The organism is Actinokineospora pegani, assembly GCF_009745975.1.
GTDB lineage: Bacteria > Actinomycetota > Actinomycetes > Mycobacteriales > Pseudonocardiaceae > Actinokineospora > Actinokineospora pegani.
Genome location: NZ_WHOL01000054.1, coordinates 1 through 80,933 on the forward strand (window position 1 = coordinate 1; position 80,933 = coordinate 80,933).

Consider the following 80,933-nt stretch of genomic DNA (forward strand, 5'->3'; position numbering starts at 1 on the left):
GTGGGTGGTGCTGGTTTGGCTGTGTTCGGATCACCGTTCTCGCAGGGTGTGGGTAGTCGTCCACGGTGGGTGGAGGTTCGGTGGTGCTGACTCGGTCTGCGGTGTTGTCGGATGGGTGGCAGCCAGTGGGTGGTGCCGGTTCGGCTGTGCTCGGATCACCGTCCCATGGGGGTGCCGGGTAGGTCGTTGAGGGTCTGGCGTCGCGGACCGGGCCGGGCGGTGGTGTTGGGCGTCGATGTGTAGCGGCAGTCCGGGCTGTGGCTGGCGGGTGGTGCCGATCGGGCTGCCCCTGCCGCAGCGCGGGCGCGACGAGGCCCCGGCAGCGGTGCTGCCGGGGCCTCGTGGTCCGAGCCTGGTGGCTACCTGCCCGCGCGCGCCGGGGCGCCGTTGGGGGTCGGCTGCTTGGGCTGCTCGCCCGGCTTGGCCGCGGCCTGGGGGTTGCCCGCCGCGGGCTTGGCGGCGTCGGTGGCCTTGGCCATGGTCTCGGCGAAGTGCTTCTTCGCCTCCTCCAGGATCGAGAAGGTGTTCGTGACCTGCTCGGACACCCGCTTCTCGAAGGCGTCGGCCTTGTCGTGGCGGTCGTTGGCGTTGGCCAGCTTCGCCTCGGCCTCGGCGATCAGCGTGGCGGCCCGCTTGTCGGCGGCCTCGCGCTGGTTCTTGATCTCGGCCTCGGACTTGGCGCGCTGGTCGGCGACGACCTTCTCGGTGTCCGACTTGTGCTTCTCGGCGTCGGTGATGAGCTTCTCGGCCTGCTTCTCCGCGGTCTCGCGCTGCGACCTGATCTCCGAGTCGACCTTGGCGCGGAGTTCGCCGATCGACTTCTCCGTGTCCGCCTTCATCTTCTCGGTGTCGGCGACGAGCTTCGCGACGACGGCGTCGGCCTTGTCGCGCTGGGCCTTGAGCTCGGCGTCGGTGCGGGTGCGCAGGTCGGCCATCGCCTTCTCGGTGTCGGCCTTGTTCTTCTCCGCGTCCGCGACGAGCTTGGCCGCGGACGCCTCGGCCTTCTCGCGCTGGGCCTTGAGCTCGGCCTCGGTCTTGGCGCGCTGGTCGGCCAGGGCCTTCTCGGTGGCCGCGGTCTGGTCGGCCAGGGCCTTCTCGGTGCGGGTGGCCTGGTCGTTGAGCTCGGCCTCGGTGCGCGCGCGCAGGTCGGCGAGGGCCTTCTCGGTCTGGTCGGTCTTGGCCTTGAGCGTGGCCTCGACCTCGTCGGTGCGCTTGGCCAGCGCCTGCTCGGCCTGCGCCCGCTTGGCGGCGATCTCGTTCTCGGCCTGGGCGTCGGCGTCCTTGCGGACCTTGAGCGCCTCGGCGTCGAGCCGCTCGCGCACCCGCAGGGCGTCGGTGTCGAGCTGGTCGCGGTGCGCGGTCGCCTCGGCGTAGAGCTGGGCGATGCGCTCGTCGTTGGCCTTGGCCTGGGCGGCGATGTCGGCCCGCGCGTCGGCCATGAGCTTCTTGTGCTCGTCGGCCAGGGTGGCGCGCATGGTCTCGTACTCGGAGTCCAGCTCGGCGTGGTTGCGGGTGTAGTCCGCCTCGAGCTGCTTGCGGCGCTCCTCGAGGTCCACGATCATCTTGTCGTGCTTGGCCTTGAGGTCGGCCGCGTACTTGTCCGCCGCCGCCTTGGTGGCCGCCGCGGCGTCGTTGGCCTTGTTCCCGGTGTTCTGCGCGTAGGTCTCCGCCTTCTGGCGGGTCTGCGCGGCGTACTCGTCGGCGCCCTTGCGGGTGCCCGCCGAGTAGCCGTCGGCCTCCTTGCGCGTGTTCGCCGAGTAGCTCTCGGCGTCGGCGCGGGTCGACTTGCCGTACTCGTCGGCCTGCCGCTTGAACTCCGCGATCTCCTCTTCCGCCAGCTGCATCATCAGGCGGACCCGCTCGGTCATGCCCTCGGTGCTGTTGGGGTTCGAGCTGATGCGGTTGAGCCGCGTCGTCGTCTCCAGCAGCTGCTGCTGCAGCGAGCCGAGAGACTTGGTCAGCTCGCCGATCTTGCCTGCCGCGTCGTCCCGGTCCTTCTGGGCGTGGCGCAGGTCGTAGGTCAGGCGAGTGACTCGCTCGTTGACCTGCCGCGGGTTGTAGCCGCGCAGGACCGTGTCGAAGTGGGGTAGCCGGTCGTTCGACTCGGCGGCGTCACCAGAGGGCATTCCCTCACTTTAGTATGACCGCTCTTCAGGTGAACACGCCGGTCGGGATAATTCTCCGTATCGTCCACCTCCGTAACCCGAGCGCTCCTCGGCGCGTTGGCCTGCGTTGACCCCGCAGGTGGGCGGCCACTTCTCGGTAATGCTCACCTGGTGATGATTCCCCGGCCGCGCAAGCGTTCTCCAGGCCATCCGTCCACTCAGGCCGTGCGCGGAACAGCCCCGGGTGTCCATTCTCGACCCAACCGGATAACGACCGGGTGGCCGGTCGGCCACGCATCGTGGTTGGCGGTTTCCGGTCTTTCCCGGGGCGGGTCCGAAAACCGGACAGCCGTCCGGCAACGCCCTCGCCCGGCAAATGGTGATCCTTGCCCGGAGACGGCCTTGATCACTAAGACTGCGATATGAACTCTTTTCACGCGCGCCGCGCCCTCCCCGCTGTGGCGGTGCTCCTGCTCGGCCTCCTCGCGGCGGCACCCGCCCACGCGGGCGGTTCGGACGTCCTGGCCGACCAGCCCAACGCCCCCTGGGGCCTCGACCGCATCGACCAGCGCACCGGGACGAACGGCGAGTACCACTACGAGACCACCGCCGCCAACGTCCGCGTCTACGTCGTCGGCACCGGCGTCAGCCCGGTCCCGGACCTGCTCAACCGCCTGCTGCCCGGCTACGCGACCGGCGGCGGCAGCACCGCCGACGACAACGGCAACGGCACCTTCCTCGCGGGCGTCGCGGCCGGGACCACCCACGGGGTGGCCAAGCGGGCGAAGGTCGTCCCGGTGAAGGTGCTCGGCGCGAACGGGTCGGGCACGGTCGCCCAGGTCGTCGCGGGCCTGGACTGGGTCCGGGCCAACGCCGTCAAGCCCGCCGTCGCCCTGCTGTCCATCGGCGGCGGCGCGAGCACCCCCGTCGACGACGCCGTGCGGCGGCTCATCGCCTCCGGCGTCACCGTCTCGGCCGCCGCGGGCGGCTCGAACGCCAACGCGTCCGATTTTTCCCCCGCGCGGGTGAGTGAGGCGCTGGTCTCCACCGCCCTCACCCGGCAGGACTGCAAGCACCGCTCCGCCAACTACGGCCCGACCGTCGACGTGCTCGCCCCGGGCGAGGGCATCACCGGGCCATGGCCCGGCGGCGGCGTCAGCACCATGTCCGGCAGTTCGGTCGCCGCGGCGTTCACCGCGGGCGCCGCGGCCCTGCGGCACTCGGTCAACCCCACCTGGACCCCCGCCCAGGTGCACGCCGCCGTGGTGGCCAGCGGCTCCCCCCTCCCCGCGGGCTGCTCGATCCCGACCGGCTCACCCAGCCGCATCCTCCACACCGGACCGTTCGCCCAGTGAGACGGCGGGTGCGCGGCCGACCGCAAGATCACCGGACGTTTATCACGCTAGGTGACCGCCCGATGCGAACGCCTCGCTCCCGGCGGTGCCGCCTGCCTGGCAGGCCGCCCCCGTGAACCGCTCGAATCGGACACTCGCCGAGCGGAGCGACGTGACGACCGACACTCACTGACGTTCATGAGAACGCAACAGAGCCCGGCGGGAACCGCCTGGATAACCGTACGCCCGGCACAATTGCGCCCCCGGTGAGGACCTGTGGGGCAAGAGTGCTGGGAGGGACACAAAGCGGGCGGTCGCCGCAACCGGGATGGCATCCGTCACGTGGGACGATTCTCCCGGCGTCTGGGAAAACCACGGTAACCTCCTGCGACCGACTCTGAGTCAGCAGGAGGTAACCGGGCATGTTCCGCAAGGTGCTTGTCGCCAACCGTGGCGAGATCGCCATCCGGGCGTTCCGAGCCGGATACGAGCTCGGCGCCGGGACGGTCGCCGTCTTCCCGCACGAGGACCGCAACTCCCAGCACCGGATGAAGGCCGACGAGGCCTACGAGATCGGCGAACAGGGGCACCCGGTCCGGGCCTACCTCTCCGTCGAGGAGATCATCAAGGCGGCCAAGAAGGCGGGCGCCGACGCGGTCTACCCCGGCTACGGCTTCCTCTCCGAGAACCCCGACCTGTCCAAGGCGTGCGCGGACAACGGCATCACCTTCGTCGGCCCCTCCGACGACATCCTGGAGCTGACCGGCAACAAGGCCCGCGCCATCGCCGCCGCGCGCGAGGCGGGCCTGCCCGTGCTGCGCTCCTCGGAGCCGTCCAAGGACGTCGAGGGCCTGCTGGCCACCGCCGAGGAGATCGGCTTCCCGATCTTCGTCAAGGCGGTCGCGGGCGGCGGCGGGCGCGGGATGCGCCGCGTCGAGGACCCCAAGGGCCTGCGCGACGCGCTCGAGGCGGCCATGCGCGAGGCCGAGTCCGCCTTCGGCGACGCCACCGTGTTCCTCGAGCAGGCCGTCCTGGACCCGCGCCACATCGAGGTGCAGATCCTCGCCGACGGCGCGGGCAACGTGATCCACCTCTACGAGCGCGACTGCTCGCTGCAGCGCCGCCACCAGAAGGTGATCGAGATCGCCCCGGCGCCGAACCTGTCCGCGCAGCTGCGCGACCAGATCTGCCAGGACGCGGTCAAGTTCGCCAGGCACATCGGCTACAAGAACGCGGGCACCGTCGAGTTCCTCCTCGACACCCGCGGCAACCACGTCTTCATCGAGATGAACCCGCGCATCCAGGTCGAGCACACGGTGACCGAGGAGGTCACCGACGTCGACCTGGTGCAGGCGCAGCTGCGCATCGCCGCGGGCGAGACCCTCGACGACCTCGGCCTGCGCCAGGAGGACATCTACCTGCGCGGCGCGGCCCTGCAGTGCCGCATCACCACCGAGGACCCGGCCAACGGCTTCCGCCCCGACGTGGGCATGATCTCGGCCTACCGCTCCCCGGGCGGCTCGGGCATCCGCCTCGACGGCGGCACCGCCGCGGGCGCCGAGGTCTCCGCGCACTTCGACTCCATGCTGGTCAAGCTGACCTGCCGGGGCCGCGACTTCGACCTGGCCGTGCGCCGGGCCAAGCGCGCCGTGGCCGAGTTCCGCATCCGCGGCGTGGCGACCAACATCCCGTTCCTGCAGGCGGTGCTGGACGACGAGGACTTCCGCGCGGGCCGGGTCACCACGGCCTTCATCGAGGAGCGCCCGTACCTGCTCACCGCCCGGCACTCCGCCGACCGCGGCACCCGCCTGCTGACCTACCTGGCCGACGTCACGGTCAACCAGCCCAACGGCGAGCGCCCCAAGGTCATCAACCCGCTGGAGAAGCTGCCCGCGGCCGACCTGTCGGTCGCCCCGCCCGCCGGGTCCAAGCAGAAGCTCGTCGAGCTGGGCCCGGAGGGCTTCGCCCGCTGGCTGCGCGAGTCCAACCGGGTCGGCGTCACCGACACCACCTTCCGCGACGCGCACCAGTCGCTGCTGGCGACCCGCGTGCGCACCAAGGACCTGCTGGCGATCGCCCCGCACGTGGCCCGCAACACCCCCGAGCTGCTCTCGCTCGAGGCGTGGGGCGGCGCGACCTACGACGTGGCGCTGCGCTTCCTCGCCGAGGACCCGTGGGACCGGCTCGCCGCGCTGCGCGCGGCGGTGCCCAACATCTGCCTGCAGATGCTGCTGCGCGGGCGCAACACCGTCGGGTACACGCCCTACCCGACCGAGGTGACCGACGCCTTCGTCGAGGAGGCCACCAAGACCGGCATCGACATCTTCCGCATCTTCGACGCCCTCAACGACGTCGAGCAGATGCGCCCGGCCATCGAGGCGGTGCGCAACACCGGCACGGCCGTCGCCGAGGTCGCGCTGTGCTACACCGCCGACCTGGCCGACCCGAACGAGCAGCTCTACACCCTGGACTACTACCTCAAGCTGGCCGAGCAGATCGTCGGCGCGGGCGCGCACGTGCTGGCCATCAAGGACATGGCGGGCCTGCTGCGCCCGCCCGCCGCGCAGCGCCTGGTCACCGCGCTGCGCAAGGAGTTCGACCTGCCGGTGCACCTGCACACCCACGACACCGCGGGCGGGCAGCTGGCCACCTACCTGGCCGCCATCCAGTCCGGGGTGGACGCCGTGGACGGCGCGGTGGCGTCGATGTCGGGCACCACCTCGCAGCCCTCGCTGTCGGCCATCGTCGCCGCCACCGACCACAGCGACCGGGAGACCGGGCTGTCGCTGCAGGCGGTGTCGGACATGGAGCCGTACTGGGAGATCGTCCGCAAGATCTACAAGCCGTTCGAGGCGGGCCTGCCCTCGCCGACCGGCCGCGTGTACCACCACGAGATCCCCGGCGGGCAGCTCTCCAACCTGCGCACCCAGGCGGTCGCGCTGGGCCTGGGCGACCGGTTCGAGGAGATCGAGACCATCTACGCCGCGGCCGACCGGATGCTGGGCCGCCTGGTCAAGGTGACCCCGTCGTCCAAGGTCGTCGGCGACCTCGCGCTGCACCTGGTGGGCGCCGGGGTGGACCCGGGGGAGTTCGAGGCCGAGCCCAACCGCTTCGACATCCCCGGCTCGGTCATCGGCTTCCTGCACGGCGAGCTGGGCGACCCGGCGGGCGGCTGGCCGGAGCCCTTCCGCAGCAAGGCCCTGCAGGGCCGCTCGGCCCCCAAGGGCGTCGCCGAGCTGACCGCAGACGACCGCGAGGGCCTGGCGAACGACCGCCGCAAGACCCTCAACCGCCTGCTGTTCCCCGGCCCGACCAAGGACTACGAGACCCACCGCGCCGCCTTCGGCGACACGAGCATCCTGGCGTCGAAGGACTACTTCTTCGGCCTGGAGCAGGGCAAGGAGTACGCGGTCTCGCTGGAGAAGGGCGTCACCCTCCTCATCGAACTCGAGGCGGTCGGCGACGCCGACGAGCGCGGCATGCGCACCGTCATGGCCACCCTCAACGGCCAGCTCCGCCCGATCCAGGTCCGCGACCGCTCGGTGGCCACGGACCTCCCGGTGGCGGAGAAGGCCGACCGCGCCAACCCCAACCAGGTCGCCGCGCCGTTCGCGGGCGTCGTGACCCTGTCCGTGGCCGAGGGCGACGAGGTCGAGGCGGGCGCCACGATCGCGACCATCGAGGCCATGAAGATGGAGGCCGCCATCACCGCCCCGAAGGGCGGCAAGGTGGCCCGCCTGGCGATCGGCTCGGTGCAGCAGGTCGAGGGCGGGGACCTGTTGGTGGTCCTGGAGTAGCAGTTCCTCGGTGCCGGAAGGGGTCGTGCGGTCGCGCGGCCCCTTCCGTCGTCGCTGTGCCCCTCGCGGTTTTCCTGGCGTGCGCACGATCTCCCCCGATCAAGCGGTTCCAGCACCTCGGCGGTGCCGGCTTCCTGTTCAGGATTGGCCGTGTCCGCCGCCGGTTCCAGGGGCGGTCGGAATCTGGGGATGGATTCGGCGGCTGTGGACAACCCGTCCCGGCCGAACCGTTCTTGTCGGTGCCCACCGGTAGCGTTGAAACCGGGGGTCCCCCGGGGAAGATGATCTTGAGTGGGAGTCCTCGGCCCGACCGGCGGAGTCTCCCGCCAGGGTCAGGCAGCGGCGGGAGACGGCGCCGGCGCGGGTGGTGGACTCGCCGCCCGGGTCCTCGTGGCGGGCCGGGGTGAACGGCCCGTGCCGATCGGTGTGCTGCTGCCTGGCGGCCACTCAGTGGTGATCGGGCCAGCCCTCCCTGGTGGTCAGCACGGTCAGCCGCTGCGTCGCGCGGGTCAGCGCGACGTAGAGCGTGCGCGGGCCGGTGGTCGACTCGGCGACCAGTTCGTCCGGCGCGACCAGCACCACGGCGTCGTACTCCAGGCCCTTGGACTCCAGGCCGTCCACCACGTGCACGCGATCCTCACCGAGCCCCGCCGCCGCCTCGCGGACGCGGTCCACCCGGGCGGTGGCGGTGATGATGCCGACGGTGCCGTCGACCTCGGACAGCAGGTCCACCGCCGCCTTCAGCGAGGTGTGCTCCAGGTCGTCGGCCGGGCAGACCTCGACCAGGGGGTCCACGCCGGTGCTGCGGACGGCGATGGGGAGCTGCTCGGGCTCGGCGACGCCCGTGACGACCTTGCCCGCCAGGTCGAAGATCTCCGCCGAGTTGCGGTAGTTGGTGCGCAGCGCGAACTTGCGGTGCTGGGTGCGCGGGCCGCCGAAGGCCTCCTGCTGGGCCTGCCTGGCCTCGGCCGGGTCCGGCCAGGACGACTGCACCGGGTCGCCCACCACGGTCCAGCTCGCGTACTTCCCGCGCCTGCCGACCATCCGCCACTGCATGGGCGAGAGGTCCTGGGCCTCGTCGACGACGATGTGGGAGTACTCGTCGTAGTCCTGGCGGGCCGGGGGCTGACCGGCGTGCTCGCCCCGGCGGCGCTTGCGGGGCGGGGCGCCCAGCAGGACGCGGACCTCGTCGAGCAGGGCGATGTCGGCGGTGGAGAAGCCGGGCAGCGCCCACGAGTCGGCGAGCTGGTCGACCTCGGCGCGGGTCAGCGTCCGCCCCGCAGCGCGCGCGAGCCGACGCCGGTCGGACAGGCCGCGCAGCACCTCCTGCGGGGTCAGCAACTGCCACCACACGACGACGAACCGGTGGAAGTCGATGCGCTCGCCCAGGTCGGTCAGCAGCTCCTGGCGGGTGACCGGGTAGTCCTCGTAGGACTCGGCCTTGCGCCACAGCGCCTCGAGCAGCGCCTCGGCCGCGTCGACCCTGGACTGGTTGGGCGGGCGGCGGCCGTTGTGCAGCGACGCGCGGACCTTGGCCAGGTCGCGGGCGTCGAGCTTGAGCACCTCGCCCTTGAACATGATCCGGAACTCGGTCGGCGCGTCGACCGGGGCCTCGCGGATCGCCTTGCGCAGCACCTTGCGCATCCGCAGCGAGCCCTTGACCGCCGCGACCGGGCCGGAGTCCACGCGGGTGGCGGCGGCGCCGTCGAGCAGGTCGCTGAGCGAGCGCAGCTCCACGGTGTCCTCGCCCATCGACGGCAGGACCCGGGAGATGTAGGAGGTGAACGCGGGGGAGGGGCCGACCACGAGCACGCCGGAGCCGCCCATCCGCCTGCGGTCCCGGTAGAGCAGGTACGCCACCCGGTGCAGCGCGACGGCGGTCTTGCCGGTGCCGGGGCCGCCGGTGATCTCGGTGACCCCGCGCCACGGCGCCCGGATCGCCTCGTCCTGCTCCTTCTGGATGGTGGCCACGATGTCGCGCATGTTCTCGCCGCGCGCCCTGGTCAGGCTGGCGATCAGCGCGCCCTCGCCGATCACCGGCATGTCCTCGGAGCGCGCCTCGGGCATCAGCAGGTCGTCGTCGATGTCGACCACCGACTGCCCGGTCGAGCGGATCACCCTGCGCCGGATGACATCCATCGGCTGCTCGGCGGTGGCCTGGTAGAACGGCGCCGCCGCGGGGGCGCGCCAGTCGGTGACCAGGTTGTCGAACTCGCTGTCGCGCACGCCGAGGCGGCCGACGTACATCGTCTCCGGCTCGGTGGTGTCCAGCCTGCCGAACACCAGGCCCTCGTGCTCGGCGTCGAGCGAGCGCAGGATCTGGTTGGCGTGGCGGACCATCACGTCCCGCTCGAACAGCATCGCCGCCTGCTCGAAAACGGCCTCGTTGCGCGCGCCGTGGGCGAGTTCGTCGCCCCGGTCGCGCATCGCCTCGGCCTCGTCGCGCATCTCCGCGACCCGTGTGTACACGAGGTCGACGTGCTTCTGCTCGACCGCGATCTCGGCCTCTCTCACCGAGCTTTCGGACACCCAAGCTCCCACGGTTGTTTCGGACGGGACAAGCGAGATTACGCCCCCCGGTGCGGACGGGAATCGACCTCCGGGTCTATGTGCTCGGCCTCACCCCGGCCGCGGGCCACCTGCCCGGGGTCGGGCACGATGGACCGGTGACCAGGATCGTGGCGGGCACCGCGGGCGGACGCAGGCTCGGTGTCCCGGCCAAGGGCACCCGCCCCACCGCCGATCGCGTGCGCGAGGCCCTCTTCAGCGCGCTCGAGGCCGCCGTCGGCATCGCGGGGAGCAGGGTGCTCGACCTCTACGCGGGCTCGGGCGCGCTCGGCCTGGAGGCGCTCTCGCGCGGGGCCGAGGCCGCCACGCTGGTGGAGCACCACCGCGACGCCGTGGCCGTGCTGCGCCGCAACGCGGCCGCCGTCGGCCTCCCTGGCGCGGACGTGCGGGCGGGCAAGGTCGCCACCGTGCTGGCCGCGCCGCCGCGAGCTCCGTACGACATCGTGTTCGCCGACCCGCCGTACGCGCTGCCGGACGAGGAGCTGGCGGTGGCGCTGACCGCCCTCGTCGAGCAGGGGTGGGTGGCCGAGGGGAGCACGGTCGTGGTCGAGCGGGCCGCGAAGGCGGGGCCGCCGCGGTGGCCCGCGCCGCTGGAGCCGACCAGGTCAAAGCGCTACGGCGACACCGAAGTGCACTGGGCCCAGTGCCGTTGAGCCGGTAGCTTCGCGGGCATGACCACAGCGGTGTGCCCCGGTTCCTACGACCCGCCCACCAACGGCCACCTGGACGTCTTCGAGCGGGCGGCGGGCCTGTTCGACGAGGTCGTGGTGCTGATCGGGGTCAACAAGAGCAAGAAGGGCCTGTTCAGCGTCGACGAGCGGATCACCCTGCTCGCAGGCGCGATCGCCCACCTGGACAACGTGCGGGTCGACTCCTGGTACGGGCTGACGGTCGACTACTGCGCGGCCAACGGCGTCCAGGCGATCGTCAAGGGCCTGCGCACCGCGTCCGACTTCGACTACGAGCTGCCGATGGCGCAGATGAACCAGCAGCTCACCGGGGTCGAGACGCTGTTCCTGCCGACCCGTCCCGGCCTGAGCCACCTGTCCAGCTCGCTGGTCAAGGAGGTCGCGGCCTTCGGCGGGAACGTCGAGGGGATGCTCCCGGAGGAGGTGCACGCCCGGCTGCTCGCCCGCCTGGCGGAGCAGGCCTAGGAGCCGGGCGCGGTCACAGCGGGAGCTTCATCCCGATGTGGCTGGCGACGAAGCCCAGCCGCTCGTAGAAGCGCTGGGCGTCCTTGCGGGTGGCGTCCGTCGTCAACTGGACCAGGCTGGCGCCGCGGACCCGCGCCCGCTCGATCGCCCAGGCGAACAGCTCCTCGCCCACACCCGCGCCGCGCTGATCGGCCCGCACCCGCACGCCCTCGATCGTCGCGCGGGTCGCCCCGACCCTGGACAGGCCAGGGGTGAACGTGAGCTGCAGCGTGCCGACGACCTCCCCGTCGCGCTCGGCCACCACCAGCTCCTGGTTGGGGTCGGCGGCGATGGCGGAGAACGCCTGGTCGTAGCCGGGGTCGCCGGGGTTCTCCCGGCTCGCGCCCAGCGGGTCGTCGGTCAGCATGGCGACGATGGCCGGGATGTCCGCAGCCGTGGCCGCGCGGAACTCTGGGGTGTTCGCTGCGCTGTCCTGCACGCCCACCACTGTGCCGGCGCGTGATCAGAACGCCACGGTGGGTTCACGTTCGAGACCAAGAGAACTCATTTTGGTGACTTACGGTTGGTTAATGAGCAACATGACAACGAAGATGGTGAAGTCCTTCCTCGCGCTGGTGCTCGCGACCCTCGGCCTGGTCGGCCTGGCCGGGACGGCGGCGGCCGAGCCCGCCGCGGCCCCGGCCGCCGTCGTCGCCGCGCAGCCCGACTGCGGTGACACCGCCGGCTACAACGAGGTCTCGCTGTCGAGCCTGCCCGCCCAGGCGACCGACACCTACAACCTGATCCAGACCGGCGGCCCGTTCCCGTTCGACCAGGACGGCACGGTCTTCCAGAACCGCGAGGGCCTGCTCCCGGCGTGCTCCTCGGGCTACTACCGCGAGTACACCGTCATCACCCCCGGCTCCGGCACCCGCGGCGCGCGCCGCATCGTCGCGGGCGACGGCGGCGAGCACTTCTACACCTCGGACCACTACGAGAGCTTCTCCCTGATCTCCGTCTGACCCGGCCAACCGCCTCCCGGTCCCGGGCGTGTCGCGTCGAGGGGACACGCCCGGGCCCGATCTCCCCGCCCGGCGCGCCCGCTGCGGGCACAATCTCCGCCGGGAGCAGGCGGAGGTGGGAGCTGTGTACAAGGTCTTCGAGGCGATCGACGAACTGGTGACGATCCTGGAGGAGGCCAGGGGCGTGCCCATGACCTCTGGCTGTGTCGTCCCCCGTGGCGACGTGCTGGAACTGCTCGACGAGGTGCGCGACGCGCTGCCGACCGAGATGGACGACGCCCAGGACGTGCTCGACCGCAAGGACGAGATCGTCGGCGGCGCCGAGCACGCGGCCGAGACGATGCTGTCCAAGGCCCGGCTCGACGCGGAGAAGGCCGTGGCCGAGGCGCACGCCGAGGCCCAGCGGATGGTCGCCGAGGCCACCGACCACGCCCACCGCCTCGTCGGCGAGGCCCAGGCCGAGGCCGACCGGGTCGCCGCGGCCGGGCGCGCCGAGTACGAGGGCCTGGTCGGGCGCTCCCGCGACGAGGCCGACCGGATGATCCAGGCGGGCCGGGAGGCCTACGAGCGCTCGGTCGAGGAGGGCCGCTTCGAGCAGGGCAGGCTGGTCGCGCAGACCGAGGTCGTGCAGACCGCCCGCGCCGAAGCCGCGCGCCTGCTCGACGAGGCCAGGGCCGAGGCCGCCCGCCAGCGCGCGGAGTGCGACGCCTACGTCGACGACAAGCTGGGCGAGTTCGAGGACCTGCTCGGCCACACCCTGCGCTCGGTCGGCAAGGGCCGCGTGCACCTGCGCGGCGGCCCCGGGGTGCCCGCGGGCGGTCCGGCGTTCGACGGCGCGCCGTTCGACTACGAGGGCGCCTGACGCCCAGGCCGAGCCCCGGGGGGCCGCCCCGATCACGCCGCCGATCGAATTTCGCTCGTCGGGGCCGGTCGCGTACCCTGGTCTGGTTGACCCGTCGTGGTCGCATCCGCAGGAACAACCCCGCAGGAAAAAACCCCCGTAGGAACACAGAGGTCTCCGCATCATGTCCGCCACGCGCAAGAGCCAGGATCGGCACCTGCTGAGCAGCCCGTGGGTGATCGACACCCGCGAGCTCGGCAGGCGACCCGGCTCCAGTCGCCCGGTCACCAGGACCGCCGAGGCCGCGCACGCGATCGGCCTCGAGGGCGTCATCGCCATCCCGGTCGGCGCGGAGGTGGAGTTGGACCTGCTGCTGGAGTCGGTGGTCGAGGGCGTGCTGGTCTCCGGCGCCGCGTCGGGCACGCTCGAGGGCGAGTGCTCGCGCTGCCTGGACCCGATCTCCGAGCGGATCGAGGTCGACCTCACCGAGCTGTTCGCCTACCCGGACAGCACGACCGAGGCGACCACCGACGACGACGAGATCCCGAGGCTGGTCGACGACCGCCTCGACCTCGAACCCGTCGTGCGGGACGCGGTCGTGCTGGCCGTCCCGCACGTGCCGCTGTGCGAGCCGGACTGCGCCGGGCTGTGCGCGGATTGCGGCCGCAAGTGGGCCGAGGTCGGCCCCGATCACCGGCATGAGACCATTGACCCCCGGTGGGCCGCGTTGCAGGAGCGGTTCCCGCAGGACCAGGGGGAGTAACACCCGGTTCGTCCTGCACACCAGCTCGTCGAAGCTCGCGAAGGAAGAGAGACAGTCGTGGCCGTCCCCAAGCGGAAGATGTCGCGCTCCAACACCCGTTCGCGCCGTTCGCAGTGGAAGGCCTCGGCCATCCACCTGGTGAACTGCTCGAACAAGGCGTGCCGGGCGCCCAAGCCGCAGCACATCGCCTGCCCGACCTGCGGCCAGTACGACGGCCGTCAGGTCACGCAGCCCGCGTGATGCCCAGGTAGGGCAACACATGGGGGGCAAGGGGAACCGCGGCCCGGTCGCGGACTCGAAAGTGCTGCTCGACGCGCTCGGCGTCCCACTGGACGCCGAGCTGCTCGAGCTCGCCCTGACCCACCGCTCGTACGCGTACGAGAACGGGGGGCTCCCCCCCAACGAGCGGCTGGAGTTCCTCGGGGACGCCGTGCTCGGCCTGGTCGTCACCGACCACCTCTACCGCGCGCACCCCGACCTGCCCGAGGGCCAGTTGGCCAAGCTGCGGGCCAGCGTGGTCAACATGCACGCGCTGGCCGGGGTGGCCAGGGGCCTGGGGCCGGACGGGCTGGGCTCGCACCTGCTGCTGGGCAAGGGCGAGGAGCTCACCGGCGGTCGGGACAAGGCCAGCATCCTGGCCGACGGCATGGAGGCCGTGATCGGCGCGGTCTACCTGGAGCACGGCATCGACACCGCGCGCCAGGTGGTGCACCGCCACTTCGACCCGCTGCTGGCCGAGGCGCCGCTGCGCGGGGCGGGCCTGGACTGGAAGACCAGCCTCCAGGAGCTCACCGCGTCCGCCGGTCTCGGCGTGCCCGAGTACCGGGTGCGCGAGGAGGGGCCGGACCACCGCAAGGAGTTCACCGCCATCGTCGTGGTGAACGGCCAGGGCTACGGCAACGGCGACGGCAAGACGAAGAAGGAAGCCGAGCAGAAGGCGGCCGAGGCCGCCTGGCGCGAGCTGTCCGAGAAGATCGCCACCCCGGGGGACGGTGCCTGAGCTCCCCGAGGTCGAGGTCGTGCGCCGCGGCCTCGAGGCCCACGTCACCGGCCGCCCGGTGGCCAGGGTCGAGGTCTTCCACCCCCGCGCGATCCGCCGCCACGTGCCTGGCGCCGTCGACTTCGCCGCCCGCATCGCCGGGTCGACGCTGGTCGCGGCCCGCCGCCGGGGCAAGTACCTGTGGATCGACCTCAGCACCGGCGAGGCGGTCCTGGCCCACCTGGGCATGAGCGGCCAGATGCTGGTCCAGCCGCCCGGCGCGCCGGACGAGAAGCACCTGCGCGTCCGCGTCGCCTTCGCCGACGACGGCCCCGAACTGCGCTTCGTGGACCAGCGCACCTTCGGCGGCCTCTCGGTCGAGGAGACCGTCGCCGTCGACGGGACCGTCCTGCCCGTCCCGGTCGCCCACATCGCGCGCGACCCGATGGACCCCCACTTCTCCCTCGACGCCGCCGTCGCCGCGCTGCGCCGCAAGAAGACCGAGGTCAAACGAGCCCTGCTGGACCAGACGGTCGTCTCCGGCATCGGCAACATCTACGCCGACGAGGCCCTCTGGCGCGCCCGCCTGCACTGGGCCCGTCCCACCGACAAGCTCACCAAGCCCAAGGCGGCCGAGGTCCTCACCGAGGCCACCACGGTCATGGCCGACGCCCTCCGCGCGGGCGGCACGTCCTTCGACGCCCTGTACGTGAACATCAACGGCCAGTCCGGGTACTTCGACCGCAGCCTGAACGCCTACGGGCAGGAGGGCGAGCCCTGCCCGAGGTGCGGCAGGCCGATCCGCCGCGAGCCGTTCATGAACCGCTCGTCGTTCACCTGCCCCCGGTGCCAGCCGCACCCAGCGGGCTTCTCCCGCTAGTCGCACAACCTCCTGAGCTGCACTTTGTTGCGGCTCACGTTCTGTCGCTTGCGCGGTACTGCGCTTTGCGCAATAGTGTTCCTAGCGCGATACCGGGGAGGGCGTATGGACACCAGTCAGTTGCTCAAGGGGGTGCTGGACCTCGCCGTGCTGGCTGTGCTCAGGGATGAGGACGGGTACGGGTACGACGTCCTGCGGCGGCTGCGGGCCGGGGGGATGGGGGAGGTGGGCGACGCCTCGGTGTACGGGACGCTCCGGCGGCTGTACAAGGCGGGACTGCTCACGTCCTACGTCGTTCCCTCCGACGAGGGGCCGCACCGCAAGTACTACGGGATGAACGACGCCGGGCGAGAACGCCTGGTGGAGTCGGAGAAGGCCTGGCGGGCCTTCCAGGAGACGTTGGACGCGATCCTGCGGAAGGGGGCAGTGGCGTGAACGGGACGGATACGCGCTCGGAGCTGGAGGACTACCTGCGTCGGGTGCGGGTGGCGCTGGCCGACCTGCCCGCTGACGAGCTGGCCGAGGTCATGGAGGACGTCGAGCCGAACGTGCTGGAGGCGTTCGAGGAGACCGGGTCGATCGAGGAGCTGACCAAGCGGCTGGGCACGCCGGAGGCCTACGCCGAGGAGTTGCGGACCGCGGGGGGCTACCCGCCCGCGCCGTCAGCGCCGACGCGGACCGTCGGCGACCGGTTCTCGGCCCGGTACGTGGTGTGGGTGACCGGGTTCAGCATCGTCGTCGGGTTCTTCACCGGCACCGTCGGCGGGGGCCGCTACGCCTCGGACCGCTACGTCGTGCTCATGCTCTGCGCGCCGATCCTCGCGCTGGCGCTGTGGCTGCTGTTCAGCGGCCGGGTGCGGCGGGTCGACATCGAGAGCCTGCGGGAGTACCAGGCCGCGCGGCGCACCGGGCGGTCCGCCGTCGCGCAGCTCCCGCCGAACGTGGTGGAGTACCTGCGCAGCATGCAGCCCGCGTGGTGGCTGGTGCGGGTGGTGCTGCTCGGGGTGGCGTTCATCGCCGCGCTGTCGGTGAGCTCGGAGGCGTTCCTGCTGATCGGGCTGCTGATCGCCGGGCTCGTCTGGGCGGGCTTCCGGGTGCGGCAGGACCGCAGGGTGCTGCCGGTCGTGCTGGTGGCCAACGCCTTCGCGGTCGGGATGGCGGTGGCCCTGCTCAGCGCGGTCATCAGCGACGCGGACTCGTCGCGCAGCCCTTACGTCACCGCCGACTACCGGGGCAGCGGGCTGTGGTTCGACGGCGAGCCCCTCGACAACATCTACGCCGTGGACGCCCAAGGGCGCCAGATCTCCAAGTTCTACCTCTACGACGGGACCGGCAGGCCGCTGGTCAGCCGGGGCGACAGCTGCGAGCCGTCCGGGTCCGACCTGACCAACGAGTACCCGAAGCCCGAGGTCGACTACACGCAGGGCGGCTGCACCACGTCGACGAACATGCCGGTCTTGCCGCTGCCGCCGACCGCGCCGGTCTCCGTCTCGCCGTCGACGTCGGTCTCGCCGTCGACCTCGGTGCCGTCGTCGGCGCCGGAGACGGCTCCTGGGTCCACCCCGCCCGCGCCCACCACCACGGGCTAGGCGGGGAGGGGGGGACGGGGCGGGAGCGGGCATCGGGGGCCTGCTCCCGCCCCCTTCTCGGTCTACCGTGGCGGTGTGACCAAGGTGTTGGTTGTGGACGATGAGCCGCAGATCGTGCGGGCGCTGCGGATCAACCTGACCGCGCGCGGGTACGAGGTGTTCACCGCCGCTGACGGGGTCGGGGCGTTGCGTGCTGCCGCTGATCGGCGTCCGGATGTCGTCATCCTCGATCTGGGGCTGCCTGACCTGGACGGCGCCGAGGTGATCGCGGGGATTCGGGGCTGGACCGCTGTCCCGATCATCGTCCTGTCCGCCCGGACTGATTCCGCTGACAAGGTCTCCGCGCTCGATGCCGGGGCCGATGACTACGTGACCAAGCCCTTCGGCATGGATGAGTTGCTGGCGCGGCTTCGGGCTGCTGTTCGCCGGGCTGCGCCCGCGGGGGAGCAGGCTGTGGTGGAGACTGCCTCGTTCGTCGTGGACTTGGCGGCCAAGAAGGTGCGGCGGGGTGGGGTGGAGGTGCACCTGACGCCGACCGAGTGGGGGCTGTTGGAGATCTTGGCCCGGAATCCGGGGAAGCTGGTGCCGCAGCGGTTGCTGTTGCGGGAGGTCTGGGGGGTGAAGTACGAGGGGGAGACGCAGTACTTGCGGGTGTACTTCGCTCAGTTGCGGCGGAAGTTGGAGGACGTGGCTGCTCGGCCTCGGCATTTGATCACTGAGGCTGGGATGGGTTATCGGTTGGAGTTGTGAGGGGGAGGCCGGGGTCCGGTTCGGAGCTGGGAGGTGCGGGGGGCAGAGCGGGGGCGGCGTCCTGGGGGGCTTCTGGGGGAGGGGCCATGGCGCGGGCGGGGGGCTCGCGGTCGGGGTTGATGCGTTGGGAGATGACCTGGGTGATGCCGTCTCCGCGCATGCTGACGCCGTAGAGGGCGTCGGCTATCTCCATGGTGGGTTTCTGGTGGGTGATGATGATGAGCTGGCTGCTGGCTCTTAGTTGTTCCAAGAGGCCGATGAGGCGGCGCATGTTGGTGTCGTCCAGGGCGGCTTCCACCTCGTCCATGACGTAGAAGGGGGAGGGGCGGGCGCGGAAGATGGCCACCAGCATGGCCACGGCCACCAGGGACTTCTCACCACCGGAGAGCAGGGAGAGGCGCTTGACCTTCTTGCCGGGGGGACGGGCCTCCACGTCCACGCCGGTGGCGAGCATGTCCTCGGGGTCGGTGAGGATCATGCGGCCCTCGCCGCCGGGGAACAGCACGTCGAAGACCGTCTCGAACTCGCGGGCGACGTCGAAGTAGGCGGAGGCGAAGACCTCGAGGATCTTCTCGTCCACCTCCTTGATGACCGTCAGCAGGTCGCGGCGGGTGTCCTTGAGGTCCTCGAGTTGGGTGGAGAGGAACTTGTAGCGCTCCTCCAGCGCGGCGAACTCCTCCAGGGCCAGCGGGTTGACCTTGCCCAGGGTGGTCAGGTCGCGCTCGGCGCGCTTGGCGCGGCGGGCCTGGGTGTCGCGGTCGTAGGGGGTCGACGGCGGGGCGACGACGTCCTCGCCGCGGTCGCGGGCGGCCTCGTACTCGGCCAGGTCGGCGGGGGAGGGGGGGACCGGCACGTCCGGGCCGTACTCGGCCACCAGGTCGTCCAGGCCGATGCCGAACGACTCGGTGATCTTGAGCTCCAACTGCTCGAGCCGCAGCCGCTGCTCGGCGCGCAGGACCTCGTCCCGGTGCACCGCGTCGACCAGCTTCTCCAGCTCCGAGGACAGCTCGCGCACCTTGGTCCGCACGTCGGCCAGCACCCGCTCGCGGTCGACGCGCTGGGCCTGGATGACGTCGCGGTCCTGCGCGGCGCGGGCCAGCGAGGCGCTGATCCGCGCCAACGCGGTCTCACCGCCGGAGACGACGGCCTGGGCGACGGTGGACGCGCGCCTGCGGGCGGCCATCGCGCGGGCGGCGCGCTCGCGGGCCTCGCGCTCGGCGCGGGCGGCCCGGCGCAGCCCGTCGGCCTTGCCCTGGATCGAGCGGTGCCGCTCCTCGGCGGTGCGCAGCGACAGCCGCGCCTCCATCTCCTCCTGCCGCGCGGACGACAGCGAGGCGGCGAACTCGTCGCGCTCGGCGGAGTCGGGCTCGTCGTCGACGTGCTCCTCCTGCACGGCGACGAGCCGCTCCTCCAGGTCGGCCAGCTTGGCCAGCGCGTCCTCGCGGGTGGCCTCGACCTTGCCGCGCTGCGACACCGCGCGCTCGACCTCGGCCTCGGCCGACCGCACGACCTGCCGGAGCCGGTTGAGCCGCTCCGAGGACCGGGCCGCGCGGACCTTGGCGTCGTTCATCAGCTCCTTGACCGCGTTCACGTCGTCGCGGCGCGCCTGCTGCTCGGCCCGCGCGCCCGCCAGCGCCGCCGAGGCCTGCTCGAGCGCGCGCTCGGCGGCGCCGAGCTTCGCGTTGGCCTCGTCCACCGCCGCCTGCACCTCGATGACGCTGCGCGCCTTCTCCGACCCGCCGATCGCCCAGTGCGCGCCCAGCAGGTCGCCCTCGCCGGTCACCGCCCGCACGTCCGGGTGCTCGGCCACCAGCGACCGCGCCGCGGGCAGGTCGGCCACCACGGCCATCCGCTCCAGCGCCCGGCGCACCGCGGGCAGCAGCGCCTCCGGGGCCTGGACGAGGTCCACCGCCCAGCGCGCGCCCGGCGGCAGCACCGGCCACCCGGACCGGTCCGACGACTCGGCGGCCCCGCCGACCAGCAGCCCGGCCCGCCCGGCGTCGCCAGCGCGCAGCATCCGCAGCGCCTCGAGCGCGCCGTCCGGGCTCGCCACCGCTACCGCGTCGGCCACCGGGCCCAGCGCCGCGGCCAGCGCCGCCTCCGCGCCCGGCTCCACGGTCAGCAGCGCGGCGACCGACCCCAGCAGCCCCGGCAGCCGGTCGGCGGCGGCGAGCAGCGCGCCCGCGCCGTCCTTGCGGCTGAGCCCCAGCGACAGCGCGTCCACCCGCGCCCGCCACGACGAGATGTCCTTGTCCGCTTGGCGCTCGGCGCGCACCAACTCCTCGACCCTGGCCCGCGCGGTGTCCGCGGCGGCGGAGGCGCGCTGGAGGCGCTCGGCCAGCCCGGCGTCGTCGGTGTCCTCGACCTCGGTGCCCGCCTGCGCCTCGGCCAGCTCCTCGGCCGCGACCTCGGCGCGCTCGCGGGCCTCGCCGAGGGAGTACGACAGCCGCTCGATCTCCTCGCCGGTGGCGTTGGCCTTCGACCGCAGCGCCTCGACCTGCCCGGACAGCCGGGCCAGGCCCTCGCGGCGGTCGGCGATCGCGCGGACGGCGGCCAGGTGCGCCTTCTCCGCGGCCTGCACCATCCGCTCCAGCTCGGCGCGCCGCTCGGTCGACTCGGCCAGCGCGTAGCGGGCCTCGGCGACGGCCTCGAACAGCTCGGCCTCCTGCACGGCGGTGTGCTCGGCCTCGGCCTCCATCTCGTCGGGGTCGCGCCCGCCGGTGCGCGCCTCGGTGGCGGCGGACAGGTGCCGGGCGCGCTCGACGGCCAGCCGGACGGTGCCGCGCAGCCGCTCCTCCAGGGCCGAGAGCCGGTACCAGGTCTCCTGGGCGGCGGCGAGCTTCGGCGCGTCCTCGGCGAGGTTGTCCTCCAGCTCCCGCTGGCGGGCCTGGCCGATCTCCAGCGCGCCCTCGACCTCGGCGCGCTTGCGCCGGGCGGTGGCCTCGTCCGCCTCGTCGCGGGCGAGGTCCGCGCGCTGGCTGACCAGGTCGTCGGCGTGCAGGCGCAGCCGCGCGTCACGCAGCTCGGACTGCACGGTCTGCGCCCGGCGGGCGATCTCGGCCTGCTTGCCCAGCGGCTTGAGCTGGCGGCGCAGCTCGCCGGTGAGGTCGGTGAGCCGGGTGAGGTTGGCCTGCATCGCGTCGAGCTTGCGGACGGCCTTCTCTTTGCGCTTGCGGTGCTTGAGGACCCCCGCGGCCTCCTCGATGAACGCGCGGCGCTCCTCCGGCTTGGACTCCAGGATCGCGCTGAGCTGGCCCTGGCCGACGATCACGTGCATCTCGCGGCCGATGCCGGAGTCGCTGAGCAGCTCCTGGACGTCCATCAGGCGGCAGCCGTTGCCGTTGATCTCGTACTCGCTGGCGCCGTCGCGGAACATCCGGCGGGTGATGCTGACCTCGGCGTACTCGATCGGCAGGGCGCCGTCGGCGTTGTCGATGGTCAGGGTCACCTCGGCACGGCCGAGCGCGGCCCGCCCGGCGGTCCCGGCGAAGATGACGTCCTCCATCTTGCCGCCGCGCAGGCCCTTCGCGCTGCCCTCGCCCATGACCCAGCGCAACGCGTCGAGCACGTTGGACTTGCCGGAGCCGTTCGGGCCGACGACGCAGGTGATGCCCGGCTCGAACTTCAGGGTCGTCGCCGAGGCGAAGGACTTGAACCCCTTCAGCGTCAGGCTCTTGAGGTGCACGGGGCGGACCCCTCCAGGTGGCTGAGGGCAGCGTTATCCGGCTGAGACTACCCGGCCTAGGCGGGGGCCTGGATGTTGACCAGCACCCGGTCGTCGTCGGTCACGACCTGGACCTGGCTGATCCGGCCCAGGTCGATCGAGGTGCTGCCCGGGATCTGCTCGTCGGTCAGGTAGCCGCTCGACCACCACCCGGCCACCTCGCGGTCGCCGTCGCGGCCGCGCACGACCAGCTTGCACGGCTTGCCCGGCGGCACGTCCTTGAGCCGGATCCTGAACTCGGTGCCCCAGCTCCGGATGGTCAGCTCCACGTCGGCGCGCACGCCGCTGGCCGGGTCGGTGGCCGTCCAGGACACCGGGGCCACGGCCGGGGCAGGCGGTTGGGTGGCCTGCTCGGTGGCCTCCTCGCCCAGCACGCGGTAGCCGACGACCGCGCCCAGGGCCAGCACGAGCACCGCCGCGGCGGCGCTGAGCAGCACCCGCTGCCGCCGCCACAGCCCGGCGCGGGGGGCGGCGTCCTCGGGGGCCACGGCCAGGTCGGCGGCCGTGGGCTCCACCGACTCGGCGAAGTCCTCCGGTTTGACCCGGTGCAGCAGGCCGGGCAGCGGCGAGAGCTTGACCAGCTCGGCCCGGCAGGAGGCGCACCGGCCCAGGTGCGCCTCGAAGTCGGCCCGCGCGCCCGGGTCGAGCGCGCCGAGCAGGTACGCGCCGAGCGCGTTCGTCTCGTGGCAGGTCACAGCTCCGTCACCCCCCGCTCCTCCAACGCGTCGCGCAGCGCCCGCAGCGCGTAGAACGACCTCGACTTGACCGTGCCCGCGGGCACGCCGAGCACCTTGGCAGCCTCGGCCACCGTCCGCCGCCGGTAGAACAGCTCGACGATGACCGAGCGGTGGTCGCGCGACAGCGCGCGCATCGCCTCGGCGACCTGCCAGCCCTGCAGCACCTGTTCGAACTCGTCACCGGAGCGCGGCCAGTCCTTGTCCTCGATCGGCACCTCGGCCACCCTGGCGCGCTGCCTGCGGTAGCCGGTGATCACCAGGTTGCGGGCCACCGTGTACAGCCACGGCCCGGCCGTGTCGGCGACCAGCGCCTCGCGGCCCCGCCAGGCCCGCAGCAGCGTCTCCTGGACCACGTCCTCCGCGCGCTGGTGATCGCCGCCCACCGCGCGGAGCACGTATCCCAGCAGCGGCCGCCGGTAGCGGTCGTAGAGCTCGCGGACGAAGGCGTCGTCCTCGTCGGCACCGGGCACACCGGTTGCTACGCCTAGCGGGGCACGGCGGTTCACCCGCGTGCCCGGCGTCACGCTCAGCGCTCGACGAAGCCTGCCAGGCCGCCCTTGGGCACCCCCCACTGCTCCACCACCGCCTCGACCGACCCCGGGGTCCGCCCGGAGCGCAGCGCGGCCAGCAGCCGCTCGCACCGCTCCCGCCCGCCCTCGGCCACCACCTCGACCCTGCCGTCCGCGGTGTTGCGGGCCCAACCGGCCAGACCCAGCTCCAACGCCCTCGACCGGGTCCACCACCGGAAGCCGACTCCTTGGACGCGCCCGCGCGCCCACGCGGTCAGCCGCACCACCGGCTCCTCGGACACCAGGACACCCCGCTATCGTGCAATACCAGTGGGGTGGTTCACCCGCACCTCGGGGGAGGCTTTGTCCCCTGGTGCTACGTTACCGCGCCGAGAATGCGTCGCCTTGACGGAAAACCGGCCCCCGGCGGGGGTCAGGGAGGGTTGCTGGCTCATGCCTGATCCGATCGACCCCGACCGGTCCGAGCTCGGCCCGCCCGACCACCAGCCGGGTCTGCGCCGCTCGTCCTACGCGATCCTCGGCGTGTCCGGGGTGGTGCTGTCGACGGTGTTCGCCGCCGTGGCCGCGTTCGCCACCGGTGAGGACAGCCAGCCCACGCCGACGCCGGTGAACCAGCAGGTCGACGTGACGACGTCGACCACCAGCCAGGCGCCCGCGAGCTCGTCGGCCCCCGAGTCCTCGGCGCCGTCGTCGACCTCGGAGTCCTCGTCGTCGTCGACCAGCAGTTCCACCAGCCGGTCGACGACCAGCGCCACGACCCGGTCGAGCACGCAGCAGCAGCAACCCCCGCCGCCGCCGAACACCACCACGCGGACGAACGACCCGCAGCCCACGCCGACCAAAACGACGACCCCGACGACAACCACGACGACAACCACGACGACGACAACGACAACGACGACCACTGAGCCGACAGACGGCGAGACCACATCGGCGGCGCCGTCCTCGTCATCGCTGTATTCGACCTCGCGCACCACCAGCAGCAGCCTTCCGCTGGCCTAGGCGGATTGGGCTGCTCGGAGCAGCCGCCGCGGCAACCACTGGTGCTACGTTGCCCAATCGTGACCAGACGTCGGCGGCGCTCCGCAGTGGCCCCGGCCGTGCTCGCCGCCCTCGTCGTCGGCGCGAGCACGGCCGCCGTGACCACGGTCTTCGGCGCCCCGCCCGCGGGCGTCCCGGTGGAGCTGTCGGCGCGGGGCATCGTGATCCCCGCGCCGGGCAGCGGCGTCCAGCCCGACTTCCGCCCGCTGGAGCCGAGCACGACGCCCCCACCCACCGAGACCGCCGCGCCGTCCACCCGCGCTGAGCAGCCGAAGCCGCCGCCGTCGGTCCTCGAGCAGGTCCTCAGCCTGGTCAACCAGCAGCGGGCGGGCGCGGGCTGCGCGCCCGTGGCCGCCGACGCCCGGCTGGCCAGGGCCGCGCAGGGCCACAGCGACGACATGGCCGCCCGCGCCTACTTCTCCCACACCAGCCAGGACGGCCGCTCGTTCGCCGCGCGGATCACCGCCGCGGGCCACCCCAGCCCCGCCGCCGAGAACATCGCCAAGGGCCAGCGCACCGCCGCCGACGTGATGCGCGCCTGGATGGACTCGCCCGGCCACCGCGCCAACATCCTCAACTGCGACCACCGCGGCATGGGCGTCGGCCACACCGCCGCGGGCTACTACTGGGTGCAGAACTTCAGCCGCTAGGGGCTTGCGCCCGGCGCGACACGGACCTCCACAACCTTGGCCAAGCCCGCGAGACTCGGCCGGATCAGGGGCTGGTCGGAGGCGGTGGCGGCAACCACCGGCAGCGCCACGGCCTGGGGTATCCGGTCAGGCTGGCGGACCGGCGCGTAATTTGCTCGCCTCCGGCGCGTCGAGCGTTCACGATTCGCTCATGTACTCCATCCGTTCCGCGGTTCCCGCCGACGAGCAGTCGGTCGTCGACCTGGTCGCCCGACTCCAGGCGGACCAGGAGCACCTGATCGGCTACCACGGCGCCACCCGCGAGGAGGTGGCCGACGAGCTCGCGGGCTTCCGCCCCGACTGGGCCGCGGGCGCCGTGCTCGCCGTGGACGACGAGGGCGGGGTGCGGGGCGTGCTCAGCGTCGACGCCGACCCCGAGATCGGTCGCGCCTGGCTGCACGGTCCCTACGTCGACCTGCCCGAGGGGCATCCCGCGCCCCGGCAGGCCTGGCAGAACACCGCCGACGACCTGCTGGACGCCGCGGTGGGGCTGCCGCGCCTGGCGGGCATCGGCGACCAGGAGCTCTACGGCCACCGACGACACCGGCGGTTGGCCGACTTCGCCGCCCGGCACGGGTTCGACCCGGTCGGCGCCAGCCGCGTGTTCGCCCTCGACGGCCCCGGCCTGCGCGGCGTGCTGGTCACCGCGGCGGGCCAGGACGACGAGCCGCGCGTCCTGGCCGCCGGGGCGGACCCGGCCGTGGACGCCGGGGTCGTCGCCCTGCACGAGCGCTGCTTCCCCAGCCCCACCGTCACCGGCAGGCAACTGGTGCGCGGCGACCGGGGGCACACCGTCCTCGTGCTGACCGGGGCCGACGGCGTGATCGGCTACGCGGGCGGCTTCGCCCAGCAGGACGAGCTCTACGTCGACTACGTCGGCGTCGACCCCGGCATGCGGTCGGTCGGCTCCGGCCGGGCGCTGGTCCGTGCGCTGCTGCGGGCGCTGGCCGCCGAGCACGGCGCGCGCCCCCGGGCGGCGGCGGTGATCTCGCTCGGCAACGACGCCTCCGAGCGGATGTTCACCGCCCTCGGGTTCACGCTGCGCCTGGAACTGGTGGGGTATCGGCGGAAGTAGGCTCGGCGGGCGTGCGGTGGCGCAGCGCCAGCAGGCCGCCGACGACCAGCGTGACCAGCACGCCCAGCGGGGTGTACCAGGGGAAGGCCAGCGCCACGGACTCCTTGGTGGCCTTGGCGAAGTCGACCCCGGTGAACGACCCGTCCTTGGTGAACTTGAGCCCGAGGATGACGAACGCCATCACCGCGACGGTCACCAGGAACGAGATGATCGCGTCCACCTGGCGCGCCTTGCGCACCCACAGCCCCAGCAGGAACGCGCCCAGCAGCGCGCCGTAGGTGTAGCCGGTGATGGCCAGCGCGGTCTCCACGACCGGGTTCTTGGTCGACTCGAACAGCGACGCGAACCCGATCAGCGCCCCCGCCCACACGATCGTCCAGACCCGGCCCTGCTTGAGCAGCTCGGCGTCGGACAGCGGGCGGCGCACCACCTTCTGGTAGACGTCGCTGACCGTGGAGCTGGCCAGCGCCCCCAGCGACGAGCTCAGCGCGGCGGCCAGGATGCCCGCGATGACGAACCCGGACAGCCCGCTGGGCAGCTCGGTGACGATGAAGTGCGCGAACAGCTCGTCGTTGGTGCTCAGGCCGAGGTCGCCGACCGGGTCGAGGCCCTTGTAGAACGACCACAGCATCGTGCCGATGAACAGGAACAGCGCGAACTGCAGGAACACCACGACGCCGCTGGCCAGCAGCGCCTTCTGGCTGGCCCTGACGTCGTTGCAGGCCATCAGCCGCTGCACGATGAGCTGGTCGGCGCCGTGGCTGGCCATCGACAGCACCGCGCCGCCGACCACGGCGGTGACGAACGAGTACTGGTTCGACAGCGGGTTCGCCGCGAAGTCGAGGACCTGGAGCTTGCCCGCGTCGAACGCCGCGGCGAACCAGCCGTCTGGCAGCTTGCCCATCAGCACCAGGACCACGGCCAGGCCGCCCAGGACGTACCAGAGCATCTGGATGGCGTCGACCCAGATGACCGCGCGCACCCCGCCGAAGAACGTGTAGACGACCATCGCCACGCCCAGCGCGGCCACGATCGCGAAGTAGGAGACCTCGAAGCCGTAGGCGGCGAGCACGACCTTGACCGGGATCGCCGTGGCGAACAGCCGCACGCCGTCGGCCAGCAGCCGGGTGAACAGGAACGTCACCGACGCGGTGCCCTGCAGCCCGGCGCCGAACCGCTTGCCGAGGAAGTTGTACGCCGTGGTCATCTGCCCGGCGACGTAGCGCGGCAGCAGCACGAACGAGACGAAGATCCGGCCGAGGACGTAGCCGATGGCCAACTGCAGGTAGGTGAACGCGCCGAGGTAGGCCACCGTCGGCACGCTCAGCACGGTCAGCGTCGAGGTCTCGGCGGAGACCACCGACAGGCAGGCCACCCACCACGAGATCTTGCCCTCGCCGACGAAGTAGTCCGCCCCGGACCGCTGCCGCCCGGAGATCCAGATGCCCAGCAGCGGCATCCCCACCAGGAACACCGCGATGATCGCCAGGTCGAGGGCGCGCACTGGGCCTCCAGGAGGTCGATGGGGACAGGCGGTGCCGGTGCGGCTACCGCGGGTGCAACGCTTCCGACCCCGCCGGGGTGCGGTTCCGGGCAACTCGACCACGTGCTGGGACGACGCGCAGCGCGGTGGCCGTCACACCGCCGGGCTCCGGCCAGCGCCCGGGGTCGGCCCCGGGGGTGACGCTGCCGTGCACCCTGGCCAGGCCGCCGGTCCGCGCGTCCAGCGGGACCGACCGCCAGGTGAGGTAGCCCAGCAGCGCGGCGAGGTAGGCCTCCTTCGCCTCGGCCGGGAGCGCGGTGAACGGGGTGACCTCGGCGGGGGCGAGCGCGGCGGCCAGCGCGGCCATCAGCGTGGGGTTGCGCACCCCGCCGCCGGAGACCAGCACCCGCGCGGGGTTGTGCGGGATCAGCGCCTCCGCGACGGTCATCGCGGTGAGGGCCACGAGCGTGGCGAGCAGGTCCTCCGTCGCGACCTCGGGGACCTGGGCGAGCGCCGCGTCGAGGTAGGCGCGGTGGAACTGCTCCCTGCCGGTCGACTTGGGCGCGGGCGCGGCGTAGTACGGGTCGGCGAGCAGGACGTCGAGCAGGTCCCGCCGGATGGTCCCCGCCGCGGCGAGTTCGCCGCCCGCGTCCAGGGGCGCGCCCGTGCGGGCGAGCGCGGCGGCGTCGAGCAGGGCGTTGGCCGGGCCGGTGTCGAAGGCGGTCCCGTCGACGGTCACGTTCGCGATGCCGCCGAGGTTGACCGCGGCGGCTCCCGGCTCGTCGGCCAGCAGCAGGCGGTCGAGGACGCCTGCCAGCGGGGCGCCGTGCCCGCCGGTGGCCACGTCGCGGGAGCGCAGGTTCGACACCACGGGCAGGCCGGTGGCCTCGGCGATCCAGGTCGGCTCGCCCACCTGCAGGGTGCCCAGGCAGCGCCCGTCGTCGACCCAGTGGTAGAGCGTCTGGCCCAGGGACGCGACCAGGTCCGCCCCCTCGGCGAACCCGGCCGCGGCCGCCCCGAACGCCTGGCCGACGCCGGTGTCGACGGCGCACGCGGTGGCGGCGTCGCACGGGTTCGGCGGCAGCGCGGCGCGCAGGGCCGCGCGCACCTCGTCGGGGTAGGGCACCTCGCCGTGGCGGACGGGGACCAGTTCGACGACCCCGTCGACCACGCGCAGGTCGGCCACCGCCACGTCGATGCCGTCGATCGACGTGCCCGAGATCAGCCCGACCACCCGGAGTGTCGTCATGGACATGTGGTCTATTGCACACCGACAGGTTGCGCAAGGGTCATGTTGGCGAATGACCGAATTGCGACCGAACGCGTTGAACTCTCACTTCGATCGGCCTGCCCTGCCCGGTCGGGACCGGGATGGGAGGATGGCGCGGTGTCGAGCACCGTGATCATCGTCCTGGTCGTCGTCGTTGTGCTGCTGGTCGCGGCCCTGGTCACCGGGGTCGTGCTGGCGCGCAGGCGGCGCATCTCGCTGGACAAGCCGGAGGCCGTCGAGGGCAAGCCCAAGGGCGGCGGCTACCAGGCCTCCTCGGGGGTGAGCCTGGCCCCGGCCAAGCCCAAGGACGCCCCGCCCGCGCACCCGGCCGGGGAGCGGACCGAGGTCGACGGCCAGCCCGGCGTCGGCGACGACGCCGCGGTGCCGCGCGACTCCGAGAAGCGCGGCATCGTCGACGTCACGCTGCCCGACACCCAGCCCGACACCCAGCCCGCGGTCCAGCCGGACCCGGCCGACGCGCCCGCCGAGGCCCAGGCCGCGCCGTACGTCGAGGCGACGCCGACCGACAAGATCCCCAGCCAGCCCACCGACCGCCTGGTCACCGACCAGATCCCGGTGCAGACCCGGCCGACCGAGCCCGCGACCGAGCAGATCCCGGCGCAGGGCCAGGTCCCGGTCACCGACGAGATCGCCCCGACCGAGGGCCGCCTGGAGCGGCTGCGCGGCAGGCTGTCGCGGTCGCGGTCCACCCTGGGCCAGGGCCTGCTCGGCCTGCTCGGCGCGGGCGACCTGGACGAGGACTCCTGGACCGACGTCGAGGACACGCTGCTGCTGGCCGACCTGGGCGCGGCGACCACGACCGACGTCGTGGCCCGGCTGCGCGACCAGCTCTCCGCGCGCGGCGTGCGCACCCCGGAGCAGGCCCGCACGCTGCTGCGCGAGGTGCTCATCGACGCCCTCGACACCGGCGTCGACCGGTCCGTGCGCGCGCTGCCGCACGGCGAGGGCGCGGCCAAGCAGCCCGCCGTGGTGCTGGTCGTCGGCGTCAACGGCACCGGCAAGACCACGACCACCGGCAAGCTGGCCCGGGTGCTGGTCGCCGACGGCCGCTCGGTCGTGCTCGGCGCGGCCGACACCTTCCGCGCCGCCGCCGCCGACCAGCTCCAGACCTGGGCCGACCGGGTCGGGGCCGAGGTCGTGCGCGGCAAGGAGGCCGCCGACCCCGCCGCCGTCGCCTTCGACGCGGTGAAGAAGGGGCGGGTCGACGGCGTCGACACCGTCCTGATCGACACCGCGGGCAGGCTGCACACCAAGGTCGGCCTGATGGACGAGCTGGGCAAGGTCAAGCGGGTGGTGGAGAAGCAGGCCGAGGTCGACGAGGTGCTGCTGGTCCTCGACGCCACCACCGGGCAGAACGGGCTCACCCAGGCGCGGGTGTTCGGCGAGGTCGTGACCGTCACCGGCATCGTGCTGACCAAGCTCGACGGCACCGCCAAGGGCGGCATCGTCTTCCAGGTGCAGCGCGAGCTGGGCGTGCCGGTCAAGCTGGTCGGCCTCGGCGAGGGCCCCGACGACCTGGCCCCGTTCGAGCCCACCGCCTTCGTCGACGCGCTGCTGGCCTGACCCCCGTGCCCGCGCGGCCGGTCCGCCTGTGGTTGATCGATGACCACGAGCTGGTCGCGGAGGCGCTGGCCGCCGCGCTGGCCCGGGTCGAGGACCTGTGGGTGCTCGGCCGGTCCGCCACCGACGAGGACGACCTGCTGGCCCGGCTCGGCCGCGACCGCCCGGACGTCGTGGTGCTCGACCCCGCCGGGGCCGACGCCGCCGACCTGATCCCCGCCGTGCGCGCGGCCGTGCCCGGCGCGGCCGTGGTGGTGCTGACCGGCGCGGACGACGAGGAGCGCGCGGTGGCCGCCGCCCGGCTGGGCGCCGACGGCTGGGTGGGCAAGGCCGAGCCGCTGGCCGAGGTGGTCGACGTGCTGCGCGGCGTCGGCCGGGGCGAGGGCCGCTTCCCGGCCCGCCACCTCGGCGCGGTGCTGCGCGGCCTGCGCGAGGACGTGCGCCGCCACCGCGACGGGGGCGGGCCGCTGGCCGCGCTGTCGCCCCGGGAGCGCCAGGTGCTCGCCGCGATGGTCGACGGGCTGCGCGGCCACCAGATCGCCGGTGAGCTGGGGCTGTCGTCGAACACTGTGCGTACACACACCCACTCGATCTATGCGAAACTCGGCGTCCACTCGCGATTGGCGGCAGTCGGAGTGGCCCGTGCGGCCGGACTACTACCGAGACGACAGGTTCTCCCCACAATGTCGTAGGAAATCTCATCCATGAGGTTGACCCCAATGGTGGGAATCTTGCCTACTGTCAGTGACTGTCCGTCTGGCCCGCCGGTGGCCTGACGACACATCGATGACGAGGGGTTCAGCCTGTGAATCCAGCTTGGCTGCTGGCACTGCTCGTGCTCGGCATCGGCCCGGTGGTCAACACCGTGCTGGGGGTGCTGCGCCGCGACCGCGAGCGCGGGTCCCTGGTCGGTGCGGGCCGCCGGGAGGGGCGCACCGAGGCCCGCGGCGACGTCGCCGTGGTCATCGGCGCGCACGACGCCGAGACCGAGATCGCCGACGCGGTCGCCGCCGCGCTGCGGCTGGTGCACCGCGGCGACGTGCACGTGGTGGCCGACGACTCCACCGACAAGACAGCCGAGATCGCCCGCGGCCTGGGCGTCAACGTCGTCGAGACGGTCAAACCGCTGGGCCGCTCCGGCTCCCTGGTCGCCGCGCTCGACGGCTTCGCGCTGACCGAGAACTACGCCTACGTCCTCGTCCTCGACGTCGACCACCGGCCGCACCCGGCCTACCTCGACCGGACGCTGCCGATCTTCGACGACCCGGACGTCGTCGCGGTCGCGGGCTTCGCGCGCACCGACTGGACCACCGCCCGCCGCACCCCCATCGGGCGCGTGCTGACGGCCTACCGCGCCCGGAGCCACATGCTCGCCCAGGCGCTGCTGACGATCATCCGCACCCGCCCCAACGGCGAGGCCGCGCGCTGGCTGCCCAGCCCGGCCCGGATGTTCCGCACCAGCGTGCTGACCCGGCTCGACCTGGCCCCCGACGGCGTGCCGATCGCCGACTTCGACGTGTCCAACCAGGTCTACCGCGCCGACCTCGGCCGCATCGTCGTCGTGCGCGGCGCGGTCGTGGGCACCCGCGACCCGGACAAGCTCGTCCCGTACGTCCGCCAGACCCGGCAGTGGGCAGTCGGCTTCTGGCAGGCCGTGCGCCGCAACGGGCTGCGCACCGGTCCGCAGCGGCTCGGCCTCGGCTGGTTCGCGGTCGAGTCGACGGTCACCGCGGCGGTGTTCGTGGCGCTGCCGTTCCTGCTCGGGTTCGGGGTGCTGTCGATCTGGACCGTGCTGCTCGGCGTCTTCGTGCCCGACCTGCTGATGACAGCGCTCGTCGCGCTGAGACAGCGACAACCCCGGTTCGTCCTGCCCGCGCTGTTCCTGCCGTTCGTGCGGCTGCTGGACTCGGTGATCTTCCTCAGCGCGCTGCCCGACGCGTTCGTCGACCGGAAGGCGTCGGCTCGCTGGCTGAGCCCGGTACGCGCGGGAAAAGCTGAGCCCGCCACCGCGCCGAACCCGGCGCGGTGGCGGGCAACCCTGCTCGCGTTGTCCTGGCTGGCGGCTGTCGGGGCGGTGGTGCTGCTGGTGCTGCGCGTCGCGGCGGCCACCGTCCGGCTGCCCGCGACGGCCACCGAGCCCGCGCTGGTCGACGCCGTGTTCGGCCGGGTCGCGGGCTTCCCGGCCACCATCGGGGAGGGCCTGCTCCCGACGGTGTCGCAACTGGCCGCCTACGCCTCGGCGGCCGACGCGTTCGACCGGCACGCCACGGTCCTGGCTGGCGTCCGCGAACTCTCGATCGGCTGCGCGGCGGTGATCGCGCTGGCCGGACTGGTCGCCGCCGCCGTGCTGCGGCTGCACCCGGCCGCCATCGCGGTGGCGCTGGCCCTCGCCGCGCTGTGCCCGCCGGTGGTCGGCGCGCTGGCCGTGTCCGGCTCCGGTCCGCTGGCCGCCGCGTGGCTCGCGCTGACCACGGTGCCGCTGGCCCTGTCGACCCGGGTCGGCTGGAAGGTCGCGCCGCTGGCGGTGCTGCCCGCCGCGGGCGCGGTGGTCACCGTGCCCGCCCTGGTCCTGCCGTTCGCCGTGGCCACCGCGTCGTGGTGGGTGGCCGACCGGGTGCGGATGCGCGAGGGCAGGCGGGTCGTCGTGGCCGTGGCCGTGCTGGTGGCGGGCGGCGCGCTGGCCGCGCTGCTGGCTGTGCTCGGCCTGTTCGCCGTGCCCGAGGATGCCGGGTCGGCCGTGCGCGGGTGGCTGGTGCTCGCGGTCGCCGCCGTGGCCGCGGGCGGGCTCGTCCGCGGGCGGGCGCGCACCGGGTCGGCCGGGCTGCTCGCCGTCGTCGGCGTGGTCGCCCTGACCGGGTCGGACGCGCTGCTGGCCTGCGGGCTGGCCGGGTCCGTGCTGGTGCTCGCCGCGCTGATCGACGGGGCGGTCGCGGAGTCGGTCGCGATCCGCCGGGCCGTGGCCGGGGCGAGCGCCGCCGCCGGGGTCGCCCTCGGCGTCGCCGGTCTCGGCTCCGCGCTGCCGGTGGCCGTCCCGGTGGACCACCGGGGCGCCGTCGACTGGTTCCTCGCCTCCGCCGCCCCCGGCTCGACGCTGTCCGCGCCGCCACTGCTGCTCTCGGACCTGCGCCGCGACCTGCGCGGCCGCCAACCCCAGCTCATCCGCCCGGAGACCACGTTGAGCTCCTACTCGGTGCGCCGGGGCGACGGGGCGGGCACCGCCGTCGCCTGGTTCGACGGCCTCACCGTGCGGCTGGCCCAGACCGCCCCCGCGACCGGCCCCGACCGGGCAGGCGCGGGCGCGCGGCTGGCCGAGAACCCCCGCGTCCGCACCACCGACGAGGTCAAGGCGGTGCTGCGCGCGGGCGAGCTCGACTTCCGCGCCATGGCCGTGCTCGCCGAGATCAGCGCCCAGCACGACCTCGTCGTCGTGGGCGTCGGCAACGCCGCCGCCGAACGCGGCTCCGGACTGCCCGCCCGCACGGTCACCGTGTCCCATGTGGACGGAAACACCGCCGCGGCGCCCGCCGTCGTCGAGGCGCTGCGCTCGTGGGTCCAGGTCCAGCAAAGCCCTTACGCCCCAATGGATGTGCGACCCTCCCCGGACGGGACCGTGGCGCTGGTGTGGCGCATCCCCACCCCCGACGAACGCGCTCCGCGCTAGCGCGCCCGAGAACAGGAAGCCACCACGGACGACTCCCCAGCTATACCGCCCCACCCACAAGAACCCCCCATGAGAACCACCGCACGCCGCATCCTGGTCCCCTTGTTCGCCTCCGGCACCTACCTGCGGCTGGCCCACCTGTCCCCGGACACCCCGAACGTCGACGTCACGGTCACCAGCTCCGGCAGGCCGGACTGGTCGGTGCGGCTCGCGGGCGTCGGCTACGGCGACGTGTCCGGCTACCAGCGCATCGAGCCGGGCAACCACACCATCGCCATGCGCCCGGCGGGCGCCGACCCGACCAGCGCCCCGGTCATCTCCGCCACCCTCGACGCCGCCGAGGGCAACGCCTACACCGTGGCGGGCCTGGGCAACTTCGACGGCCTCGCGCTCAAGGTGCTCGACGACGACATCAGCCTGCCGCCGTCCGGCCAGGCCAGGGTGCGCGTGGTCAACGCCGCCCCGGCCGCGGGCGACCTCGAGGTCGAGCTGTCCGGTGAGACCGCCGTCGAGCAGGCCGCGTTCGGCGGCGCCTCCGAGTACGCGCTCGTCGACTCCGGCAGGCTCGACCTGCGGGTCGTCCCGGCCGGCGGCGAGCCGGTGGGGCTGCCGGTGACCCTGGACCCGGGCGGGGTCTACACCGCCCTGGTGCTGGAGGAGGGCGGCAAGCTGGTGCCCGAGGTCAAGGCCGACGCCAAGGGCGCGGAGGTCGTGCCCGCCGGTGGTGTGGAGACCGGCTTCGGCGGCGCGGCGGACGGGTCCCCGTCGGTTGCCCCGGTCCTGCTCGGGCTGGGCGTCGCCGCGGCCGCCCGGGCGGGTGCGCCGCCGCACGGCATGAGACGACTTGTCGGAGCCGTCGCCGCTGTCCTGCTCGGTGTCTGCGGCTGTGCGGCGCAGGACAGCGACGCGCGGCCGGGTGCCGTCGGATGGGCGCCGGTGACCTCGCAGAACCCGGACGGCGTCGCCCCCGCCTGGGAGGGCGCGTCCGCCGCCGACCCGACGCGGCTGCGCATCCCGGCCATCGGCGTCGACACCGAGCTGGTCGACCTGTCCGTGGACGGCGGCGGCGTGCTCATCCCGCCGGGGTCGGCCGAGGTCGTGGGCTGGTTCGCCGCCGGGCCCGCGCCCGGCTCGGTCGGCCCCGCGCTGCTGGCCGGGCACGTCGACTCCACGGCGGGCCCCGGCGTGTTCCACGACCTGGTCGACCTGCGCCCCGGCGACGAGGTGGCGGTGACCAGGGCCGACGGCTCCACCGCGCGGTTCACCGTCACCGGCGCCGTCCGCTGGGCCAAGGCCGAGTTCCCCACCGACAAGGTCTACGCGCCCACGCCCGCGCCGGAGCTGCGCCTGGTCACCTGCGGCGGCGTGTTCGACCACGCCGCGGGCAGCTACCGGGACAACATCACCGTCGAGGCGACCCTGGCCGCCTGAGCTGGTAGAACTTGCCGGTGGGCGAACAGGCGACCCGGCTGGTGGTGTGCGACGGGCACGCCTTCTTCGCCGAGTCCCTGGCCGTCGCGCTGGCCCCGCACGGGTTCGCCGCGCACCCCACCACCACCCTGGCCGCCGCCCGAGCCGCCCTGCGCGAACCCGCGCCGCTGCTGGTCATCGAGGCCGATTTGCCCGACGGCGACGGCCTGGCCGTGCTGCCCGCGCTGCTCGCCGCCGCCCCGGGGACCAGGGCCGTCGTCGTGTCCGCCGACGCCGCCGCCGAGACCGGCCGCCGCGCCGTCGCCCGCGGCGCGGCCTGCCACCTGCCCAAGACCATCACCGTTCGTGATCTCGCCCACGCGCTGCGTCGCGTCCTGCGCGGCGAGCACGTCGAGGCGCCCACCGCGCGCGGCCCCAGGACGTCCCCCGAGACCGCCGCCGCGCACCGCCTCGCCGCGCACCTGACCCCGCGCGAGCGGGAGTGCCTGGCCCTGCTCGTGCAGGGGGAGAGCACCACGGCGATGGAGCGGCGGATGGGTGTCTCCGGCACGACGGTGCGCACCCACGTGCAGGCGCTGCTGACCAAGCTCGGGGTGCACTCGCGGGTCGACGCGGCCGCTTTCGCCGTGCGCCACCGGCTGTTAGCGCCGCCACCTGATCGCGTTTGAGGTATCTGAAACCGGTGGCGGCGGGTAACCATGTAGGGCATGGCGGAGAACCCGGGCTCGGAGCACAGCACGGTCGCGGTCCCTGAGATCACGGTCGTCGGCGGTCAGGTCGACCGGGGGGAGACGATCCTGACCCCGGCGGCGCTAAAGTTCGTCGCGGGCCTGCACGCCGCCTTCGCCGACCGGCGCGACGACCTGCTCGCCGCCCGCCAGGTGCGCCGCGTGCTGGCCGCGGAGGTCAAGGGCCTGGACTTCCTGCCCGACACCACCGCCATCCGCTCCGGGGACTGGCAGGTCGCCGAGGCCCCCGAGGCGCTGCGCGACCGCCGGGTGGAGATCACCGGCCCGACCGACCCCAAGATGGCGGTCAACGCCCTCAACTCCGGCGCCCGCGTGTGGCTGGCCGACCTCGAGGACGCCAACACCCCGCACTGGGCCAACGTCGTCACCGGCCAGGTCACCCTCTACGACGCCGTGCGCGGCGACATCGCCTTCACCTCCCCGCAGGGCAAGGTCTACGCGCTCGACCCCGACGCCCGCCCCGCCACGATCGTCGTGCGCCCGCGCGGCTGGCACCTCGACGACAAGCACGTCCTGGTCGGCGGCAGGCGCTCGGTCGGCGCCCTGCTCGACTTCGGGCTGCACTTCTTCCACAACGCCAAGGAGTCGCTGGCGCGCGGTGCGGGCCCGTACTACTACCTGCCCAAGATCGAGAGCCACCTCGAGGCCCGGCTGTGGGACGACGTGTTCACCCACGCCGAGGCCGCGCTCGGGATCGCGCACGGCACCATCCGCGCGACCGTGCTGATCGAGACCATCCCGGCGGCGTTCGAGATGGAGGAGATCCTCTACGAGCTGCGCGAGCACGCCTCCGGGCTCAACGCGGGCCGCTGGGACTACCTGTTCAGCCTGATCAAGTACTTCCGCGACGCGGGCCCGGGGTTCGTGCTGCCCGACCGCGACTCGGTCACCATGACCGCCCCGTTCATGCGCGCCTACACCGAACTGCTCGTGCGCACCTGCCACAAGCGCGGGGCGTTCGCGATGGGCGGCATGGCCGCGTTCATCCCCAACCGGAGCGACGAGGACGTCACCGCCCGCGCGCTGGCCAAGGTCCGCGAGGACAAGGGCCGCGAGGCGGGCGACGGGTTCGACGGCTCCTGGGTCGCCCACCCCGACCTGGTCCCGGTGTGCCGAGAGGTGTTCGACGGGGTGCTGGGCGAGCGGCCCAACCAGCTCGACAAGCAGCGCGACGACGTCGTGGTGGCCGCGGGCGACCTGCTGGCCGTGGCCACGGCGGGCGGGACGGCGAGCAGGGCGGGCCTGCGCTCGGCCGTCGACGTGGGCCTGCGCTACCTGTCGTCCTGGCTGGGCGGCAACGGCGCGGCGGCCATCCACAACCTGATGGAGGACGCCGCCACCGCCGAGATCTCCCGCTCCCAGGTGTGGCAGTGGGTGCGCAACGGCGTGGTCCTCGACACCGGCGAGACCACCACCCCCGAGCTGGTGCGGGAAGTGCTCGCCGAGGTCCGCGCGGACCTGGCCGACCTGCCGCGCCTGGACCTGGCCGCCGAGCTCTTCGAGCAAGTCGCCCTCGCCGACGAGTACCCCGACTTCCTGACCATCCCCGCCTACGAGCGGATCTGAGCATGGCGCGGCTGAGCCTCGACCCCGCGCGGCTCGCCGCCGCCACCTCCGGCCTGGTCGCCGTCGACGCCGCGCGGGCCGCCCGCTACCCGGGCGACCCGGGGACCCGCCAGCCCGTGCACACCTGTTACGTCCCCGCGGACGGGGTCGACGCGGGGACGCCCGCCGCCTGGGGCGCGGAAGCGCTTGCGGCACTGGACGAGCACGCCCCCACGCCGGGTGTGCTGGCCTCGGTGCTGGACCTGCCCGACGAGCTCGCCGAGCCGGTCTTCACCCGGGTGCGCGCCAAGCTGGCCACCGAACCGGTCGAGGACCTGCGCGTCGACTTCGAGGACGGCTACGGCACCCGCGCCGACGAGGTGGAGGACGCCGACGCGCTGCGCGCCGCCGACCTGGTGCGGGCGTGGGGGTTGGCCAGCGCGGGCATCCGGGTGAAGTCCTTCGACACCCCGGCCCTGCTCGGCCGGGGGTTGCGCACGCTCGACCTGGTGCTGACCGCCGCCGGGGGACCCCCGCCCGGCTTCGCGCTGACGTTCCCCAAGGTCACCGCGCCCGAGCAGGTCGAGGCGCTGGTCACCGTGCTGGCGCTGCTGGAGGCCGCGCTCGGCCTCGACGCCCGCACGCTGCGGTTCGAGGTGCAGATCGAGACCACCCAGGCCGTCATCGACGCCGAGGGCCGCTTCACCGTGCCCCGGCTGATCACCGCCGGGGCGGGCCGGGTGACCGGGCTGCACTTCGGCACCTACGACTACACCGCCGCCTGCGGCCTCGGCGCGGGCGAGCAGCACCTCGCGCACGCCGCATGCGACTTCGCCCGGCACGCCATGCAGGTCGGGTCGGCCGGGACCGGGGTGCGGCTGTCGGACGGGTCGTCGAACCGGCTGCCCGTCGGGTCGCGCGAGACCGTCCACGGGAACTGGCGCGCGCACCACGACCTGGTGCGCCGGTCGCTGCGGCACGGGTTCTTCCAGGGCTGGGACCTGCACCCGGCGCAGTTGGTGACCCGCTACGCCGCCGTCTACGCCCACCACCTGTCCTCGGCCGCCGCCGACGGTCGACGGCTCGCCGCGTACGTGGCGCGCGGCAGCGGCAGCGCGGTGCTCGACGAGCCCGCCACTGCCGCCGCGCTGGCGTTGTCGCTGCGGCGTTCGGTCGACTGCGGGGCGCTGACCGCCGCTGAGGTGGCTGACCACTGTGGACTGGACATGGACGGCCTCACCGCACTCGTCGACCGGGAGCCGCGGTGAGCCCGCTGCTGTTCCGCGCCCGGCGCGCGGTTGTCGACGGTGCCGAGCGCGCGGTGTCGGTCCGGGTGGCCGAGGGGCGGATCACGGCTGTGCAAGCGTTCGACGCCGACGCCGCGGGGGCCGAGGTGGTCGCGATCGCGGACGACGAGGTGCTGCTGCCCGGCCTGGTCGACACGCACGTCCACGTCAACGACCCCGGCCGCGCCGAGTGGGAGGGCTTTCCGACCGCCACCCGCGCGGCGGCGGCCGGGGGGATCACCACGATCCTCGACATGCCGCTCAACAGCATCCCGCCGACGGTCGACCTGGCCGCGCTGCGGGTGAAGCAGCGGGCGGCGCGCGGTCGGGCGCACGTCGACGTCGGGTTCTGGGGCGGCGCGGTGCCGGGGAACGTGCCGGACCTGGCCGCCCTGCACGAGGCCGGGGTGTTCGGGTTCAAGTGCTTCCTGCTCGACTCCGGTGTGGCGGAGTTCGGGCACCTGTCCTCCGGCGAACTGGCCGAGCACCTGCGCCGGACCGCCGAACTGGACGCGCTGCTCATCGCGCACGCCGAGGACGGCGAGATCGTCGAACCGGCCCCGCACGGCCGCGACTACGCGGGCTTCCTGGCCTCGCGGCCCCGGTCGGCCGAGGACTCCGCCATCGCCGCCGTGATCGCCGCCGCGGCGGCGACCGGCGCCCGCGCGCACATCGTGCACCTGTCGTCGTCGGACGCGCTGCCGCTGGTGGTCGCCGCCAAAGCGGACGGGATCCGGTTGACCGTGGAGACCTGCCCGCACTACCTGACCTTCGCCTCCGAGGAGGTCCCGGACGGGGCCACGCAGTTCAAGTGCTGCCCGCCGATCCGCGAGGCGGACAACCGCGAGGCGCTGTGGCAGGCGTTGCGCGAGGGTGTCATCGATGTGGTCGTCAGCGACCACTCGCCGTGCACGCCCGAGCTCAAGCGTCTTGACAACGGGGACTTCGGCGAGGCGTGGGGCGGGGTGTCGAGCGTGCAGCTCGGGCTGCCCGCGGTGTGGACCGGGGCCGTCGAGCGGGGGATCGGGCTGCCCGAGGTGGTGTCGTGGATGGCCTCCGGCCCGGCCCGGCTGGTCGGGTTGCGGCACAAGGGGACGATCGCCCCCGGCTTCGACGCCGACTTCGCCGTGTTCGCCCCGGATGAGTTGTTCGACGTCGACGCGCGGCGACTGCACCACCGGAACCCGGTCACCCCGTACCACGGCAGGAAGCTGCGCGGCGTCGTCCGCTCGACGTGGCTGCGCGGCACACCCGTCGCGGGCGACCCCCGGGGCGTCCTGCTGGAAAGGGGAACGGCATGACCGACGAGCGCGCCTGGGTCACCCAGCCCGACCTGGCCTCCCGCCGCTTCGGCGGCTCGGTGCTGTGGGCCAACGACGAGACCTTCGCCGAGCGCGAGAACCTCATCACCCCCGCCGCCCCGGTCTTCCACGCGGCGACCTTCGGCCACAAGGGCCAGGTCTACGACGGCTGGGAGACCCGCCGCCGCCGCGCCCCCGGCTCCGACGAGGCGGTGCTGCGGCTGGGGCTGCCCGGCGTGATCTCGGGCGTGGTCGTCGACACCGCCTTCTTCACCGGCAACTACCCACCCGAGTGCACCGTGTGGGCGCTGGCCGTCGAGGGCTACCCCAGCACCGACGAGCTGCGCACCGCCGACTGGCAGCAGATCGTCCCCCGCAGCCCCCTCAACGGCGACACCCGCAACCCCTTCGACGTCGCCTCCGACCGCCGCTTCACCCACCTCAAACTGGAGATCCACCCCGACGGCGGCGTGGCCCGCCTCCGCGTCCACGGCGCCCCCGTCCCCGACCCGGCCCTGCTCGACCTCTCGGCCCTGGACCTGGCCGCCCTGGAGAACGGCGCCGCCATCGACTCATGCAGCAACATGTTCTACTCCGTCCCCACCAACCTGATCTCCCCCGGCAACGCCCAGGTCATGGGCGAGGGCTGGGAGACCTCCCGCCGCAGGGACGACGGCAACGACTGGGTGGTCGTCCGCCTGGCCGCCCCCGGCACCCTCCGCCTCGCCGAGCTGGACACCACCCACTTCAAGGGCAACGCCCCCGGCCGGGCCACCCTGTCGGTCACCGCGGACGGGACCACCTGGACCCCCGTCCTGGACCGGGTCCGCCTCCAACCCGACACCCGCCACCGCTTCCCCGTCGACGCCCCCGAGGCCACCCACGCCCGCCTGGACATCTACCCCGACGGCGGCATGGCCCGGCTGCGGCTGTGGGGCGCGATGACGGAGACGGGCCGCTCGGACTTCGTCCGCCGCTTCGCAGAGGTAGCCTGACTCATCGCAGAAGTCGGATCGAGGAGCGGACCCTGTCAGGCGGGACGAGCGCCGGTAAGCCCGGTGGCCACAAGCAGATCGCGGACGACCTGAGAGCGCGGATCGCCTCGGGTGAGTTGGCGCCCGGGACGAAGGTGCCCGGGGAGAACGAGCTGGTCGCCGAGTACGGGGTTGCCCACCTGACGGCGCGACGTGGGCTGGAAGTGCTCAAGAACGAGGGCCTGATCGTGGCCCGTCGTGGCTCGGGCACCTTCGTCCGCGAGTTCAAGCCGATCCGCAGGATCGCGCCGGACCGCTTGCGCGCGTGGACTTCCCGCGAGTCGATCTGGTCCTTCGACGAGCAAGAGCGCAAGGTCGAGGTCCGCGACCTCACCGTCGGCGTCGAACCGGCGCCCGAGCGCATCGCCCACGGCCTGGTCCTCGACCACCCCGCCGACGTCCTCGTGCGGCGGCGTTCCTACGCCATCGACAACAACAAGATCCAGTTGTCCACCTCGTACTTCCCTGTCGACCTCGTGCGCGGCACCGCCGTCGAGCAGCACGACCCCGGTCCTGGTGGCGTGTACTCCCGCCTGGCGGACCTGGGTCACGGGCCCGTCCGCTTCCGCGAGGAACTGCGGTCCCGGATGCCCAGCGCCGCCGAGAAGGCCGATCTGGAGCTGGCCCAGGGCACGGCGGTCACCGCGATCGTCCGTACCGCCTACACGGCCGACAACCGCCCGGTCGAGGTCAACGAGATGGTCCTGGACGCGGGCTCCTACGTCCTGGAGTACCGGCTCACCACCGGCTGATCATTCGCGTTAGCAACGTCTATATAGAACCAAGTTGTCCCAGGGGTCGAAGCGCGCTCCAATGATGGCCAGGTTCTATATAGATGAAAGGCTGCCCGTGTCCAGCACCGCCACCGAACACATCCCGTACGTCACCGCCTGGTCCGAAGAGCTGGCGCACCCGACCCCGGTCATCCAGCTCGCCTACGGCTCCGGCATCGCCTACCCCAACGAGACCCCGGACGACCGAGATCCGCACGGCGTCCTCTGGAAGCGCGCCCACCACGCCCGAGGCCAGGGCAAACCCGTCTTCGGCACCATGCACAGCACCCGCCAGCGCCATGCCATGGCCAACCTCCTCTGCCAGATCTGCGCCGCCCCAGCCGACCAGGACGACGACGGCATCCTCTGGCTCCTCCAGGACAACCGCACCGACTGGCCCGGCTGGCCCAACCAGGCCGCCGTCTACGAACCGCCGATCTGCGCCCCCTGCGCCGCCCTCCCGCCCCGCCTCTGCCCCGCCCTCCGCAACCGCGCAGCCGTCATCCGCGTCCGCTCCGCTCCCATCACCGGCATCCGCGGCGGCCTCTTCGCCCCCGGCCCGGACCGGACCCCACGAGCCCTGCGCCCCGTCCACCGCCCCTATCCCGACTCAGACCTCTCCTGGACCCTCGCCTACTACCTCCTCCGCGGCCTCCAAGGCGCCACCATCGTTGAAAGCCCCCACCGCACCACCGCCCCCGCGGCGGCCCGTTGATCGGCTAGCCGAACACCTCGCGCAGGCGGGCCGCGCGTTCCTCCGGCTCCTGCCGAGGGCACGACACGCACTTGCCCGCCCCGCGCGTCTCATAAATAAGGCAGCACGACCCACGCCGCACCACATCCCGACCTCCGGCTGAAACAAACCGCGGCACAGGCAGTGACTCTCCGATCTCGCCCGCCAGAGTGACCGCGAATTCCGGCGTCCCACCCGCCCACAACACCCGATTCGCCAGCGAATCAGCCGCCAGCGCCCAGAAAACGCGTTCCGAGACCCCCAACAGCTCCCCCAAGACCGAGGCGAACGAGTCGATCGACGACCGCAGAGCGACACCGGCGTCCGAACACACCGCGTCCGAACGGGCGGCCAACATCCGCCCGTCCGGGTGGATGAACACCGTGACGCGGGCGGGATCGAGGGCGGTGGTGGTTACGACCAGTGACTCCACGGTCGGGGCCAACAACACCGAGCTGGCGGAGTACCACCAGAGCGTGCCGAGCACCCGGCGGTCGCTCGTTCCGTACATGCGGGACGAAACGCGAATGCGGGCCAAGAGTTCCGGTGGCGACAGCAGCTCAGCCACAGGTGTCCCCACCAGGCCGGACGTTGACGAGCCCGCGTGGGAGGGCAGGCGGGTGTCCAGGATTCGGTAGACCGTGCGCGCGTCAAGCATCGGCGGGTCACGTTACAGGCCCGGGACCGTAGCGGGGTGAACTCGGCGGGAACGAGAAACCTGGACGTAACACGACCTGGAGGTGAGTTCACGGTTGTGAAACCTCGCGCGTCCGTTGGTGAAACAGCGCACCTCGATGCTTCCCGCAATCGAGAGTTCACGGGAGGACAAAGTGGAGTCAGGAGATACAGCCTGGGTGCTGGCGAGCGCGGCGCTCGTCATGCTCATGACGCCCGGCCTCGCCTTCTTCTACGGAGGCATGGTGCGCGCGAAGAGCGTGCTCAACATGCTCATGATGAGCTTCATTTCCCTGGCTGTGGTCAGTGTGTTGTGGGTGCTCTACGGGTACAGCCTCGCCTTCGGCAACGACGTCGGCGGGGGTCTGCTCGGCGGCGGCGACTTCCTGGGCGGGGCGAACCTGCTCGGTGAGACCGCCCTCGTCGGCACGCTGCCCGCGACGGTGTTCGTGGTGTTCCAGATGATGTTCGCCATCATCACCGCCGCGCTGATCTCCGGCGCGATCGCCGACCGCGCCAAGTTCTGGGGCTGGACCGTCTTCGTCGCGGTGTGGGCGACGATCGTGTACTTCCCCGTCGCGCACTGGGTGTTCAACTTCGACGGCTCCACCGGCGCGGACTTCGTCGGCGGCTGGATCGCCAACAAGCTGGGCGCGCTGGACTTCGCGGGCGGCACCGCGGTGCACATCAACGCCGGTGCGGCGGGCCTGGCCCTCTGCCTGGTGCTGGGCAAGCGCAAGGGCTGGCCGCGCGAGTCGATGCGCCCGCACAACCTGCCCTTCGTCCTGCTGGGCGCCGGTCTGCTGTGGTTCGGCTGGTACGGCTTCAACGCGGGCTCGGCCGTCTCCGCCGGTGAGCTGGCGGGCGTCGCGTTCCTGACGACGACGGTCGCCACCGCCGCCGCGATCCTGGGCTGGCTGATCGTCGAGCAGGTCCGCGACGGCAAGCCCACCACCCTCGGCGCCGCCTCCGGCGCGATCGCCGGTCTGGTCGCCATCACCCCGGCCGCCGGGTTCGTCAACCCGCTCGGCGCGCTGGCCATCGGCGTCATCGCGGGCGCGGTCTGCGCCCTCGCGGTCAGCCTCAAGTACAAGCTGGGCTTCGACGACTCGCTCGACGTCGTGGGCGTCCACCTCGTCGGCGGGCTCATCGGCACCCTGCTGATCGGCTTCCTGGCCACCGACTCGGTCAACTCCGCGGGCGCCAACGGCCTGTTCTACGGCGGCGGCATCGGGCTGCTGGGCAAGCAGGCGCTGGCCGCGGTCGTGGTCATGGCCTACTCGTTCGTGCTCACCTACATCATCGGCTGGGTCATCAACAAGACCATCGGCCTGCGCGCCTCCGAGGAGGCCGAGGTCACCGGCATCGACGAGTCCGAGCACGCGGAGAGCGCCTACGAGTTCTCCAGCCTGCGCAGCGGCGGCGGCTCCTCGATCGCCAAGAGCGCCGACGTGCTGGCCAGCAAGGTGGCCGCCAACTCCGGTAAGGAAGGCTGAGCGCCATGAAGCTGATCACCGCGATCATCAAGCCGTTCACCCTCGACGACGTGAAGGCCGCGCTGGAGCAGGTCGGCGTGCTGGGCATGACGGTCAGCGAGGTGCAGGGCTTCGGTCGGCAGAAGGGCCACACCGAGGTCTACCGGGGTGCGGAGTACTCGGTCGACTTCGTCCCCAAGGTGCGCGTCGAGGTGCTCGTCGACGACACGATGGGCGACAAGGTCGTCGAGGCGGTCGTCGAGGCCGCCCGCACCGGCAAGATCGGCGACGGCAAGGTCTGGGTGACCCCCGTGGAGACCGTGGTCCGGGTCCGCACCGGGGAGCGCGGCACGGACGCGATCTAGGCAGATGGCACAGGGGGAGCGCGGGACGACGCCCGCGAGTTCCACCCCGACGGCGGCGGACCTGGTCCGCGCCCGCGACCGGCTCCTCGGCGCGGGCGCGGGGACCAGGTCCGCGGGCCCGTCGGGACACCGCCTCGGGCCGTCCGCGCTGCGCGAGGCGCTCGCCGACCTGCACGAGTTCTGGCTGACCGCGCACGCCGCGCAGGCCGGGGTCGGCGGCCGCGGCGAGGGGGTCGCGCTGCTGGCGGTCGGCGGCCTGGGCAGGCGGGAGCTGGTGCCCTTCTCCGACCTCGACCTGGTCCTGGTGCACGACGGGCGCAAGTCGGTCGAGGCGGTCGCCGAGCGGCTCTGGTACCCGCTGTGGAACTCCGGGGTCGGCCTCGACCACTCGGTCCGCACCGTCGGGGAGGCGCTCGACGTGGCCTCGCACGACCTGCGGACCGCGCTCGGCCTGCTCGACGCCCGGCACATGGCCGGGGACGCCGAGGTCACCGTCCGGCTGGCCACCGCCGCCCGCGAGCAGTGGCGGACCGGGGTGCGCAAGCGCCTCGGCGGGCTCAGCGAGTCGGTGCGGCAGCGCTGGGCCCGCTCCGGGGAGGTGGCGCACTGGGTCGAGCCGGACCTCAAGCACGGCCGCGGCGGGCTGCGCGACCTGGCCATCCTCGACGCGCTGGCGCTGGCCCAGCTCATCGACCGGCCCGGCCAGGAGGTGCGGGCCGCGCACACCCTGCTCCTGGACACCCGCACCGAGCTGCGGCGCGTCGCCCGCCGCCCGCGCGACGTGCTGCGCCCGCAGGACGGCGACGAGATCGCGGGCGCGCTGGGCCTGGCCGACCGGTTCGCCCTGGCCCGCGCGCTGTCCGGCGCGGGCCGCTCGATCGCCTACGCCCTCGACGTCGCGCTGCGCGCCACCGGCGCGACCACCCCGGCCCGCAAGATCCTCGGCGTGCTGCGCCGGGCTCCGGAGCGGCGGCCGCTGGACGAGGGCGTGGTGCTGCACGGCGCCGAGGTCGCCCTGGCCCGCGACGCCGACCCGGGCAGGGACCCCGGCCTGCTGCTGCGGGTCGCCGCCGCCGCGGGCCGCACCGGGCACCCGATCGCCCCGTCCGCGCTGACCAGGCTGGGGGAGTCCGCCCCGGAGCCGCGCGCGCCGTGGCCCGCCGAGGTGCGCCAGGACCTCGTAGCCCTGCTGGGCTCGGGGGAGGGGCTCACCGACGTCGTCGAAGCGCTGGACCGCACCGGCCTGTGGGCGCGGCTGTTCCCCGAGTGGGGCGCGGTGCGCGACCTGCCGCCGCGCGACGCCGCGCACGCCTGGACCGTCGACCGGCACCTGGTGCGGGCCACCGCGCACGCCGCCCGGCTGGTCACCTCGGTCTCCCGGCCCGACCTGCTGCTCATCGGCGCGCTGCTGCACGACCTGGGCAAGGGCCGCGGCCAGGACCACTCGGTGGTCGGCGCGGCGCTGGCGACCCAGGTCGGGGCCCGCCTCGGCCTGCCCGAGCCCGACGTCGCCACGCTCTCGGCCATGGTCCGCCACCACCTGCTGCTGCCGCACACCGCGACCCGCCGCGACGTCACCGACGAGTCGACCGTGCACCGCGTGGTCGACACCCTCGGCGGCGACCCGGTGCTGCTGGAGCTGCTGCACGCGCTGGCCGAGGCCGACTCGGTGGCCACCGGGCCGGGCGTGTGGACCGACTGGAAGGCGCGGTTGATCACCGAGCTGGTCGGGCAGTGCCGACTGGCGATGGCGGGCGTCGCGCTGCCCGACCCGGAGCCGCTGGACGAGGCCCAGCTCGCGCTGGCCGAGTCGGCGGCGGCCGCGGGCAAGCCGGACATCCGCGTCGACACCGTCGACCGGCTCGCCACGGTCACCCTGGTGGCCGAGGACCTGCCGGGCGTGCTGTCGCGGGCGGCGGGCGTGCTGGCGCTGAACTCGCTGGAGGTGCACGGCGCGACCGTCGGCACGCACGCGGGCGTGGCCATCAGCGCGTTCTCGGTGACCCCCCGCTTCGGCTCGATGCCGGACCCGGCGCTGCTGCGCGAGCAGTTCGCCCGCGCGGTGTCGGGATCGTTGCCGCTGGCGGAGAAGCTGGCCGCCAAGGAGCGCGACTACGGCGGCCGGGCCGAGGACGCGCCCGAGCCCAAGGTGCTCTGGTTCGACCACGAGGCGGGCGGCCCGGACAGCGCGTCGGTGGTCATGGAGCTGCGCTGCGCCGACCGCATCGGCCTGCTGCACCTGGTCGCCGACGCGCTGGAGCGCAGCGGGGTCGACGTGCTGTGGGCCAGGGTGGCGACGCTGGGCGGCTCGGCCGTCGACAGCTTCTGCTTCGCCGCGGGCACCGCGCCCGGCTGGCGGCGGGCCGTCGAGGTCGCCGTGCTCGACGCCGCGCGCTGATCCCCCGGGTGGGTCCGCCGAGGGGCGGGCCCACCCGGTGTTCACCGCCGCGCGGTGGCCACGTGGATGGTCAGCCGCGCCCACGCGGCGACGATCCCGCCCGCGATCAGCGCGATGATCAGCCCCACCTCGAGCACCGTCTGGCCGGTCACGCCCACCGGGACCAAGCCCATGAGCGCCTGGACCGCGACCATCAACGCGAACAAGGGCGCCAGCGCCACCGCCGCCCCGCTCGCCGAGGTCGCCGCCGCCCACCCGGCCGCGAAGGCCAGCGCCAGCACCACGACCGCCAGGAGCGCGACCTCCGCCCGCGCGTCACCCGGCGCCCTTCGGACCGTGCTCAACCCGATCCGTTGCAGGAGTTCCACCGCGGCGCTGTCGCCCATCGCGACCACCCGCGCGGCACCGTGCGCGGCCACAGCGGCCAGTGCGGCTGTGCCCGCTGTGCTGCCGCGCAAGGCAAACAGCGCGGTGACAGCGCCCAACACGAGGAACGGCGCCACCACCGTCCACCCGTTGTGGCTCGGCACATCCACCAGCGCCGACACCACCGGCACCGTCGCCGCCGCGCACACCAGCGGAGTGGGCAAGCGGTAGACCAACATCAACGCGCCCATCACCAGCGCGACGGACCGCCATGGCTCGGGCAGCGCGACCAGCGCCACCCCGATCGTCGGCAGGATCAACGCCGCGACAGCGAAGACCTCACCCGCGCGCCCCCGCATCTGCCACGCCAGGACCCCGAACACCGCGCACAGCCCCAAGACCACCCCCGCCGTCGCGATCTCGAGACGACCCCCACCGACGAAGAACGCCACAGCCCGCATCACCGCCACACCCAACGCGACAGCCCCCAACGCCCGCACGACCCCGTCGCGCGTCAACGCCACCACCCCGATGACCGCTGGGGCCGCGATCAACACCCAGCACGCCACCGTCGTCTCACCCGCCACTGTCGCGAACCGCGTCAGCACCAACGACATCAGCCCCACCCCGAACCAGTCCCGCTGCCGCCACGCGACAACCGCCCCCGCGACAGCGATGACCAGCCCCACCACCAGCCACTCCCACGAGTCCACCCCGTCCACGGTGAACCGCTCAAAGCTCCCGAACACCGAGAACAACGCGGGAGCACCCCACAGCATCGCCACCACCGAGGCCCCCGCGACGGCCACTCCCACCCGCGCCACCCGTGACGGCTCCTTGCGCAAGAGGCAGCACACCCCCGCGACCACCACTCCCGCCGCTCCCACGCTCGGCACGACCGCCACGGACCCGGCCACCTCCTGCGCGACGGCCACGCCCGCCACCACACCCAGCCCCGAGGCCGCCGCCCCCATCCCCGACCACGCCAACCCCGCCAGCACCACCACCAGCGGCGCGTACCGCCACACCCCCGACCACAGCACCGGCCCGACCAGGCACGCCGTCAGCACCAAGGCCCCGGCCCCGACCCCGCGCAGCACCGGTCCGCCCACCGCCTCCCGGATCGGCCCGCGCTCCCCCTTCCCGAGGCCGATCAGCGCCACCCCCACGATCGCGATGCCCGCCAGCAGCGCCACGCGGGCCGCCGACAGCGCCGAGTACTTCGGCAATCCCAGGTACCCCGACCCGATGACCACGATCAACGCCCCGACCAGCCCCGCGACCACGGTCCACCGCATGGCTGGAGCGCTCGTCCCCGTCTGCTCCACGGACACCCCCCTCGTCGTACGACGTATCGCGGGAGGGGTCCCGCGTGTGACCGGATTGAGTACTCCTACTCACCCGAACCCGGGTGGCAACCCGCTGTCACCCGGCGGTCGCGCGCGCAAGACTTCACATGCCCGCCGGGAGAGGGGGACCGCGAGACCGGGGAGGGTCGAGCGGACACCTCCCGGGCGGGAACCCGGGTCGGGGCCCTTCGAGGGGTAGGGCCCCACCCGGGGGATAACGGGCCGGGCGAGGGTGATCACAGGCCGCTGGACAACCGGCCGACCCGCTGTTCGACGAGTGGGACTACCCTGGGGAGACAGCCCGACCGACCACTTGGAGTGCCGCTCCCGTGTTCGACACCCTCTCCGACCGCCTGACATCCGTCCTGCAGAACCTGCGGGGCAAGGGGCGGCTCACCGACGCCGACATCGATGCGACCGCGCGCGAGATCCGCATCGCGCTGCTGGAGGCGGATGTCGCGCTGCCGGTGGTGCGCACCTTCATCGCCAAGGTGAAGGAGCGGGCCAAGGGCGCCGAGGTGTCCGCGGCGCTCAACCCGGCGCAGCAGGTCGTCAAGATCGTCAACGAGGAGCTCGTCGCCATCCTCGGCGGCGAGACCCGCAGGCTCAACCTGGCCAAGACCCCGCCGACCGTGATCATGCTCGCGGGTCTGCAGGGCGCGGGCAAGACGACCCTGGCGGGCAAGCTCGCCAAGTGGCTCAAGGGGCAGAACCACGCCCCGATGCTCGTCGCCTGCGACCTGCAGCGGCCCAACGCGGTCAACCAGCTCCAGGTGGTCGGCCAGCGCGCCGAGGTCACCGTGTTCGCCCCCGAGCCGGGCAACGGCGTCGGCGACCCGGTCGAGGTGGCCCGCCGCTCGATCGACGAGGCCCGCCGCACCCAGCACGACGTGGTCGTCGTCGACACCGCGGGCCGCCTGGGCGTCGACGAGGAGCTGATGCGCCAGGCCGCGGACATCAAGGCCGCCATCGGCGCCGACGAGGTCCTGTTCGTGGTCGACGCCATGATCGGCCAGGACGCGGTCACCACCGCCGAGGCCTTCCGCGACGGCGTCGGCTTCACCGGCGTCGTGCTGACCAAGCTCGACGGCGACGCCCGGGGCGGCGCCGCGCTGTCGGTCCGCGAGGTCACCGGCCAGCCCATCCTGTTCGCCTCCAACGGCGAGGGCCTGGCCGACTTCGACGCCTTCCACCCCGACCGGATGGCCTCGCGCATCCTCGGCATGGGCGACGTGCTCACCCTGATCGAGCAGGCCGAGCAGCACTTCGACCAGGCGCAGGCGGAGAAGGCCGCGGCCAAGATCGGCACCGGCGAGCTGACCCTCGAGGACTTCCTCGAGCAGATGCTCGCGGTCCGCAAGATGGGCCCGATCTCCAACCTGCTCGGCATGCTGCCCGGCGCGGGCCAGATGAAAGACGCCCTGGCCCAGGTCGACGAGAAGCACATCGACCGGCTGCAGGCGATCATCCGCGGCATGACCCCGGCCGAGCGCCAGGACCCCAAGATGATCAACGCCTCGCGCAGGCTGCGCATCGCCAAGGGCTCCGGCGTCGAGGTCCGCGACGTCAACGACCTGGTCAACCGGTTCTTCGACGCCCGCAAGATGATGCAGCAGATGGCGGGCCGCTTCGGCATGCCGGGCGCGGGCGGCAACCGGGCGAACAACCGCAAGGGCAAGAAGGGCAAGAAGGGCAAGGGGCGCGGCCCCACCCCGCCCAAGGTGCGCGGCGGGATGCCCGGCGGCTTCCCGTTCGGCCCCCCCGGCGGCGCGATGCCCCCCGGCGTCCCGGACGTCTCGTCCATGCCCCCCGGCCTCAACCAGTTGCCCCCCGGCTTCGACCCCTCGAAGCTGAAGTTCCCCAAGGGCAAGTAGTGACCGCGCTCCACCTGCGCGGCGTCGTGCTGCCCAGCGACGACGGCGGGGACGTCGAACGCGACCTGTGGATCGTCAACGGCCGGGTGCGCACCCGGCCCGTGCCGAACGCGGAGACGGTGGTCGACGGCGGCTGGCTCATCCCCGGCCTGGTCGACGCGCACTGCCACGTCGGCATCGGACCCGAGGGCCCGGTCGACCTGGAGACCGCCGCCACCCAGGCCGAGACCGACCGCGACGCGGGCGCCCTGCTGCTGCGCGACTGCGGCTCGCCGATCGACACGCGGCCGCTGCAGGAGCGCCTCGACCTGCCGCGCATCGTGCGCGCGGGCAGGCACGTGGCGCGCCCCAAGCGCTACATCCCGCACCTGGGCGTCGACATCGAGGACCCGGCCGACCTGCCCGCCGCCGTGCTGGAGCAGGCCGAGTACGGCGACGGCTGGGTCAAGCTGGTCGGCGACTGGATCGACCGGGGCACCGGCGACCTGGCCCCGCTGTGGCCCGACGAGGTGCTCAAGGCGGCCATCGACGCCGCGCACTCGGTCGGCGCGAAGGTCACCGCGCACGTGTTCGGCGAGGACGCGCTGCCCGGCCTGGTCCGCTCCGGCATCGATTGCATCGAGCACGGCACCGGCCTGACCAGCGACCTCATCGCCGAGATGGCCGAGCGCGGCACCGCGCTGGTGCCCACGGTGATCAACATCGAGAACTTCCCCGGCATCGCGGCCAAGGCGACCAAGTACCCCGCCTACGCCGCGCACATGCGCGCCCTGCACGCCCGCGTCGACTCGATGGTCCGCGAGGCCGTCGAGGCGGGCGTCCCGGTCTACGCGGGCACCGACGCCGGCGGCGGCATCAAGCACGGCCGGATCGTCGACGAGATCGCCGCCCTGCACGCGGCGGGCATGAGCGCCGAGCAGGCGCTCGGCGCGGGGAGCTGGGCGGCCCGGTCCTGGCTGGGCCACTCCGGCCTGACCGAGGGCGCCCCGGCCGACGTGCTGGCCTTCGACACCGACCCGCGCGCCGACCTGCGGGTGCTGCGCGCCCCGAAGCGGATCATCTTGCGCGGCCGGGTGGTGGGCTAGCCCGGCAGGGCTAGGCTGGTGTGGCGACGAGCCGAGGGATGGGGGGTAGAGGTGTCGGCACCGCTGTCCGATGACCCTTCGGCCCCGTCAGTGCCCCCGGCGCCTCCAGAGCCTTCAGCCCCGTCGGCCGAGCCCGGCGCGTCCACCCCGACGCACCGCTGGGGCTTCGGGGCGTTCCTGCTCGTCTTCGCCGTGTTCGTGCTCTCCGCGGTGGTCATCGCCGCCTTCATGGGCCTGGCCTCGCCGCAGCAGGAGGACCCGATCGCGGTCGTCCTCGTCGGCACCATGGTCCCGCCGCTGCTGGCCACCGGCGTCGCACTGCTGATCACCAAGCTGCGCGGCAACGGGCCCGTGCTCGACCTCAAGCTCAGCTACAACCGCGACGACCTGCGGATCGGCCTCAAGTTCGGCTGCGCGGGCCTGGTGCTGACCACCGTCGCCGCGGCGATCTGGAGCAGGCTGGTCGGCGACGGCGACGCCACCTCGGCCATCGGCGCGCTGGTCGACGGGCAGGCCATGCCGGTCAGCGCGGCGATCGCGCTGTTCCTCTACGTGTGGCTGATCGGCCCGCTGTGCGAGGAGATCATGTACCGCGGCCTGCTGTGGGGCTCGCTGGAGCGGTTGCAGTGGGGCAAGTGGGCGGTGTTCGGGCTGACCACGGTGATCTTCGCCGTGAGCCACCTCGAGCCGATGCGCACCTCGCTGCTGCTGGTCATCGGCATCCCCATCGGCCTGGCCCGGCTCTACTCCGGCCGCCTCGGCGCCAGCGTGGTCGCCCACCAGGTCAACAACTTCCTGCCCGCGCTGTCGGTCATGCTGATCAGCATGGGCGTGTGGGACGCGTGAGCCTCGACCTCAACGCCGACCTCGGCGAGGGCTTCGGCGCGTGGACCCTGGGCGACGACGCGGCCCTGCTGGCGGTCGTCACCTCGGCCAACGTCGCCTGCGGCTTCCACGCGGGCGACGCCTCGACCATGCGCGCGGTCTGCGCCGGGGCCGCCGAGCGCGGCGTGGCCGTGGGCGCGCAGGTCTCCTACCGCGACCTCGCCGGGTTCGGCCGCCGGTTCATCGACGTCGACCCGGCGCACCTGGCCGACGAGGTGCTCTACCAGGTCGGCGCGCTCGAGGCCTGCGCCAGGGCTGCCGGGACCCGCGTCTCCTACGTCAAACCGCACGGCGCCCTCTACAACGCCACCGTGCACCACGAGGCCCAGGCGCGCGCCGTCGTCGAGGGCGTCCGCGCGTTCGGGGACCTGCCGGTCCTCGGCCTGCCCGGCTCGCGGCTGCTGGCCCTGGCCGGGGCGTCCGCCGTCGAGGAGGCCTTCGCCGACCGGGGGTACACCCCCGAGGGCACGCTGGTCCCGCGGCGCGAGCCCGGCGCGCTCGTGGCCGACACCGGGGCGGTGGTGGCCCGCGCCGTGCGGCTGGCGGAGAGCGGCGAGATCGTCGCGGTGGACGGCACGGTCCTGCGCACGAGCGCGCGCTCCCTGTGCCTGCACGGCGACACCCCGGGGGCCGTCGACCACGCCCGCGCCGTCCGAGCCGCACTGGCGGCCGCGGGCATCGAGATCGCCCCCTTCGCGGTCTGACCCACCCGCCGGTTGGTGACCCGTCGGGGCCGTCTGGCACAATCGGTGGCTGTCCGTCGAGGCCGGACCCTCTCACCGCGCCCCGACGCCGAAACCTTTTGACCGCCGCACCCGAATCCCCACGCGGGACGCGTCGGACGCACCGTTTTCACCCGAGAGTCTCAAGGAGTACCCGCAACCGTGGCTGTCAAGATCAAGCTCCAGCGCCTGGGCAAGATCCGCGCGCCGTTCTACCGCATCATCGTGGCCGACGCGCGCACCCGTCGCGACGGCAAGGCGATCGAGACCATCGGCCGCTACAACCCGAAGAACGAGCCGAGCCTCATCGAGGTCGACACCGAGCGCGCCCAGCACTGGCTGGGTGTCGGCGCGCAGCCGACCGACGCCGTCCTCGCGCTGCTGAAGATCACCGGCGACTGGCAGAAGTTCAAGGGCCTGCCGGGCGCCGAGGGCACCCTCAAGGTCGCCGAGGCCAAGGCCAGCAAGCAGGAGCTGTTCGAGGCGGCGCTCAAGGCGGCGGGCGACGAGCCCACCACCGAGGCCACCACCCCGAAGAAGAAGTCGGCCCCGAAGAAGGACGACAAGCCCGCCGAGGCCGAGGCCGCGGCGGAGTGAGCGCCCTCGCGGACGCCCTGGAGCACCTGGTCAGGGGCATCGTCGACAACCCGGACGACGTCCAGGTCGAGCTGGTCACGAACCGTCGTGGCCGCACGCTCGAGGTGCACGTCAACCCCGAGGACCTGGGCAAGGTCATCGGGCGCGGCGGGCGCACCGCGACCGCGCTGCGGACCGTGATGGCCGGGGTCGGCGGTCGCGGCATCCGCGTCGACGTGGTCGACACCGACCACTAGCAGCACACATGTCAGAGCAGAACCTGGTCGCCATCGGCCGGGTGGCCAAGGCGCACGGCATCCACGGCGAGCTCGCCGTGGAGCCGCGCACCGACGTGCCCGAGCAGCGCTTCGCGCTCGGCGCCACGATGACCGCCCGGCCGAAGGGCGCGCCCGCGCGCACGCTCACCGTGGCAACCGTCCGGTCGCACACCGGGCGGTTGCTCGTGCGCTTCGAGGAGGTCCCCGACCGCACCGCCGCCGAGGCGCTGCGCGGGGCCGTGCTGGTGGCCGACACGGCCGACCTGCCGCCGACCGAGTCCCCCGACGAGTTCTACGACCACGAGCTCGAGGGCCTGGCCGCCGAGCTGGTCGACGGCACCCGCGTCGGCACCGTGCGCGAGATCACCCACGGCTCCGCCACCGACCTGCTGGTCCTCGACGTGGACGGCCGCGAGGTCCTCGTCCCGTTCGTCAGCGAGATCGTCCCGACGGTGGACGTCGCGGGCGGCCGGATCGTGCTCGACCCCCCAGAGGGCCTGCTCGACCTGGAATCCCTGTGACGGCCGCCCGGTGAGGCTCGACGTCGTCACGATCTTCCCCGAGTACCTCGAGCCGCTGCGCGCCGCGCTGCTGGGCCGGGCGCTCGACCGCGGCCTGATCTCGCTGGCCGTGCACGACCTGCGCCGCTGGACCCGCGACGTGCACAAGGCCGTCGACGACTCGCCCTACGGCGGCGGCCCCGGCATGGTCATGAAGCCGCAGATCTGGGGCGAGGCGCTCGACGAGGTCTGCGCGGGCCCGGCCCCCCGGCTGATCGTCCCCACCCCCGCGGGCCGCCCGTTCACCCAGGCGCTGGCCCAGGAGCTGGCGGGGGAGGAGCGCCTGGTCTTCGCCTGCGGCCGGTACGAGGGCATCGACCAGCGCGTCATCGATGACGCGGGCGCCCGGATGCGGGTCGACGAGGTCTCCATCGGCGACTACGTGCTCGTCGGCGGCGAGGTCGCGGTCATGGTGATCGTCGAGGCCGTGGTCCGGCTGCTGCCCGGCGTGCTGGGCAACCCCGCCTCGCACCAGGAGGACTCGTTCTCCGACGGCCTGCTCGAGGGCCCCAGCTACACCCGCCCCGAGGTCTGGCGCGACCGCCCGGTCCCCGACGTGCTGCGCTCGGGCAACCACGCCGCGATCGCCCGCTGGCGCCGTGACCAGGCGCTGACCCGGACCGCCGAGCGCCGCCCGGACCTGTTGTCCGCGCTGCCGGACGGCTCCCTGGACAAGCACGACAAGGCGTTGCTCGCGGGCTTGCCGGGGGGCGATTTCACCTCCGGCCCACCCGCGTGACATACTTTCGAGGTTGACGCGTCCGGCAGTGCCCGTGATGCGCGCGCAAGCCCCCTTCCAGGCTGGACTGCTCGGCGTGACGCCGTCCCCGGCCAGGACGAATTGTTTCCAAGGACGAGGACGGACTTCCGATGAACACCCTGGATGCCCTGGACGCCAAGTCGTTGCGTTCCGACATCCCGGCCTTTCGACCGGGCGACACGCTGAAGGTCCACGTTCGCGTCATCGAGGGCACCCGTTCCCGTGTCCAGGTCTTCCAGGGTGTGGTCATCCGCCGCCAGGGCGGTGGCATCCGGGAGACCTTCACCGTGCGCAAGGTGTCGTTCGGCGTCGGCGTGGAGCGCACCTTCCCGGTGCACACCCCGAACATCGCCGAGATCGAGGTCGCCAAGCGCGGCGACGTGCGCCGGGCCAAGCTCTACTACCTGCGCAAGCTGCGCGGCAAGGCCGCCAAGATCAAGGAGAAGCGTGACCCGCAGCCCGTGAGCTGACACGGGTAGCACACCGGCTCACGTACCCTGACATGCGTGGTCGACCGCCCCCCGCACAGCGCGCCCCCGGATGCCCAGGCAGATCGGGAGCAGCGCCGTCGCGGCGGAGCGGTCGGCCACGAGTCGTTTCCGGCCGAGAACGGTCGTCCGACCAGCGCGAGCGGTAACGGCTCCGGCAACGGGTCGCCCGCGGGCAACGGGAACGGCGCGGACCACCCCGAGTTCATCCCGGAGGTCCCGGAGCTGCCCGCGCTCGACCCCGTCGAGCCCGAGTTCTGGTTCGGCGCCCCGCTCGAGGAGGACCCGAGCGCGAGCGCCCCCGAGGTCTGGCCGAGCATCCCCGCCGAGGAGCGCCCGCCTGGCCGCCCCCAGCAGGCCCACGAGCCCTCCGCCTGGTTCCCCGAGTCGGCCGCCCGCTCCGCCGAGCAGGCCCACCAGCCCGGGGACCAGCCCTCCGAGCGCACCACCCGCCGCGCCCGCCGAGAGGCGGAGGAAGCCGCCCGGGCCGCGGGCGCGCAGCCCCCGCCGACCACCAGGCGCCGCGCTGACCCGGGCCCCGCCAGCGACGCCCCCCAGCCCGCCACGCAGGTCTCCCGCCGGGCCGACCCCGCGCAGGCCCAGCCGGGCGCCCAGGCCCCCCGTGGTGCCGCCGAGCAGGACAACGGCCTGGCCGCCTACGTCACCGAGCAGATCTCCCGGCGCCCGGAGAGCCAGCCGACCACAGAGGTCCGCCGGTCCGCGGGCGGCGAGGACAACTCGCGCACCCGGGCGCCGCTGCCGCCCGCGTTCTTCGACGCCTCCTTCAACTCGCAGTTGCGCCCCGACCTGTCCTCCAACCCGGGGATGCTCCCCGTCGAGAAGCCCGAGCCCGGTGCCAAGCCCCGGGCCGAGGACAAGCCCCAGAACAAGCCCCAGGACAAGCCCAAGGACAAGCCCAAGGACAAGCCCAAGGCCCCGCCGCCCACCTCGGCGGAGGTGACCACCGCCGCCACGACCACGGCGGCGGTCACCTCGGCGGGCACCACCTCGGCCATCCCGCCCATCCCGGCCGACGCCGAGTCCCTCGACGACGTCCCGATGTCGCGCCCGCGCCGGGTCACCCCGCCCGCCGCCCGGATCGACGTCGACCCCACCCGGCACCTCACCCAGCCGATCCCGCGCCGCAAGCGCCCGATCCCGCCGGAGTCCGACGCCGAGGCGACCGTCCTGCTGCCCAAGATCCCCGCCGAGCCGACGGCCGCGGAGACCAAGTCCCCCGGGCCCAAGGCCCCCGTACCCAAGGCGGCGGAACGCCGGGCCCCGGAGCGCGGAGCGCCCGAATCGCAGCGCAAGGCGCCGCGCCGCCCGGTCACCACCGGCACGCACCGCTCGATCAAGCCCGTGGAGCCCCCGGCGGAGCAGCCCCCCGCGCGCCACTCCGCCGCCCGGGCCACCGAGCCCCCCGCGCGCCACTCCGCTGAGCGCCGCAGCGCCGAGCGCCCGGCCCAGCCCGGCACCGCGCTGGAGCCCATCCGCCCCCGCGCGGTCGTCCGCACCACCGCCCCCGCCTCCGCCCCCGCCTCCGCCCCCGCCGAGGAGGACGCGCCGGAGGTGCGGCCCCGCCGCGCCCGCCGCCGTTCCGCCGACGCGGGCACCGAGCGGGTGGCGCCGGTCCGCGGGCCCAAGAGCCGCGCCGACGGCGAGGACGGCGAGCGGCCCGGGGGCAAGCGCGGCAAGCACCGCAGGGCGCCGCGCAGGCAGCCGCTGTGGCGCGAGATCCTGGTCCTGGTCGGTGTGGCGCTGCTGCTGACGTTCCTCATCCAGCAGTTCATCGGCCGCGTCTACTCCATCCCCTCGGGGTCGATGGAGCAGACGCTGCACGGCTGTCCCGGCTGCACCGGCGACCGCGTGTTCGTGGACAAGATGATCTACGACTTCCGCGACCCCACCCCCGGTGACGTGATCGTGTTCGAGGGCCCCAACACCTGGACCGAGAACGACGTCGAGACCGACGAGCCGTCCAACGCCTTCCTCAGCGCGCTGCGCAAGACCGGCTCGTTCATCGGCATCGCCCCGCCGGACGAGAGCGACTTCGTCAAGCGGGTCGTCGCCGTGGGCGGGCAGACCGTCGAGTGCTGCGACGCCCAGGACCGCGTCCTCGTCGACGGCGAGCCCCTCGACGAGCCCTATGTCTACTGGCAGTTCGGCGGCCCCGGCGGGCGCCAGACGTTCGATCGCGTTACCGTCCCCGAAGGCACCCTGTGGGTCATGGGGGACAACCGGGCCAACTCCTCGGACTCCCGCTTCCAGGGCGGCGGCGGCATCCGCGGCGTCGTCCCCCTCGGCAAGGTCATCGGCAAGGTGCGCTACATCGTGCTCCCGCCGTCGCGCTGGCGCGGCGTGGGCGACCACAACCCGCAGGCGGGGCAGCAGTTGTCTGCGGCGGGGTGGCAGGTGCAACTCCCGCTCGGGATCGGCTTCGCGGCCGCGTGGCCGGTGCTGATGCTGACCCGACGGGCCAAGGACGCCCTGCTCCCCCTCGTACCGAGGAAAGGCTGAACAGTTGTCCGACGACAACGGCGCCGCGCCGGGGGATGGACGCGGCACCGAGGACATCGACGCTCCCACCGAGGGGCGCACGTCCGGCAAGACGAAGAAGAAGCGACCCTTTTGGGTGGAGTTGCCCATCCTGCTCGCGCTGGCGCTGGTCCTCACGATCATCATCCAGTCGTTCATCGCCCGGGTGTTCGTGATCCCGTCGGAGTCGATGGAGAAGACCCTGCACGGCTGTCCGGGCTGCGTGGGCGACCGGGTGCTCGTCGACCGGGTCGTCTACTACTTCCGCGACCCGCGGCCCGGCGACGTCATAGTGTTCGAGCGGCCCGGCACCTGGGACCAGACCGGTCTCTCCGACGCCAACGCCAACCCGGTGCTGGGCTGGTTCCAGGACCTCGGCGCGCAGTTCGGCCTGGGCACCCCGAGCGAGGAGGACGTGGTCAAGCGCGTCATCGCCACCGAGGGCCAGACCATCGAGTGCTGCGACGCCCAGGACCGGGTGACCGTCGACGGCGAACCGCTGGACGAGCCCTACCGCAACCACATCTTCCCCGGTGACAAGCAGGAGCCGTTCGCGCCGATCACCGTCCCGGCGGGCAAGTTGTTCGTCATGGGCGACAACCGCAACAACTCCCGCGACTCGCGCACCCAGGGCGGCGGCGGCGAGAACGGCTTCGTCCCCGTCGACGACGTCATCGGCAAGGCACGGTCGATCATCCTGCCGCCCGGCCGCTGGCAGGGCGTCGGCGACCACGACCCGCACACCCAGGCGCTGTCGGCGCCCGCGTGGCAGGTGGGCATCCCGGCCGGGGTCGGCCTGGCGGCGGCGTGGCCGACGCTGTGGGCCGGGCGCAGGCTCAAGGGGCTGCTGGTGCGCGACCGGGCCGCGGGGCCTCGGTAGGCTGCCCCGGTGCCCGACGGTGCTGACCCCGAGGACGAGCCCACGGGGAGGAAGAAGCTCCCCCTCTGGGTCGAGTTGCCGATCCTGCTGGCCGTCGCGCTGGTCATCAGCTTCCTGGTGCAGTCGTTCGTGGCCAGGGTGTACGTGATCCCGTCGGAGTCGATGGAGGCCACGCTGCACGGCTGCCCCGGCTGCACGGGCGACCGCGTGGTCGTCGACCGGGTCGTCTACGCCTTCGGCGACCCGGAGCCGGGCGAGGTCGTCGTGTTCGCCCGGCCCGCGACCTGGAACCACTCGGAGCACTCCGCCGACCGCTCGGAGAACACCGTGGTCCGCTGGCTGCAGGACGTCGGGTCGGTGTTCGGCCTGGCCACCTCGACCGAGGACGACGTGGTCAAGCGCGTGGTCGCCGTCGGCGGGCAGACCGTGCGCTGCTGCGACGGGCAGAACCGGGTGGTCGTCGACGACCGGCCGCTCGACGAGCCCTACCTGCACTGGGAGGGCATCCCCCGCCAGGAGGAGTTCCCCGTGGTGTCGGTGCCGCAGGGCATGCTGTTCGTGATGGGTGACAACCGGAACAACTCAGGGGACTCCCGCACCCAGGGCGGGGGCGGCGCCAACGGCTTGGTACCGGTCGACGACGTCATCGGCAAGGCGCGCGCGGTCATCCTGCCGCCGTCGCGCTGGCGGGGCGTCGGCGACCACGACCCGCAGGCGCTGTCGGCGCCCGCCTGGCAGCAGGGCATCCCGCTCGGCGTCGGGCTCGCCGCGGCGTGGCCCGCGCTGTGGCTGGGGCGGCGGCTGCGCGAGGTGGTGGCCAGGTGAACGCCGAGGTGATCCGCCCGCCGCGCGCCGTGCTGCGCCGCGACACCGGGAACTGGGGCCTGCAGGGCGCGCTGCACCGGCGCGGCCTCGGCCCCGTCGCGGGCGTGGACGAGGCGGGCCGGGGCGCGTGCGCCGGGCCACTGGTCATCGCCTCCTGCGTGCTGCGCCCCGGCGACGCGGCCCGCCTCGACGGCCTCACCGACTCCAAGCTGATGACCGCCACCGCCCGCGACCGGATGTTCGACCTGGTCAAGGCCCGCGCGCTGGACTACGCCGTCGTCGTCGTGCCCACCGCCGAGGTCGACCTCAAGGGCGTGCACGTGTCCAACATCGAGGGCATGCGCCGCGCCGTGGCCCGGCTGGGCACCCACCCCGGCTACGTCCTCACCGACGGCTTCCGGGTGCCGGGCCTGACCGCCCCGAGCATGCCGGTGATCAAGGGCGACCAGGCCGCGGCGTGCGTGGCGGCGGCGTCGGTGCTGGCCAAGGTCACCCGGGACCGGATCATGGCCCGCCTGCACGAGGACCTGCCCGAGTACCGGTTCGACGTGCACAAGGGCTACTGCACGGGCCTGCACACCAGGGCGTTGACCGAGCACGGCCCCAGCCACGAGCACCGCTGGTCGTTCGCCAACGTCGCCGCTTCGGGCGTCGCGCACGGCAAGCGCGCGCCACACCGGGTGGCGCTGAGCGTCGCGGCGGCCGCCGTGGTCCAGAATGGGGTCTCCCCGCCGGTCGACGGGGATCGGACGCCACGACCAGGAGGGGCGCGCAACGGATGAGCGCGGAGGATCTCGAGAAGTACGAGACCGAGATGGAGCTGCAGCTCTACCGGGAGTACCGCGACATAGTGGGCCAGTTCGCCTACGTCGTGGAGACAGAGCGCAGGTTCTACCTGGCCAACGGGGTGGACGTCCAGGTCCGAGACGCCGACGGCGAGGTCTATTTCGAGGTCCGCATGTCCGACGCCTGGGTCTGGGACATGTACCGCCCCGCCCGCTTCGTCAAGAACGTCCGGGTGATCACCTTCAAGGACGTCAACGTCGAGGAACTGGACAAGCCGGACCTGCGACTCCCGGAGAACGGTCCCTTCGGCGGCCAGTGACCCGGTCGCCCTGAAGCTCTTCCCCGGATGCCCCGATCTCGCGATCGGGGCATCCGGCGTTCCACCCCCGTGAAACCCGCGTTTTCAACCCCACGTCACGCACGGCCCCCCGCCCAGCACACCACGAACCCCTGACAGGCAGCGGCCGCTGACCTGGGCTCATCCACATCACCCGGTCGTGATGCCCAGATCCGGAGCGGCTCTGGTCCGCCCCCGCCTGCCCCGGCACCGTCGAGAGCGACACCCCTCGACAGGAGCCGACATGACCGACCAGACCCCCGCCCCGCACCTCGCCGTCGGCAGGCGCGGCGAGGACATCGCCGCCCGCTACCTCGCCGCCACCGGCCTCGTCGTGCTCGCCAGGAACTGGCGGTGCGAGCTCGGCGAGCTCGACGTCGTCTGCGCCGACGGCGTCGGGGTGGTCGTGTGCGAGGTCAAGACCCGGTCCGGGACCGGGTACGGCGCCCCTGCCGAAGCCGTCGACGACGCGAAGGCCAGGCGGATCAGGGCGCTGGGCGTCCGGTGGTTGCGGGAGAACGACATCCCCCACTGCCCGGTCCGCCACGACATCGTCTCCGTGCTGCTCCGCCCCGGCGCGCCCGCCGAGGTCGCGCACCTGCGGGGTGCGTTCTGATGGTCCTCGCCAAGGTCTGGTCGGTGGCCCTGCGCGGCGTCGACGGCGTCACCGTCGAGGTGGAGGCCGACATCGGCGGCGGCAAGCCGGGCACGCACATCGTCGGCCTGCCCGACGCCGCGCTCAGCGAGGCCAAGGACCGGGTGCGCGCGGCCGTCCGCAACAGCGGGCTGCGCTGGCCCGAGCAGTTGGTCACCCTCGCGCTGTCCCCGGCCGACCTGCACAAGTCCGGCTCCGCCTACGACCTCGCCCTGGCCGTCGCCGTCCTGATCGCCGACGGGAAGGTGCCCGCCGAGCCGTTCGCGGGCACCGCGCTGGTCGGCGAGCTCGCCCTCGACGGGCGCCTGCGCGCCGTGCGCGGCGTGCTGCCCCGGCTGCTCGCCGCCCGCCGCGCGGGCCACACCCTGGCCATCGTGCCGGTCCCGGTCCTGGCCGAGGCGGCCCTGGTCCCGGACCTGGCCGTCCTCGGCGCCCGCCACCTCGCCGACGTCGTCGCCTGGGCCACCGACCGCCCCGACGCCCTGTCCGCCCCGTCCGCCGCCGCGACCGGCCCCGCCGACCCGTCCCCGGACCTCAGCGACGTCGTGGGCCAGCCCGAGGCCCGCTGGGCCCTGGAGGTCGCCGCCGCTGGCGGGCACCACATGCTGCTCTCCGGCCCGCCGGGCACCGGCAAGACGATGCTCGCCCGCCGCCTGCCCGGCCTGCTCCCGCCGCTGCCCCGCGAACGGGCGCTCGAGATCACCGCCATCCACTCCGCGGCGGGCGACCTCCCCGCCGACCAGCCCCTGATCACCGTCCCGCCCTTCATCGCCCCCCACCACAGCGCGAGCATCGCCGCTCTCGTCGGTGGCGGCGCCGGTCTCGCGAAACCGGGCGCGATCAGCAAGGCGCACAACGGCGTCCTGTTCCTGGACGAGGCAGCCGAGTTCCCCGCCAGCCGCCTCGAGGCCCTGCGCACCGCGCTGGAGGAAGGCGAGATCCGCCTCGCCCGCCGCGACGGGGTGGTGCGGTACCCGGCCGCCTTCCAACTCGTCCTCGCCACCAACACCTGCCCCTGCGCCCCACCCAAGGAGTCCGACTGCACCTGCACCCCGGCAGCCCGCCGCCGCTATCTCTCCCGCCTGTCCGGCCCCCTCCTCGACCGCGTCGACATCCGCGTCCACATGCGGCCGAGCACCGCCCTGTCCCGCGCCCCGGACCAGGAGGCCCCCGAACCCACCGCCGCGGTCCGCGCCCGGGTCGCCGAGGCCCGCGACCGCGCCCGCCACCGCTGGTCGACCCACGGCTGGCGCACCAACGCCGAGGTCCCGGGCCCAGCGCTGCGCCAAGACCACCCCATCCCCCGCGAGGCCACCACGGTCTTGGACACCAGCCTCACCAGAGGCCTCCTCACCGCCCGGGGCGCCGACCGCTGCCTGCGCCTCGCCTGGACCCTCGCCGACCTGGGCAAGACCGCCCCGCCCACCCGGGACCACATCGCCACCGCCCTCCACTTCCGCGGCCGCCACCTCCCCACCGCATAAGGAGAACCCATGCGCACCACCGCCCCCACAACCCCGGGCGCCACCAGCCCTCCGGCTCCCCGGTCCACGCCCGGCACACCCTCCAACCAGGAAAGCGCGGCCCGTCGAGCCCAGGCCCGCCTCCTACCCCGCCCGCTCCCACTCCCCGCCACGGTCCGCCGCCGCGGCGCCCACCCGGCGGTGCGCCGTGGATGAGGTCCGGTTGGCCCGCGCCTACCTCCTCCGCGTCGCGGAGCCGCCGGCCGGACCGGTCGGGGCGCTGGTCGACGTGCTCGGGCCGGAGGGCGCCGCGGCGGCGGTTCGCAAGGGCGAGGTTCCCAACGCCGTCCGGGACGTGACCGTCGCTCGGCGGGCGGTGGACAGGGCCGAGGCCGATCTCGCGGCGGCTGCGGCTGTCGGGGCTCGGCTCGTCGTCCCGGAGGACGACGAGTGGCCGGGGTGGCCGTTGCTGGCGCTCGGGAACGCGCTGGGGCGCGGGCACCGGTGGGCCGCGCCGCCGTTGGGGTTGTGGGTGCGGGGGCAGGTGCGGTTGGACGACGCGCTCCGGCGGGCTGTCGCGGTGGTGGGGGCGCGGTCGGCGACCTCGTACGGGGAGCACGTGGCGGGCGAGTTCGGGTACGGGCTGGCCGGGGCCGGGGTGACGGTGGTGTCCGGGGCGGCCTTCGGCATCGATGCGGCGGCGCACCGGGGGGCGCTGGCGGCGGCGGGGGTGACCATCGCGGTGTTGGCCTGCGGGATCGACCAGGCCTACCCGAGCGCCCACACCTCGCTGCTGCGCCGGATCGCCGAGACCGGGGCGGTCGTGAGCGAGTACCCGCCGGGCACGACGCCCGCCAAGCACCGCTTCCTCGTCCGCAACCGGCTGATCGCGGGGTTGGCCGCGGGCACGGTGGTGGTCGAGGCGGGGGTGCGCAGCGGGGCCCGCAACACCGCCTCCTCCACGACCACCCTGGGCAAGGCGCTCGCGGCGGTCCCCGGGCCGGTCACCTCGGCGATGTCCCACGGGTGCCACGAACTGGTGCGCGCTGGCGCGGCCGTGCTCACCACGACGGTCGCCGAGGTCCTCGAGGCGGTGGGGGAGATCGGGGACCTCGCGCCCAGGGCGGACTCGCCGTCGCGGCCGACCGATGTGCTCGGGGAGGCCGCGCTGCGGGTGCACGACGCGCTGCCGGTGCGGGGGTGGAGCACTCCGGCCGCGGTGGTCGCCGACTCCGGGGTGCCGCCGGAACGGGTGTTGGCGCTGCTCGCCGAGTTGGAGCTGCTCGGGTTCGCGAGGTCGGCCGACGACGGGTGGCGGCGGGCCGTGCCGGAAGGGGGTCGCTGACCGGGGCGCGGTGGGGGCGTGGCGCGCTTGACGCGGGTGTCCGGGTGTCCGAGCGTGGGGTCATGGGCAGAGCGCGGCGTCGGATGGGGATGGACCGGGTGCGGGACGCGCTGCCCGCGGCGGTGCGGGGGGTGGTCGCCGACTACGAGCGGCACCTGGGGTTGGAGCGCGACCTCTCGGCGCACACGGTGCGTGCTTACCTCGGTGACGTGGTGTCTTTGCTGGGCTTCACTCTCGGTGTACTTGAGACCGGAATTGAGGGATTCGCAGCCCGAACGGGTGAATTCTTGTCACCGGAGAACGAGGTTGAATCCGACAAAGCGGACATGTCTGAATCGTGCCAAGAAGATCATCCGACCCCCGCGGGCGGGTTGGCCGGGGTGGGGCTGGACATCGCCGCGTTGCGCGGGTGGCTCGCCGCGCAGGTGGCGGCCGGGGCCGGGCGGACGACCGTGGCGCGGCGGGCGGCGGCGGCGCGGACGTTCACCGCGTGGGCGCACCGGCGGGGGTTGCTCGACGTCGATCCGGGGGTCCGGCTGGCCGCGCCGAAGCGGCACCGGACGCTGCCCTCGGTGCTGCGGCAGGACCAGGCGGGCGAGCTGATGACGGCGTCGGCGGCGGGTGCCCGGGAACTTGATCCGGTAGCGCTGCGTGACCACGCCATTGTGGAACTGCTGTACGCGACGGGGGTGCGGGTGTCAGAGCTCTGCGGGCTGGACGTGGACGACGTCGACCTCGGCGACCGGTTGGCGCGGGTGTTGGGCAAGGGCGGCAAGGAGCGCGTGGTGCCCTTCGGGGCGCCCGCGGTCGACGCGCTCGAGCGCTGGCTGCGCCAGGGGCGTCCGTCCCTGGCGCGGGATCGCTCGGGTTCGGCACTGTGGCTCGGGGCGCGCGGCGACCGGCTCCAACCGACCTCCGTGCGGCGGGTCGTCCGCCTCGCCGTGGCCGCCGTCGGGGGTGCGCCGGACCTCGGGCCGCACGGTCTTCGTCACTCTGCGGCTACACATTTGCTCGAAGGGGGTGCGGACCTTCGAAGCGTCCAGGAGCTACTTGGTCACGCTACGCTCGCGACGACGCAGCTCTACACCCACGTGACCGTCGAACGGCTGAAGGCGATCCATGACCGAACCCACCCGCGCTCCCGGTGAGACCGGGAACGGATCTGGGCCGCCGGGGGCGCACGCGCCCGCCGGTCAGCAGAACAAGGTGAACGGCCATGCCCCCTTCGGGGCGGGCATCTCCTCGGGTGTGCTGCCGGGGGACAACCGCACGGCCGACGACGTCGAGGCGGGCATCGTGGCCCTCTGGCGGGCGTACGGCCGCGGCGGCGACCAGGCGCTGCGCGACCGGCTGGTGCTGCACTACGCCCCGCTCGTCAAGTACGTCGCCGGACGGGTCGGCACCGGCCTGCCCGCGCACGTCGACGTGTCAGACCTGACCCAGTCCGGCATCTTCGGCCTGGTCGACGCCATCGAGAAGTTCGAGCCGGAGCGCGGCTTGAAGTTCGAGACCTACGCGATGCAGCGCATCCGCGGCGCCATCCTCGACGACCTGCGCGCCCAGGACTGGGTGCCGCGCACGGTGCGCGGCCGGGTCCGCGAGGTCGAGCGCGGCATCGAGCGCCTCGGCGCCAAGCTGCAGCGCACCCCCAACGACCACGAGCTCGCCGACGAGCTGGGCCTGACGGTCGACGAGCTGCACGACGTCTACGCCCAGCACCAGCTCACCAGCGTCGTCGCCCTCGACGAGCTGGCCACCGCGGGCCGCGGCGGCGGCGGGGCCGCCTCGCTGGCCGACATCCTCGAGGACGAGACCGCGGAGGACCCGGTCGCGCTCCTGGTCGACCAGGACAACCGCCGCGCCCTCGCCGGGGCGATCGGCCTGCTCGCCGAGCGCGACCGCGTCGTGGTCACCCTCTACTACTTCGAGAACCTCACCCTCGCCGAGATCGGCCGGGTCCTCGGGGTCACCGAGTCCCGGGTCTGCCAACTGCACACCCGCGCCGTCCTGCGCCTGCGCGCCAAGCTCCTCGAGACCGCCGACGTCTGAGCGGGCAGCAGCCGCACGCGCGGCGCCCGCACCAGCAGCACCGGGTCGAGGTACTCCGCGCCCCGGCGCAGACCCCAGTGCAGGCACGCGCCACCGCACCCGGCGTGCCCGCCCGCCAGCGCGCCGATCGGATCGCCCCTGGCCACCCGCGCGCCCAGGACGACCGACGGGGTCACGGGCTCGTAGGTCGTGCGCAGCGCCCCGTGGTCCACCGACACCACCGCCCGGCCGGCGACCACCCCGGCGAACGCGACGACCCCGGCCCCGGCCGCGCGCACCGGTTCCCCCACCACCCCGCGCAGGTCGACGCCGCGGTGGCCGGGTCCGTACGGGGAGGACGGGGGTTCGAAAGGGCGAGCGATGGTCCGCGGTGGGGGGAGGGGCCAGGCGAAGCGGGGCGCGGGCTCCCGGGCGGCAGGCGGGGCGGCGTGCGTGGGCGGCGGCGGGGGAGTGGGCGTTCGAGCTGGTGAGAAGGAGATGAGAGTGACGAGGAAGGCGAGTGGGAGGTGGTGGAGGGGCATGGGTCCAGGGTGGCGGCCGGGGTGGGGGCGGCCAAGGGCCTGCGCCGGTCTGTGGACGGATTGGCGGCTTGGGGACAACCGAGGCTCCGATGCCGGGTCCTGCGGCAGGACGGCGTACACTTCTGCCCGCGTCCGGTGGGCACACCGGGCGACTTCGCGTGCCAGTGCGCACGCGGCCTCCCCGGCCGCGAACACGGGTGCCCGGCGGTCCCTCCTGAGCACGTCTCCGGTGGGTCCGGGCGTCCGCACGGCACCAGGGCGGTGGGCCACCTGGCCCACGGCGACAACCGAGCACGCGCGCCAGGCCAGCACGGTCCCGGCGCGCCCGAACGAAGAGGTGCGAACCCGGCTATGGCCGTCGTCACCATGAAGCAGCTGCTGGACTCCGGTGTGCACTTCGGGCACCAGACCCGCCGCTGGAACCCGAAGATGAAGCGGTACATCCTCACTGACCGCAACGGCATCTACATCATCGACCTGCGGCAGACCCTCACCTACATCGACCGCGCGTTCGAGTTCGTGAAGGAGACGGTCGCCCACGGCGGCCACATCCTGTTCGTCGGCACGAAGAAGCAGGCGCAGGAGGCGATCGCCGGTGAGGCGACCCGCGTCGGCATGCCGTACGTGAACCAGCGCTGGCTGGGCGGCATGCTCACCAACTTCACCACCGTGCACAAGCGCCTCCAGCGCCTCAAGGAGCTGGAGTCGATGGAGCAGACGGGTGGCTTCCAGGGTCTCACCAAGAAGGAGATCCTGATGCTGACCCGTGAGAAGGACAAGCTCGCGCGCACCCTGGGCGGCATCCGCGACATGGCGAAGGTCCCCTCCGCCATCTGGATCGTGGACACCAAGAAGGAGCACATCGCCGTCGGCGAGGCGCGCAAGCTCAACATCCCGATCGTGGCGATCCTCGACACGAACTGCGACCCGGACGAGGTCGACTACCCGATCCCGGGCAACGACGACGCGATCCGCTCCGCGGCGCTGCTGACCAAGGTCGTGGCCGAGGCCGCCGCCGCCGGTCTGATGGCCCGCTCCGGCGCGCGCGGCGGCAACGCCGACAAGCCCGAGGTCGGCGCCGCGCAGGAGCCGCTGGCCGAGTGGGAGAAGGAGCTGCTCGTCGGCGCCGACACCGCGGCCGCTGACGGCCAGCAGGCCGCCGCGGCGGTCGAGGCGGCCACCGAGGCCCCCGCGGCCACCGAGGCCCCCGCCGCCGAGGCCGCCCCCGCGGCCGAGGCCGAGGCCCCGAAGACCGAGTCCTGATCCACCGGGTCCGGCCGGGGGCGACCCCGGCCGGACCCGACCTGCGCGCACAGCAGAAGACCCGAAGAACGGAAAAGACGCGATGTCGAACTTCACCGCGGCCGACGTCAAGCGGCTCCGGGACCTGACCGGCGCGGGCATGATGGACTGCAAGAAGGCGCTGACCGAGACGGACGGCGACTTCGACAAGGCCATCGAGATCCTGCGCATCAAGGGCGCCAAGGACGTGGGCAAGCGCGCCGAGCGCGCCACCGCCCAGGGCCTGGTGGCCGCGGCGGACGGCGTGCTGGTCGAGCTGAACTGCGAGACCGACTTCGTCGCCAAGAACGACGAGTTCATCCAGCTCGCCGACAAGATCGTCGCCGCCGCCAAGGCCGCGGGCGCCACCGACCTGGACTCGGTCAAGGCCGCCCAGGTCGACGGCAAGTCCGCCGAGGACGCGGTGCAGGCCCTCTCGGCCAAGATCGGCGAGAAGCTGGAGCTGCGCCGCGCGATCGCCTTCACCGGCACCGTCAGCACCTACCTGCACCGCCGCTCCTCCGACCTGCCCCCCGCCGTGGGCGTGCTGGTCGAGTACACCGGCGACAGCGAGGAGGCGGCCCGCGCGGCCGCCATGCAGATCGCGGCGATGAAGCCCCGCTACGTCACCCGCGACGAGGTGCCCGAGGACGTTGTGGCCGCTGAGCGCCGCATCGCCGAGGAGACCGCGCGCGAGGAGGGCAAGCCGGAGGCCGCCCTGCCGAAGATCACCGAGGGCCGGGTCAACGGCTTCTACAAGGACGTCGTCCTGCTGGAGCAGTCCTCGGTGCTCGACTCGAAGAAGACCGTCAAGGCCGTCCTCGACGAGGCGGGCGTGACCGTGACCGGCTTCGCCCGGTTCGAGGTCGGCCAGTCCTGACCGAGGGCCATGACGTGACCGCCTCTGCCCCGCTCTCGGAAGTCCTCCGGGGGCGGGGCAGAGTCACGAGGAGGGTGTGAGGTGACTGCTTCGATCCGCGAGGGCGGTTTCAAGCGGGTGCTGCTCAAGCTCGGCGGCGAGATGTTCGGCGGCGGCGGCATCGGCGTCGACCCCGACGTGGTGCTGACCGTGGCCCGGCAGATCGCCGACGTGGTGCGCGGCGGGGTGGAGTGCTCCATCGTCATCGGCGGTGGCAACTTCTTCCGCGGCGCCGAGCTGAGCCAGCGCGGCATGGACCGCGACCGCGCCGACTACATGGCGATGCTCGGCACCGTGATGAACTGCCTGGCGCTGCAGGACTTCCTGGAGAAGGAGGGCATCGACACCAGGGTCCAGACCGCGATCACCATGGGCCAGGTCGCCGAGCCCTACATCCCGCGCCGGGCCGAGCGGCACCTGGAGAAGGGCCGCGTGGTCATCTTCGGCTGCGGGGTGGGCATGCCCTACTTCTCCACCGACACCGCCGCCGCCCAGCGCGCGCTCGAGATCGGCTGCGAGGCCGTGCTGATGGCCAAGGCCGTCGACGGGGTGTTCGACTCCGACCCGCGCACCAACCCCGGCGCGACGATGTTCACCGAGATCTCCCACCGCGAGGTGCTCGAACGCGACCTCAAGGTCGCCGACGCCACCGCGTTCAGCCTGTGCATGGACAACAACATGCCGATCATCGTGTTCAACCTCCTGACGGAGGGGAACATCGCCCGCGCGGTGCGTGGTGAGAGGATCGGCACGCTGGTCAGTACGCCCACCGCGTGAACACCTAGGAGCTTGCCTTGATCGACGACACACTCCTCGAGGCCGAGGAGAAGATGGAGAGCACGGTCTCCGTGGCCAAGGAGCAGCTCTCCTCCATCCGCACCGGCCGGGCGAACCCCAACATGTTCTCCCGCATCACCGTCGAGTACTACGGCTCGCCGACCCCGCTCAACCAGTTGGCCAGCATCAACATCCCCGAGGCCCGCCTCGCGGTGGTCAAGCCGTTCGACGCCACGCAGCTCAACGCCATCGAGAAGGCGATCCGCGAGTCCGACATGGGCGTCAACCCGACCAACGACGGCACGATCATCCGCGTCGGCATCCCGCAGCTCACCGAGGAGCGCCGCAAGGAGTTCGCCAAGCTGGCCAGGGGCAAGGGCGAGGACGCCAAGGTGTCCATCCGCGGCGTGCGGCGCAAGGCCAAGGAGGAGCTCGACCGCCTGGTCAAGGACGGCGAGTCCGGCGAGGACGAGGTCACGCGCGCGGAGAAGGAACTGCAGAACCTGACCGACAAGTACGTCGCGCAGGTCGACCAGTTGGTCAAGTCCAAGGAGACCGAGCTGCTCGAGGTGTGAGCCTCGGCGCGGTGTGGGGAACGTGATGGCCGGACCGGTGGGAGAGCTGGAGCATGGATCGCTGGAGGAGGGACCGGTGACCTCGGCGCGGGCCGGGGAGCCGGCCAAGACCTCGCGGGCGGGGCGCAACCTGCCCGCCGCGATCGGGGTCGGGCTGTTCCTCGGGGCGGCGGTCCTGCTCTCGCTGCTGCTGGTTCGGCAGGCGTTCATCGGTGTCGTCGCGATCGCCGTCGCGGTGTCGACCTGGGAGCTGATCGACGCGCTCAAGCGCGGGGCGGGCATCCAGGTCGCCCGCTGGCCGGTGCTGCTCGGCGGCCAGGCCATCGTGTGGCTGTCCTGGCCGTTCGGCCGGGCCGGGGTGCTGACCGCCTTCGCGGTGACCGTGCTGGTCTGCCTGCTGGCGCGGTTGCGCGGTGGCGTTGACGGGTACCTGCGCGACACCAGCGCCTCGGTGCTCGCGCTGGCCTACGTGCCGCTGTTCGCCTCCTTCGCGGCGATGCTGGTGCTGCCCGACGACGGCGTCCAGCGGGTGGTGGCCTTCCTGGTCCTGGTGATCAGCTCGGATACCGGCGGGTACATCGCGGGCGTGCTGTTCGGCAAGCACCCGATGGCACCGGTGATCAGCCCGAAGAAGTCCTGGGAGGGCTTCGCCGGGTCGATGGCCGCCGGGATCGCGGCCGGTGTGCTGTGCCTGACGCTGCTGCTCGACGGGCAGTGGTGGCACGGCGCCCTCTTCGGCGGCGCCCTCGTCGCCACCGCCACGCTGGGCGACTTGCTCGAATCGGTGATGAAGCGCGACCTCGGGGTCAAGGACATGGGCACGCTGCTGCCCGGCCACGGCGGGCTGATGGACCGCATGGACTCGCTGCTGCCCTCGGCCGTCGTGTCCTGGCTGCTGCTGAGCCTGTTCCTCCCCGTCTAGTCGTCGTACGGGTCGTCGTTGGCCGAGCCGACCTCCTCCTCGACGACCACCGGCAGCACGTCGGAGCGGTCGAGCACGGTGAACTCGGCCCCGGCCGGGTCGGCGAGCACCGCGGCCCGGCCGAACGGCGAGTCGAACGGCGCCACCACGACCCGGCCGCCCAGGCGCTCGGCCCGGTTGGCGATCCGGTCGGTGCCGGTCTCCGGGTGCGCCTCGAAGAACACCATCCAGTGCGGGAGCTGGCCCGGCGGGAACTCCGACCCCATCCGCAGCCTGCCCAGCACCTCCTCGCCGTTGACGGTCCAGCTCGTGTAGTCGAAGGCCTCGCCGTCGCCCATCTGCACGACCTCGAAGTCGAACAGCGAGCCGTAGAAGGCGTCGGCCCCCGCCCCGTCCCAGGTGTTGAGCTCGGCCCAGGTGAACGCGCCGGGGAACCCGGTGCCCAGCCGCCAGTCCCGGTCCTGGCGCCAGAACCCGACGGCCGCGCCGCTGGGGTCGCCTGCCACGAGCATCCCGCCCTGCCCCGGGACCTCGTGCGGCTCGGTGAGCACCTGCCCGCCGAGGTCCAGCACCCGCTCGGCGGTGTTGTCCGTGTCGCCCACGGTCAGGTAGAGGGTCCAGGTCGCGGGCTGGTCGCCCTGTGGGATGTGCATGCCCGCGACGGGCACGTCGTCGACGTAGCAGACCACGTAGCCGTCGTCGCCGACCTTGAACGACCAGCCGAGCAGCCCCGCGTAGAACTCGGATGCCGATCTGGGGTCCGCGGTGGCCAGCTCCACCCAGCACGGCTTGCCGGGAACCCCGTCGGGCATCTCATCGATCGCGCTGATGGTCATGGTCAGGAATACCTCCCTGACGACCGAAGATAACCCGATCGAGTGGTTACGTCAGCCGCCGAACGCACTCCGTGTGCTTTCCTGATGCCATGGGGTTGATCTCGCGGATCGTCACGTCACTGCGTGCCGGGTCTGTGGTGCCCAGCCCCAACATCTGGCAGTGGCCGGAGGTCTACGAGGCGGAGAACCGGGCCCAGGACGCCGACGGCGCGATCTGGGCGGCGCTCGACGAGATCTGCGACTGGACCGGCGACGTGCTCGACGTGGGCTGCGGCGACGGCTTCCACCTGCCCCGGTTCGCCGCGCGGGCCCGGTCGGTGCTCGGCGTCGAGCCGCACCCGCCGCTGGTCGACCGGGCCGTGGCCCGGGTGGCGGGCACCCCGGCCGTGGCCGCCCTGCTCGGGTCGGCCCAGGACCTGCCGGTCGCCGATGGGACCTTCGACGTGGTGCACGCGCGCACGGCGTACTTCTTCGGCCCCGGCTGCGAGGCGGGGCTGCGGGAGGCGGACCGGGCGCTGCGACCGGGTGGGGTGCTGGTGGTCGTCGACCTCGACGGGCGGCACGCGCCGTACGGGCGGTGGATGCGGGCGGACATGCCGCGCTACGACCCGGCCGAGGTGGACCGGTTCTTCCAGATCGAGGGCTTCGCCCTGCGGCGGGTCGTCTCGACGTGGCGGTTCCCGGACCGCGAGACGCTCGAGGCGGTGCTGCGCATCGAGTTCTCCGCGCAGGTCGCCGAACGGGCGATCGCGGAGGTGCCCGGGCTGGAGATCCCGGTCGGCTACCGGGTGCTGTGGCGGCGCAAGCCGCGTGGCCTGATCGTGTGAACATCCCCGGCCCGGTGGGCAGCCGGGCCGGGGAACTGGTGGCTCACCGCTCGTCGTCGTGGTCCGGGGCGGCGGTCTCCGCCTCGCCGAGCAGGGCGTAGAGCTCGCGGCGGGCGTTGTCGAGGATCTCGACCGCGCGCGCCTTCTGGTTCGCCGTGCCCGCCTGGCCGACGGTGTGCACCGCGCCCATGACCAGGCCGATCGAGCCGCGCAGGGCGTGCTCGACCGGGTCGACGCCCTGGGTGACCTGCTCCCACGGCGGGGTGTCGCCGAGCTTGGCCGCGGCGGCGGAGCCGCCCTCGGTCAGCTCGAACAGCTTCTTGCCGCCCTCGCCGTCCACCGAGCGGACCAGGTCCTCGTCGGCGAGGAGCTGCAAGGTCGGGTAGACCGAGCCGGGGCTGGGCTTCCACAAGCCGCCGGTGCGCTCGGCGATCTCCCGGATCATCTCGTAGCCGTGCATCGGCCGCTCCGTCAGCAGCGTGAGCAGGGCGGCGCGCACGTCGCCGCGCCCGCGCCGGTGCCCGCCCCGCCCGCCGAAAGGCCCGCCCCGGCCGCCGAAGGGGCCGCCGCGCCCGAACGGGCCGGGCCCGCCGAACGGGGGGATCTGCGGCATCGGGGGGAAGGGCGGGGTCATGTCGTGCTCCTCGGGGTCGAAGTCGGGGGCGCCGAACCGGCGGGCGAACGGGTGGTCGTGGTCGTGGCGGCGGCGGAAGTGCCGCGGGTCGGTGGTGCGCATTGTTCTCTCCAGGGGCTCGCTGGGTTCTTCGGTCTCACGAACGGTCGCTCGCGATAGCTCAACGATATATCGGAAACTGTCGCGATGCAACGACGAAGGTCGGACACGGGTCGGCATACTGGGGAACGGGGACACGGGCTGGCGCATCGGAGGGGGCATGAGGAACGGGATCGCGCTGGTCGCGGCTGGGTTGGCGCTGACGGGCGGCGTGCTGGCGGGGTGCGCCGTCCCCACGCGCGGCACCCCGGTGGCCATCGAGCCGTTGACGACCAGGACCACCTCCGCCCCGCCGGAGGCCGACCCGGACGACGTGCGCTGGATGGAGCGCTTCTGCGGGTCGGGGCGGCTGCTGATCACCGCGGCCGAGACGACCCAGCAGCCGACGACCTCCGACGACCCGGCCGTGCTCAGGAAGCAGTTCCTCGACGTCACCGACCGGTTCGTCGGCGTGCTCGACGCCGCCCTGTCCGACCTCAACGCGCTGGTCCCGTCCCCGGCCCCGGAGATCGACCCCAACCTGCGCAAGCTGGTCGACGGGATGACCGAGGCGCGCACCTCGATGGCCACCGCCCGCGACACCGTGCGCGCCGCCGACCCGCTGACCGCCGAGGCCTACCGCGGCGCCATCGACGAGTTCGGCGCGGGCATGCGCGGGTTCGAGACCGCCGTCTCCGCGGTCAACAACATCGATCTGCCCGAACGCCTCGTCGACGCCGCCGGGCAGACCCGCAGTTGCACGACCGACGGCAAGCCCGCGCCGCCAACCACCCGGTAGGAGCACCCCTGCGGGCGTGGGAGAATGGACGGGCTATGACCTCACTCCCGCTCGTCTTCGACGCCCCCAAGCGCGGCCTGCCGCCGCGCCACCTCGCCGACCTGTCCACCGACGAGCGCAAGGTGGCGGTCACCGAACTGGGGGAGAAGCCGTTCCGGGCCAACCAGCTCTCCACCCACTACTTCAGCAGGCTCACCGCCGACCGCGCGGCCATGACCGACATCCCGGCCGCCGCCCGCGACCGCCTCGCCGACGAGCTGCTGCCGCCGCTGCTCACCCCGGTCCGCCACGTGACCTGCGACGACGGCGACACCCGCAAGACGCTGTGGAAGGCCCACGACGGCACGCTGCTCGAGAGCGTCCTCATGCGCTACCGCGACCGCACGACCCTGTGCGTGTCCAGCCAGGCCGGGTGCGGCATGGCCTGCCCGTTCTGCGCCACCGGCCAGGGCGGCCTGGACCGCAACCTGTCCACGGCCGAGATCGTCGACCAGGTCCGCGCCGCCGCCGCGGCCATGCGCGACGGCGAGGTGGGCGCCCCCGGCAGGCTGTCCAACATCGTCTTCATGGGCATGGGCGAACCCCTGGCCAACTACAAGCGCGTCATCGCCGCCGTGCACCGCATCTGCGACCCGGCCCCCGACGGCCTGGGCATCTCGCAGCGCTCGGTCACCGTGTCGACGGTCGGCCTGGTCCCCGCCATCCGCAAACTGGCGGAGGAGAACCTGTCCGTCCGCCTCGCCGTCTCCCTGCACACCCCCGACGACGAGCTGCGCGACACCCTCGTCCCGGTCAACACCCGCTGGAAGGTCGCGGAGGTCCTCGACGCCGCCCGCCTCTACGCCGACCGCACCGGCCGCCGCGTGTCGATCGAGTACGCCCTCATCCGCGACATCAACGACCACCCGTGGCGCGCGGACCTGCTGGGCAAGCTGCTGCGCAAGCACCTGGGCCCCCTGGCCCACGTCAACGTCATCCCGCTCAACCCGACGCCGGGCTCGAAGTGGGACGCCAGCCCCAAGCCGGTGGAGCGGGAGTTCGTCCGGCGGGTGAACGCGCAGGGCGTGTCCTGCACCGTCCGCGACACGCGGGGCCAGGAGATCGCCGCGGCCTGCGGTCAACTCGCCGCCGAGGGCTAAGTGAGATGCCGCCGACCGGGGGTCCGGACGACGGCATCGCGTTGTTGCGGCTTGGTGCTCAGCGGCGCCAGGACGTGCGGTCCCGGTTCACCTTCCACAGCAGCCCGACCAGGATGACGACGCCGGTGCCGATCAGCCACCAGTGCTCGGTGCTGCTGACGGTGTTGCTGGTCAGCATGATGAACATGGACAGCGCGGTGAACACGCCCGCGATGGCGGTGCCCTTGGGGAAGGTGCCGTGCCAGCCCCACTCGGCCGACGGCTCGTCGGCGGGGCTCACCACGTGCGGGCTCGCCTTGGTCGGCTTGCGCTTCTCCAGCTCCGTGCCAGCCACGTCGTCCTCCCTGAGCGTCCGTCCAGCGGCCACATCGTCCCACACCGGAACACACCGAGGGCGCCGCGGTGGTCCGCGGCGCCCTCGGTGTGACCGTTCTCCCAAGCTCAGGCTTGGTTAGCGGTGTGCGCGCGACTTGTTGCCCATGACCACGCGGTAGATGGCGAGCAGGATCACCGAGCCGAGAATGGCCAGCAGCCAGGTCTGGATGGAGAAGAAGTCCTCCAGCGGGGTGCCGAAGATGGCCTTTCCGACAAAGCCACCGATGAAGGCTCCGACGATGCCGATGACGGCCGTGATGATCAGGCCGCCCGGGTCCTTACCAGGCATGATGGCCTTGGCGATGAGACCGGCGACCAGGCCGAGGACGATCCAGGCAATGATGCCCATGAGAGCTCCTTCCTCATGACCTCGGGCATTTCACCGAAGTCTTTCCGTTCTGCAAGTGGGATTCCCCCGTCTGGTTCGGTCCAAGCGTCTTCGGCGGAACTTTTTTCGGATTGCGCCGAACGGTCCACACGGCACGGCTCCACGTGCTGGCCCTCGCCCCGGACCGTGCGTGCGGTGACAGCGCCCGCGTCAGGAACAATGGCCGGGATGACACTCCTGCCCCAGCCGACCGCCGACGGGCCCCGCTCCGTCCTGCTCCTCGGCTCCACCGGCTCCATCGGCACCCAGGCGCTCGACGTGATCGCGGCCAACCCCGACCGGTTCACCGTCGCGGGCCTGGCCGCGGGCGGCTCCGACCCGGCGCTGCTGGCCCAGCAGGCCATCGCGCACCGGGCCCCGGTCGTCGCGGTCACCGACCCGGCGGCGGCCGAGCCGCTGCGCACCGCCCTGGCCGGGCACGCCACCCGCGTGCTCACGGGCCCGGACGCGGTCCTCGAGCTGATCGACGCCCAGCGCGCCGACACCGTGCTCAACGGCATCACCGGCTCCCGGGGCCTGCCGCCCACGCTGGCCGCGCTGGCCACCGGGGCCCGGCTGGCGCTGGCGAACAAGGAGTCGCTGATCGCGGGCGGCCCCCTGGTGCTGGCCGCCGCCGCCCCCGGGCAGCTCATCCCGGTCGACTCCGAGCACTCCGCGATGGCCCAGGCGCTGCGCGGCGGGCGCGCCGAGGAGGTCGACCGGCTGGTGCTCACCGCCTCCGGGGGGCCCTTCCGCGGCCGCAAGCGCGCCGAGTTGTCCCAGGTCACCGCCGCTGAGGCGCTGGCGCACCCGACCTGGGCGATGGGCCCGGTCATCACCGTCAACTCCGCCACCCTGGTGAACAAGGCGCTGGAGCTGATCGAGGCGCGGCTGCTGTTCGACGTGCCCTACGACCGCATCGACGTCGTGGTGCACCCGCAGTCGATCGTGCACTCGATGGTGACCTTCACCGACGGCTCCACCCTGGCCCAGGCCAGCCCGCCGGACATGCGGCTGCCGATCGCGCTCGCCCTGGACTGGCCGCACCGGGTGCCCGGCGCGGCCAGGGCCTGCGACTGGTCGACCGCCAGCCAGTGGACCTTCGAGCCGCTCGACGACGAGACCTTCCCCGCCGTGCGCCTCGCCCGCGAGATCGGCGCGGTGGGCGGCTGCCTGCCCGCGGTGTTCAACGCCGCGAACGAGGAGGCGGTGGCCGCCTTCCTGCGAGGCGACACCACCTTCACAGTAATTGTGGACACTGTCTCCCGGGTGCTCGACGACGCCTCCTCCTTCAGCGGCGAACCGCGCGACGTCGAGGAGGTGCTCGCGGCCGAGCACTGGGCCCGCGCCCGAGCGCGCGAACTCCTCGCAGGCACTGGAAGGGATTGACCGTGGTCGTTTGGCTGCTGGGGCTCGTGCTGTTCGCCCTGTGCATCGGCCTCTCGGTGGCGTTGCACGAGGCGGGGCACATGTTCACCGCCAAGTGGTTCGGCATGAAGGTCCGGCGCTACTTCATCGGCTTCGGGCCGACGCTCTTCTCCTTCCGCCGCGGCGAGACGGAGTACGGGTTCAAGGCCATCCCCGGCGGCGGGTTCTGCGACATCGCGGGCATGACCGCGCTGGACCCGGTGACGCCGGACGAGGCGCCCAAGGCCATGTGGCGGTTCGCCACCTGGAAGCGCGTGGTCGTGATGTCCGCCGGGTCCATCACCCACTTCATCCTCGGCTTCGTCATCCTCTACCTGATGGCCGTGTCGATGGGCCTGCCGAACGAGGACCTGCGCCCGATCGTCGGCGAGACCTCCTGCGCGGCGCCCACCCAGGACCGGGTGACGCTCAAGCTGCCCGACTGCGGACCGGGCGACCCCTCGCCCGCCGTCGCGGCGGGTATCCAGGAGGGCGACGAGGTCGTCGCGGTGGCGGGCGAGCCGGTCAACGAGTGGCGGCAGATGGTCGCCAAGGTGCGCGACCTGCGCGGCCCGACCGAGTTCGAGGTCCTGCGCGACGGCGAGCGGCGTACCGTGACAGTGGACGTGGCCACCGTGCAGCGGACGGTTGTCGGGTCCGTGCCGAACGACGAGAACAACAGGGTGGAGAACGCGGGCGCGATCGGCATCGCGCTGAGCGACAGCGTGCACTACGGCGGGCTGTCGGCGGTCGGGGCGACCTTCTCCTTCACCGGGACGATGTTCGCCAGGACCTGGGAAGGTCTGATGCGGTTCCCGGAGAAGATCCCCGCGGTCATCCGCGCCATCGGCGGCGAGGACGACCCGGAGCGGCCGGTCAGCGTGGTCGGCGCCAGCGTCATCGGCGCCGACGCCGCCGAGCGCGGCATCTGGTCCATCTTCATCCTCATGCTCGCGGCGCTGAACTTCTTCGTCGGGGTGTTCAACCTGCTCCCGCTGCTCCCGCTCGACGGCGGGCACATCGCCGTCGTGCTGTACGAACGTGTCCGCGATTTCATCCGAAAGATGCGCGGCAAGGCCCCCGCGGGCCCGGTCGACTACAACAAACTGGCGGGGATCACGATGGTCTTCGTGGTGCTCGGCGGCGCGATCGTGCTGCTGACCGTCACCGCCGACGTGATCAACCCCATCCGACTACCCCAGTAGCCCGTTCGAGAGAGTCCCGGAGAACACGATGTCCGACGTGATGCTCGGCATGCCGTCGCTGCCGCCCCAGGTGCTCGGCGAGCGCCGCAAGACCCGGCAGTTGCAGGTCGGGACGGTGGGTGTCGGTTCGGACCACCCGATCTCGGTGCAGTCGATGACGACGACCTTGACCTCGGATGTCAACGCCACGTTGCAGCAGATCGCGGAGTTGACCGCGGCGGGCTGCGACATCGTCCGGGTGGCCTGCCCGTCCGCCGACGACGCCGAGGCGCTGCCCGCGATCGCGGCCAAGTCGCAGATCCCGGTGATCGCCGACATCCACTTCCAGCCCAAGTACGTCTTCGCCGCGATCGAGGCCGGGTGCGCGGCGGTGCGGGTGAACCCGGGCAACATCCGCAAGTTCGACGACCAGGTCAAACAGATCGCCCACGCGGCCCGCGACCACCGCACCCCCATCCGGATCGGGGTCAACGCCGGGTCGCTGGACCCCCGCCTGCTGGCCAAGCACGGCAAGGCCACCCCGGAAGCGTTGGCCGAGTCGGCACTGTGGGAGGCGTCGCTGTTCGCCGAGCACGACTTCCACGACATCAAGATCTCGGTCAAGCACAACGACCCCGTGGTCATGGTCCGGGCGTATGAGATCCTCGCCGAGCAGTGCGACTACCCGCTGCACCTGGGCGTCACCGAGGCCGGACCCGCCTTCCAGGGCACCATCAAGTCCGCGGTCGCCTTCGGCGCGCTGCTGCGCCAGGGCATCGGCGACACCATCCGGGTGTCGCTGTCGGCCCCACCGGTCGAGGAGATCAAGGTCGGCACGCAGATCCTGCAATCGCTGAACCTGCGCCCACGCAAGCTCGAGATCGTCTCCTGCCCGTCCTGCGGCCGCGCCCAGGTCGACGTCTACACCCTCGCCGAGCAGGTCACCGCAGGCCTGGAGGGCATGGAGGTCCCACTGCGCGTCGCGGTCATGGGCTGCGTCGTCAACGGCCCCGGCGAGGCCCGCGAAGCCGACCTCGGCGTCGCCTCCGGCAACGGCAAAGGCCAGATCTTCGTCAAGGGCGAGGTCATCAAGACCGTCCCCGAACACCAGATCGTCGAGACCCTCATCGAAGAGGCCATGCGCATCGCCGAGG

Annotated in this window: 75 protein-coding genes and 1 pseudogene; 59 read left to right on the top strand and 17 right to left on the bottom strand. The window is 73.1% G+C overall.

Translation table 11 applies throughout. The annotated features are described in order from the left end of the window. Positions 1-359: 359 nt before the first annotated feature. Positions 360-2,126, bottom strand: coding sequence for a coiled-coil domain-containing protein (locus GCL84_RS05360; protein ID WP_156754234.1), 1,767 nt, complete (start codon positions 2,124-2,126; stop codon positions 360-362). Positions 2,127-2,527: 401 nt separating this feature from the next. Here GCL84_RS05360 and GCL84_RS05365 point away from each other — a divergent pair, with 401 nt between their 5' ends. Both GCL84_RS05365 and GCL84_RS05370 read left to right on the top strand, forming a co-directional pair. Continuing rightward, positions 2,528-3,460: a S8 family serine peptidase gene (locus GCL84_RS05365; RefSeq protein ID WP_156754235.1), complete on the top strand. Its 933-nt coding sequence runs from the start codon at positions 2,528-2,530 to the stop codon at positions 3,458-3,460. Positions 3,461-3,861: 401 nt separating this feature from the next. Further along, positions 3,862-7,236, top strand: a complete 3,375-nt coding sequence (locus tag GCL84_RS05370) for a pyruvate carboxylase (RefSeq protein WP_156754236.1) — start codon at positions 3,862-3,864, stop codon at positions 7,234-7,236. 447 nt (positions 7,237-7,683) lie between these two features. Here GCL84_RS05370 and GCL84_RS05375 read toward each other — a convergent pair whose 3' ends face one another. Then, on the bottom strand, positions 7,684-9,765 hold the full coding sequence (locus tag GCL84_RS05375; protein WP_156754237.1) for a HelD family protein: 2,082 nt from the start codon (positions 9,763-9,765) through the stop codon (positions 7,684-7,686). Positions 9,766-9,902: 137 nt separating this feature from the next. Here GCL84_RS05375 and rsmD point away from each other — a divergent pair, with 137 nt between their 5' ends. Next, on the top strand, positions 9,903-10,457 hold the full coding sequence (gene rsmD / locus GCL84_RS05380) for a 16S rRNA (guanine(966)-N(2))-methyltransferase RsmD (protein ID WP_156754238.1): 555 nt from the start codon (positions 9,903-9,905) through the stop codon (positions 10,455-10,457). Positions 10,458-10,475: 18 nt separating this feature from the next. Continuing rightward, positions 10,476-10,958, top strand: coding sequence for a pantetheine-phosphate adenylyltransferase (gene coaD, locus GCL84_RS05385; protein WP_156754239.1), 483 nt, complete (start codon positions 10,476-10,478; stop codon positions 10,956-10,958). Positions 10,959-10,971: 13 nt separating this feature from the next. Here the strand turns inward: coaD and GCL84_RS05390 are convergent, their stop codons facing one another. Then, the gene (locus GCL84_RS05390) at positions 10,972-11,436 is read right to left on the bottom strand and encodes a GNAT family N-acetyltransferase (RefSeq protein WP_268891324.1); all 465 of its coding nucleotides are present in this window, start codon (positions 11,434-11,436) and stop codon (positions 10,972-10,974) included. 91 nt (positions 11,437-11,527) lie between these two features. On the opposite strand from GCL84_RS05390, the gene GCL84_RS05395 reads away from it, so the two are divergent. The 9 genes from GCL84_RS05395 to GCL84_RS05435 all read left to right on the top strand — a co-directional run bounded on the left by GCL84_RS05395 (position 11,528) and on the right by GCL84_RS05435 (position 17,761). Continuing rightward, a complete protein-coding gene (locus GCL84_RS05395; RefSeq protein ID WP_156754240.1) occupies positions 11,528-11,959 on the top strand; it encodes a ribonuclease domain-containing protein in 432 nt (143 codons plus the stop codon). Positions 11,960-12,083: 124 nt separating this feature from the next. Then, entirely contained in the window at positions 12,084-12,821 is a 738-nt protein-coding gene (locus tag GCL84_RS05400) for a DivIVA domain-containing protein (protein ID WP_156754299.1), read from the top strand. Between the two features lie 163 nt (positions 12,822-12,984). Next, a complete protein-coding gene (locus tag GCL84_RS05405; RefSeq protein ID WP_156754241.1) occupies positions 12,985-13,563 on the top strand; it encodes a YceD family protein in 579 nt (192 codons plus the stop codon). Positions 13,564-13,620: 57 nt separating this feature from the next. Continuing rightward, positions 13,621-13,803, top strand: a complete 183-nt coding sequence (gene rpmF / locus GCL84_RS05410) for a 50S ribosomal protein L32 (RefSeq protein ID WP_156754242.1) — start codon at positions 13,621-13,623, stop codon at positions 13,801-13,803. Positions 13,804-13,822: 19 nt separating this feature from the next. Next, positions 13,823-14,563 carry a ribonuclease III gene (rnc, locus tag GCL84_RS05415; RefSeq protein WP_156754243.1) on the top strand — a complete coding sequence of 247 codons (741 nt, stop codon included), beginning with the start codon at positions 13,823-13,825 and terminating at the stop codon, positions 14,561-14,563. After that, positions 14,556-15,422 (top strand): bifunctional DNA-formamidopyrimidine glycosylase/DNA-(apurinic or apyrimidinic site) lyase, encoded by an 867-nt coding sequence (gene mutM, locus GCL84_RS05420; RefSeq protein WP_156754244.1) that lies wholly within the window; start codon positions 14,556-14,558, stop codon positions 15,420-15,422. Before rnc ends, mutM begins: the two co-directional genes overlap by 8 nt. A 105-nt stretch (positions 15,423-15,527) precedes the next feature. Beyond that, complete coding sequence (locus GCL84_RS05425; protein ID WP_156754245.1) at positions 15,528-15,857, top strand: PadR family transcriptional regulator; 330 nt, start codon at positions 15,528-15,530, stop codon at positions 15,855-15,857. Continuing rightward, the gene (locus GCL84_RS05430; protein WP_156754246.1) at positions 15,854-17,011 is read left to right on the top strand and encodes a DUF1700 domain-containing protein; all 1,158 of its coding nucleotides are present in this window, start codon (positions 15,854-15,856) and stop codon (positions 17,009-17,011) included. The genes GCL84_RS05425 and GCL84_RS05430 overlap by 4 nt, the downstream gene beginning before the upstream one ends. Before the next feature lie 75 nt (positions 17,012-17,086). After that, positions 17,087-17,761 carry a response regulator gene (locus GCL84_RS05435; protein ID WP_156754247.1) on the top strand — a complete coding sequence of 225 codons (675 nt, stop codon included), beginning with the start codon at positions 17,087-17,089 and terminating at the stop codon, positions 17,759-17,761. On the opposite strand, the gene smc is transcribed toward GCL84_RS05435, so the two are convergent. The 5 genes from smc to GCL84_RS05460 form a co-directional block, all read right to left on the bottom strand. Continuing rightward, on the bottom strand, positions 17,724-21,446 hold the full coding sequence (gene smc, locus GCL84_RS05440; RefSeq protein ID WP_156754248.1) for a chromosome segregation protein SMC: 3,723 nt from the start codon (positions 21,444-21,446) through the stop codon (positions 17,724-17,726). The two genes, GCL84_RS05435 and smc, sit on opposite strands and share 38 nt — an antisense overlap. Positions 21,447-21,502: 56 nt before the next feature. Beyond that, positions 21,503-22,180: an anti-sigma factor family protein gene (locus GCL84_RS05445; protein ID WP_156754249.1), complete on the bottom strand. Its 678-nt coding sequence runs from the start codon at positions 22,178-22,180 to the stop codon at positions 21,503-21,505. Beyond that, positions 22,177-22,692 carry a sigma-70 family RNA polymerase sigma factor gene (locus GCL84_RS05450; protein WP_156754250.1) on the bottom strand — a complete coding sequence of 172 codons (516 nt, stop codon included), beginning with the start codon at positions 22,690-22,692 and terminating at the stop codon, positions 22,177-22,179. The genes GCL84_RS05445 and GCL84_RS05450 overlap by 4 nt, the downstream gene beginning before the upstream one ends. Positions 22,693-22,748: 56 nt before the next feature. Continuing rightward, entirely contained in the window at positions 22,749-23,033 is a 285-nt protein-coding gene (locus GCL84_RS05455) for an acylphosphatase (protein WP_235926008.1), read from the bottom strand. Positions 23,034-23,258: 225 nt separating this feature from the next. Further along, complete coding sequence (locus GCL84_RS05460; RefSeq protein ID WP_156754252.1) at positions 23,259-23,726, bottom strand: hypothetical protein; 468 nt, start codon at positions 23,724-23,726, stop codon at positions 23,259-23,261. Between the two features lie 87 nt (positions 23,727-23,813). Here GCL84_RS05460 and GCL84_RS05465 point away from each other — a divergent pair, with 87 nt between their 5' ends. Together GCL84_RS05465 and GCL84_RS05470 are read left to right on the top strand one after the other, a co-directional pair. Then, entirely contained in the window at positions 23,814-24,443 is a 630-nt protein-coding gene (locus GCL84_RS05465) for a CAP domain-containing protein (RefSeq protein WP_235926009.1), read from the top strand. Positions 24,444-24,633: 190 nt separating this feature from the next. Continuing rightward, positions 24,634-25,557 carry a GNAT family N-acetyltransferase gene (locus tag GCL84_RS05470; protein ID WP_156754254.1) on the top strand — a complete coding sequence of 308 codons (924 nt, stop codon included), beginning with the start codon at positions 24,634-24,636 and terminating at the stop codon, positions 25,555-25,557. Here the strand turns inward: GCL84_RS05470 and GCL84_RS05475 are convergent. Beyond that, the gene (locus tag GCL84_RS05475) at positions 25,517-27,061 is read right to left on the bottom strand and encodes a sodium:solute symporter (RefSeq protein ID WP_156754255.1); all 1,545 of its coding nucleotides are present in this window, start codon (positions 27,059-27,061) and stop codon (positions 25,517-25,519) included. The two genes, GCL84_RS05470 and GCL84_RS05475, sit on opposite strands and share 41 nt — an antisense overlap. A 43-nt stretch (positions 27,062-27,104) precedes the next feature. Continuing rightward, the gene (locus GCL84_RS05480; protein WP_328618758.1) at positions 27,105-28,295 is read right to left on the bottom strand and encodes an anhydro-N-acetylmuramic acid kinase; all 1,191 of its coding nucleotides are present in this window, start codon (positions 28,293-28,295) and stop codon (positions 27,105-27,107) included. Between the two features lie 132 nt (positions 28,296-28,427). On the opposite strand from GCL84_RS05480, the gene ftsY reads away from it, so the two are divergent. The 11 genes from ftsY (at position 28,428) to GCL84_RS05535 (ending at position 42,386) form a co-directional block, all read left to right on the top strand. After that, positions 28,428-29,894 (top strand): signal recognition particle-docking protein FtsY, encoded by a 1,467-nt coding sequence (gene ftsY / locus GCL84_RS05485; RefSeq protein ID WP_235926010.1) that lies wholly within the window; start codon positions 28,428-28,430, stop codon positions 29,892-29,894. 5 nt (positions 29,895-29,899) lie between these two features. After that, positions 29,900-30,583, top strand: coding sequence for a LuxR family transcriptional regulator (locus GCL84_RS05490; RefSeq protein ID WP_156754257.1), 684 nt, complete (start codon positions 29,900-29,902; stop codon positions 30,581-30,583). A gap of 113 nt (positions 30,584-30,696) precedes the next feature. Then, positions 30,697-33,552 carry a glycosyltransferase gene (locus GCL84_RS05495; protein WP_156754258.1) on the top strand — a complete coding sequence of 952 codons (2,856 nt, stop codon included), beginning with the start codon at positions 30,697-30,699 and terminating at the stop codon, positions 33,550-33,552. 69 nt (positions 33,553-33,621) lie between these two features. Then, positions 33,622-34,983: a class F sortase gene (locus GCL84_RS05500; RefSeq protein ID WP_156754259.1), complete on the top strand. Its 1,362-nt coding sequence runs from the start codon at positions 33,622-33,624 to the stop codon at positions 34,981-34,983. Between the two features lie 17 nt (positions 34,984-35,000). Then, the gene (locus tag GCL84_RS05505) at positions 35,001-35,651 is read left to right on the top strand and encodes a helix-turn-helix transcriptional regulator (RefSeq protein WP_197523033.1); all 651 of its coding nucleotides are present in this window, start codon (positions 35,001-35,003) and stop codon (positions 35,649-35,651) included. Positions 35,652-35,690: 39 nt separating this feature from the next. Then, positions 35,691-37,298: a malate synthase A gene (gene aceB / locus GCL84_RS05510; RefSeq protein ID WP_156754261.1), complete on the top strand. Its 1,608-nt coding sequence runs from the start codon at positions 35,691-35,693 to the stop codon at positions 37,296-37,298. A gap of 2 nt (positions 37,299-37,300) precedes the next feature. After that, positions 37,301-38,545: a DUF6986 family protein gene (locus GCL84_RS05515; protein ID WP_156754262.1), complete on the top strand. Its 1,245-nt coding sequence runs from the start codon at positions 37,301-37,303 to the stop codon at positions 38,543-38,545. Then, positions 38,542-39,864 carry an allantoinase AllB gene (allB, locus tag GCL84_RS05520; protein ID WP_407924366.1) on the top strand — a complete coding sequence of 441 codons (1,323 nt, stop codon included), beginning with the start codon at positions 38,542-38,544 and terminating at the stop codon, positions 39,862-39,864. Before GCL84_RS05515 ends, allB begins: the two co-directional genes overlap by 4 nt. Continuing rightward, positions 39,861-40,859 (top strand): allantoicase, encoded by a 999-nt coding sequence (gene alc, locus GCL84_RS05525; RefSeq protein WP_156754263.1) that lies wholly within the window; start codon positions 39,861-39,863, stop codon positions 40,857-40,859. Before allB ends, alc begins: the two co-directional genes overlap by 4 nt. A gap of 77 nt (positions 40,860-40,936) precedes the next feature. After that, positions 40,937-41,650, top strand: coding sequence for a GntR family transcriptional regulator (locus tag GCL84_RS05530; protein ID WP_268891326.1), 714 nt, complete (start codon positions 40,937-40,939; stop codon positions 41,648-41,650). A gap of 97 nt (positions 41,651-41,747) precedes the next feature. Beyond that, positions 41,748-42,386, top strand: a complete 639-nt coding sequence (locus GCL84_RS05535; protein WP_156754264.1) for a hypothetical protein — start codon at positions 41,748-41,750, stop codon at positions 42,384-42,386. Positions 42,387-42,390: 4 nt separating this feature from the next. On the opposite strand, the gene GCL84_RS05540 is transcribed toward GCL84_RS05535, so the two are convergent. Next, a complete protein-coding gene (locus GCL84_RS05540; RefSeq protein ID WP_235926011.1) occupies positions 42,391-42,972 on the bottom strand; it encodes a (2Fe-2S)-binding protein in 582 nt (193 codons plus the stop codon). 310 nt (positions 42,973-43,282) lie between these two features. On the opposite strand from GCL84_RS05540, the gene GCL84_RS05545 reads away from it, so the two are divergent. From GCL84_RS05545 to GCL84_RS05555, 3 genes are read left to right on the top strand one after another with little or no spacing between them, the layout of a single operon-like run. Next, positions 43,283-44,575 carry an ammonium transporter gene (locus GCL84_RS05545; RefSeq protein ID WP_407924367.1) on the top strand — a complete coding sequence of 431 codons (1,293 nt, stop codon included), beginning with the start codon at positions 43,283-43,285 and terminating at the stop codon, positions 44,573-44,575. Between the two features lie 5 nt (positions 44,576-44,580). Then, positions 44,581-44,919: a P-II family nitrogen regulator gene (locus GCL84_RS05550; RefSeq protein WP_156754267.1), complete on the top strand. Its 339-nt coding sequence runs from the start codon at positions 44,581-44,583 to the stop codon at positions 44,917-44,919. Between the two features lie 4 nt (positions 44,920-44,923). Then, a complete protein-coding gene (locus GCL84_RS05555) occupies positions 44,924-47,317 on the top strand; it encodes a [protein-PII] uridylyltransferase (protein WP_156754268.1) in 2,394 nt (797 codons plus the stop codon). Between the two features lie 41 nt (positions 47,318-47,358). Here the strand turns inward: GCL84_RS05555 and GCL84_RS05560 are convergent, their stop codons facing one another. Further along, the gene (locus tag GCL84_RS05560) at positions 47,359-48,981 is read right to left on the bottom strand and encodes a hypothetical protein (RefSeq protein WP_156754269.1); all 1,623 of its coding nucleotides are present in this window, start codon (positions 48,979-48,981) and stop codon (positions 47,359-47,361) included. A 380-nt stretch (positions 48,982-49,361) separates the two neighbouring features. Here GCL84_RS05560 and ffh point away from each other — a divergent pair, with 380 nt between their 5' ends. The 19 genes from ffh (at position 49,362) to GCL84_RS05655 (ending at position 67,138) form a co-directional block, all read left to right on the top strand. Next, positions 49,362-50,906, top strand: coding sequence for a signal recognition particle protein (ffh, locus tag GCL84_RS05565; RefSeq protein ID WP_156754270.1), 1,545 nt, complete (start codon positions 49,362-49,364; stop codon positions 50,904-50,906). Beyond that, complete coding sequence (locus GCL84_RS05570) at positions 50,906-51,991, top strand: amidohydrolase family protein (RefSeq protein ID WP_156754271.1); 1,086 nt, start codon at positions 50,906-50,908, stop codon at positions 51,989-51,991. Before ffh ends, GCL84_RS05570 begins: the two co-directional genes overlap by 1 nt. Positions 51,992-52,081: 90 nt before the next feature. After that, positions 52,082-52,837, top strand: a complete 756-nt coding sequence (locus GCL84_RS05575; RefSeq protein ID WP_235926012.1) for a CPBP family intramembrane glutamic endopeptidase — start codon at positions 52,082-52,084, stop codon at positions 52,835-52,837. After that, a complete protein-coding gene (locus GCL84_RS05580; protein ID WP_156754304.1) occupies positions 52,834-53,580 on the top strand; it encodes a LamB/YcsF family protein in 747 nt (248 codons plus the stop codon). Before GCL84_RS05575 ends, GCL84_RS05580 begins: the two co-directional genes overlap by 4 nt. Positions 53,581-53,760: 180 nt before the next feature. Then, on the top strand, positions 53,761-54,195 hold the full coding sequence (rpsP, locus tag GCL84_RS05585; RefSeq protein ID WP_156754272.1) for a 30S ribosomal protein S16: 435 nt from the start codon (positions 53,761-53,763) through the stop codon (positions 54,193-54,195). Continuing rightward, positions 54,192-54,431: an RNA-binding protein gene (locus GCL84_RS05590; protein ID WP_035280809.1), complete on the top strand. Its 240-nt coding sequence runs from the start codon at positions 54,192-54,194 to the stop codon at positions 54,429-54,431. The genes rpsP and GCL84_RS05590 overlap by 4 nt, the downstream gene beginning before the upstream one ends. A gap of 8 nt (positions 54,432-54,439) precedes the next feature. Beyond that, positions 54,440-54,973 (top strand): ribosome maturation factor RimM, encoded by a 534-nt coding sequence (gene rimM, locus GCL84_RS05595; protein WP_156754273.1) that lies wholly within the window; start codon positions 54,440-54,442, stop codon positions 54,971-54,973. Positions 54,974-54,983: 10 nt separating this feature from the next. Then, on the top strand, positions 54,984-55,751 hold the full coding sequence (gene trmD, locus GCL84_RS05600) for a tRNA (guanosine(37)-N1)-methyltransferase TrmD (RefSeq protein WP_156754274.1): 768 nt from the start codon (positions 54,984-54,986) through the stop codon (positions 55,749-55,751). 131 nt (positions 55,752-55,882) lie between these two features. Beyond that, positions 55,883-56,242 carry a 50S ribosomal protein L19 gene (rplS, locus tag GCL84_RS05605; RefSeq protein WP_156754275.1) on the top strand — a complete coding sequence of 120 codons (360 nt, stop codon included), beginning with the start codon at positions 55,883-55,885 and terminating at the stop codon, positions 56,240-56,242. Positions 56,243-57,832: 1,590 nt separating this feature from the next. Beyond that, entirely contained in the window at positions 57,833-58,780 is a 948-nt protein-coding gene (gene lepB / locus GCL84_RS29835; protein ID WP_407924368.1) for a signal peptidase I, read from the top strand. 4 nt (positions 58,781-58,784) lie between these two features. Then, the gene (gene lepB, locus GCL84_RS05615; protein ID WP_156754276.1) at positions 58,785-59,678 is read left to right on the top strand and encodes a signal peptidase I; all 894 of its coding nucleotides are present in this window, start codon (positions 58,785-58,787) and stop codon (positions 59,676-59,678) included. Positions 59,679-59,687: 9 nt separating this feature from the next. Further along, complete coding sequence (lepB, locus tag GCL84_RS05620; protein ID WP_156754277.1) at positions 59,688-60,503, top strand: signal peptidase I; 816 nt, start codon at positions 59,688-59,690, stop codon at positions 60,501-60,503. Then, positions 60,500-61,285, top strand: a complete 786-nt coding sequence (locus tag GCL84_RS05625) for a ribonuclease HII (RefSeq protein WP_156754278.1) — start codon at positions 60,500-60,502, stop codon at positions 61,283-61,285. Before lepB (GCL84_RS05620) ends, GCL84_RS05625 begins: the two co-directional genes overlap by 4 nt. Next, positions 61,282-61,608: a DUF2469 domain-containing protein gene (locus GCL84_RS05630; RefSeq protein ID WP_156754279.1), complete on the top strand. Its 327-nt coding sequence runs from the start codon at positions 61,282-61,284 to the stop codon at positions 61,606-61,608. The genes GCL84_RS05625 and GCL84_RS05630 overlap by 4 nt, the downstream gene beginning before the upstream one ends. A gap of 262 nt (positions 61,609-61,870) precedes the next feature. Further along, positions 61,871-62,242: a YraN family protein gene (locus tag GCL84_RS05635; RefSeq protein WP_156754280.1), complete on the top strand. Its 372-nt coding sequence runs from the start codon at positions 61,871-61,873 to the stop codon at positions 62,240-62,242. Continuing rightward, positions 62,242-63,765, top strand: a complete 1,524-nt coding sequence (locus GCL84_RS05640; RefSeq protein WP_156754281.1) for a YifB family Mg chelatase-like AAA ATPase — start codon at positions 62,242-62,244, stop codon at positions 63,763-63,765. Before GCL84_RS05635 ends, GCL84_RS05640 begins: the two co-directional genes overlap by 1 nt. A gap of 187 nt (positions 63,766-63,952) precedes the next feature. After that, the gene (gene dprA, locus GCL84_RS05645) at positions 63,953-65,089 is read left to right on the top strand and encodes a DNA-processing protein DprA (RefSeq protein WP_156754282.1); all 1,137 of its coding nucleotides are present in this window, start codon (positions 63,953-63,955) and stop codon (positions 65,087-65,089) included. An 89-nt stretch (positions 65,090-65,178) separates the two neighbouring features. Then, complete coding sequence (locus tag GCL84_RS05650; RefSeq protein ID WP_156754283.1) at positions 65,179-66,237, top strand: tyrosine-type recombinase/integrase; 1,059 nt, start codon at positions 65,179-65,181, stop codon at positions 66,235-66,237. 58 nt (positions 66,238-66,295) lie between these two features. Beyond that, the gene (locus GCL84_RS05655) at positions 66,296-67,138 is read left to right on the top strand and encodes a FliA/WhiG family RNA polymerase sigma factor (protein ID WP_235926013.1); all 843 of its coding nucleotides are present in this window, start codon (positions 66,296-66,298) and stop codon (positions 67,136-67,138) included. 53 nt (positions 67,139-67,191) lie between these two features. On the opposite strand, the pseudogene GCL84_RS05660 reads toward GCL84_RS05655, so the two are convergent. Then, positions 67,192-67,659, bottom strand: a pseudogene (locus GCL84_RS05660) (peptidoglycan DD-metalloendopeptidase family protein); the annotation flags it as partial. A gap of 351 nt (positions 67,660-68,010) precedes the next feature. Between GCL84_RS05660 and rpsB the strand changes: the two are divergent. From rpsB to GCL84_RS05685, 5 genes are all read left to right on the top strand, one after another. Continuing rightward, positions 68,011-68,922, top strand: coding sequence for a 30S ribosomal protein S2 (gene rpsB, locus GCL84_RS05665; RefSeq protein ID WP_156754285.1), 912 nt, complete (start codon positions 68,011-68,013; stop codon positions 68,920-68,922). Between the two features lie 82 nt (positions 68,923-69,004). Continuing rightward, positions 69,005-69,820 (top strand): translation elongation factor Ts, encoded by an 816-nt coding sequence (tsf, locus tag GCL84_RS05670; protein ID WP_156754286.1) that lies wholly within the window; start codon positions 69,005-69,007, stop codon positions 69,818-69,820. Between the two features lie 81 nt (positions 69,821-69,901). Then, entirely contained in the window at positions 69,902-70,636 is a 735-nt protein-coding gene (gene pyrH, locus GCL84_RS05675; protein WP_268891325.1) for a UMP kinase, read from the top strand. A 17-nt stretch (positions 70,637-70,653) separates the two neighbouring features. Beyond that, the gene (gene frr, locus GCL84_RS05680) at positions 70,654-71,211 is read left to right on the top strand and encodes a ribosome recycling factor (protein WP_156754287.1); all 558 of its coding nucleotides are present in this window, start codon (positions 70,654-70,656) and stop codon (positions 71,209-71,211) included. A 25-nt stretch (positions 71,212-71,236) separates the two neighbouring features. Next, positions 71,237-72,133, top strand: coding sequence for a phosphatidate cytidylyltransferase (locus tag GCL84_RS05685; RefSeq protein ID WP_156754288.1), 897 nt, complete (start codon positions 71,237-71,239; stop codon positions 72,131-72,133). Here the strand turns inward: GCL84_RS05685 and GCL84_RS05690 are convergent. Further along, entirely contained in the window at positions 72,130-72,969 is an 840-nt protein-coding gene (locus tag GCL84_RS05690) for a VOC family protein (RefSeq protein ID WP_156754289.1), read from the bottom strand. The genes GCL84_RS05685 and GCL84_RS05690 overlap by 4 nt on opposite strands. Before the next feature lie 89 nt (positions 72,970-73,058). On the opposite strand from GCL84_RS05690, the gene GCL84_RS05695 reads away from it, so the two are divergent. After that, positions 73,059-73,796: a class I SAM-dependent methyltransferase gene (locus GCL84_RS05695; protein WP_156754290.1), complete on the top strand. Its 738-nt coding sequence runs from the start codon at positions 73,059-73,061 to the stop codon at positions 73,794-73,796. Between the two features lie 43 nt (positions 73,797-73,839). On the opposite strand, the gene GCL84_RS05700 is transcribed toward GCL84_RS05695, so the two are convergent. After that, positions 73,840-74,532, bottom strand: coding sequence for a PadR family transcriptional regulator (locus tag GCL84_RS05700; protein ID WP_156754291.1), 693 nt, complete (start codon positions 74,530-74,532; stop codon positions 73,840-73,842). Between the two features lie 157 nt (positions 74,533-74,689). Here GCL84_RS05700 and GCL84_RS05705 point away from each other — a divergent pair, with 157 nt between their 5' ends. Then, on the top strand, positions 74,690-75,307 hold the full coding sequence (locus tag GCL84_RS05705; protein WP_156754292.1) for a hypothetical protein: 618 nt from the start codon (positions 74,690-74,692) through the stop codon (positions 75,305-75,307). Positions 75,308-75,342: 35 nt separating this feature from the next. After that, positions 75,343-76,446 carry a 23S rRNA (adenine(2503)-C(2))-methyltransferase RlmN gene (rlmN, locus tag GCL84_RS05710; protein ID WP_156754293.1) on the top strand — a complete coding sequence of 368 codons (1,104 nt, stop codon included), beginning with the start codon at positions 75,343-75,345 and terminating at the stop codon, positions 76,444-76,446. Positions 76,447-76,504: 58 nt separating this feature from the next. On the opposite strand, the gene GCL84_RS05715 is transcribed toward rlmN, so the two are convergent. Both GCL84_RS05715 and GCL84_RS05720 read right to left on the bottom strand, forming a co-directional pair. Then, complete coding sequence (locus GCL84_RS05715) at positions 76,505-76,780, bottom strand: DUF2631 domain-containing protein (protein WP_156754294.1); 276 nt, start codon at positions 76,778-76,780, stop codon at positions 76,505-76,507. Positions 76,781-76,897: 117 nt separating this feature from the next. Then, positions 76,898-77,170 carry a GlsB/YeaQ/YmgE family stress response membrane protein gene (locus tag GCL84_RS05720; protein ID WP_156754295.1) on the bottom strand — a complete coding sequence of 91 codons (273 nt, stop codon included), beginning with the start codon at positions 77,168-77,170 and terminating at the stop codon, positions 76,898-76,900. Between the two features lie 198 nt (positions 77,171-77,368). On the opposite strand from GCL84_RS05720, the gene dxr reads away from it, so the two are divergent. The 3 genes from dxr to ispG all read left to right on the top strand — a co-directional run. Then, a complete protein-coding gene (gene dxr, locus GCL84_RS05725) occupies positions 77,369-78,577 on the top strand; it encodes a 1-deoxy-D-xylulose-5-phosphate reductoisomerase (protein WP_407924369.1) in 1,209 nt (402 codons plus the stop codon). Between the two features lie 2 nt (positions 78,578-78,579). Further along, complete coding sequence (locus GCL84_RS05730; protein ID WP_156754297.1) at positions 78,580-79,800, top strand: M50 family metallopeptidase; 1,221 nt, start codon at positions 78,580-78,582, stop codon at positions 79,798-79,800. Positions 79,801-79,828: 28 nt separating this feature from the next. Beyond that, the coding region (ispG, locus tag GCL84_RS05735; protein WP_235926015.1) for a flavodoxin-dependent (E)-4-hydroxy-3-methylbut-2-enyl-diphosphate synthase at positions 79,829-80,933 on the top strand (1,105 nt) is incomplete at its 3' end.

What these genes read in the sequence shown, in the direction of transcription:
- GCL84_RS05360 (WP_156754234.1), bottom strand. Translation starts at nt 2,126, where the DNA reads ATGCCCTCTGGTGACGCCGCCGAGTCGAACGACCGGCTACCCCACTTC.
- GCL84_RS05365 (WP_156754235.1), top strand. Translation starts at nt 2,528, where the DNA reads ATGAACTCTTTTCACGCGCGCCGCGCCCTCCCCGCTGTGGCGGTGCTC.
- GCL84_RS05370 (WP_156754236.1), top strand. Translation starts at nt 3,862, where the DNA reads ATGTTCCGCAAGGTGCTTGTCGCCAACCGTGGCGAGATCGCCATCCGG.
- coaD (WP_156754239.1), top strand. Translation starts at nt 10,476, where the DNA reads ATGACCACAGCGGTGTGCCCCGGTTCCTACGACCCGCCCACCAACGGC.
- GCL84_RS05395 (WP_156754240.1), top strand. Translation starts at nt 11,528, where the DNA reads ATGAGCAACATGACAACGAAGATGGTGAAGTCCTTCCTCGCGCTGGTG.
- GCL84_RS05405 (WP_156754241.1), top strand. Translation starts at nt 12,985, where the DNA reads ATGTCCGCCACGCGCAAGAGCCAGGATCGGCACCTGCTGAGCAGCCCG.
- rnc (WP_156754243.1), top strand. Translation starts at nt 13,823, where the DNA reads ATGGGGGGCAAGGGGAACCGCGGCCCGGTCGCGGACTCGAAAGTGCTG.
- GCL84_RS05425 (WP_156754245.1), top strand. Translation starts at nt 15,528, where the DNA reads ATGGACACCAGTCAGTTGCTCAAGGGGGTGCTGGACCTCGCCGTGCTG.
- GCL84_RS05470 (WP_156754254.1), top strand. Translation starts at nt 24,634, where the DNA reads ATGTACTCCATCCGTTCCGCGGTTCCCGCCGACGAGCAGTCGGTCGTC.
- GCL84_RS05480 (WP_328618758.1), bottom strand. Translation starts at nt 28,295, where the DNA reads ATGTCCATGACGACACTCCGGGTGGTCGGGCTGATCTCGGGCACGTCG.
- GCL84_RS05500 (WP_156754259.1), top strand. Translation starts at nt 33,622, where the DNA reads ATGAGAACCACCGCACGCCGCATCCTGGTCCCCTTGTTCGCCTCCGGC.
- aceB (WP_156754261.1), top strand. Translation starts at nt 35,691, where the DNA reads ATGGCGGAGAACCCGGGCTCGGAGCACAGCACGGTCGCGGTCCCTGAG.
- GCL84_RS05515 (WP_156754262.1), top strand. Translation starts at nt 37,301, where the DNA reads ATGGCGCGGCTGAGCCTCGACCCCGCGCGGCTCGCCGCCGCCACCTCC.
- alc (WP_156754263.1), top strand. Translation starts at nt 39,861, where the DNA reads ATGACCGACGAGCGCGCCTGGGTCACCCAGCCCGACCTGGCCTCCCGC.
- GCL84_RS05545 (WP_407924367.1), top strand. Translation starts at nt 43,283, where the DNA reads ATGCTCATGACGCCCGGCCTCGCCTTCTTCTACGGAGGCATGGTGCGC.
- GCL84_RS05550 (WP_156754267.1), top strand. Translation starts at nt 44,581, where the DNA reads ATGAAGCTGATCACCGCGATCATCAAGCCGTTCACCCTCGACGACGTG.
- GCL84_RS05555 (WP_156754268.1), top strand. Translation starts at nt 44,924, where the DNA reads ATGGCACAGGGGGAGCGCGGGACGACGCCCGCGAGTTCCACCCCGACG.
- GCL84_RS05560 (WP_156754269.1), bottom strand. Translation starts at nt 48,981, where the DNA reads ATGCGGTGGACCGTGGTCGCGGGGCTGGTCGGGGCGTTGATCGTGGTC.
- rimM (WP_156754273.1), top strand. Translation starts at nt 54,440, where the DNA reads ATGTCAGAGCAGAACCTGGTCGCCATCGGCCGGGTGGCCAAGGCGCAC.
- rplS (WP_156754275.1), top strand. Translation starts at nt 55,883, where the DNA reads ATGAACACCCTGGATGCCCTGGACGCCAAGTCGTTGCGTTCCGACATC.
- GCL84_RS05630 (WP_156754279.1), top strand. Translation starts at nt 61,282, where the DNA reads ATGAGCGCGGAGGATCTCGAGAAGTACGAGACCGAGATGGAGCTGCAG.
- GCL84_RS05635 (WP_156754280.1), top strand. Translation starts at nt 61,871, where the DNA reads ATGACCGACCAGACCCCCGCCCCGCACCTCGCCGTCGGCAGGCGCGGC.
- GCL84_RS05640 (WP_156754281.1), top strand. Translation starts at nt 62,242, where the DNA reads ATGGTCCTCGCCAAGGTCTGGTCGGTGGCCCTGCGCGGCGTCGACGGC.
- GCL84_RS05650 (WP_156754283.1), top strand. Translation starts at nt 65,179, where the DNA reads ATGGACCGGGTGCGGGACGCGCTGCCCGCGGCGGTGCGGGGGGTGGTC.
- rpsB (WP_156754285.1), top strand. Translation starts at nt 68,011, where the DNA reads ATGGCCGTCGTCACCATGAAGCAGCTGCTGGACTCCGGTGTGCACTTC.
- tsf (WP_156754286.1), top strand. Translation starts at nt 69,005, where the DNA reads ATGTCGAACTTCACCGCGGCCGACGTCAAGCGGCTCCGGGACCTGACC.
- GCL84_RS05685 (WP_156754288.1), top strand. Translation starts at nt 71,237, where the DNA reads ATGGCCGGACCGGTGGGAGAGCTGGAGCATGGATCGCTGGAGGAGGGA.
- GCL84_RS05690 (WP_156754289.1), bottom strand. Translation starts at nt 72,969, where the DNA reads ATGACCATCAGCGCGATCGATGAGATGCCCGACGGGGTTCCCGGCAAG.
- GCL84_RS05695 (WP_156754290.1), top strand. Translation starts at nt 73,059, where the DNA reads ATGGGGTTGATCTCGCGGATCGTCACGTCACTGCGTGCCGGGTCTGTG.
- GCL84_RS05700 (WP_156754291.1), bottom strand. Translation starts at nt 74,532, where the DNA reads ATGCGCACCACCGACCCGCGGCACTTCCGCCGCCGCCACGACCACGAC.
- GCL84_RS05705 (WP_156754292.1), top strand. Translation starts at nt 74,690, where the DNA reads ATGAGGAACGGGATCGCGCTGGTCGCGGCTGGGTTGGCGCTGACGGGC.
- rlmN (WP_156754293.1), top strand. Translation starts at nt 75,343, where the DNA reads ATGACCTCACTCCCGCTCGTCTTCGACGCCCCCAAGCGCGGCCTGCCG.
- GCL84_RS05720 (WP_156754295.1), bottom strand. Translation starts at nt 77,170, where the DNA reads ATGGGCATCATTGCCTGGATCGTCCTCGGCCTGGTCGCCGGTCTCATC.
- dxr (WP_407924369.1), top strand. Translation starts at nt 77,369, where the DNA reads ATGGCCGGGATGACACTCCTGCCCCAGCCGACCGCCGACGGGCCCCGC.